This is a genomic window from Pedobacter sp. BAL39 (assembly GCF_000170795.1).
Classification (GTDB): domain Bacteria; phylum Bacteroidota; class Bacteroidia; order Sphingobacteriales; family Sphingobacteriaceae; genus Pedobacter.
This window is the reverse complement of sequence record NZ_ABCM01000011.1, coordinates 115344-207180: the sequence shown is the minus strand read 5'-3', so window position 1 is coordinate 207180 and position 91837 is coordinate 115344. Positions and strand designations below refer to the sequence as shown.

The window sequence follows — 91837 nt, the reverse complement described above, 5'->3', positions numbered from 1 at the left end:
ATTAAGTTTTAGTCGGATATAATTTTATGATAATGAGATGTTAACAGGTACTTAATATGATCAGCTTACTTTTGCGTCATAAATATTTGGTTAGTATTTATACGTTTAGGTTTAGTTGATCAGAAGGAGCTCAGATGGATGTCGGAGCTCTTTTGTATTTTGTGCAAATTCTATCTGTGACTGAGATCGTTTTTTTCAAAACAAAAATCACTGTTTAATTTGATTCATAGTATAACAGGCTATTCTAAATTATCGCCAATAGAGGTGAAACGCGTAAATGATTCTCATTTTGATCAGTTCTCGCCTGATATAATTTATTTTGTTGCCGCTTCTTAGTGTCCAAGCTAATTTGTTCTCACTCTCGTTATTCCTGTGTACTTACTAATGTAGGAAATTTTTATAGTTTTATTGTGTTGAATAATTCAATATTTGATATATTGTTAACTTTTTTTAGCAGTTATTTAGTTTGTAATGAGAGTAATTCCATTACCATATTTACAATTGTTTTGTTTTAGTAATTTAAGGAATTGTTATGTTTTGGTTAAATAAACTTAATCGTGTAATTAGATATGTATTATTAAATACTTTTATAAAAATTAATGATAATAATGTCATTTTTCAATAATTAACCTTTAGAATAAAAGTAAATGAAACAGCGTTTTCCATTTAAGACATGCCTAAAAATAGCATGTATAGTACTTTGTCTTTCCGTACTCTTTAGCTGTAAACAAGAAGTCGGTAAGCCGGAAAAGCCAACAGTATCTATCGATACGACGATTGAAACATTAAAAGTCTATTTCAGCAAGTTAGTGAGAGTGGATGTAAAGCACATCGTCTACAATGGGCAAACGAAAATGTTTTCTATAGATGGAATAGACCAACTTAGTCTGGAACAGATGCAAGCAGCTTACGAAAGTAATCCATACATTCATTATAAAGACGGGCATCCCGTTGAAGCGCCAACCTCAAGTGATATTAACAATTAAGTAACGACAAAATGAAACATATAATTATTTTTTTTGTCTTTGGAATAGTATTTGGTTTATTCCCAAGTGAAGCTAGTGCACAACTCGCATTTAAAGGCCCGGATTCCCCTGTTGCATCTGGATCGATTGTAACGTTTACTGTTACCGGAGAATATTCAAGACAGAACCCCCTGGAAAAGAAAGAAGTTGTTTCAGTGCCGTCCTCTGGTGAAATGAGTTATGCCCCGGGGCAACATCCGGGAGTTTACTGCGTGTTGTGGAATACTAACTATTTCAGTAACAATAACACGGCAGGACGGTTCCAATACAAATTGACCAATGAGTCGACTTCGCCTAAGACAGTAGAGATTACCTTTAGAGACTGTAATATTTATACATATGATGAGGCGAATAAAGGCAGAACTACCGTTCAAACTTTCAAATGCACTGTAACCGTTAACCCGGCCGCACCTGATTTGTCGAATTCTATATCTATTAACAGCGTTAATAAGGTTGAAACCATTCTATTTGGCGTTGACTGTGGTTTCGCCCATGCATATGGCACACCTTTTAATCCAACAGGACACATGGAAAGGGATGTATGGAAATTTGCATATGACATAAACTACTCAAAGCTTATTTCTTCAGTTAATGACGCCGACATTTATTGGGAATGGGTAGTTTCAGATAATTCAACAAACTTCCCAGCGCAAAAACAATTCTTGATTTATCCTTATGGCACCTCTAAAACTACACCGCAAAGTGGGACAAAAAAAGTTACTGTTGAGGCAAATGATGCTATGGATGAATATGATTCGAAAGTAACAGTTAGAGCGAAATCTAGGGCAACTGGAGCAAGATATTCGCCGGATTATACTTTCTATTTCACCGCGGTAGGCCATTAAATTTTTCCGAAACCTGGGAAGACAATTGGTAAAGTAACAACATCCGCTCTTCTTAAATGTGCTTGGCATTAATGCTTTTGTTAAAGAGAGGCTGAAAATAGCGTGTCAAATAATGGGATGGTGTGCATAATTCGGTGGACAAGAATAATATCAAAACAATAGCTTGCTAGAACTTTAACTATCGAACTGCTCAATTATGTTTCTCATTCGAGCTTTTTATGTTAAGAATAATTAATCACAACTTTCAGTTAATACCCCGTTAATATAACAGCGATATCTTCGCGTCATAAATATTTGGTTAGTATTTATACGTTTAGGTTTAGTTGATCAAAAAGAGCTCAGGTGGATGCCTGAGCTCTTTTATTATTTAGAAGTTTTTGCCAATCTTTTCCAGCATTTCGGGAGGGATATTCTGGGTGTCAACCAGTAGGAAGCCATCCAGGCAATCTGAGAATTTCGGATCTATATTGAAGCAGATGATCTTTGCATTCAGGTTCATGTACTGCCTCAAAAGCACTGGGATTTTAATGTGCGAATTTTCAATATCCGAAATCAAGCTGTCGAGGTCTTTCAAAGATTCACTGCTTTCAATCAGCAAGTTTTTATCAATAGCAGAAAGATCGGCTTTGAATTTGTTTTTAGGCTTCACAAAGGTGGCCAGGTCGTAATCAAAATGGTTCTTAGTGATATAGTCAACAATCAATGATTTGGAGAACTTGGAGAAGTTGTTGCTGATACTCACCGGACCGAACATATAGCGGTATTGCGGATTATCCAGCAGGTATTTTAGTATGCCTTTCCACAGTAGGAACAGCGGTAGTGGTTTCTGCTGATATTCCTTGCGGATCCATGACCTGCCCAGCTCAATTCCCTTTCTTAGGATGGGATAGAAAGGCTCCTTAATTTTGAAAAGTTCAGAGATGTAAAACCCGCGTCTGCCCATAGTATCCAGGATCTCGTCTCCCTTACCGATTCTGTAAGCACCAACGATATTCTGCAGATCTTTATCCCATATAAAAAGGTGGTTATAATAGATGTCGTAATTGTCGAGATCAATTTTTTTATTGGTGCCTTCGCCTACTTCACGGAAGGTGATTTCCCTGAGCCGGCCGATTTCTCTCAGGATATTGGGGATGATAGAAGTTGGCGTGATATATACCTCGTAATTTTTTTCCTGCCAAACCCTGAAGCTTTCGAGTTGTTCGACCTCCTTAACGATAAGGTTGCGTTCTGTTTCCTCGATAATTTGTTCCGGTTTTTTCTTTATTTTGAAGAGGCTGATCGGGTTGAACAGCTTTTTCTCTTCTTCTAATCCAGTGCCTAGTGCGTAAGTACGTGCACGAAGAAAATCGAGCAATTTATTGGTGTTGTTTTTATAGGAGATGTCGTCAATATGAATCGGCTTCCCAATCCTGACTTTGATCTTCAGTCCTTGTTTATTTAAAAACTCAGACGGGAGTTTTGCGGTTCGCAATGTGGGATGGATGAAACTCAGGATGTTGAAAAGTACGCCGTTGTTTCCATGGAAATAAATGGGTACTACCGGGACTTTGGCACGAGCAATGAGTTTACCTACCACAGGATGCCATAGCCGGTCCGTAATTTCCTGTTTGTCGAGGCTAAAGGTTGATACCTCTCCCGCAGGGAATATGCCGATTGGGGTGCCGCTTTGCAGGAGATCAAAGGTCGCTTTCAGTCCGCTGATGCTTGATGAATGTTGGACGTTCTCGAAGGGGTTTACCGCAACAAAGAACTCGCTGAGGTTGGGGATCTTTTTAAGGATAAAGTTGACCATTACCTTAGCTTCAGGTCTGACGGTACAAAGAAGCTTTACCAGTGCCAGGCCTTCGATGCCACCATAAGGATGGTTGGCGATAGCAATGAAACCTCCGGTTTTAGGGATGCTTTTAAGGTCGTTTTCATCGAAGTCGATGCTTACGCCAATGGTTTCTAATATTTTGTCAACGAACTCCAGTCCGTTGTAATGAACATTTTGTGAAAATACTTTATTAATGTCATTGAGCTTCATCACCTCCATCAGTAAAGCCGCTAAACCCGGGACACCTAACTTGTCGATTTTAGTAGCCTTTGCAAATTCTTTCGTGGTTATGATTTTCATGTAAAAGTGTTTGTGAATTGGAAAGCAATTTCAAAAATAACATTAATATTTCTAAATAACGGTAGTAGATTCGGCGGGCGATGAGAAAATGGTTAAATAATTACTTCGTATTTAGTCGGAATGCCTTTAATGGCGTTCTGGTTTTGATCTTCCTGATTGGGCTGATGTCGGTGGTCCCTGCTGTGTATGATAAATTTGTACCACCACCGATGATGACAGCGGAAGAACGTCGGGCAGTATTGCAATTGCTGGCCTCGGATACCATCAAGGGACCGAAGCGCATCGCGCTGATTGACATCCGGACTTTGCCGAAACCAGAGCAGTCGGTGGCTGAGCTTTTTAATTTTGACCCGAATGTAATAGATCTAGCCCAATGGGTGCGCTTAGGTCTTTCTGAGAAGCAGGCCATGGGCATTCTTAATTACCGGAACAAGGGCGGGAGGTTTTATAAACCCGAAGACCTTGGAAAGATGTACACCATAAATAAAAAATTATACCTTAGGTTGCTGCCTTATGTAAGGATCACAAAGGATTCCAGTTTTAGGGACCGGTATCCTGAACATATCAGCAAACAGCATCAGAAAGTGAAAAAGCCAGAGGTACTGAAACTGGTGGAACTTAATCTTGCCGATACCCTTGAACTGGATAGACTGCGGGGGATTGGTGCCGTGTTTGCCCGAAGAATTGCCGGATACCGTGACCGCCTTGGAGGGTTTTATGATAAAGAGCAGTTGCTGGAGGTGTTTGGAATTGATTCTGCAAAATATATACAGATCTCTGGGCAAATTACAATAGATCCCCGCCTGGTAAGGAAGATTAATGTCAATACCGCACAGTATGAAGACCTGAAGCGGCATCCCTATCTACGGTATAAGCAGATCAATGCACTGATCCAATATAGAAAACAGCATGGCAATTACCAGGATCTGAATGATCTGCGGAAGGTGCTGCTCTTGTCAGAAGAAACACTGATTAAACTTTCCCCTTATTTTTCTTTTTGATTGTATGGATTAAAATCAGTAGACAATGGCGATGTTGCCAACCAGATAAGATTGTTATTTTTGCAGCGGTTCAAACCTCATTTCCATATCATAATGATTGAAACAAAGATAAAAGCGACGGTGCGCGACGTTCAGGACTTTCCAAAACCGGGCATCACCTTTAAAGACATTACCCCCATATTGAAAGATCATGGTCTATGCACTGAGATTGCCGCAGCACTGGCGGAACAGCTTAACGGGCTGAAAATTGATGTTGTGGCGGGGATAGAAAGCAGGGGCTTCCTTTTCGGTCCTGCATTGGCGCAACTGTTAAAGGTGCCTTTCGTGCCCATCCGCAAAGCGGGTAAGCTGCCTTATAAGACCATTCAGGAGTCCTACGCTCTGGAATATGGAGAGGCTACTATAGAAGTCCATGAAGATGCATTGTTAAGTGGTCAGCGCGTATTGATCCATGATGACCTGCTGGCGACAGGGGGGACGGTGGTGGCGGCTTCAAAGCTGATCGAAAAACTCGGCGCTGAGGTGGCCGGATATTCATTTGTCATCAGCCTTGATTTTCTAAAAGGAGCTGAGCGTTTGTCGCCATATACCGATCAGGTATTTTCAATGGCTGCCTACGAGTAAAAAATAAAATGCAGTCCTAAAAAATCAGGACTGCTATTTTATAGATGTAGGGGGGGACCTTTATTCAGAACCCTGTTCTATAGGCCTGATAAAAACATAATATGAAGAGCGCAACGGCGATAATGCTCAATACAAAAATTGAATATCTCGTTGTATAAGATTTGTTTAATTTTTTAAGGTGCATCGTGGTGGTATTTAAAGAGTTGTTTGATTTGATAGCGGTATTGTGTGGTAATGAAAACTATTTTATTTAATTTGCCTCAAAATTACTGTCAATTGATGGTTGCCACAACTGTGTAAATGCGCAGTTTTGAAAATTTAATCAGAGAAATAGAAACGAAATGCAGTCGGGCGAGAAATTTGGAGAGTATTCAAAGACATTCATAACAGATATTCCTGCAGATCTGGAAAGTGAGCAGTTCATCTATTACAAGCAGACGATACCTAAGTTTCCGGAGGAAGCCATATATATCTATTCCTTTAAAGAAAATCGCATGGTTTTTGCCATGGGATGGGAAGAAGTAGTGGGTTATCAGGATGATGAAATCAACATGCTTGCCATTGTCAATATGTCTGTTCCCGAATTTGCCCCTTTCTCACACGACCTGAATGATAAAGCCTTAAGATTCATCCATCAGAAAACCGAGGATCTTGAAAAGTATAGTTTCACGATAGATCTCAAAAAGATCCATAAGGATGGGAGCCATGTTCCGATCACAGCGCGTGTAGGCGTACACAGTGCAGTTGATGGTCATGTGGAATCAATCATCGGACGCTTCCAGGTAAATCGCAGTCTGATTTTTGGAAAAGTGATGCGCTATGCTGCCTACGGTCCGGAGAAGGAAAAGTTTGAAGAAGAACTGAACAAAGCGCTTTTCAATTACCTTGCCATCTCCAGAAAAGAAAAAGAAGCACTGGAGCTTGTAGCCAAAGGCTATTCATTTAAGGAGATTGCACACGACCTGAAGGTTTCCCATTCCGCAATTGAGAAAAGGATTATCCCATTATACAAACGTTTCAATGTAAAAAGCCTGACGCACCTGGTGAGTTTTGCATACGATAACGCCATTCTGCCCTAACCGCCATCAGCCATTTCCCAGGTTGACGGCGATGATGTCGGCTGGGTGTACACCAATCAGTCCCAGGAGTGTCTGCCACTTTTGCTCTTCCTTTTTCGTAGACTCTTCATTTCCCATCACCCAGATTACATTTTTATCCCGGATTTGCTGGACGTTATAAGGACCATAATGTGTATTGTTGAGTAGTTCGTAGAAAAGAGAAGCTGTAAGGATGTCTTCCTTGATCAGTCCTCCGGGATTGATGTCGTCAATAACCAGCAATGAGGAATCATGCCAGGACCAGATGCCGCTCCCAGGACTGGACAGGTCCTTCTCCTCAAAGAACATCGCCAGCAATTTTGTAGCTGTAACATAACTACAGCAGTTTTTGTTGATGGAGGCTTCTGTTGCGATGCCTACAGACAAGGATGTTTTTCCACTTCCCTTTGACCCAAAGAGCAGGAGGTGCTGTCCTTTATTTTCTGGGGTCATGAAGTTCAGGATGGTTTGTCGGTGTTTTTCGGTAATGCCAAAATTCCATTGGCTCAGTCGAAGCTGGAAAGGATAGCTGGCCTGCTGAAGACACATCTTAGTGACATACCAGTAATAGGTAGGGTAGATGACCAGTAAGACCAGGGCGGTGAGTCCAATGGCAATGGCTGTAGACCATTGACAAAGCAGACTTGCTGCTGCTGCGCCTATGCCGAAATAACAGAGGTCTGTCAGGGTATCGAAAGTCACGTTTGCCCAGGCCGGTTTGAAGGTGTATCCTTTAGCGACGGCGGTGACCTGTTTCGATGAGGTGTTTAACAGCAGCGGGCCCAGGAAGTTGTAAAGCTCAAAAAGCAACCATCCTCCCCAGATGAATACTGCCGACCATATTTCGGGCTGTCGCATCTGCGTTTTGGAACTGAGTATGGTGTATAGGATAAATGTAGGGATAAATCCAAGGGAGAAATGTCCAAATTGATTGGCCATCCAGGCGTAGGTAAGTGTGACGCCGCGGTAGGCATCTTTGCCGATAAGGTCTCTTTTAAGTTGTGCAAGTATGTCTTTCCTGCTGATGAATGTCATGAGGGCTATTTAAAATTTAGACGAAAGTAGAAAAAATATTAAAAAACATTTTCGGAATATTTAGTTTGCTGTAAATGTTGAAGTTGTGTTAATGAACTAAATACCGTTTCGTTCTAGTATTTATGGAATTTTAGAAGGTGTTCATCTCCTTCAAAATCTTTATCATTGTCTAAATTCATATGAAAAACATGATAGAAACAATGGATAATTCTGTAGGATACAATTTCAGTATCTCAGAAAATCAGGAGATGATCCGGGGTATGGTGAGGGATTTTGCAGAAAGAAATATTCGTCCGAATGTAATGGAATGGGATGAAGCACAACACTTTCCTGTGTCGCTGTTTAAGGAACTTGGTGCGTTGGGCCTGATGGGGGTGCTGGTACCTGAAAGTTATGGCGGTTCCGGTTTTGGTTATCAGGAATATGTAGATGTGATTGTGGAGGTCGCCAAAGTATGTGGTGCCATCGGTTTGTCTGTTGCTGCGCACAATTCTCTGTGTACAGGACACATCCTTGCTTTTGCCAATGAATCGCAGAAATTGAGGTGGCTGCCTAAGCTGGCTACTGCAGAATGGATTGGTGCCTGGGGACTGACGGAGGCAAATACAGGGTCCGATTCATTGCGGATGACCACCACTGCTGTGCAGGATGGTGACGAGTATGTGATCAATGGTGCGAAGAACTGGATTACCCATGGTAAAACGGGAGATCTCGCAGTAGTAATGGTGCGTACTGGTGAGCAGGGGGATTCAAAAGGAATCTCTGCCATTGTTGTGGAGCGCGGTACGCCGGGGTTCTCTGCAGGTAAGAAGGAAAATAAATTGGGCATGCGTGCTTCAGAAACCACAGAAATGATTTTTGATAACTGCAGGGTGCCAAAAGAAAATCTTTTGGGTAATGCAGGAGAGGGCTTCAAGCAGGCAATGAAGGTACTGGACGGGGGCAGGATCTCAATTGCAGCATTGTCGCTGGGGATTGCGAAAGGAGCTTATGAGGCTGCTGTAGCTTACGCTAAGGAGCGTCATCAATTTGGGCAGCCTATTGCCAGTTTTCAGGGGATCAGTTTCAAGCTAGCCGATATGGCTACGGAGATTGAAGCTGCAGAGCTGCTGATCAGGCAGGCGGCTGATTTTAAGAACCGGGGCATTCCGGTAACGAAAGAATCTGCGATGGCAAAATATTTCGCATCAGAGGTTGCTGTGCGTTGCGCTACGGAGGCCGTGCAGATTTTCGGTGGTTATGGCTATACCAAGGACTTTCCGGTGGAGAAATACTACAGAGACAGTAAGTTATGTACCATTGGTGAGGGAACTTCGGAAATACAAAAAATTGTGATTGCGAGGGAAGTTTTAAAAAATTAGTTCTATATTACGCCCCCAGACTTTTTCTAACCAAAAAATTCGTATATTCTAACCAAATATAATGGCAATGTGCCGGCGATCTTTTAACGATCGCCGGATTTTTTTGCTTTAATTTATAAAATTGAACTTATTATTTTGATTATCAAATCAAAGCATTATCTTTGCAGTCCTAAAAACAACGAGAGGGGGTATATTACGTTATGATTATCATTAATATTAAAGACGGCGAATCACTAGATAAAGCCTTGAAACGTTTCAAAAAGAAATTTGAAAAAACTGGAGTGTTAAGAGAATTACGTAGCCGCCAAGCTTATGAGAAAAAATCTGTAGCACGCCGTACGTTAGTGAAACACGCTATTTACAAGCAGAACATGCAACTTGAAGGTACGATCTAGTACTTGAAAGTTTAAATGATATTAAACGCCATCGAATATTTCGGTGGCGTTTTTTTTATGTTAAAATAAAAACAATTTGTTTGTCTATGTTTTGTATATTCACTTCATCGTGTTATACAAAATGCTTTATGACGATAGCGGAATTCCTGACATACCTCAAGCATGAGAAGCGATATTCTCCACATACCATTCAGTCCTACGAGACTGACCTCCTGCAGTTTGAAGCCTATCTTTCAGATGTCTATGAGCTTGCGCTTCCTGATGCCGGCCGTGCCCAGGTAAGGGATTATATGGTGTGGCTGATGGAGCGCCAGATTGCCGAGCGTTCTGTAGCGCGGAAGCTCTCTGCTTTGCGTAGTTTTTATAAACACCTGGTTGCCGGGGGCGCAATTGCCTCAAGCCCGATGGCGCTTGTCAGGGCGCCAAAAGTTCCTAACCGCCTTCCTGTATTTGTAGAAGACCATAAGTTGGACCAGCTACTGGATTCAACGGAAATATTCAACGATAGCTTTTCTTCTGTAAGGGACAAGCTGGTGATTGAGATGTTGTTTGGAACCGGGATGCGGGTGTCGGAACTGGTGAATGTTAAGCTGCAGGACGTTGATTTTTACGCATCGTCGGTAAAGGTTTTGGGTAAGAGGAATAAGGAACGCATCATTCCGATCGGAAAGACCCTGACTTCTTTGCTAAAGGTTTACATCGATACAAAAACATTACAGGATTTTAATAACAAAACCGAGTATTTGTTCGTTACCAATAAAGGAGCCGCCGTAACGCGGGGCTTCATCTACAAGATTGTGACAAGTTATTTGACGTATGTGTCCACCCAGGACAAGAAGAGCCCGCATGTGCTGCGGCATTCCTACGCAACGAGCCTTTTAAACAGAGGAGCAGATTTAAATGCAATAAAAGAATTATTGGGGCACGCCAGTCTGGCGGCAACGCAGGTATATACTCATAATTCAATCGAAAGATTAAAATCAATATATAAACAAGCCCATCCAAAGGCATAAAAAAGGAGGAAACAATGAAAATTACAGTTCAATCGATCCATTTCAATGCAGACCAGAAATTGTTAGACTTTATTCAGAAGAAGACAGATAAGTTAGATTTGTTTTTTGACCATATTATTAGTGGCGAGGTTTACCTTAAATTAGAAAATGTCGATGATGAGGCAAATAAAATCAGTGAGATCAAGTTGATCGTGCCGGGGATGACATTGTTTGCAAAAGAGCAATGTAAAAGTTTCGAAGAGGCGACGGATTTGGCAATTGAGTCCTTAAGAAAACAGATTACAAAACATAAAACAAAAACAAGAGAAAAAATTAGCGAGCATAAAGTGATTTTGAATGCAGACGAAGTGTCTGATTACTAGGAGACTATTTTTGCAGTTTTTAAAATTGGAATTGACGGGCCTAAATCCCGTCAATTTTTTTTTAAAATAATTTTGCATCGTATGGAAATTCGTGTACATTTGCATTCCATTTCAGAGAGGGCGTTGCTCCGGAAAGAAACGGAAAGTTCTGTGAAAGATTAAATATTATAAAATGCATTCCCTCGAAAGAGAGGATATAAGCCTCCTTAGCTCAGCTGGTAGAGCAACTGACTTGTAATCAGTAGGTCATTGGTTCGATCCCGATAGGAGGCTCTTTTAATTTCGATGTCGAAAGGTGTTGGCAAATTAAAAGGGGGAGATACCAGAGTGGCCAAATGGGACAGACTGTAACTCTGTTGTCGCAAGACTTCGAAGGTTCGAATCCTTCTCTCCCCACAATAAAAAAGCGGAAGTAGCTCAGTTGGTAGAGCGATAGCCTTCCAAGCTATAGGTCGCGAGTTCGAACCTCGTCTTCCGCTCAAAATTGGAAAAGCTGGGCAGTCAGCAGAAAAGGCGTTTAATTGGAAGATCAATTAAACTGGTTGCAAGCTGAGATTAAAAGCCGAAGTAGCTCAGCGGTAGAGCACTTCCTTGGTAAGGAAGAGGTCGTGGGTTCAAGTCCCATCTTTGGCTCAAATAAAACAAGCTTTGTTGAATCTGTTAAGCAGCAGTTGAACAAGGTTTTTTGTGTTGAAATTGTATCAAAACAATAAATAAATAAAAAGTTAACCTACTAATAAGTATAAAAACATGGCAAAAGAAAAGTTTGACCGCAGTAAGCCGCACTTAAACATCGGCACAATCGGTCACGTTGACCACGGTAAAACAACCTTAACAGCAGCTATCACTAAAGTGTTATCTGATGCTGGTTTATCTGAGGCGCGTTCATTTGATTCAATTGACTCTGCTCCAGAGGAAAAAGAAAGAGGTATCACTATCAATACTGCACACGTTGAGTATTCAACAGCTAACCGTCACTATGCACACGTTGACTGTCCAGGTCACGCGGATTACGTGAAAAACATGGTTACTGGTGCTGCACAAATGGATGGAGCTATCATCGTTGTAGCTGCTACAGATGGTCCGATGCCACAAACTCGTGAGCACATTCTATTGGCTCGTCAGGTAGGTGTACCTTCATTGGTTGTATTCATGAATAAAGTGGATATGGTTGATGACCCTGAGTTGTTAGAATTAGTAGAGATGGAAATCCGTGAATTATTATCTTTCTACGATTTCCCTGGTGATGATATCCCAGTTATCCAAGGATCTGCTTTAGGTGGTCTGAACGGTGATGCTAAATGGGTAGAAAAAATCATGGAATTGATGGATGCTGTTGATAGCTATATTCCAATTCCTCCACGTTTAACTGATCTTCCATTCCTGATGCCTGTTGAGGACGTATTCTCGATCACTGGTCGTGGTACTGTTGCAACTGGACGTATCGAGCGTGGTGTAATCAACTCTGGTGATCCTGTTGAGATCCTCGGTATGGGTGCAGAAAATCTTAAATCAACTGTAACAGGTGTTGAGATGTTCCGTAAGATCCTTGATTATGGTGAAGCTGGTGATAACGTAGGTCTATTGTTACGTGGTATTGAGAAAACTGATATCCGTCGTGGTATGGTTATCTGCAAACCAGGTTCTGTAACACCTCACACTGATTTCAAAGCTGAGATCTATGTATTGTCAAAAGCAGAAGGTGGACGTCACACTCCATTCTTTAACAAATACCGTCCACAATTCTATTTCCGTACCACAGACGTTACTGGTGAGATCTCATTGGCTGAAGGAACTGAAATGGTAATGCCAGGTGATAACGTTACCATCAATGTAAAATTGATCAACGCAATCGCAATGGAAAAAGGTCTTCGTTTCGCTATCCGTGAAGGTGGTAGAACGGTAGGTGCTGGTCAGGTAACTGAAATCGTTAAATAGTCTTTATTTCTCAGGAAATTAAGATCAAAATAAAACAAAGTACTTGGGCTTTTACCGCCTGAGTACTTTGTTCCAAAAAGCTTCAAGTTTTGGAATAAGCATACACGGGAATAGTTCAATGGTAGAATAGAGGTCTCCAAAACCTTTGATCAGGGTTCGAATCCTTGTTCCCGTGCAAAACAATAATCATGGCTAAAGTAGTTCAATTTATTAAAGAATCGTATGAGGAAATGACCCAGAAGGTTACTTGGCCTACATGGGGAGAATTGCAAAATTCTGCAGTGCTGGTTCTTGTAGCTTCACTTATCATTGCATTGGTTGTATTTGCGATGGATAAGGGATCTACATTTGTTTTAGATACTTTTTATAAATCACTTTCTAATTAATATAGCTAAATGGACGATCAGTTAAAATGGTATGTAGTTAGGGCTGTTAGCGGTAAAGAGAAGAAGGTAAAACAGTATATCGATTCTGAAATTAGCCGTTTAGGTTTTTCTCACCTTGTACCTCAGGTATTAATCCCGATGGAGAAATACTACCAGATGAAGGAGGGGAAAAAGATAGCAAAGGAACGTAACTTCTATCCTGGATACGTTTTGATCGAGGCTAATTTAGATGGAGAACTAGAGCACATTATTAAGAACGTTAATAGTGTGATTGGCTTTTTAGGAGATAAGGGCGGAAATCCGGTTCCTATGCGCCAGGCTGAAGTTAACCGCATTTTAGGTAAAGTTGATGAGATGAGCCAGCAAGGTGAAACGATGAACATTGCTTATTACGTCGGAGAAAACATCAAAGTTATGGATGGACCATTCAATGGTTTCACAGGTGTGATTGAAGAGGTTAACGAAGAGAAAAAGAAATTGAAAGTTATGGTTAAGATCTTTGGACGTAAGACCCCACTAGAGCTTAACTATATGCAGGTTGAAAAAGAATAACAACTATTCATAAAGATCTTAAATGTTACTTGCTTCCAACATTCTAACATTGAGTATTACAAATTAACAAAACAGAAAATGGCAAAAGAAGTCAGTGCGCTTGTTAAATTACAAATCAAGGGAGGAGCTGCAAATCCATCGCCACCAGTAGGACCTGCATTAGGTGCTAAAGGGGTGAATATCATGGAATTTTGCAAACAATTCAATGCTCGTACCCAAGATAAGCCCGGTAAAGTATTACCAGTTGTAATTACTGTTTATGCTGACAAGTCTTTCGAGTTTATCATCAAAACCCCTCCGGTTGCTATCCAGTTAAAGGATGCGACTAAATTACAGAGTGGTTCTGCTGAGCCCAACCGTAAAAAAGTTGGTTCGGTGACTTGGGATCAGGTTAAGTCAATTGCTGAAGATAAGATGACTGATTTAAATGCTTTCACTATCGAGTCGGCAATGAGTATGGTTGCCGGTACAGCACGCAGTATGGGAATCACTGTTAGCGGTGATGCACCCTGGACAAATTAATTAACAAAAAACAGTTTACAACAGTGGCTAAATTAACAAAAAATCAAAAAAAGGCACATGCTAAACTAGAATCTGGTAAAACGTATTCTTTACAGGATGCGGCTGCTTTGGTAAAAGAGATCACTACAACTAAATTTGATGCATCGGTTGATATCGATGTAGCTTTAGGCGTAGATCCACGTAAAGCCAATCAAATGGTACGTGGTATTGCTACTTTACCGCACGGTACAGGTAAAACTGTTCGTGTTTTAGTTCTTTGTACTCCTGACAAGGAAGAAGAGGCTAAAGCGGCAGGTGCAGATTTCGTAGGTTTAGATGAATATGTAGCCAAGATTGAAGGTGGATGGACAGATGTTGACATTATTATCACTACTCCTGCTTGTATGGCAAAAGTAGGTAAACTGGGCCGCGTATTGGGTCCACGGAACCTTATGCCAAACCCTAAGTCAGGAACTGTAACTAACGAGGTTGGTAAAGCAGTTACTGATGTAAAAGGCGGTAAGATTGATTTTAAAGTTGACAAAACTGGTATTATACACGCTTCAGTAGGAAAAGTATCATTCCCGGCAGAAAAAATATATGAAAATGCTTTAGAAGTACTTCAGGTAATTTCTAAGCTAAAACCATCTGCTGCAAAAGGAACTTATTTTAAGAGCATTCATGTTTCTTCAACAATGAGTCCTGGAATTGCAATCGAAACTAAATCAGTAGCGGGGATCTAATTATGAACAGAGAAGAAAAACACGAAGTAGTTTCGGCTCTTCAAGAGAAGATGCAGGAATTCGGTAATTTCTATATTGCCGACACATCAAGCTTATCTGTTGAAAAAGTAAACAACATCCGTCGCAAATGTTTTGAAAGCGGGATTGAGATGCAGGTTGCTAAAAACACTTTGATCAGAAAAGCGATCGAAGGATTAGAAGGTGATGCATCGGAAATCTTTGTTGCCCTTAAAGGCCAGTCAGCATTGTTATTCTCTACAGTAGGTAACGGACCAGCTAAGCTGATCAAAGCCCTGAGAAAAGGATCTGATAAACCTGTACTTAAAGCAGCATATATCGATTCAACAGTATTCGTTGGTGATAACCAATTAGATACTTTAGTAAGCCTGAAATCAAGAGAAGAGCTTATTGGGGACATCATTGGTCTATTACAATCGCCAGCTAAAAACGTTGTTTCTGCGCTTCAGTCAGGCGGTAACAAAATTGCAGGAATTGTTAAAACTCTTCAAGAGAGAGGTTAAGGAAGAACACCTTAAAAGTTCATTATTAATAAATTATTATTTACGTAAATTTTTAAAAATCTATAAAAATGGCAGATTTAAAAGCGTTTGCTGAGCAATTGGTAAACTTAACAGTTAAAGAAGTTAACGAATTAGCTCAAATCTTAAAAGACGAGTATGGTATTGAACCAGCTGCTGCTGCAGTTGCTGTTGCAGGTCCTGCTGGTGATGCTGCTCCTGCAGCTGAAGAAAAATCAACTTTTGATGTAATCCTGAAAGAAGCTGGTGGTCAGAAATTAGCAGTTGTAAAACTTGTTAAAGACTTAACTGGTTTAGGTTTGAAAGAAGCTAAAGATCTAGTTGACGGTGCACCTAAAGAATTAAAAGCTGGTGTTGCTAAAGACGAAGCTGAAGCTTTGAAAAAACAATTAGAAGAAGCTGGAGCAGTAGTTGAAATTAAGTAATCACTTAATTTTAATATAACTCAAAACGTAGACTCCGACTGTATAGTCGGAGTCTATACCTGTTTATAAACTTTTCATCTTGTTTGGTTGATGAAATGGTTTAACGGCAAACCAAACAAATAGTTTATTCTTAAACTAAATTAACTTTAGTCCATTGGCAAATAAAGTCGACCAAAGAGTAAATTTTGCACGTAGTAAGCACATCATAGATTACCCGGATTTTCTAGATGTACAGTTGCAATCATTCAGAGAATTTTTTCAGATCGAAACTACTTCAGATAACCGTCACACAGAAGGGTTATTTAAGGTTTTTGCTGAAAACTTCCCAATCACAGATTCCAGAAATATCTTTGTACTGGAATTCCTTGATTATTTTATTGATCCACCGCGTTATGATATACCTGAGTGTATTGACCGTGGGTTAACTTATAGTGTTCCATTAAAAGCGAAGCTGAAACTTTCTTGTAATGATGCAGAACACGAGGATTTTGAAACCATCATTCAAGATGTATACCTGGGAACCATTCCTTATATGACTCCTAAAGGTACCTTCGTGATCAATGGTGCAGAACGCGTAATTGTATCGCAGTTACACAGGTCGCCAGGAGTGTTCTTCGGTCAGAGCCGTCACACAAATGGTACTAAACTTTATTCTGCCCGTGTGATTCCTTTCAAAGGTTCTTGGATCGAGTTTGCTACAGACGTGAACAACGTCATGTATGCTTACATCGACCGTAAGAAGAAATTCCCGGTAACTACCCTGTTGCGCGCCATCGGTTATGATTCTGATAAGGACATCCTTGAGCTTTTTGACTTAGCTGATGAAGTAAAAGTCAGCAAATCGGGCTTGAAGAAATACATCGGACGTAAACTTGCCGCAAGGGTATTAAGAAAATGGGTTGAAGATTTCGTGGATGAAGATACCGGTGAGGTTGTTTCCATAGATCGTAACGAAGTGATCTTAGACAGGGACACTGTTTTAGAAGATGACCATATTGATATGATCATTGACGCTGGCGTTAAAACGATTATCTTATCTAAAGATGATGGTGCCAGTCAGGCTGATTATACCATTATTTACAATACATTACAAAAAGATACTTCAAACTCTGAAAAAGAGGCTGTGGAGAACATCTATCGTGCTTTGCGTAACGCAGAACCGCCTGATGAGGAAACGGCAAGAGGTATCATTGAACGTTTATTCTTCTCGGATAAACGTTATGACTTAGGAGATGTGGGCAGGTATCGCATCAACCGTAAGTTGAAAATGGATACTCCTGATCATGTTAAAGTACTGACAAAAGCAGACATCATTGCGATTGTTAAGTATCTGATCAAGCTGATCAATTCCAAAGAAGAGGTCGATGATATTGATCACTTGTCTAACCGTCGTGTTCGTACAGTAGGTGAGCAATTGTACGCTCAGTTTGGTGTTGGTCTGGCACGTATGGCGAGAACTATCCGTGAGCGTATGAACATCCGCGACAACGAGGTCTTCACACCAACAGATCTGATCAATGCACGTACTTTATCGTCGGTGATTAACTCTTTCTTTGGTACAAACCAACTGTCGCAGTTCATGGACCAAACCAATCCTCTGGCAGAGATTACGCACAAGCGTCGTCTGTCAGCCTTAGGTCCAGGTGGTCTTTCACGTGAGCGTGCAGGTTTCGAGGTACGTGACGTTCACTATACCCACTACGGTCGTCTGTGTACGATTGAAACACCAGAGGGACCAAACATCGGTTTGATTTCTTCTCTTTGCGTTCACGCGAAGATCAATAACCTTGGTTTCATTGAAACACCATACAAAAAGGTTAAAGATGGTATCGTTCAGGTAGACGAGGAAGTGATTTATCTTTCTGCAGAGGATGAGGATGGTAAAACGATCGCACAGGCAAATGCTGCCTACGACGATCAGGGTAACTTCACTACTTCACGTGTGAAAGCGCGTTATGAAGGGGACTTCCCGGTTATTGAGCCTGAGAAATTAGACTTAATGGACGTTGCACCTAACCAGATTACATCTATTGCAGCTTCGTTGATTCCTTTCCTTGAGCATGATGATGCGAACAGGGCTTTGATGGGATCGAACATGCAACGTCAGGCCGTACCATTGTTACGTCCTGAGGCACCTATCGTTGGAACAGGTCTGGAAGGTCGCGTAGCACGTGACTCAAGAACACTGATCAATGCTGAAGGTGACGGTACTGTTGAATATGTAGATGCAAATGAGATCACCATCAAATATGTAAGAAACGACGGAGATCGTTTGGTTTCTTTCGAAGGTGATAGCAAAACTTATAAACTGATCAAGTTCAAGAAAACCAACCAAAATACCTGTATCAACCTTAAACCGATCGTTAAGAAAGGTCAGAAGGTTGTTAAAGGACAAGTACTTTGTGAAGGTTATGCTACTGAAAATGGTGAGCTGGCATTAGGAAGGAATTTAAAAGTTGCTTTCATGCCTTGGCAGGGATATAACTTTGAGGATGCGATTGTAATCAACGAGCGTATTGTCCGCGAAGATATCTTTACCTCACTCCACATCGAAGAGTTTGAATTGGAAGTGCGTGATACAAAACGCGGGGAGGAGGAATTGACACCAGATATCCCTAACGTTTCTGAAGAAGCCACTAAAGATTTAGATGAAAACGGTATCATCCGTGTTGGTGCTGAGGTTAAAGAAGGTGACATCCTGATTGGTAAGATCACTCCTAAGGGAGAATCTGATCCTTCACCAGAGGAGAAATTACTTCGTGCGATCTTTGGAGATAAAGCAGGTGATGTGAAAGATGCATCATTGAAAACTCCTCCTTCGATCAAAGGTGTGGTAATTGATACTAAATTGTTCTCAAGAGCTAAGAAAACTACTAAAGCTGAAGAAAAAGCGGCGATAGATAAGTTGGACAAGAAATATGAGATTGCTACAACGAATCTGAAAAACGAGCTTGTTGACAAACTGTTCCAGATTGTTAACGGTAAAACATCTCAGGGTATCTTCAACGTCTACAAAGAGTTGTTGTTTCCTAAAGGTGCTAAGTTTACTCAGAAAAGCCTTGCAGATCTTGAGTATGCACACATCAACCCATACAAATGGACCACTGATGATGATAAAAATGAGCAGATCAAGATGTTGCTGCACAACTATGGTATTCGTGTAAACGAAGAACTGGGTGCTTACAAACGTGATAAATTCGCCATCAGTGTTGGTGATGAATTGCCATCAGGTATTGTACAAATGGCTAAAGTATATGTAGCTAAAAAACGTAAACTAAAAGTAGGTGATAAGATGGCCGGTCGTCACGGTAATAAGGGTATCGTTGCCCGTATCGTTCGAGATGAAGATATGCCATTCCTGGAAGATGGAACACCGGTTGATATCGTGTTGAACCCACTGGGTGTACCTTCACGTATGAACCTGGGCCAGATCTATGAGACTGTATTGGCATGGGCCGGTAAAGAACTGGGTGTTAAATTTGCAACCCCGATCTTTGACGGTGCTAAACATGACGAGGTAGAGGAGTGGATTGCTAAAGCGGGTGTACCTGCTTCAGGAAGAACTTACCTGCACAATGGTTTAACGGGAGAGAAATTCGATCAACCGACTACTGTAGGTATCATTTATATGCTGAAATTAGGACACATGGTTGATGACAAGATGCACGCCCGTTCAATCGGACCATACTCATTGATTACGCAACAGCCATTGGGTGGTAAAGCCCAGTTCGGTGGTCAGCGTTTCGGTGAGATGGAGGTTTGGGCATTGGAAGCATTTGGTGCGGCCAACATCCTGCAGGAGATCCTTACCGTTAAGTCGGATGATGTGATCGGTAGGGCCAAAACTTACGAGGCAATTGTTAAAGGCGAGAACCTTCCTACGCCTGGTGTACCGGAGTCGTTCAACGTATTGGTGCATGAGCTGCGTGGATTAGGTTTAGATATTACGTTAGACTAATGTTGAAAGTTATTTTGTTGGGATGTTCATTGCATCCCAACTTTTTAAATTTTTCAACTTTCAAACAAAAGAGCTATGTCTTACAAAAAGGATAATAAATTAAAAAGCAATTTTACCTCGATCACCATTAGCTTGGCGTCGCCGGAGGCTATTTTAGAGCGTTCCAGCGGTGAGGTGTTGAAACCTGAGACCATCAATTACCGTACTTACAAACCTGAGCGTGATGGTTTGTTCTGTGAGCGTATTTTTGGTCCGGTAAAAGATTACGAATGTCATTGCGGTAAATATAAACGTATCCGTTATAAAGGTATTGTTTGTGACCGTTGTGGTGTGGAAGTAACCGAGAAAAAAGTGCGTAGAGAGCGTATGGGACACATCAACCTGGTGGTTCCCGTTGCGCACATCTGGTACTTCCGCTCGTTGCCAAACAAAATCGGATATCTTTTAGGCTTACCTACAAAAAGGTTAGACCTGATTATTTACTACGAGCGTTACGTAGTTATTCAGCCAGGATTCATGGCTGAAGAAGGTATTCAATATATGGATTTCTTAACTGAAGAGGAATATCTTGATATTCTTGATAAGTTGCCAAAAGAAAACCAATATCTTGATGATAAAGACCCTAATAAATTCATCGCCAAAATGGGTGCTGAAGCATTAGAGGATTTATTGAAACGTATTGATTTAGATACATTATCATATAACCTGCGTCACCAGGCTGCAAACGAAACTTCTCAGCAACGTAAAAACGAAGCTTTGAAACGTTTACAGGTAGTTGAGGCTTTCCGTGGTTCAAGAACGCGCATCGAGAATAACCCTGAGTGGATGATCATCAAGATCGTTCCTGTTATTCCACCTGAGCTGCGTCCTTTAGTACCATTGGAAGGTGGTCGTTTTGCGACTTCAGATCTGAACGATCTGTACCGTCGTGTGATCATCCGTAACAACCGTTTAAAACGTTTGATCGAGATCAAAGCGCCAGAGGTAATTTTACGTAATGAAAAACGTATGCTGCAGGAAGCTGTGGATTCGTTATTCGATAACTCACGTAAGGTAAATGCAGTTAAAACTGAAGGTAACCGTGCCCTTAAATCCCTTTCTGATATTCTTAAAGGTAAACAAGGTCGTTTCCGTCAGAATTTATTAGGTAAACGTGTGGATTATTCAGCACGTTCGGTAATTGTTGTAGGTCCTAACCTGAAATTACACGAGTGTGGTTTACCTAAAGATATGGCTGCAGAGCTGTTCAAACCGTTCATCATCCGTAAGATGATTGAGAGGGGAATTGTGAAAACAGTTAAATCTGCGAAGAAAATCGTCGATAGAAAAGATCCTCTGGTTTGGGACATCTTGGAAAACGTATTAAAAGGACACCCTGTATTGCTTAACCGTGCACCTACGCTGCACAGATTGGGTATCCAGTCGTTCCAGCCTAAGCTTGTTGAAGGTAAAGCGATTCAATTACACCCGTTGGTATGTACGGCATTCAACGCGGATTTTGATGGTGACCAGATGGCGGTGCATTTACCTTTGGGTCATGCTGCGATTCTGGAAGCCCAGGTATTGATGTTAGCTGCACACAACATTCTTAACCCTGCAAACGGAACGCCGATTACGGTTCCTTCGCAGGATATGGTTTTAGGTCTTTACTACATTACTAAAGGCCGCAGAACCGATGAGAGCCGTGTTGTTAAAGGGCAGGATTTCTCTTTCTATTCTCCGGAAGAAGTGATCATCGCTTACAATGAGAAACGTATTGATCTTCATGCGTTCATCAAAGTGAAAGTGAATGTGAAACTGGAGGATGGAACAATTGTTAACAAATTGTTGGATACCACTGTAGGACGTGTACTGTTTAACCAAATGGTTCCGGAAGAAGTAGGATACATAAACGAATTGCTGACTAAAAAATCCCTTCGTGATATCATTGGACATGTAGTGAAAACTACAGGTATGGCGCGTGCGTCAAGGTTCCTTGATGACATCAAAGAATTAGGATTCCAGATGGCCTTCAGAGGAGGTCTTTCGTTCAACCTTCAGGATGTGAACATCCCTGTTGAGAAACATGCGCTATTGGAGCAGGCTTCTGCAGAGGTTGATGAAGTAAGGAATAACTATAACATGGGATTCATTACCAACAACGAGCGTTACAATCAGATTATTGATATCTGGACCCGTATCAATAACCGTCTGACTTCATTCGTAATGACACAGTTATCGAGCGACAACCAAGGATTCAACTCTGTATATATGATGCTTGACTCCGGGGCACGTGGTTCTAAAGAGCAGATTCGTCAGCTTTGCGGAATGCGTGGTCTGATGGCTAAGCCTCAGAAATCAGGTTCTGGTGGTGAGATTATCGAAAACCCGATCCTCTCTAACTTTAAAGAAGGATTGTCAGTATTAGAATACTTTATCTCTACCCACGGTGCGCGTAAAGGTTTGGCGGATACAGCGTTAAAAACTGCCGATGCTGGTTACCTGACTCGTCGTCTCCATGATGTGGCGCAGGATATGATTGTAAATGCTGAAGATTGCGGTACTTTGAGAGGTATGTATACTACTGCCCTGAAAGACAATGAGGATATTGTTGAGCCGTTGTACGACAGAGTATTGGGTCGTATCTCACTGCACGATGTATTTAACCCTCTGGATGGTTCACTGCTGGTGAGTGCCGGACAGGATATTGATGAAGATATTGCAAAAGCAATTGATGAGTCTCCGTTAGAAGGTATCGAAATCCGTTCAGTATTGACATGTGAGAATAAGCGCGGTGTTTGTGCCTTATGTTACGGACGTAACCTTGCAACAGGTAAACGTGTTCAGAAAGGTGAGGCTGTCGGTGTAATTGCTGCACAGTCGATCGGTGAGCCGGGTACGCAGCTGACATTACGTACGTTCCACGTTGGGGGTACTGCGTCGAACATCGCTGCAGAATCTCAGATCACAGCTAAATTTGATGGTATCATTGAATTTGAGAATGTGCGTACAGTGGCTACAAAAACTGAAGAAGGTGATACTCAAATCGTATTGGGACGTTCGGGTGAGTTCAAAATTGTTGAGCCGGGTACCAATAAGGTGATCATGACCAATAACATTCCTTACGGTGCATTCTTGTTTGTTGAAGACGGTGCAACCATCACTAAAGGCGATAAGATTTGTTCATGGGATCCATATAATGCGGTAATTATCTCGGAATTTGCTGGTAAGATTGAGTTCGAAGCTATAGTTGAAGGTGTAACCTTCCGCGAGGAGTCGGATGAGCAGACTGGTCACCGTGAAAAAGTAATTATCGATACTCGTGATAAAACTAAAAACCCTTCTGTACGTGTTGTTGACAAGAAAGGTGAATTGATCAGGGCTTATAACATTCCTGTTGGTGCGCATATTGCCATCGACGAGGGTGATGCTGTTCAGACTGGTCAGATCCTGGTTAAGATCCCTCGCGCAACTGGTAAAACAAGAGATATCACGGGTGGTTTGCCACGCGTAACGGAGCTTTTCGAGGCACGTAATCCTTCAAACCCTGCTGTAGTAACAGAGATTGATGGTGTGGTAACTTTAGGTGGTGTGAAACGTGGTAATCGTGAGATGACTATTGAGTCCAAAGACGGTGAGGTTAAAAAATACCTGGTTCCATTGTCTAAACACATCCTGGTACAGGATAATGACTTTGTGAAGGCTGGTATGCCTCTTTCTGACGGATCAATTTCACCTGCGGATATCCTTGCCATTAAAGGGCCTGCAGCGGTTCAGGAATACCTGGTAAATGGTATTCAGGAAGTTTACCGTCTGCAAGGTGTGAAAATCAATGATAAACACTTCGAGGTGATTGTTCACCAGATGATGCAGAAGGTTCACATCGAGGATCCGGGAGATACCATTTTCTTAGAGAACAACTCTGTAGACCGTTGGGACTTCATGATTGAGAATGATGAGATCTATGACAAGAAAGTTGTGGTAGATGCTGGTGATTCAAATACGGTTAAACCTGGTCAGATTGTTTCATTACGTAAGCTAAGAGATGAAAACTCTCAATTGAAACGTAAAGATCTAAAGCAAATTGAAGTTCGCGATGCAAGACCTGCAACTGCGAGTTCAGTACTGCAAGGTATCACACGTGCATCATTGGGTACGAAATCATTCATCTCTGCAGCTTCCTTCCAGGAAACTACAAAAGTGCTTAACGAAGCCGCAATCGCTGGTAAACGTGACAGCATGCTTGGACTGAAAGAAAACGTAATCGTTGGACACTTGATCCCTTCAGGTACAGGTGTACGCGGATACGAGAGAATCATCGTAGGTTCTCAGGAAGAATATGATAAATTGCTTGCTTCGAAACAAGAGGAAATAGAAGCATAAGCGGAAGTATAACTGTTATAAAATCCCCCTTCTGATAGAGTTTGGGGGATTTTTTTGTGCCTGATCTTTTTCAGTAAATCCTTTTTTACATAACTTAATCAAAATTAAAGCGGTATTTTTGTATTATGGAAGAACAACAAAATGACAATCAAATAAATATTGAACTTTCTGAAGAAGTGGCAGAGGGTATTTTTTCAAATCTGGCAATCATCACCCATTCCAATACAGAGTTTGTACTTGACTTTATCAGGGTGATGCCTGGGGTGCCTAAAGCGAGAGTGAAATCTAGGATCATCCTGACACCTGAACACGCAAAACGGTTATTGGGCGCCATGCAGGAAAATGTTGAAAAGTTTGAAGCCGCTAACGGCCGTATAAAGACACCGGAGGAGCATCCAAGCTTTCCTTTTGGTTTTGGTGGACCGACAGCACAGGCTTAATCCAATGCCTTAATTAACAAGGTCTCGATGTGATGAATAACAGCGGCACTGTCAGTGGGTTCAAACCAGGCGGTGCTGTTGTCCCTCCTGAACCAGGTGAGCTGTCTTTTTGCAAAGCGGCGTGTGTTCTGCTTGATTTTGGCGACAGCCTCCTGCAGGCTGGAATTTCCATCCAGGTAATCGAACAGTTCGGAATAACCGACCGTATTTAGTGCATTGTATTGACGGAAGGGCTGTAGCCTTTCGACCTCCTGCATTAGCCCAGCCTCCATCATGCAGTCTACCCTATGGTTGATGCGCTCATAGAGTTTATCCCGGTCCATGTTCAGTCCGATTTTGATGGTGTTGAAAGGCCTCTCTTTCTTGGTATTGGTGAGGTAGGAGGAGAGTTTCTGTCCAATAGAGAGGAAAAATTCGAGCCCCCTGATCATCCGCTGAGGGTTGGATTGATCAACTTTGTCATAGTACTCAGGGTCTACCGTTTTAAGCTGCTCCTGAATGGCCTGAAGGCCTTCCTCAGCAAGTTTTTTATTGAGTTGTTCCCTGATCTGAAGATCAGTTTCCGGGAGATCATCAAGGCCGTTACATACCGCGTCAATGTATAGGCCTGAGCCACCAACCATAATCAGCAGCTGATGTTCTTTAAAAAGCTTGTCAATCAGGTTCAACGCCTGGATTTCAAAGTCTCCGGTACTGAAAAGCTGTGTGATGCTATTTGAGTTGATGAAGTGATGAGGTGCAGCTAGTAGTTCTCCGGCTGAAGGTTTTGCAGTTCCAATTTCCATTTCCTTAAAAAATTGCCTGGAATCTGCGGAGATGATTTCGGTGGAAAAGTGCTGCGCCAGCTCAATGGCCAGCGCAGTTTTTCCAATTCCTGTAGGACCGACAACAACGATGAGTGTTTTATCAGATGCCATCATGAGGCATTAATAGTCATCTTTGCTATCGAAATCTTCTTCATCATAACCATTGTCATCATCAGAGAAATCGTCGCTGTCATCCCCTTCATCTTCTGTGTCGTCATCTGCTTTTTCTTCCGCATTGATGCCGCGTCCGCCCATTGCTTCCAGCTCTTCCGTATCTTCAGGTACGAAGTCCATTTCATTGAGGAAGTCAAAATCGGTGGAGGCAGGTGTTGCTGCGACTGCTACCGCACCGAAATTGTCTTTTTCGATGATTTTAGGTGCTTCACCTGTACTTTTAATCAATACGGGATATTCCAGGTTTGGATCTGTTTCCAGGATAATTTTTACTAGTTCTACGTGGAAGTCGAAAGGTCTGTCGAAATTATAGATGTAATAAAACTTCTGGTGTGGATCTTCGATAAAGCTGCTGAGCTTCGCTTTTTCCATGAGCGTAACACCCCTGTCAATTTTCCGCTGATTTGGTAGGAAGGCAATTTCATCACCTTTAATCCAGTTGTCGGTGCTGACAAAGAACGATGACGATTTTTCAGCAACATATCCTGTAGAGCGATGTACCGCACGATGTAAATCTTCAAAGGTCTGGTTTGATTTTATATCTATTTCCCTTACTACTTCATCGAAATCTTCAAAACTTATTCTAAATCTATAAATTGCCATCTGTACTCTTTTTGTAGCTATAAAATTAAAAAAAATATTATCTATTTGTATTACTGCTTTACCGGAACTAGTCCAAACTGCTTAGCTTTTTCAAGCATAAACTGTAACGCTTCATCATAGGAGTTTGTTATTTCCCCTTCAAGAATTGCCTCCCGGATGGCATTTTTTATCAGGCCAACTTCTTTTCCGGCCGTCAGTCCAAAGATTTGCATGATGTCGTTTCCTGTAATCGGAGGTTGCCAGTTGCGGATTTTGTCGCGTTCTTCCACATCTTTGAGTTTTTGTTTGACCAGCTCAAAGTTGTTTCTATATTTTTTAACCTTGTATTCATTTTTGGTGGTTACATCGGCATTGCAGAGCATCATCAAGCTCTCGATATCCTCTCCGGCATCGAAGAGCAACCTGCGTACTGCAGAATCCGTGACCACTTCTTGGGCAAGCACGATCGGGCGTAGATGTAGCTGTACCAGCTTTTGTACGTACTTCATCTTTTCATTAAGTGGAAGTTTCAGTTGTCCAAAAATTTGTGGCACCATGCGCGCACCCTTATCTTCATGACCATGGAATGTCCAGCCATGTCCCTCTTCAAAACGTTTTGTAGCTGGCTTAGCAATGTCATGCAGGATGGCTGCCCACCTTAACCAGATGTCATCTGTGGCTTCACAGATATTGTCCAGTACCTGAAGGGTATGGTAGAAGTTGTCCTTGTGACCTTTTCCATTGATGATCTCCACCCCGTAGAGATTGGCCATCTGAGGGAATATCAGGTGCAGTAACCCGGTATCAAATAAATATTTAAAACCAACAGACGGCAACTTTGACAGAATGATTTTATTGAGTTCATCCGTAATACGTTCTTTTGAAACAATACCGATTCTTTCTTTTTGTTTTTTGATAGCCTCAATGGCCTGGTGATCAATAGAGAAACCCAGCTGCGCGGCAAAACGAATGGCACGCATCATTCTTAAGGGATCATCAGAAAAGGTAATTTCCGGATCCAGAGGTGTCCTGATCAGTTTATTTTTCAGATCCGTTATTCCGTCAAAGGGGTCTACCAGCGCAGCATAGTTGTCGGCGTTTAAGGAAATTGCCAGTGCGTTAATGGTAAAGTCGCGCCTCAATTGGTCATCTTGAATGGTGCCATTTTCCACAATAGGCTTGCGTGAGTCGGCACGGTAGGATTCCTTACGTGCACCAACAAACTCTATTTCCAGATCCTGCGTTTTCAACATTGCTGTGCCGAAATTTTTGAATACGGCCACTTTGGTTCTCAGTTGCCTGCCAGCAGCTTCGGCAAAATCAATACCATTGCCCAACACGACGATATCAATGTCTTTTGATGGTCTGCTGAGGAAGATGTCCCTCACATAACCGCCTATGACATAAGCTTCTGTTTGTTGTGTATGCGCAATGTTGGCAAGGACTTTAAATACAGGATGTTGTAAATGTTTTTCCATTAATGAGTTACAAAAGTAATAAAACTTACTTTCTAATAAAGGAAAATTGACCTCCCGGAGCTAATTTCATGATGGTAGAAGGTTTTTTGTTGATGCGGAGCTCCTGTTCCCAGTCCACTACATAGTCGACCGCCTGTTTAATCTCCTCACTAATCTCGTCGAAATAAGCCGGAGCGGGCAAACCCGATTTATTTGCGGATGTCGAGGTAATCGGTTTACGGAATCGTTGCAGCAATTGCTGGCAGAAGCCGTGTTTTACAATCCTGATCCCCACACTACCATCTGCATTAATGACATTTTTCGCAAGGTTCTTCGCTCCGGGAAACACCAATGTCAATGGGTTTTCCGCATATTCAATCAGGTCGTAGGCGACATCGGGTACCTCAGCGATGTAACTTTGCAGCTTGGCATCCGTATCCAGGAGGACGATAAAACTCTTGTCGCTGCTACGTGCTTTGATGTCATTGATTCTCTCTACAGCCTGTTCATTTGTGGCATCGCAGCCCAGTCCCCAAACCGTATCAGTAGGATAGAGGATGACCCCTCCATCTTTTAAAATTTGCAGTGTTTTATCAATTTCTGTCTTTAACATAGGATTTTGTTTGTCAGGTAACTCCGTAATGGCATTAGATCTTTTCTACTGTGAGAAAACGCGCTGATAAACATTCATCAGCTCCGTGCTAACAATATGGTTGTTAAACCGCTGTACATATTGAATGCCCTCGGTTATCATTTTTGTGCTCAAAACAGGGTCTTCGATGATGCTGTTGATGGCTTTTGCGAGGGCTTGGTCATCATCAGGTGGTACGTATAAGCTCGCCGGTCCCCCGGCCTCCTCCAGGCAGGAGCCTGTTGCGGCAACCACGGGAACACCTGAATACAGCGCCTCAATGATCGGAATTCCAAATCCTTCATATACCGAAGGATATGCAAAAACGGAGGACAGCTGGTAGATGACGGGTAGGTCTTGAAAAGGAATGTTGCTCAAAAAGATGACCCTTGATTGCAGTTGCTGTGCTTTCAGCTCTTCCTCCACCTGTTTCATGTATGCAGTCTGTTTGCCAATCACAACAAGCTGGTAATGCGGATTTATGTTTTTTAACGCCTTGATCAGCGTTACCAGGTTTTTCCGGGTTTCAATGGTTCCCACATTAAGTATAAACTGATCAGGAAGCTGATACTTTTCTTTAACAGCAGCTTTTACACTTGCTGTTGCCGGAGTCTTGAAGCTGTCATCGCAGCTCTGGTATACGACATCAATCTGGTCTTCAGGTGTATTGAAAAAGGTAATGATGTCCCTTTTTGTACATTCACTGATGGCTACAATTCTGTCGGCATGTTTGCATGCGTAGCGGCATTTCAGCGTATAGATCCATCGGTCTATGCGACCAAAATATTGAGGGAATTTTAGGAAGATCAGGTCGTGAACGGTTACTACTGAGGGGATTCCGGTTTGTTGTATCCCTACAGGGATTTCGTGGCTCAAGCCATGAAAGAGTGCAACCTGATCATCAATAAGTTGTCTTTTGATGCCAAATGTTCTCCAGAGGAATTTTCGGTACTTCGGAAATCTGGCTTCAATATTTTTGGTTGCCATAAAATGCCTGACCTGAGCGTGGTCTTTCATTTTTGGCGTATAAACCAAGTATTGGTTTTGAGGGAAAAACTGCGACAGTTGCGCAATGATAGAGCGGCTGTAATTTCCCAGTCCGGTTAAGTTATTTGCTGCTCTTTTTCCATCAAAACCAATTCTCATTTTCTTTATACAGCTACGTTGTTATCTCTTAAAGCATCATTAAGAGAAGTTTTCTTGTCCGTAGATTCTTTACGTTTACCGATTATCAGTGCACAAGGGACCTGAAAATCACCTGCAGGGAATTTCTTGGTATAGCTACCAGGGATCACGACGGATCTAGCAGGCACAATACCTTTATATTCGATAGGCTCATCTCCGGTAACGTCGATGATTTTAGTAGAGGCCGTCAGCACTACATTAGCACCGAGCACAGCTTCTCTTTCCACGCGTACGCCTTCAACAACGATTGCCCTTGAACCAAGGAAACAGTTGTCTTCAATGATGACAGGAGCTGCCTGAATAGGCTCCAACACTCCGCCGATCCCAACACCACCACTTAGATGAACATGTTTGCCGATCTGGGCGCATGAACCTACAGTAGCCCATGTATCTACCATTGTACCCTCGTCAACATACGCACCGATGTTCACATAAGAAGGCATCATGATTACGCCTTTGGCCAGATAAGCTCCATAACGTGCAATACCATGAGGAACAACCCTTACACCGGTTTCTTTGTAGTCAGTTTTTAATTTCATTTTGTCATGAAACACAAAAGGGCCGACTTCAATCTCTTCCATTTGTCTGATTGGGAAGTAAAGGATCACAGCTTTTTTGATCCATTCATTTACGCCCCATGAGTTCAATACCGGCTCTGCAACGCGGATTTCTCCTTTGTCCAATCGCATGATGACGGTTTCAATTGCATCGCAATACTCTGTATATTGTAATAAAGTTCTGTCCTCCCAAGCGGCCTCGATCAACTTTTTTAAATTTTCCATGTTGTTGTTTTGTTGTTTTTTTGACAAAATAAATGAATTTTATGTATTGACCGTCTGTTTTCTTAATGTATTTTTGATTTTTATGGCTGAACAGGAAAAATTAAGGATAGATAAATACCTCTGGGCAATCCGCTTGTTTAAAACAAGGACGCTCGCCACGGAAGCATGTAAGGCGGGCAGGGTTAAATATAATGGTCAGAATCTCAAGGCTTCTGCCATTGTCAAGATTGGCGATGTATATCAGGTGTCAAAGGGGATTGAAAAAAAAGTGATTGAGGTGGTGGAACTGTTGTATAACCGTGTCGAAGCAAAGATTGCCGTAACGAAATACAAGGACATCACACCGCTCGAAGAAACATATGGTTTCAAATCGGTATTTCATGCGCCTACACTGAAGCGCGATCGTGGTACGGGAAGGCCTACAAAGAAAGATCGGAGGGAGATCGACGACCTTACCGGGAATCTTTTTGAAGAGGATCTTTAAGCAGCCTCATGCGATAAGCATTCATTGCCGTATCGCCCAGTTTTTTCAATAGTTGATAATTGGCAATAGCACCTACTGCAGCACCTATAACCGGAAGAAGCTGAGCCATTTTTGCCAGATCTATGTAATCTCGGTATTCCTGCTGAAAAGTCAGCCAGTTGAAATGATCTGAATTGTCTGGCAGGATGTGTATTTTTTCATCCCAGTCTTCCATATGCATGAACACCTTTGTTCGGCCCTGCTGACTGGAAAAGGCCAGTTGAAAAATGTAAAGAATATATAGCCTTTCCTTATAATCCCTTACATCGAAACCATAGATGGTAGCAATTTCAAAAAGAAGTTTGATCTTGATGGCGATCAGTACCGGAAAGTCCGCCATACTCATTAGAAAACCTCCCGCTCCGGTGATGCCGCCTTCAGCAGCTCCTGTAGTACTGTATTTCTTGATTTTTTCTCGTACCAGCGCCTCCCTGTGTAACAGAGCTATCCCCGGGTCAGGTAGGGCGCCTGTGGTATGCTGCGAGCCGAACAGGACCGTTCTGACCATTGTTTTAATTGTTGCTGTGATGGCCGAATGTACTTTTTCAGGAATATAGCTGTTGATTTTCTTCTGAATACGGCTGGTCATCTTATTGAGAACAGATGGGTTTTCCATCATTTCTTTTTTCCAGAAATGACACTCTATGCGGATGCGTTCCTGATAATTATCCGTCATGACTGTTTGCGTTTTAATGGCGACTGATCCCAGAGTGTGAAAGCTATCTGCGCTTCCTCCCTCGACAAGGGGATGGTTAGAAGTTGTCGTTCCTGCATTGGTTTGTCAATTTCCTGGTAGATAAAATCATCATCAAAACCGGCCTGTGCGGCATCGGATCTGGTGTTTCCGTAGTAGACCACAGAGATCTTTGACCAGTATATAGCGGCAAGGCACATCGGACAGGGCTCACAGCTGGTATAGATCACACAACCCGTCAGGTCGTAAGTGTTCAGCTCCTGGCAGGCTATCCTGATTGCAGCAACTTCTGCGTGGGCGGTGGGATCATTATCTGCAGTGACCTTGTTGGCGCTTTTAGCAATCAGTTGTCCCTCTTTCACAATTGCCGCACCAAATGGTGTCCCTTTTCCACTGATGACGTTTTCTTCTGAAGCATCAATGGCGATCTTCATGAATGCGGCATGTTGTTCCTGCGTGTGGTCTTTTTCTTTTTCCATGGTCATCGGGTTTCGGATATTTTGTACGCTGAGATGAGTGCAAAAAAAATGCCCCGAAATACGGGGCATTCAAAAATCATTGGATGATGTTATTTTTTATAAGCCGCGTTCAGGCCGGTGATGACTTCGCTGGTGACATCCAGGCCTTCATCAGCAAAAAGGATCGCGCTGTTTCCTTTTGAATAAGTAAGTACCATTTTGAAACCTTTTTCCTTTGCATAAGTTTTCAGGTAGTCCGCTACTTTATCATAAAGTTTTTCGTTTTCTGAAGCCTGCTCATTCTGAAGGGCTGCACCAGCATTTTGTGTATAAGTCTGCAGCTCTTGTTGTTTACGTTGCAGACGTTCTTCGGTAGATGCCCTCTGATCAGCAGAAAGTGTTTGTTGTTGTTGTTGATATGCTGCTACCTCACGTTGGAACGCCTGTTGTTTAGAAGCAAGGTCTCTTTGTGCAGTTTGAGACTTTCCGTCCATCTTCACTTTCAGGTCTTTGTAATACTGGTATTTTGTTAACAATGAATCCGAGTTGACATACACGATTTTTTCGGCAGCGGAAACCACTGCTGTTTCTGTTTTTTTAGTTGTTGCAGCAGTGTTATTTTCTTTGTTCTGGCAAGAAGCCATTACCGAAACCAGGGCAACAGCCGTCGCAATGCCGCCCAGTTTTAATGTTGATTTTTTCATCTAAATGTTGTTATTGATCTGTTTTTATTTACGCTTCCCTGGTTCTCCCCATCTTAAATTCCGTCAGCAAGGAGGTTTATGAGTAGGAATAGTTCCGTTAAAAATGATAAATTTCAACAAATATAAAATTTCAAAATTAGTATCCTAAAGAACGGGGCTTTTTAAGCGGTTTTTAGTGCTGATTTTGGTCAAATAGTTATCCACATTTGCGGTTAATTGCCTCAAAATGGTTAAATTTGAATCTTATTGTTTTATTAAAAAATATGAGCGAAGAAAACGATCCAAAGTCAAATTATTCGGCAGATAATATACAGGTATTAGAAGGTTTAGAAGCGGTGCGTAAGCGCCCTTCTATGTATATAGGAGACACCGGAATAAAGGGATTACACCATTTAGTTTATGAGGTAGTAGATAACTCCATTGACGAGGCTTTGGCCGGTCATGCAGACACCATCTATGTCAACATCCTTGAAGACAATTCAATCAGGGTGGAAGATAACGGTCGCGGTATTCCTACCGGGATCAATAAAAAAGAAAACAAGTCAGCTTTAGAGATCGTAATGACGGTATTACATGCCGGCGGTAAGTTCGATAAAGATACCTATAAGGTTTCCGGTGGTCTGCACGGGGTGGGTGTAAGTTGTGTGAACGCATTGTCTACACATTTGAAAGCCGAAGTTCACCGTGAAGGGCAGATCTGGATGCAGGAATACAATATTGGTAAACCTCTTTATGATGTAAAGCTAGTTGGTGAGACCGACAAACGTGGTACTATCGTTACTTTCAGTCCGGATCCGACCATTTTTACCCAGACTACTGAGTATCGTTACGATACCCTGGCAGCGAGGTTGCGTGAGCTTTCCTTCCTGAATAAAGGGATAAAATTAACTCTTACTGACGAACGTGAAACAGATGCGGATGGTAATTTCATCACCGAGCTTTTTCATTCGGAAGGTGGATTGAAAGAATTCGTTCAGTTCCTGGATGGCGGACGTCCATCGCTGATTGCAGAACCTATTTATGTTGAGGGAATAAAAAACGGTATTCCTGTAGAGCTTGCGCTGCAATACAACGATAGTTATGCAGAGAACGTACACTCTTACGTGAACAACATCAACACACATGAAGGAGGTACGCACATTGCAGGTTTCAGAAGGGGGCTTACCCGTACCTTAAAGGCTTACGCCGATAAATCAGGCTTGTTAAAGAATGTGAAATTTGAAATTACCGGTGATGACTTCAGGGAGGGCCTTACAGCAGTGGTGTCTGTAAAAGTACAGGAGCCACAGTTTGAGGGACAAACCAAGACCAAACTTGGTAACTCTGAGGTGATGGGGGCGGTAGACGTTGCAGTGGGTGAGGCCCTGAACAACTATCTCGAAGAAAACCCACGTGAGGCGAAGCTGATCGTGAACAAAGTGATCCTTGCTGCTACCGCACGTGCAGCGGCCCGTAAGGCCCGTGAGATGGTACAACGGAAAAGTGTGATGGGTGGTTCCGGCCTTCCTGGTAAGCTGGCCGATTGTTCAGACAGCGATCCGGAAAAATGTGAAATCTACCTTGTCGAGGGAGATTCCGCGGGTGGAACTGCAAAGCAGGGTCGCGACCGTAACTTCCAGGCCATTTTGCCACTAAAAGGAAAGATCCTGAACGTAGAAAAGGCCATGGAACACAAGATTTATGAAAATGACGAGATCAAAAATATGTTTACCGCCCTGGGAGTCAGCATTGGTACTCCTGAGGATGATAAAGCTTTGAACTTAACCAAATTGCGTTACCATAAGGTGGTGATCATGACAGATGCGGATATTGACGGGTCACACATTACTACTCTGATCCTCACCTTCTTTTTCAGGTATATGAAGGCATTGATCGAGGCTGGATATGTATATATTGCTGCGCCGCCTTTGTATCAGGTAAAAAAAGGAAAAGAGCATGAGTATTGCTGGAATGATCAGCAGCGTGATGCGGCGGTACAACGTTTGAAAGGTGCCGGTAAAGAAGAAAGCGTACACATCCAGCGGTATAAAGGTCTTGGAGAGATGAACGCAGAGCAGCTTTGGGATACTACATTGAACCCTCAGACGCGTACTTTATTGCAGGCAACCATTGAAAATGCTGCAGAGTGCGATCATACTTTCTCTATGTTAATGGGAGATGAAGTTGGTCCACGCAGGGACTTCATTGAACGAAATGCAAAATATGCGAAGATTGATGCTTAAGCGCTGATCTAAACTTTAATATAAAGGGGTGTCTGATGTAAGGGCATCCCTTTTTTGCGTTGCCTGTATTTGAGAAGTGGATTCTTCCATGATTGTAATGTCTTAATTTGATCAATACATCTTAATCTAATCAATACGGCTGACTGTAAACAGTAAGGAGTTAGAAAAAGCTTCTTCATCTGCAGACCAATTTCCTAATCCGTATACAAATAGAGTTTCAGTTTTTTGTAGTGTATCGATGCGTGGTATTTCAGGAGAATATCACTGCCGATGATAGCCGTTACCGGAGGGTGTCCCATTTGGACGTAAGCATCATTCACACTTTCCAGATCAAGTCCAACAGCTTCATAATTTTCAATCTTTAGTCTGCCGATTTTAAACTGAGGAATGGTTGCCTGAACGGTTGCGGAGGTGGCGAAAAGTGTTGTGGCATGAGTTTCCTCAGTATGTGCCAGTTCCGTTATGTGTGTTTTAAGGAGGCTGAGGTCAAATACAGCCCTTGATGCACCGGTATCCAGCACGGCAAAAGATTTTTTTCCAAAGATGACGATTTCCACTAGGAGGTGAAAGCCGTCATCCTGTAAACTGATTAACGTAAGAGGGATGGTGCAGGTCATTATACCAGGCTCATCTCCTTCAGCACATTGTTCATTGTTCTTACCGCCTCTGCGCTTTTATCAAATACCGCCTGTTCGTCGTCGTTTAGTTTATAGTCAATAATCTTTTCCCATCCATTGCGGCCGATAACGACAGGTACGCCCAGGCAGATGTCCTGTTGACCATATTCACCTTCCAGAGACACAGAGCAAGTAAATAGTTTCTTCTCGTCCCTGACGATGCTTTCCACCAAGGCTGCACCAGCTGCTCCCGGCGCATACCAGGCGGAAGTTCCCAATAAACCCGTTAGCGTTGCACCGCCTACCATGGTATCTGCAGCAACCTTATTCAGGATGTCCGCATCCAGCAAGTCTGTTACAGGCAGGCTTTGGTAAGTCGCATATCGGGTCAGCGGGATCATAGTCGTGTCGCCATGGCCGCCAATCACAAAAGCCTGAAGGTCATTGGCATTGCAGCCCAGTGCTACGCTGAGGTAATATTTGAATCTGGCACTATCCAATGGACCACCCATTCCGATGATCCGGTTTTTAGGGAGGCCCAATGATTTCAGGGCTAGGTAGGTCATGGTATCCATTGGGTTGCTGATCACGATGATGATTGCTTCAGGAGAATATTTCAGGATGTTTTCTGCTACACCTTTCACAATGCCTGCATTAATGCCGATCAGCTCCTCACGTGTCATGCCGGGTTTCCGGGGTAGGCCTGAAGTGATCACCACCACTGACGAACCGGCAGTCCTGCTGTAGTCGCCGGTAACACCCGTAATTTTGGTGTCGAAGCCCAATAATGTGGCTGTCTGCATCATGTCGATGGATTTACCTTCAGCAAAACCTTCTTTGATGTCTAATAAAACAAGCTCTTCTGCTAATTCTTTTCTGGCGATGTTATCTGCACAAGTGGCACCAACAGCGCCGGCACCTACAACCGTTATTTTCATATGAGGTATTTTTAATCGTTACGAAGCTCGTATATCGGGGGCTAAAATACATCTTTTTTTATAGATGGGGCACCGCCGTTAGCTGGGGAGCCATCGTAAGTTGTTTAAAATTTTATCTGGTTTTCACTTCTTCCCTAAGTTAGAAAATTAGGGGAGTTTTAAAAATGCTTTTTAAAACTTTATTGTATGTTGCTGGTTTTATCATAAAGAATTTACATTTGCCTATTGTAGCTAATTAATTAACCCTGTTATGGATAATGTGCCTGTAGAAAAAGTTGATATCATGTTATTTGCAGGAAAGTGGTATTCTTTATATTCTATACCAACGTTTACAGATAAGCATTGGCGACAAACCATTGAAACCTATGTGATTCATCCTGATGGCTACTATGCTGTATTTACCAATTATAAAATTGTTGGAGAAAGCAAGCAGAAATACATCCGGTCCAAACTGTTTGTAGTCCGCGGAAGCCGCAATTCCCGTTTCAAGGCCCAGCGCATCTGGCCATTGAAAACTGACTATTGGGTCATCGAGATTGCCGAAGATTACTCCTATATGGTGGTCGGACATCCCAAATATAAACATCTTTCCATCTTATCGCGCAAGCCGGATGTTGACGCTGAGTTGCTGCGCGAAATCGTAGCGCGTTGTAAGAAAAAGGGTTATGATACCACACAGCTGGTCTCACAGGAACACAAACAATCGCTCCCTGTTTCTGCCCTGGTCGCAGTGTAAAAATATACCTTTTCCATTCCGGTCGAAGCGGAAAAATCCGTATTTTTGAGCAATCATTTTGATTTCTAAAAGACGATTTTCTAAAACCTAGCTATGTATTTAATATTTGATACCGAAACAACGGGGTTACCCCGTAATTGGAATGCGCCTATTACCGATACGGATAACTGGCCCAGATGTATACAAATTGCATGGCAGCTCCATGACGAGTTCGGTAAACTGGTAGAACATCAGGATTACCTGGTGAAACCAGAGGGCTTTAACATTCCTTATGATGCGGAGCGTATCCACGGAATCTCCACGGAACTTGCCGAGGAGCAGGGGATCAGCCTTGCTGAAGTGGTAGAGAAGTTCAATGAAGCTTTGTCAAAAGCCCGCTTTGTGGTCGGACAGAACATCGGCTTCGATGTGAACATCATGGGTTGCGAGTTCCATCGATTGGGCGTCGACAGTCCAATGAGCTCCATGCCCGTCCTCGATACCTGTACTGAGGTAACTGCTGAGTTGTTGAAGCTGCCCGGAGGGCGTGGCGGTAAGTTTAAACTGCCTAACCTGACCGAGCTGCACCAGTACCTGTTCGGAGTACCCTTTGCAGAAGCCCACAATGCGACTGCCGATGTGGAGGCTACCACACGCTGTTTCTTACAGCTGATCAAGATGGAAGTCTTCAGTGTAGAGCAACTGCAATGTGACACCAACTATTTCAGGGTTTTCAGGGAGCACAATCCTGAAGTTATCGAACGTATAGGGCTGAGCCATGTGAACCTGAAGTCTGCTTCTGATGAAATCAGGAAACGCTTGCAGAAAGCGGAAGGTCCGAAAATTTCAAAACAAACCCTTGCAGAGAACAAACAGGAACTGGAGCGTGCCGTATTTGCGCATCTCCATAACCATACCCAGTTTTCAGTCCTCCAGTCTACCATCAATATTCCCGCGCTGATCAAGGCTACAGCAGCTGCCAAGATGCCTGCAGTAGCCATGACCGATCGTGCCAATATGATGGGGGCATTCCATTTTGTGGCGCAGGTGATCAATCACAATAAAGGAGTAGATGCCAGGAACCAGGCGGCTATTGAAAAAGGAGAAGTCCCCGAGGAGGTGCCCATCAAACCAATCGTTGGCTGTGAGTTTTTCGTTTGCGAAAACCATGAAGATAAAAAGAGAAAGGACGATGGTTATCAGGTGGTCTTCCTGGCGAAGAACAAAGCAGGATACCATAACCTGGCCAAAATGTCGTCCATTGCCTACACCAAAGGTTTTTATTATGTGCCCAGGATCGACAAAGCCGTTGTTGAGCAATATAAGGATGACATCATTGTTCTGTCCGGTAACTTATACGGAGAGATTTCCAGCAAGCTGCTGAATCTCGGTGAGAAGCAGGCGGAAGAAGCCCTGTTGTGGTGGAAATCCCAGTTCGGCGAAGACTTTTACGTAGAGTTGATGCGTCACAGTCAGGAGGATGAAGACATTGTGAATGTCTCCCTGATGGCGCTCGCCAAAAAGCATGAAGTGAAACTCATTGCTACCAACAACTCTTACTATATCAATAAAAAAGATGCAAATGCCCACGATATTTTGTTGTGTGTAAAAGACGGTGAAAAGCAGGCGACTCCAATCGGGCGTGGCCGTGGCTTCCGCTATGGTCTGCCCAATCAGGAATATTATTTTAAGTCGCCGGAAGAGATGAAAAACCTCTTTGCAGATGTGCCGGAAGCGATTCTCAACATTAAAGAAGTCATCGATAAAATAGAGTCCTACAAACTTGCCCGGGAGGTGTTGTTACCCAAGTTCGATATCCCTGAGGAGTTTCTTGTGGCAGAAGATGAGGAAGATGGCGGAAAACGTGGGGAGAACAAATTCCTGCGCCACCTGACTTATGTAGGAGCAAAAAAGAGGTATGGTGAGATCACCGACGACATTGCCGAGCGTCTGGACTTTGAATTGCAAACAATTGAGAAAACAGGATATCCCGGATATTTCCTCATCGTACAGGATTTTATTGCCGAGGCAAGGAACCTTGATGTGTCCGTAGGGCCTGGAAGGGGATCTGCAGCAGGATCTGCGGTAGCCTACTGTCTGGGGATCACCAATATTGATCCGATCAAGTACGACCTACTTTTCGAGCGTTTCCTGAATCCGGACAGGGTATCCATGCCCGATATTGACATTGACTTTGATGATGAGGGTCGTGGAAGGGTCATGGACTACGTCATTAAGAAATATGGTGCCAACCAGGTAGCACAGATCATCACCTACGGTACCATGGCGGCCAAGTCTTCCGTAAAGGATACCGCACGGGTACTTGACCTGCCCCTGTTTGAGGCAGAGAAGATTGCCAAGCTGATTCCTAACATGAAGCTGGCGAAAATATTCAATCTGGATGAAAAAACGCTGAAAGGCGCCTTGCGTCCTGATGAATATGAAAAGGTTGTCGAGCTGAAAATGCTGGCCACCAACAACGACCTTGGTGCCAAGACACTTGAACAGGCACAGATTCTGGAAGGATCGCTGCGGAATACGGGAATCCATGCCTGTGGTGTCATCATCACACCGAGTGACATTACCAACTTTGTGCCCGTCTCCACAGCGAAAGATTCAGACCTCTATGTCACTCAGTTTGATAACTCTGTGGTGGAGAGTGCTGGTTTGCTGAAGATGGACTTCCTGGGGTTAAAGACCTTAACCCTGATCAAGGATACCGTGAAGCTGGTCAAATTCCGTCACAACATCGATCTGGATCCTGATAACTTTCCAATTGATGATGCGAAAACCTATGAGCTCTTCCAGCGTGGTGAAACAATAGGAATCTTTCAATACGAGTCTACCGGAATGCAGAAATACATGAAGGAGCTGAAACCTACTGTATTCGGCGATTTGATTGCGATGAATGCGCTTTATCGGCCGGGACCATTGGAGTACATCCCGAGTTTCGTACGCCGCAAAAATGGTGAGGAAGAAATCAAATACGATTTGGATGCCTGCGAGGAATACCTGAAAGAAACCTACGGGATTACCGTATACCAGGAGCAGGTAATGCTCTTGTCACAGAAGCTCGCCGGTTTCACCAAAGGTGAGGCCGACGTACTGCGTAAGGCCATGGGTAAAAAGCAAAAGGATGTACTGGATAAGATGAAGCCTAAGTTTATCGCTCAGGCGGCAGAGAAAGGACATCAGGCAAGCATCCTGGAGAAGATCTGGAAAGACTGGGAAGCATTCGCCTCTTATGCCTTCAACAAATCTCACTCCACCTGTTATGCATGGATCGCCTACCAGACTGCTTACCTCAAAGCGCATTACCCTGCGGAATATATGGCGGCGGTACTTTCCAACAACATGAGCGACATCAAGCAGGTGGCATTCTTCATGGAAGAATGTAAACAGATGGGCGTTTCCGTTCTTGGCCCTGACGTCAATGAGTCTGACATCAAGTTCTCCGTAAATATTAGTGGGCAGGTGCGTTTCGGTTTGTCCGGAATTAAAGGCGTTGGTGATAAGGCTGTTGAAAGCATCATCATCGAAAGGAACGAATCTGGCCTCTACAAAAGTGTCTACGATTTTGCCAAACGCTCCAATACACGCACGGTCAACAAGAAGGCTTATGAAAGTTTTGTATATAGTGGGGCCTTCGACTGTTTCTCTTACCACAGGGCGCAGTATTTTTTTGTGGGTATCAATGACAAAATGAATGGTATTGAGAAAATGATCAAGTTTGCCAATGATTTTCAAAATAATGAAGCTTCCTCACAATCTTCTCTATTTGGGGCGGCAGCGGCAGATATGATGATCTCTGAGCCGAGTCTGCCTGTGGCACCGGAGTGGAGCCTGATCGACCGGCTGAAATATGAGAAAGATGCCATCGGGATCTTCCTGAGCGGTCATCCTCTGGACAACTATAAACTGGAACTGAAGGAGTTCTGTCAGCATAAGGTAAAACACCTTTCGCTCGTCAATAAAATCCGCACCGGAGACTCCAACGAGGAGGTGCTCGCTGAATTTGAAACCATCAAAAATAGAGAGCTGGTTGTCGGTGGATTGGTCGTGTTGGCTACACAGCGTATTACCAAGACGGGGAAACCTTTCGGGATCATCACCTTTGAGGACTACGATGATACCTGCGAACTGGCCTTGTTTGGGGACGACTTTATTAAGTTCAAGCAGTTCATGACTGATGGATATTTCCTGCAGATCCGCGGAAGGGTGGGAGAGCGGTTCCGGAAAGAGGGCGACTGGGAGTTTAAGATTACTTCCATCAACCTGATGTCTGAGCTCCGCGACAAGCTGGCGAAGAGTGTCACGATACAGATCCCGCTGGAAAGGATCAATGATGACTTCATGATAAAAATACATGCCATTCTCGAAGAGAACAAGATCAGCACCGATAGCCAGAATTGTCAGTTGTTATTTGACGTTTTTGACAGGGAGCAAAACGTCAATGTGAAGCTGCCTTCCAAATCGATGAAAATCAATCCTAGTAACACATTTTTAGAACAATTGGCGGCACTGAACGTTAACCCTAAGTTGAACTAATGTCATATTGGCACGGATAATCGGATGGCATTACAATTGATTATATCTTTGTGTCTTTATCTGTTCACAATAAGAGATTGATCAGCAGGTAAGAATAAATTGAAAACTATTAAATAAAATAAAATTATGGCTTTGGAAATTACAGATGCAAACTTCGAGGAGCTTGTGTTAAAATCAGATAAACCCGTTTTGGTTGATTTTTGGGCAGAATGGTGCGGTCCTTGTCGCATGGTTGGACCAGTAGTGGATGAAATCTCGAAAGAGTACGACGGTAAAGCAATCGTTGGTAAAGTGAACGTGGATAACAATCCGCAGATCTCTACTCAGTTTGGTATCCGTAATATCCCGGCTTTATTGTATTTCAAAAACGGTGAAGTTGTTGACAAACAAGTAGGAGCAGTGCCTAAATCGGTATTGGCCCAAAAATTAGAGAAACAGTTGTAATTCAACTCCAGATACTCTTTGCTAAAGCGTTCATAATTCTATGAACGCTTTTTTTATATTTACACTACACGTTTCCAAATCTATATTATGCAGTCTACCATAGATGAATCGGCCTCCCATTTCAGCGGAAACCTCGAATTGCTTGCCCGGCAGGTAGTGGAAGGTTTCATTACCGGCCTGCACAAAAGCCCCTTTCACGGGTTTTCGGTGGAGTTTGCAGAGCATCGGCTCTATAATTCCGGAGATAGCGTCAAGAATATCGACTGGAAGTTGTTTGCAAAGACAGACAAGCTCTTTAGTAAACGTTATGAAGAGGAAACCAATCTGCGCTGCCAGTTTATTGTTGATGTATCCTCATCCATGTACTTTCCAAATAAAGAATACAATAAACTTCACTTTTCTGTACAGGCTGCCGCTGCGTTGATCTATCTGTTGAAAAGACAAAGAGATGCCTTCGGCTTAAGCTTGTTCACCGATCACTTATTACTCAATACCCAGGCGAAATCGACGACCACCCATCAGAAGTATCTATTTAATGAGCTGGAGCGACTGCTGCAGGTAGAGTCACTCAATGTGCAGACCAATGTGGCGCAGGCATTACACCAGATCGCGGAACTGATCCACAAGCGCTCACTGGTTGTTATCTTCAGTGATATGTTAAATACCATCCACGACGAAGGCCATGTTGAAGCTTTGTTTTCTGCTTTGCAGCACCTGAAGTTCAACAAACATGAAGTCATTGTTTTTAATGTGACCGACAAATCCAAGGAAGTCGATTTTCAATTTGAAAACAGACCTTACCAGTTTGTGGATATGGAAACCGGTGCGGTATTGAAAGCACATACCTCACAGATTAAAGACAAATACCTGTCGCGGATGGGCAGTTACCTGCAAACCATTGCGCTGAAGTGTAGTCAGTATAAAATTGATATGATCGATGCCGATATTGCCGAAGGCTTTCATCCGGTTTTACAAGCTTATCTGATCAAAAGACAAAAAATGAGCTGATCATTTGAGATGAAATGATCAGCTGGTAGCGAGTCAGTTAATTTGAAAAAGCCTGAACATGTTTCAATATGATGTTACATGCCGTTTCAATTTCATCTTTGTTGATGATGAGTGGAGGAGCAATGCGCATGGAATTGCTGCAGTGCAGGAACCAGTCGCTGATCACACCGTCAGCAATACAGGCATCAATTACCTTTTTGTTGAATTCAAAATTCTCAAATTCTACCGCAATCATCAGTCCTTTACCCCTTACCTCCAGGATGGAAGGATGAACCAGTAGTTGTTTAAACAGATCTCCTTTTTCCTGTACACCTGATACCAGATCTTCCCGGAGAATGGTCTGCAGCGTTGCTAAGCCAGCAGCACAGCTTACCGGGTGTCCGCCGAAGGTGCTGATGTGGCCGAGGATTGGATTGGTGGTCAATGAAGCCATAATTTCTGTTGAACTGATGAACGCACCAATCGGCATACCACCGCCGATACCTTTGGCTAGTAGCAGGATGTCTGGCACAATGTCAAAATGTTCAAATCCGAACATCTTTCCCGTGCGTCCAAAGCCGCATTGGATCTCATCCAACACCAGCAATGTCCCCGTGGCTGTGCAGCGTGACCGTAAGGCATTGAAATAATCTTTATCGGCCACACGGATGCCCGCTTCGCCTTGGATGGTTTCTACAAACACCGCTGCGGTGCGCTCAGTGATTCTGGAAAGATCTTCCTCAACATTGTATTGAATAAAACTGATATCGGGCAGGAGCGGTCGGTACGCCTGTTTAAAATCCTCGTTGCCCATAAGGCTCAATGCACCCTGGGTACTCCCATGGTAGGAATGGTGGCAAGAGATGATCTCTGTGCGTTGGGTATATCTCTTGGCGAGTTTCATAGCGCCCTCTGCAGCTTCGGCACCGGAGTTGACAAAATAAGTGCAATTGAGGTTTGGAGGCAGTATGTCGGCAAGTGCCTTTGCAAAGTCCACCTGTGGGCTTTGTACAAATTCACCATACACCATGATGTGCATGTATTGTTCAGCCTGGGCCTTTACCGCCCCGACTACAGCAGGATGGCAATGTCCTACATTGCTCACACCGATGCCAGCAATCAGGTCCATGTGTCTCTTGCCTGTGGTATCATAAAGATACATTCCACTGGCCTTCACAAATTCTAAAAGTAAGGGGTCTAATGTGGTTTGAGCGTTGTGTTGAAGGAATAACTGACGTTGTGTAAGCATCCCCAAAAATACAAATTAATTCCGCTCAGGTCTCGTGTTTTTGTATCTTGACAGCAGTTCTCTTTTGAAAGTTTCCTGAGCCCTATAATATTTTCCAACCACTTTTATCGGCAGACTGGATTTGAGGCGATAGTAGTATTTCTTTTCAATGGCCAGCTCTCCCTGTTTGAAGTTCAGCTCATTGACAATCAGCGATTGAATTTCCGTGTCAGACATTTCCTCGATCTCCGTCAGTTTCTTGAAGCTGATCATATTCTGCATACGCACCTTCCGCAATGCCGACTGCTCCTTCTGGAAGTCGTTGTAGATCGGCCAGAATACACGGGCTTCCTCCGGCGACAAGTCCAGTTTTTGTGTAAGGTAGCTGATGCGGTAAGCTTCTATCTCATTTGACCTCTGTCCCTGTGCTGCAGCGAAAAAAGGTAACATAAACATAAAAGCTGTAACGATGTAATATTTCATTTTAGGTATTTATAAGTCAGAAGCTATATCATTCTGGCTGTAGTTGGTAAGAATATAATTCTCCAGATCAGCGGTAGCCACCACTGGTTGTTCTTCTTCCATGCTGGCGGCTTGTATGTGCTCAATAATCACATGTTCATCAATATCATACAACATCTGCTCATTTGCCAGCTCCGCATAGTTAACTACAGGCTCAGGTTTCTGCTGATAGAAGTATAAACCAGCAGCACTCAGTAAGATAAAACAAGCAGCAGAAGCATATTTAAGAAAACTGGAATGCCACAACCTGACGATTTTGACTGCATGTTTTGAAGGCGCCTGTACTGCCATCGTAACTTCATTCAGGTCATCATTATCATCGTGTGCCTGCGCAACGATCCTGGATGATAAGCCGGAGAAATAACCTTCAGGCGTTATGAAGCCCGCAGTTTCAACGGGGCTGCTGCCTTTCAGCTGTTCCAAAAATGAATTTCCATGAATCACCTCCGGAAGGGCCTCGAAATAATTGTCGGGTGTGATGAAACCACCGTCCGCAACTTTAGCCCTCAGGTCGTCCAGAAAGACAGATTGACGGATACGTTCGGAGAGGCTGTCAAAATAACCCTCCGGAGTACCACTCATCCATTCCTCATTTTCTAACTTATTTTCCATTGCTGTTTATATTGAGTCAATCCGATACAAAAGGTTTAAAAGGTGATGTCTTCATTTAGCATAAAAACTTCAATTTTTTTTACAGCGATATGAAAGGATGCTTTCAAGGCACCTACGCTAGTTCCTGTAATCTCCGAGATCTCCTCATATTTAAGGTCGTCGAAGTATTTCATGTTGAAAATTAACCGCTGCTTTTCCGGCAGTGTGAGCAAAGCCTCCTGCAGCTTGCGCTGCACCTTGTCGCCGTTGAAATAGCTGGATGCCACCAGAGACTCCGAAAGCTCCGATGATACCTCATCCAACGGCGTATTGTTGCGCTGTTTCTTCTTATTCAGGAAGGTAATAGATTCATTGGTAGCGATCCTGTAAATCCAGGTATACAGCTGGGAGTCACTGCGGAATTTTTCCAGGTTTTTCCATACTTTGACAAAGACTTCCTGGATCAGGTCATCTGCATCATCATGGTCAATCACCAGCCGGCGGATGTGCCAGTAGATCTTTTGCTGGTATTTTTGAAGAAGCAGGTTAAAGGCTTCATTTTTTGTTTTTCCATTAGAGAACTTCTCTAATATTTCTGAATCTTCAACCTGCTTCATTTATTATTTTTTTACTCTTTTTATCACCTTTTGAACAGCTTCAACAATATTTACGGTATCAAGTCCGTATTTGGTCATCAGCTGATCAGGGGTTCCGCTTTCTCCGAAGCTATCATTTACAGCAACAAACTCCTGCGGGGCAGGGAATTCTGTAGACAATAACCGGGCTACGCTCTCACCAAGACCACCAAATTTATTGTGTTCCTCGCAAGTGACTACCGAGCCTGTTTTTTTGACAGATTTAAGAATAGCTTCTTCATCCAGAGGTTTGATGGTGTGGATGTTGATGATCTCTGCATCAATGCCGAGCTCCGCAAGCTTTTCACCCGCTTCAATGGCTTTCCACACCATGTGTCCTGTAGCAACGATCGTTACATCAGTACCTTCATTAACCATCCATGCTTTTCCGATCTCGAACTTCTGGTCAGGATCTGTAAACACAGGGATCACCGGACGTCCAAAACGCAGGTATACCGGTCCTTCATGTTCAGCGATCGCAATGGTTGCCGCTTTAGTCTGGTTGTAGTCGCAGGTGTTGATGACGGTCATGCCAGGAAGCATTTTCATCAAACCTATATCTTCAAGAATCTGGTGTGTCGCCCCATCTTCACCAAGCGTTAAGCCCGCGTGAGAAGCACAGATTTTTACATTTTTGTTAGAGTAGGCAACAGATTGTCTGATCTGGTCATAAACCCTTCCTGTAGAGAAGTTGGCGAAAGTTCCTGTAAAAGGGATTTTTCCGCCGATGGTCAATCCTGCTGCAATGCCGATCATGTTCGCCTCAGCGATACCAATCTGGAAAAAACGCTCCGGAAACTCTTTAATAAAAGCTTCCATCTTTAACGAACCTACTAAGTCAGCGCAAAGAGCTACTACCTCCGGGTTCTTTTTTCCGGCCTCAAGAAGTCCGGCGCCAAAACCGGAACGGGTGTCTTTTTTTTCAGTGTATGTATACTTTTTCATCGATTAATAGTCTTTTAGCGTGCTTGTTAATTGTCCCAGTGCAGTAGCAAGCTGCTCATCATTAGGAGCAACACCATGCCACTTGTGCGATCCCATCATGAAATCGACGCCATTGCCCATGATCGTGCTCATCAGGTTCAGGATTGGTTTGCCCTTGCCGGTTAACGATTTAGCATAATGTAATGCCTTCACAATTTCATCCATATCATTGCCATTAGAGGTGATCACATGCCATCCGAAAGCCTCAAACTTTGCCTGCAGGCTTTCCAGGGAAAGGACTTTTTCTGTAGGACCATCAATCTGCTGACCGTTATAATCGATTGTAGAAATCAGGTTGTCCACTTTGTTGAAAGGCGCATACATGATTGCTTCCCAGTTTTGTCCTTCCTGAAGCTCGCCATCTCCGTGAAGAGAAAATACTATAGATTTATCGTTGTTTAGTTTCTTTGCTTGTGCAGCCCCAATTGCAACAGACATGCCCTGACCCAGTGATCCTGAAGCAATCCTGATTCCCGGAAGATGCTCATGTGTAGTTGGGTGTCCCTGTAACCTGGAGTTGAGTTTCCTGAAAGTAGCGAGTTCGCTCACATCGAAATATCCTGAACGCGCCAGAACACTATAGAAAACTGGTGAAATATGTCCGTTAGATAAGAAAAAGATGTCTTCACCTTTTCCATCCATCTTAAAATCATTAGAGTGATTCATGACCTCAAAATACAATGCGGTCATAAAATCTGCGCATCCTAATGATCCTCCGGGGTGTCCTGACTGGCAGCCATGCACCATTCTAACGATATCTCTTCTTACTTGAAAAGCGATATCTTCTAGCTCATTTATTGTATGTTTCATTAATTGGGGTTATTGATTAATTATATCAAAGGTAACGTATTTATCATTTATCAGGTTAAAATCTCCGGGCTAAAATGCCATAAAATGTCATCTAAATGGCAAGATCATCTGAGCATAACACTTGGCCCCCGGGAAAGGTTTGATAAAATTTTTGATAATTATTGCTAAGTGATAGGTGCTTTTTAATATATTTAAAAAATAACTAAACAAATTCTGGTATAATCCTTTAAAAAAATGACCACAAAACAAACCATTAGTCCAATTTATATCATTGGGGCGCTCTTTTTTGTATTCGGATTCGTTACATGGTTGAATTCCGTGTTGATTCCCTACCTAAAAATCGCATGCGAGCTCAATAATCTGGAGTCTTACTTTGTTGCCTTCGCTTTTTATATCGCCTACCTGGTGATGGCGCTCCCTTCTGCCTGGTTGTTGAAAAAAACAGGCTTCAAAAATGGTATGGCTGTAGGTTTGGTCATTATGGCGGTGGGCGCATTGATTTTTATCCCCGCTGCTATGACACGCACATATGTGTTGTTCCTGATGGGTTTGTTCATACAGGGAACCGGCTTGGCAGTACTGCAGACCGCTTCTAATCCATACATCACCATCCTTGGTCCCCCGGAGAGTGCCGCAAAGCGCATCAGTATCATGGGCATCTTTAATAAAGTAGCAGGTTCCCTGGCGCCGATTTTATTGGGCGCAGTAACCCTGAAAAATGCAGACGGCATTACCGCGAAGGTAGCCAGCATGACCCCGGAGGAGAAAGCCGCAGAACTCGGCGCACTCGCCAGTCGCGTGATCCTGCCATACGTGGCCATCATTGTCGTGTTGCTGGTGCTCGCAGTATTGATCTATATGTCCAGTCTCCCGGAGATTGATACCGAAAAAGAAGATGAAGAAGTAGCCTTGGCCAACACCAATAAAACAAGCATTATGCAATTTCCGCATGTTTTGCTGGGCGCATTCACATTATTCCTTTACGTAGGTGTAGAGGTGATGGCCGGCGATACCGTCATTAGTTATGGTGCCGCACAACAGATCCCATTGGATCAGGCTAAGTTCTTCACTACCTATACCCTGGTAAGTATGATCCTCGGATACATTATTGGTATCTTTTGTATCCCTAAATACTTTACGCAGCAGATGGCCCTAAGGGTGTCGGCAGTTCTGGGTGTCATCCTTGTTGCCGCAGCCATCAGTACTGAAGGTTATGTGTCGGTGTTGTGCATTTCCCTGCTGGGTCTTGCCAATTCCCTGATGTGGCCTGCTATCTGGCCATTGGCAATTGCCGACTTAGGCAGGTTTACCAAGACTGGTGCTTCCCTGCTCATCATGGGTATCTCCGGTGGCGCATTGCTGCCACTGTTGTATGGTTACCTGGCTGATCAACTCAATCCCCAGCACGCCTATGTCATCATGTTTCCTTGTTACCTCTTCATCTGGTACTATGCCGTTTACGGGCATAAAATTCGCACCAAATAACAAATGAACAGGGATGAACAGCAAAAAGTTCATCCCTTTCATTTAATCGATATTTTCCGTTCAGGCCGTTTTAAGGTTGAAATACTGAACGGAATGAACAGGTCTTCGGCAAGGTCTTTATAGGCTAAAAGTTTACTTTTATCCCATTCTAACCTAAGCTTTCAAACATTAAGACCTTTTTATGCCAATTTCCTATCTACGAAAGAAGCTAAATGATATTACCATCATTCACAGATTATATCTGATTTCTGCCCTGCTGATCTTGATCATGACCACAGGGGCTGGTATCTTATATTTTTTCTTCGCCAGTCAGCTCATGCTGGCCTTATCCATTATTTTTATCAGCTCCGCCGCCCTGCTTGTCGGCCTTTTGCTTCGTGAGTTTAAACTCGCCTTCTCTGATGAGCAGCATAGGGACCGATCACTCATGGGTGAGTTTAAGCTTAAACCCGGCGCTGAAGCTTTTCAGGCAAAACAGATCCTCGGATTGGCCAGCTCATTGAACCTGACTTCTGAGCGATTGAGGGAAAGCTGCCGGAAGCTGAAGCAGGCGGAAACGCGACTGGCAAAGCAACGCAGGAAAACCGAAGCACTCAAAAAAGCAAAACAGACCTTTCTGGTTAACATCAGTCACGAGATCAGGACACCCATGAACGGGGTGCTGGGCTTCGCACGTCTGCTGGAAGGATCTATTAAAGACACTGACCATCAGGAGTCACTACGCTTGATCATCAAATCGGCAGATCAGCTCATGACCATACTAAATGATATCCTCGACTTCTCCAATCTGGAAGAGGGAAATGTAAAGTTCCACAAACAGCCATTTTACCTGAAAGATGCTGTTGATGGACATTTTAAGCTGATGGCATCGGAGTTTAAATCAAAAGGTCTCGGCTTTAAATACCACCTCAGTGAATACGTGCCCGATGTGATTAGTGGAGATGAACTGCGACTGGGCCAGATCTTGCTCAATCTGACCTCTAACGCCTTAAAATTTACCGACTCCGGCAATGTGGGCATCGACATCTCCGTGGTCGAAGAAACTGCAGAGGAGGTTACGCTCGAATTCTGTGTACGGGATACTGGCATTGGCATTGCCCTAGAGAAACAGCAGCAGATCTTCGACTTCTTCGAGCAGGCTTCCAATGATGCTTCACGTAGGTATGCAGGAACCGGACTGGGGCTGAGCATCGTTAAGAAACTGGTGAGCCTGCAGGGGGGAGAGGTGTTTTTGGAAAGCAAGCTTGGACGTGGTTCCAACTTTTACTTCCGCCTTCCTTTTGAAACGGTCAAGGACGTCCTGCCGCAAACTGCTATCCCCGCAAGTGCCACAACTAATGTCAATCTCGAAGATATTGGCCGCGATATTCATGTGCTTATTGTTGAAGACAATCCGATCAATCAGCGACTGGTGATCAAGCTGATGGAAGCCCGGGGGTATCAGACCACAGTGGCCGAGAATGGACGGATTGCGGTAGAGCAGTTGGCCGCGCGCGACTACGATATTGTGCTCATGGACCTTCAGATGCCAGAGATGGACGGTTACGAAGCAACAAAATTGATCCGTAAGATGGCTGCACCGAAAAAGAATACCCCAATTGTGGCCATGACTGCACATACCATCAAAGGAGAACTGGAGAAGTGTCTTTCCATCGGCATGAACGATTATATATCAAAACCTTTCAGTGCAGCAGAGCTTTACCAGAAAGTCGGAGCGCTCACAGTTGCCCATGTCATTTCTGAGGATGTCAGCAAATCATAAAAAAGCCTGTAACCTGATCTTGGCCAAGAAAAAGTTACAGGCGTTCAGCCAAAGTTAACCGTATTTTATTCGAGGAGTTCCAGTACCTGTGCTGTAGGGTTTTTGCTGTCTACCTTTTTGATGATGTGTGCAATATTCCCCTCTTCGTCAATCACAAAAGTAGTCCTGTTGGTCCCCATATATTTCTTGCCGTACATGTTTTTCTCTCCCCAGACACCATAGGCCTCCACAATCTTTTTGTCTGTATCTGCCAGGAGTGTAAACGGCAAACTGTGTTTGGCTGCAAACTTCTGGTGCGACTGCTCATCGTCCACGCTGACACCCAGCACAACGATGCCCTTTGCCATCAGTCCCTGGTAGTTGTCCCTGAAGTCGCAGGCTTCAGCCGTACATCCTGGGGTATTGTCTTTCGGATAAAAATAGAGGATTACTTTTTTGCCCTTAAACTGGCTTAGTGTTACCTCGTTGCCGTCCTGGTCAGCGACATTAAAATCCGGGGCCTGCTGGCCTTCTGTTAATTCAGTCATTCTTGATTATTTATAAAACGTTATGGAATAATTGCGGTTATTGTCTTTCATATCCGTAACAATCAGCTCCAATGTATGTTTGCCTGGTTTTGTTTGCTCGTCAAAGGTGTGCCACAGGCTGGATGTTTTGGTGTCAAACTCCATCAGTACCCAACGGCCGTCGATAAAGCCGTTGAAGCTTTTGATGCCGGACAGGTTATCGCGGATCTTAAACGACATCTTGCTGATGCCGGACATGTTTTTGCCGTTGCTGATGTTTACCGGACTGATGGTCGGCGGAATCGTATCTATAGAAATGAAAAAGCTGCCGAAGTTACGCGGTTTTGCTTTCACATAACCATTCTCAAAGTAACCACCCTGTGAGGATCTTCCGGTGTTCACAATCAGTGCTTTTTCCCTGTATTTCTGAGGCAATGAGCTGTCGGCCTTAATCCAGATCTCAAAGCCCGTATGCAAAGGCGTGAGGTTATTGTGGATCTGATGGATTGCCGAATACGCATTGGATTCCGGTCGTGGCAATGTTTTATACACGAAGTTAAGGTCGTTGTACAAAGTACCTTTTGGCAGGATTGCCTTCAGGTCATTGTTGTTGAACTCGTTCACCGTTGCATAAGAGAATATGGTGCCCGCTGGCGGCGGTGGGTTGGTGATGGTGGCTTGTCCATCTGCCTGTACTTTAAATGACAGGTAGCTCTTGTTTCCCTTGCCATCCGTAATGATGTATCTCATCTGGTGGAGTTTGCCATCGTTAAAGTCGATGCGGCCGCTATTCACCAGGTTGCTGTAGATGCCCAGTGGATTACCAGGATCCACGAAGCTCTTCTGGATGCTCCGTTTCGTGTTCAGGTAGGTCGGGTAATCAATATGAGAATTGATGGCCTTACTGTTTTCAAATGAAAAGCGTTCGAGGGCTGAGGTGAAAACTGTTTTCCCATCCAGCTCGAGTTCGATGGAATAGACACCGTTCAACCCGGAAGCGCCACTGTGTCTGTCGGTAGCCACGATGCCGAAGCCCACTTCTCCGCTAAGGTTGATGGTCGACACCTTGTTTAAACTGTATTTTCCTGCACCACCAGCCACCTGGAAATACTGCTTCGGTGTAAACTCATTGAAAGGCTTTTTATTGAGCCGGTATACATACATGGAGTAGATTACCGGAGGGACATCGTCGGGAATCTCAAATCCAAACAGCTGCGGATTGATGGTGGCTTCCGTCTTGGAATCCCTTAATTCGAAATGAAGGTGCGGGCCGCCGGAGCCACCAGTATTACCGGAGTAGGCAATGATGTCACCTTTATGCACCGGAATGAGCTGAGCGTTTGGAAACTCGTCAATTTCGTAAGACTTCTTATCATATTGAATGCGCTTTACCTCTCTGGCAATCGTGGGGTTGAAGCGCTGCAGGTGCCCGTATACTGAAGTATATCCATTGGGGTGATTGATGTACAAGGCAAGCCCAAACCCACTGTTCTGTACACGGAGCCTGGAGATGTACCCATCTGCAATGGCATATACCGGATAACCTTCACGCTGGTTTGTCCGGTAGTCCATTCCTGAATGGAAATGGTTGGCACGCAGTTCCCCGAAAGAGCCTGCAAGGGCGGGCGGCGTGATGTCCAGCGGAGGGCGGAAGTCCATCAAGGGATATTTATTGGCACTGAAGACCTGTTGTGCACCGGATTTTGAGGTGCAGAGGCTGAAAAAGATCGCGAAAAGGAGAACGGGGATGCTGGCTTTAATCATTCTTGCTTATTTGATGTCGAAATTAAGGAACTGCTGACCTTCCAGCCATGCCTCCAGCTTGTCGCCCTGAAACACCTGGCCCACACCTTCCGGCGTTCCGGTAAAGATCAGGTCGCCCTTTTTCAGGGTGATGTACTGGGATACAAAGGATATGATTTTCTCAAACGAGAACAATACCATTTTAGTGTTTCCATTTTGTTTCGTTTCTCCATTGATCTGGAGTTCAAACTGTAGGTTATAGACATCCTCGAACTGTGCTTTTGGCACAAAATGACTGATCGCAGCGGAGTTGTCGAAAGCCTTTGCCAGCTCCCATGGCCATCCTTTCTCCTTATGTGCCGCCTGGATGTCCCTGGCGGTAAAGTCTATACCGAGGCCAATTTCTTCATAATAGTTGGAGGCAAATTTCTCCGATAAGTGTTTCCCTTCCTTGCAAATCTTCAGCACTACTTCCAGCTCATAGTGGATCTCCGAAGAAAACTCCGGGAGGTAAAAAGGTCTGTTGTCTTTCAGCGCTGCAGTATCGGGCTTCAGGAAGATCAATGGAGATCCCGGAATGGGATTGTTCAGTTCCTGGGCATGAGCAGCGTAGTTACGTCCTATGGCAATGATTTTCATTTGAGATGATGGTTTTTGTGTTCAGCCATACAGCATTTTACTGTGGGCAGCTCAAAAATAGTAAAGAAAAAAGTGTTATTACAGAACAGAGATGCGTTTTACAATAGTTTCTGACCCGGAGACGATTTTAAGGAAGTAAATGCCACTGTTTAAGCGGTTGGGGATCGTGTAACTTTTTGTTTGCTCGCCGGATGGAACGCGCTCATTGGAGAGGGTCACCACTTCATTGCCCAGCAGGTCCATGATCTTTACAGAAAGATTGGACTCCCTGTCCATCTTGAGGATCAGGTTGATCTGGTCATTTACCGGGTTCGGGTAGATTTTCAAAACACTCAGGATCTTGTCCTGCTTAGGCGTACCATTGATCTTGTTGCTGCTCAGTACGTCTCCATACTGCACAAAACCAAAGCCTGTCTTAGGCTTATAAGTAGGTACATTCGCTTTAATCTGTGGGGTTTTATAGATTTTTTTCGCCCTGATGTTGTTTACGGCGCTATCCGGTTTCTGTGCAAAAACATTAAGACTACAGAAAACACTCATGCACAGGATGCAAAGAATGTTAAAGAGCAGTGCTGTTTGTAGTTTTATATTCATGCTTGGATGTGCCAAAAATATAAATAAATAAACGAAAAAATCAATCAATTTGTTTACAATTTTCAGATTTAACAATATTTAACAACTTATGTCGTTCTCTGCTGTTTGTAGATGCAAGAGGCTTAACGGCTGATAATGATTTTATAAGATTGTAAATTTGTTTATTTACCGTAATTTTGTCCAATAATTCAAAGCAAGTGTCAAATCATAAAAATTTAAATGCGCTCAGTGCCGGAGGGCTATTGATCAGTCTGGGTATTGTGTACGGTGACATCGGAACTTCTCCATTATACACCCTGAAAGCCATTTTTACTGCCGTTAAGAGCGGCGGACAAACCGTCACTCCGGAGCTCGTTCTTGGAGCGCTGTCCTGTATCATCTGGACGCTGACACTGCAAACCACACTTAAATATGTGGTTGTTACGCTGAAGGCCGACAACAAAGGAGAGGGTGGGATTTTCTCGTTGTATTCTTTGGTGCGTAAAAATGCGAAGTGGCTGGTCATCCCCGCGGTGATTGGCGGATGTGCCATGCTTGCCGATGGGATCATCACCCCGAGTATCACCGTCACCTCCGCCATTGAGGGACTACAGCTGAAGTTCAATGATGTACCCGTTATTCCCATTGTCATTGCCATCATCACCTTGCTGTTCATCATCCAGCAATTCGGGACCAACCTCGTTGGTAAGCTGTTTGGGCCGGTAATGTTCCTGTGGTTCAGTGCACTGGGCTTGCTGGGTTTGCTCTTTGTGATTCAGGATTTCAGCATCCTGAAAGCATTAAGCCCTTATTATGCCTTTGTCCTGCTCGCCAATAATCCTACTGCACTGCTCATCCTGGGTGGTGTTTTTCTTTGTACAACAGGGGCCGAAGCCTTGTATTCTGATATGGGACACTGCGGCCGTAAAAATATCAGGATCAGCTGGATCTTTGTAAAGCTGATGCTCATCCTCAATTACCTCGGACAAGGGGTATGGGTGCTGCATAGACCTCATTATGAAGTCACACTGAACCCTTTCTTCGAAATCGTACCTCCGCAATACCTCTTGTTTATGGTGGCCCTGGCCACACTGGCAGCAGTAATTGCCAGTCAGGCGATGATCACTGGCTCATTTACACTGATCTCTGAAGCCGTCAGGCTGAACCTCTGGCCAAAAGTGAGGATCAACTATCCAAGTAACCAGAAGGGACAAATTTATGTGCCGTCCATCAACTGGTTGTTATGGATTGGCTGTATTGCCGTTGTCCTCATCTTTAAGAAATCCGGGGCGATGGAGGGGGCTTATGGTCTGGCCATCAACCTGACTTTCCTCGCTACAACTATATTGGTTGCGGCCTATATGAAACGCAAAAAGGTGCCATATTATGTCATCGGGCTGTTCGTGCTCATCTATGGTAGCATCGAGCTCACCTTCCTCGTTGGTAATATGGCCAAGTTTTTCCACGGAGGATGGGTAACTGTCCTGATTGGTTCTGCCTTATTTACCGTGATGTGGAGCTGGTACGTAGCCCGGAAAATTAAAAACCGCTTTGTTAAATACGTCGAAATTGAAGATTACTTCAACATCATCGCAGAACTGAGTGAGGATGAATCGGTTCCTAAATATTCCTCTCAGCTGGTTTACCTGACCAGCGCCAATTTTAAAACTGAGATTGAGTCGAAAATTATCTATTCGATGATCCAAAAGGAACCTAAACGTGCCGACATTTATTGGTTGGTACACGTGGATGTCGTCGACGAGCCATTCACCAGGGAATATAAGGTGGAGTTCCTGATTCCAGGTAAGCTGATCCGTATCGACTTCAAATTGGGCTTCCGTGTAGAGCAACGTGTCAACCTGTTATATAGAAAGGTGATCGAGGAGCTGGTGAAAAATGGAGAGGTCGACATTACCAGTCAGTATACTTCCCTGAATAAACACAATATCCCTGGAGATTTCCGGTTTGTGTTATTGGAAAAGCACCTGTCTAAATTCTCCAAGCTCAGCTTTTATGAACGCAGTGTAATGGACTACTACTTCATCCTCAAGCGTTTCAGCTTATCCGAAGAACGTAGTTTCGGACTGGATTCCAGTTATGTCGATGTGGAAAAGGTACCGTTGATCTTTGTTACTCCTGATGATATTGAGCTGACCAGGCTACCTGTTTAGTCGTAAAATGAATTTCTTGCGATAGTTTTCTTATGAATCTCAGTTTTAGATCAAAACTGAGATTTTTTTATTTCCAGAGTACCTGTTCCGTTTCAATACGCGGATTTTCATCTGTGGTTTTTGTGATGACATCACTATCAGCCTGCTCAGGAAAGCCGCGAATAAGATCCGGTGATCCGGTTATGGCAATGTGCAGCTGCAAATATTTGTGCTGTAAACTGAGACAAATCGACAAAAAGATGAACAAATTTTACAATTTCCAATGGGTTACTTTGGTTACTATTAAACCAAATGTAAACCCCACTGTGAAATTTCCCTGAGCATCGCCGCCCGGCATATTTTGCAGTTTATCCATGATTATGCGAAAGATATTATTTGCCGCGTTTCTACTCCTTCCTTTTCAGGTTCTATTCGCCCAGAAAACTGCGCTGACCGACTTTCCCGAAGGATATCACCCTAAAGAAGTAGGGAAACTGATCGCCCACCGTTTTGTAAATGCGAAACATGCCCTCCACGCCGGAAAATGGATTGGGTATCCGGAAACCTTCTATTGGAATGGTGCGCTTAAATTTGCAGCATTGACAAAAGATAAAACCCTTACCGGGTTGATAAAAAATAAGTTTGATACCCTTGTTTCTAAAGAATCAGCACTGCTGCCCATCATGAACCATGTCGATCTCAACATGTTTGGCAGGTTACCATTGGAGTTCTATAAGGTCACCAAAGACAAAAAATACCTGGAACTGGGGTTGCCCTATGCCGACACACAATGGATCCTTCCGGAAAAATACAGCCCAAAACAAAAGGAATGGGCCGATAAAGGCTTTTCCTGGCAAACGCGCTTGTGGATAGATGATATGTATATGATCACCATCGTACAAACAGAAGCCTACAAGGCCACTGGAGACAGAAAATACATTGACCGTGCTGCTAAAGAAATGGTGCTTTACCTGGATGAACTCCAACGGCCAAATGGTCTTTTCTACCATGCTCCAGATGCCCCTTTCTACTGGGGGCGGGGAAACGGTTGGATGGCAGCAGGGATGGCCGATTTACTCCGCGAACTGCCAAAAGACAACAAGGACAGGCTCCGCATTATGGAGGGCTATAAAACCATGATGGAAAGCCTGAAAAAATATCAGCAACCTGGTGGGATGTGGAATCAGCTCATTGATGATCCGGAGATCTGGGCGGAAACGTCGGGATCAGCCATGTTTACCTATGCCCTGGTCACAGGGGTGAAACAAGGTTGGTTGGATACAAAAACATATGCTCCTGTTGCCCGGAAAGCATGGATGGCACTGGTGCCCTATGTAAATGAAAAAGGTGCGGTATCTGGGATCTGTGTGGGTACCAATAAGAAAAATGACAAGCAGTATTATTACGATCGCCCGCGTCAGACCGGCGACTATCATGGTCAGGCGGCCTACATGTGGGTGGTGTATGCGCTACTGGAAATTTGAGACGAATCGACAAAAAGTTGATCCAATAAATTAATCCATATTTCTTTACTTGGCAGATGGCAACCTGTTTTCTGACTAAAGGAAGCGGGTAGCCATTAAACCAAATATTAAAACTGTAATGAAGGATATCCAGGTATTTATTTTGGACGGGTGATGTCATCCCCGATCTGAAAGCGGGTGAACCAAGCCCGGGAAAATCAAGACACAACAAACGAATACAAAAACCAACTGACACAATCCCAAACCAACTAAATCAAACCCTCTTTGTATGATCAATAATTACCTCTTACTCCGATAAAAATTCTGGTGCCGGTCTTCCCAACGATTACGCACTAAAGCGCTTTTTAAACTAATCCCCTGAGATATTGAACACATTGATGCGTTAAAAAATACGTCCCTGGTTTGGTATGCCCCAAAATTAGCTGCTTTACAAGTTTATCAAATAACAATCCCGGCTATTTCGTTCACACTACCGCCTTTTCACATGCAACGGAGTGTAGCATAATTAAATGTATGTAATCCGACGCTGCTCGGATAAAATCAAGATATATATGAAACTAAAAAACAATATTAAAACCCGGTACAGGCACCTCCACTGGATGCTGTGCTGTTTGATTGCGCTTTCCCTAACCCAGTGTAAAGACGACGAGCTGAAGAAAGAAGCGGGTTACGATCCCTCCAAACCTGTAGTAGTTACAGATTTTTACCCGAAAGAGGGAGGGGCGGGAAATAACCTGGTCGTATATGGTGAGAACTTCGGAAATGATATCTCTAAAATAAAAGTCGTAATCGGCGGGAAAACGGCCAAGGTTGTCGGCGTCAAAAACAACAGCCTGTATTGTATTGTTCCCGAGGCAGCCTATGAAGGAGATATACAGGTCACCATCCTCGGCGACAACCAGCAGGAGCTCGCCCAGACTACATCCAAAGAAGCGTTTTCGTATTCCAGAAGATGGCTGGTATCTACCTTTTTAGGTAAATACTATCAGGTAGCTACAGATTTCCAGGAAAAAGAAGGTCCTTTTAACGATTGTGGTGCCTTTAAAGGCATAGAGTGGCTGTCTTTTGATCCTAAAAATCACAACCATCTCTATTTTACCGCGGGTACAAATAGTAGCCGATTAATCGACTTTGAGAGGCAGTATGTAAGCTACTTCCGAACGGCGCTTGATAACGTCGGCATCATTAACTGGAGGATTGATGGAAATCAGGATATGCTCATTACCCATAACCACTCCAGCGATACCAGGTATGGTAACTATATCGTTTCCCGCGAGTCGGGATTTCTTCAGAAACAAGCGATAGAGGTTTATTCCAGAGGAGTCAGAGGAACCATCGTTCATCCGCAGAATGGGGAATTGTATTATTCAAGATTCAGGGCCGGTGATATCCGAAGGTATGACTTCGTGACGAAAGAAGATAAACTTGTATTCGCAAATCCATTTAATGGTGTCGCTATCTACATGGTGGTACATCCCTCGGGAGACTATGCCTACTTACTTGAATATGACAGGCACTTTATCATGCGTACCGATTATGACCGTGAAAAGAAAACGTTTAAAACTCCCTACACCATCTGTGGTGCCGCAGGGACTGCGGGCTATGCAGACGGTATTGGAACAAGCGCACTCCTGAACTGGCCTGTACAGGGAGTGTTCGTGAAAAATCCGAACTATGAGGGCGAGGAAGATCCGTACGACTTTTATTTCTGCGACAAGGAAAATCACGCCATTCGTACGCTGACCCCTAAAGGAAGGGTAAGCACCTATGCCGGTCGCGGGAACAATGGTACAAGTGGATATGCCGATGGTGACCTGCGCACTGAAGCCCGGTTTAAACAACCGCAAGCGATCGTTTATGATGAGGAGCGCAAATGTTTTTATATCGGTGATACCGGAAATAACCTGATCCGTAAAATAGCTAAAGAAGAATAATCACTTATATACAAGTATACATATGAAATTTATTATACTGACATGCCTCCTGTTGCTCGGGATTTCCTGGAATGTGCTGGCACAGCAGGAAGTTACCGTAACTGGTGTGGTTACAGATGTTAAAAAATTGCCTCTTGTTGGAGTAAGCGTGTCCGTCAGCAATATGCCCGGACTGGGAACGACCACCGATGAAAATGGAAAATATACCATAAAAATGCTCCCCTTCAAGACACTTGTCTTCAGTTACATCAGCTTTGACAAACAGGAGGTCCTGGTGAAAGATCAGCGGGTGGTGAATGTTATCCTCAAAGAATCGGATGCCAGCGTGCTTGGTGAGGTCGTCGTTACGGCTACTGGTGTACAGAAAAAAATTGCCGTCACAGGTGCCATCACTACCGTAAATGTTGAACAGCTGAAGGCCAATCCTTCATCATCCATGGCAAATGCACTTGCAGGAGTAGTGCCTGGTATCCAGGCAATGCAAACATCCGGTAAGCCGGGTAGCGTATCCGAATTCTGGATCCGCAGCATCTCTACTTTTGGTGCCAATAACGCAGCACTGGTATTGATCGATGGTTTTGAACGCGATTTCAACGAAATCAATGTGGAAGACGTGGAAACCTTCTCCGTGTTAAAAGATGCCTCTGCAACCGCCATCTACGGCAGCAGGGGCGCTAATGGGGTCATCCTCATCACGACCAAACGTGGGAAAGAGGGGAAAATCAATATCAACGCCAAAGTAGAGGGTTTTTACAATACCTCTACCAAGCTACCTGACTTTGCAGATGGCTATACCTATGCATCCATGGCCAACGAAGCAAAAACCACCAGAAACCAGCAACCTCTCTTTTCTCCATCTGAATTGGAAATCCTTCGCCTAGGACTGGATCCCGACCTCTTTCCTGATGTGGATTGGATGGATGTCCTGCTGCGTAAAGGCTCCATCAGCCAGCGTAGTGTACTAAATATGAGTGGCGGTGGTAAAACTGCCCGGTATTATGTGTCCGGAGGGTATCAGAATCAACAGGGGATGTATAAGGTAGACGATGCCCTGGACGGTTACAATACCAATACCAGTTTCCGCAGGTACACCTATCGTTTAAGTGTAGATATGGACATCACTAAAACTACTTTGCTGAGGGCCGGGGTGTCCGGTTCCTTGCGGAAACAGAGTGATCCGGGTGTAGGAACAGATGCCATCTGGACTTCTTTGATGGGGTACAACTCCATCATGATGCCACTGCAATATTCAAATGGCAAGATACCCTCTTGGACAGGACAGGATGACAACCTCAATCCATGGGTACAGGGCACCATGACCGGCTACAATGAAAGCTGGTCGAACAATATCCAGACCACCTTAAACCTGGAGCAGAATCTGGATTTCCTGACCCCGGGACTGCGGTTTATCGGGCGGTTCGGTTATGATACTTACAATAACAATAACATCAGACGTTTTAAACGCCCTGAGTTGTGGAATGCCAATCGCTACCGCGATGGAAATGGTGAACTTGTGTTTACCCGTGTAGCAGAAGAGCAAAAAATGATACAGTCGTCGGGGTCTGATGGCGAAAGAAGGGATTTCTTTGAATGGGACCTTTATTATGACAAAAAAATAAAGGAGCATAATTTCGCTGCTGTAGCGAAATACACGCAGGCCTCAAAGGTATTTACCCAGAATCTTGGTGTCGACCTAAAAAATGGAATTGCCCGCCGCAACCAGGGCGTTGCCGGACGCGTTGGCTACAACTGGAATTACCGGTATTTTGTTGACTTCAACTTCGGATATACCGGCTCGGAAAATTTTCATAAAGACTATCGGTTTGGATTCTTTCCTGCTGTATCGGCTGCATGGAACATCGGGGAAGAACCGATGCTGAAAGATCTGGAATGGATCAATATGTTTAAAATCCGTTATTCCTACGGTAAAACCGGAAACGATAATCTGGGCAATAACATCCGCTTTCCTTACCTGTATACGATTGATCAGATGGCCGACGGCGGATATAATTTTGGAGATTTTAATTCTCCAAATTCAACATGGAACGGCATTCGCTATTCTACCATTTCCTCTCCAGATGTTACCTGGGAAATTGCGACGAAACAAGATCTGGGGCTTGATTATTCCTTATTCAAAGACCAGTTCAGCGGTGCAATCGACTACTTCCGCGAACGTCGTGACGGGATTTACATGGTGCGCGATTTCCTTCCTGGATTTCTCGGCGTAGAGAGCAAACCATCAGCGAATGTAGGCGAAGTAAAGGTTCAGGGAATAGACGGAAATTTTACTTTTAAACACAAATTGCGTGAAGTAGACCTGACCCTTCGCGGAAATATTACCTACAGTAAAAATGAGATCGTCGAAAGGGACGAAGAAAATACCATTTACGACTATAGGCTGCAGAAAGGCCACCGTGTAAATCAGGCCAGAGGCCTTGTCGCTTTAGGTCTGTTCAAAGATTATGATGACATCAGAAACAGCCCTGAGCAGACATTTGGTGCGGTAATGCCTGGCGATATCAAGTACAAGGATGTGAACGGAGATGGTAGGATTGACGACACGGATATTGTTCCGATTGGGGCCACCACCAGACCAAACCTAACTTATGGTTTTGGTATCTCTGCCCGCTGGAAAGGCCTGGACGTTAATGTGCACTTTCAGGGCGTTGGGAAATCCAGTTACTTTATCGATGGTACTTCTGTGTACATGTTCCAGGGGGGCGACGGATGGGGAAATGTATTAAACGAACTGGCAAACAGCAACCGCTGGAAACTGGGGGAAAATGAAGATCCGAACGCCGAATATCCAAGGTTAACCTATGGAGCGAACTCCAATAACTACCGTAGATCGTCATTCTGGCTCAAGGATGGTAGCTATATGCGTCTGAAAACACTCGACATCGGTTTTGCCTTTCCCAAATCGTGGATCAATAGGATGCAGGTAAGCACCGCCCGCCTGTTTTTTATTGGCACCAATCTGCTCACCTTCTCGAAATTCAAACTTTGGGACCCTGAACTGGGAAACCCGAACGGAAAAGTTTATCCACTCAGCAAAACGTTGTCAGTAGGCCTCTCCGTTGGTCTGTAATCCATAGGTCTATAAGAAAAAGAATATGAAAAGAATAGCTATAATCTTATCCGCTATAGGTTTAATACTCACTATAGGGGCATGTAAAAAATATCTCGACTCAGACTACCTGTTTGATGAGCGGATGACTACAGAGGATGTTTTTACAAACTCCGACTATGCAAACCGATGGCTGGCACGTACTTACTACTACCTCGGAACGAACGAACTGCAGGACGTGGCCAGCAAAAAAACGGTGCCCTTTAATTTTGCAGACGACATGTTTTATGGGGATGAAAATGATGAGTACAGGCGATGGAAAAACGGACAATACACAGAAAATGGTATTGATGGCGAAAGCAAACGCATTTGGGAGCTTGCCTATCAGGGCATCCGGCAGGCTTCGATCTTCCTGAAAAATATCGATATCAATAAAACGTTTACGCGCACCGAAATTGCATCAATGAAGGGGGAAGCACGGTTTTTAAGAGCTTACTACTATTGGATCCTGCTGCGTACCTACGGGCCGGTACCTCTTGTGGCCGATGATGGTATTGACTACACAAAAGAATATGATGAAATTGCACAGGCACGTAACAGCTATGAGGAATGCGCCGATTTTATTTCAGCGGAGCTCGCAGAAGCGGCTAAAGTGCTTCCAATGCAGCAAGGCATCCAAACTGTTGCCCGTCCGAGCCGCGGTGCAGCACTTGCTCTGCGCGCCAGAGTATTGTTGCATGCCGCAAGTCCGCTGGCCAATGGAAAAGCACCTGCTGACGTTGCAGCTGCAATGGTGACCAAAGATGGGAAACACCTACTCTCCGCAGTATACGATGAAGTAAAATGGGCCAAAGCCGCTGCCGCTGCAAAGGATGTCATAGATCTTGGCCAATACAAATTGTATGTCGCTTATAAAAAGGCAACAGGAGATGCGGCTTATCCTGCCACTGTCACGCCTCCATCCGACAACAATTTCTCTAATGCCAACTGGCCCGCCGGATGGCAGGATATAGATCCTTTTGAATCTTACCGCGCTTTGTTTAACGGTACAGTTCCGGCTTATCAAAACCCCGAGCTCATCTTTACCCGGGGTCAGAACCAGGGAGGAGAAGGCATCAACGTCATGGTCGTACACCAGCTGCCCCGTCTGGAAGGTAAAGGTTACAACTCTCATGGCATGACGCAAAAGCAGATCGATGCCTATTACATGAACGATGGCAGCGATATACCGGGCATGAACAGCATGTATGCAGGACGGTCTGGTTATGAGGATCGCTACAACACAAACCCGCGCAGCACTGGGTTTGTAACACAGGCAGAGTTAGCCACTTATCCTGAATTGGGCCCGCTGGGCGTTGGTGTCAATAAACAGTATGCAAAACGTGAACCCCGTTTTTATGCTTCGGTGTCTTATAACGGATCCACCTGGAACTTCCTGAATGGAGAGAGCACAAAAGATGAGAAAAACAATGTGCAGATATTTTATTATCGTGGGGATCCCAACGGTTATAAAAATACTACCTACTGGACACGTACTGGGATTGGCATCAAGAAATACATACATCCTGACGACATTAGTAATGTGGCAGTTACTGGATACGATCAAAGCAGGATGACAAAAAAAGTAGATCCTGCCATCCGCTATGCCGATGTGCTGCTCATGTACGCCGAGGCACTTAACGAATTGAATGGCGCTCATAACATTCCTTCCTGGGATGGGACTAAAACACATGTCATCGCCCGCAGCATTGGGGAAATGAAAGCCGGCATTCAGCCAGTCCGAATCCGTGCGGGATTAGCCGATTACCCTAATGAGGTATATGCTGATCAGCGTCTGTTCCGAATCAAACTAAAAAGAGAACGCCAGATTGAGCTGTTTGCTGAAGGACTGCGCTATTTCGACCTCCGCCGATGGGCGGATGCACCTTCAGAAGAGTCTGCCCCGATCTACGGAAATAATGCCTATGCGACGAAAGCGCAGGCCGACCTCTTCCATACCATCGTAGAGACACCCTCGCTGCCTTCCATTTTTACGCTTAAAATGTGGTTCTGGCCCATTCATTTTGATGAGCTGAGACGCAACAAATACCTTACGCAAAATCCCGGCTGGACGAACCCTGAATAATTTACCATAATCTGAGAAAATGAAAAAGAATATATACAGGCTATTAGTTACATTGATCACAACAGTAATCTGCTTTGTGTCATGTAAGAATGAATGGGAAGAAGAACAGTTCAGTCAGATGGCTTCCTTTAAGGCCAACCCAACAACACAGGGTGTCACATGGGCTTACATCCGTTATAACGCCCAGGGAAAAATGAAGTTTAACCTCCCGGTGGTCATCAGTGGCTCAACACCGAATGAGAAAAATCGTACCATACACATCGGCCTGGATCCTGATACGCTAGCAAGACTGAACCAGGAACAATATGGCCATCGCCAGGAGCTCTATTTCCGGCAACTGGGCAGCAACTATTACAGTATGCCACCCACTGTTGAAGTCCCTGCAGGACAAAGCGTAGTAAACTTCCCTATTGAATTTACACTCGGGGATCTCGACCAATCTGATAAATGGGTACTGCCACTCCAGATTCTAGATGATGCCTCCTACGATTATAAAGCAAACCCACACAAATATTATCGCCGGGCGATGATGCGCATCACCCCCTTTAATGATTATTCCGGTGTGTACGGCGGTACACTGTACAGAATCTTCCTTGACGGGGAAACGGAACCGCTGACCCTAAACACCCATCGGACTTTTGTCGTGGATGACAAAACCATCTTTCTCTATGCCGGAACGAGGGATATCGACTATCCCGACCGTAAAAATTACAAGGTGCTGATGAGATTCACAGATGATCGGATTGATGTTCAAAAGAGAAAATTGGAAGTCTGGAGTGATAATGCCGTAAACAACAAGTTTAAGCTGGGGGCTACGCAGTCCTATTACACCATGGACGAGGAAATGGATGCCAAGCTTCCCTATATGAAACACATCTACATCACCCTTTATCTCTCCTACGAGTTCGAGGACTATACCACTGTCCCGGGACAACGGCTGAAGTATAAGGTCGAAGGGACGCTTTCTATGCAGCGGGATATGAACACGCTGATCCCTGATGAGGACCAGCAAATTCAATGGTAACAACAGTATGCTCAATTTCTAATGTCTGGGGTTGTCAGTAATTTACTGACAACCCTTTTTTGTCACATCAGCTTTTATATCTTCAATCAGCTTTTACATCTTTAGGTAATGAATTGATGTATGCCACCGGCGTCAGGTTAAAATACCGCTGGAAGTTTTTGTTGAAAATGCTTTGCGTACTATATCCCACCATCTTCGAAATCTCAAATAAGGTGAATTCATTTTGTGCCATCAGCTGGGTTGCCTTTTTTAGGCGGGTAATGTCAATCAGTTCCTTTGGCGACAATGAAGACAGCGACTTGATCTTCCGGTAAAATGTTGGGCGGCTCATATGCATGTGCTCCGCCAGCTGCTCAATGTCGAGACCCGCGTTTTTGATGTTTTTGCGGATGTATTCGTCCAGCTTTTTAAGAAAAGCCTCATCAGTTTTAGAGTGTGCCATGACACGAACATCCTCGAATGGTGAACTTGCAAAATGAGCCTTGATCTTCAGTCTGTTTTTCAGCAGGTTGGCGACCTGCAGCTGCAGCAACTCCGGGGAGAACGGCTTTTTGATGTACAGGTCCGCACCAACTTCCAGGCCTTCAATATGCGCCTGATACGTGTTTTTTGAGGTCAACAAGACCACCGGGATATGGCAGTAACCGACATTTGATTTCACCAGCCTGCAAAACTCGAAACCATCAATCCCTGGCATCATGATGTCCGAAATGATGAGGTCTACCATCTCGTTGTCCAGAATGTCTTTTGCAATTTCTCCATTAACAGCAACGTGTGTTTTATAGGTGTCGCCTAAAACTTCTGATAAGAATTCCAATATCCCTTCATTGTCGTCTATAATTAAAATACGCTCCATCATACTATATTATCTTTTTCCAACTACCCAGTTCAAATTCAAATTTTTGGCGTACGGGTAAGGTCAGTTCAAAAATGATCTTATCCGAATGACCGGAGACTAAGGTCAGCGCACCATGATGCATTTCAGCAAGCGACTTCGCCAAGGAAAGCCCGATTCCCGTGCCCGGTGCATGTTCGTTGTCCAGCCTGAAGAAAGGCTCGAATACCTTCGCACTGAATTCATCGGGGATCCCTTTGCCGTCATTGCTAAATTTAACCACAAACTGCTGGTCTGTGATATCGACCTCATGCAAGCTTATCGAGGCCGTTTTGTTCCCGTACTTGATGGCGTTGGAGATGAGGTTGCTGCAAATTTTTACCAGTGCCTCCTTATCGGCAAAGGCGGCGAGCGGAGTTTGGGGAAGCAGCAGGTTTAAACTGATGTTCCTTTCTTCAGCCTCCTGTTTAAAAGCCGCAACCTGGTCTGTTAATAATCTGCTGATGTCGGTGCTGACAAAGTTTAATCCAAACTCATGCATCTCGGTCTTCCGGAAATCAAGCAGCTGGGTGGTCAGATCCGCTAAGCGCCTAGCATTTGTTTCTACCATCAATAAGCTTTTCCTGATGACCTCCTGTTCTCCTGTATTTTTGACCATCCTTTCCACAGGCCCCAAAATCAATGTTAACGGCGTCTGTATCTCATGTGCGATGTGGGTGAAAAACTCAATCTTCGCGTGGTAAATCTCCTTTTCTTTTTCATGTTCAAAAAGCCTGGACCTGGTGCGGTTTTTACCTTCCAGGTAACGGTCATAATAACGTGCCGTGCAAAATACAAAAGCGATGAACAGGAAAAGATAGATGAAAAATCCGGTATAGCTTAGCCAGAAAGGCGGGCGGATTTTAATAAACAGATGGCGTTCTTTTCCAGTCCAGCTGCCGATATTACTTTTCGCACGTACCGTAAAATTATAGTCGCCCGGCGACAAGCCCGTGAAGTAGGCTTTTCTGTTACTGTTCAGAAAGGTGACATTGCTATTCAATCCATCCATTACATATTCATACCGTATGACTTCAGGAGCAGCGTAGTTGAGCGCTGCAAATTCAATGCTGAAATTGTTCTGATCGTAGTCGAGCACAACCGTATCCGTATATAAAATGGATTTACGCAGCGTGCTGTCATTACCAGGGCTGATTTCTTTATTGTTGATCTGAAAGCCAGTAATGTATGTCGGCGGCTGCGGCTCCTGGTCGTCAAATTCCTCGGGATGAAAAGCAATCATTCCTTTAACCGATCCAAAATACATCTTTCCATTATTGTCTTTATAGGCAGAGTTGAAGTTGAACTGATCCGTGATCAGCCCGTTGAACTGCGTATACACCCTGAACTTTTCCGTCTCCATATCAAAACGAACGAGGCCCTTAAGCGAGCTGATCCACAAGTGCCTGGAATCGTCTTCAAGCATCATAAACAGTACATTGCTTGGCAGCCCATCCTGGACGCTGAACTTTTTCACCACCTTTCTGTCTGGGCTTACTCTGATCAGCCCTCCGCCTTCCGTTGTAAACCACATCGCATGGTTACTGTCTTCCGTAATCCCATGGATTGGAAATTCATTTACAAGCTGGTCCCCGACGCGGTCGCCGAAGCGGATGTTGCCCTGCCTGCCGGTTTTCGGGTGATAATAGAATGCTCCCCGGCCAACGCTGCCCGTCCAGATGTACCCCTGACTGTCCTCAAAAATCTGGTAGACATAGGAATGAGGAGGGATCTGTTTGATGCGGTTGAAAACCTTTCTCTTTTTGTCAAATTCAAACAATCCTGACCCTTTGTTATAGGCCGTACCGATCAGAATACTACTGTCCCTGGTGAGGTAGATGCTAATGACGAAATCGCTGGACATCTCGTTGTTTTCGCCAATGCGTTTAAAGCGGTCGGTGATCCTGCCCGTAGGAATGTCCATGACTTCCATGCCATGCAAAAAAGGGCCCGTGTACAGTTGATTTCCCAAAGCCAGCAGACCATGGATATTGGGATAGGATAAGTCACTTTTTGCTCCCGTAGCCGTGTAGTTGGTAAATGTTTTAGTCTTTAGGTCAAACTTATTCACCCCGGCATCTTCCGTTCCGATCCAGAGGTTCCCTTTATGGTCCGGGCAAATCTCCCGTACTGCATTTCCGGAGATGGATTTGCTGCCTGCCTGCGGGTAATATTTTTCAAATCTTGCATTCTTTTCAGAATAATAACTCAGACCGCCAAAGAATGTACCTGCCCACATACCTCCCTGATTGTCCCTGCATACGGTATACACCGCATTGTCTGCGATAGAGTAGGGGTCGCCTGGTCCCTTGCGTAAATTACTACAGGTGTGGCTGCTGAGATTATAGATGTAGATCCCGGATTCGGTGGCGATCCAATAGTCCTGGTTGCTGCCGGCAGTGATGTCGCGTACATAGGTGTCCGTAATGTAACTGTCGTTTAGCGGCAGTGACCGGATCAGTCCGGTTTTGGTATGGTAACTTTTCAGTCCCTGTTTAAAACAGCCAATCAGCAGCTCATGATTCTTTGCCGGGCATATTTTGCTGATGGACCGCATGTTTGCGGGTACGGAGGGGGCCATTACGCTGATGCTTCTGATTAACTTGTTCTGAGGGTTATAATACTGGATCTGGCCCTGATCATTGCCGATCCAGAGATCGATACCATCAATTGCCATGCAGGATGCCTGAATGTTTAAATTCAGTACCTTGTTGTCCTTCCGGTTAAATTTGTACAGCATCCTGTTGGCCAAAAAGAGAACATTGTTCTCCTGATCTATTAAAATATGGCTAATGTAGTTTTGCGGGGCAATTTCAAGCAGCGTGAATATCTCTGTTAAAGGATCGTATTTGAAAATCCCCTTACCTGTGCCAATCCACAGCATCCCTTGCTGGTCTTCAGCAATGGCCACGACCACATTGTTGCCGATGTTGCCAAGTTTGTCCTTTTTGTTTTTATAGGTTTTAAAGGTATAACCGTCAAAGCGGTTCAGACCCGCCCGGGTACCGATCCACATCAGACCCTTCCTATCCTGTATGATGGTGCTTACAGAATTGTGCGCTAAGCCCTTATCTGCCTGGTAATGTTTAAAATAATAAGGTTGGGCGCCGCAGGAAAAGAAAACGCAAAAGAATATCAGCTGAGATAAGATGATTGATGATCCAGAAGGCATATTTGGTTAGTGCTTGATTAAAGATAGCCTTATTTAAGAATATTTTAAAAGGAGATTGTTGTTAACCCTTCCGCATTTCCCTTTACTTCAGCCTATATCTTAGGCAAATGTCCCCCTCATTGAGCTCAAAAGTGTACTACAACGATTGCGAAAATAATAGGATAATACAGTTGATTAAATAGCGCTAAAGTGAATTCAACACGAAAATAAAATGTATATTTATTTATAAGGAACAGAATAGCACTCTTACTTATTAACAACCCGATAACGCGATACCCTGAATACAACTAACCAAATTATAAATCTATTGCAGAGGCTTTCTTCTGGAAGGAGTGCTTTGCATGAACACAAATCATTATGAGATTTTCATTTTTTACATTTGCAGCAGCAGCGCTTACGCTGAATGCGGCCTGCCAAAAGCAGCCTTCCGGGATGCCCCATGAGGCGGACGTTATTAAGCTGGACCACCTGACCACCAGTGAGGCACCGCCTTACGGTACATTGCTCGACAGTGCTGTTTACCGGATCAGGGGGATGGCTTCTTTCCCCGGAGGACCGGTAGTTGAAGTTACCGGCAATTCTACCGCTGAGAATGCCAAGATCCAGCAATGGGGCTGGTTTCCAAACAACGGGCAAAAATGGAGACTGATCAAAGCCGGTACTTATTACAAACTCCTGAACGTCACGAGTAACAAATGCCTGGAGTCACCTTCAGCGGTGTCAGGAGAGATTTTACAGCAGGCTACTGATGATGGAACCGATGCACAACTCTGGACAATAAATTATTCCGGGAGTAACTTTGTCTTTTCGCTTACCAATAAAGCTACGGGCATGAAGATGGTGCTGGATCCGGATAGCAATACGCCAGGCGCCAAGATCAGGCAGAAAACAACTGTTACCGGCACACAGGACTTATTTGATTTTCATAACGTAAATTTTCAGAACCCCCTGATCAATGCAAGCAGGGCAGATCCTTTTGTGGCACAAAAGGACGGTTATTATTACTTCCTGTATACTAGGGGCAGTAGCCTCGCCATCAGAAAAACTACCTCGATGTCCCTGCTGGCAAGAGCTGCAGATGTGGTGGTCTTTACGCCACCCGCTGGGACGGCCTATTCCAGCAATTTATGGGCTCCTGAACTGTTTTATCTTTCCGGTAAATGGTACCTGTACTTTGCTGCCAACGATGGTGGCGGAGACAGCCACCGGATGTTTGTATTGGAAAACTCAAATACAGATCCTACTACCGGGACCTGGACTTTCAAGGGCAAAATAGCAGATGCCACAGACCAATGGGCAATTGATGGTACAGTGCTTACTGTTGGGACAACAAACTATTTTGTATGGTCCGGATGGGAAAACGTAGCCAGCAGGTACAAACAATACCTTTACCTGGCACCAATGTCCAATCCATGGACGCTGACGGGCTCCAGGGTAAAGATCTCCTCACCAACAAATGAATGGGAAAAACACGAACCCAGCTCTATCGGAGCAGGTGTGAACGAAGGACCTATTGCCCTGCAGAAAGACAGCAGCAGTCCGGTGTTTATGATATTCTCTGCCAGCCGCTATACCAGTGACAACTACTGCCTTGCCCAAATACAATTAAGAAGCGGGGGTGATCCTACTGTTCCGGCCGACTGGATCAATAAAAAGCAGGTATTTGTTAAAAATCCGGCGAACTCAGTTTATGGGCCAGGTCATAATGGATTTTTTACCAGTAGCTATACCGATCCTAACGGGGTAACAAAATCGGAAAACTGGTTCATTTATCATGCACGCAGTGCGCCTAATAACGTTGGATCCAGAACGCCAAGAATGCAAAAGCTCAGCTGGAACAGTGATGGTTCTCCGAACTTTGGTGTTGCTGTAGCAAATGGGGTCGACATACCCATTCCTATAGGAGAATAATAAGGTCGCAGATACTAATCCTTATGAAGCAGATACTTTTCTTTCCATCGCCAATACTAATCCTGCCGTGTATACAGCTTAAAGAATAGTAAGTTTAGGTTATGAAACTTTTGAACAAATGGACCGGTCTCGGATTGCTGATTTTAGGCATGGTACTGACAGGGATTTTTTACAGCTACTCAGAACAATCTGTGCCCGCCGGGGAAGCGGGCACAGAAGAGGAGCAAACTCCTGCTGAGGAAGACGAAAGGCAGGTCAGTATGTTTATCGGCGACTTTGCTTACCTGATCAAGGGGAAGCTGCTCGATCCCAAATCCAAGGCCGAATATGACCGGCTGCCCGATACACTGGTGATCCTCGGATATGGTGATCAGCTGTACCATTTGCCGGATAGCGCCACATTAAAAGCAGCAACCGGCGGCGATGGAACCGTGACTGGTTTTGGCGCACCGGGCTTCCGGTACAGCTTGTTTGATGAGCCGAAAAGCAGTGCTTACATCCACAGTGTAGAACCAAACTTTGAAACGAAGTGGGATGCTTGTTTAACTTACCTGCAGCTCGCAGAGGCTGGCAAAGCGGAATTTCCTGTTTACGCTATTGGTAAACAGCCCTCAATTCAGCTGATGATAGATGTCGATTCTTACTCGGATCGTTATGCACCCTATTTTGACACCTTCTATACTAAAGAGATTCCATTACAGATCAAAGAACATCTTGTTACCTTTTTTAAAAGCGAAAAGGGAGAGGGGTATCATTTCATCACCAAGGATCAGCGGAAACACAGCAGTCTGGTCAGGATGGGCAGTTTCACAGGATTGAATAAACAAGAACTGGCCTGTGTCGTGCAGAAGGAAGGTGAATCGGGTGGCGGGTATACGGAAACACTGCTGGTATTTGCTTATAACCATTCAGGGGAGGTTTATCTTTTATACTCAGAAGATTTCTATCAGAAGGTGCTGCTGGAAACGGTATACGAAGATCCTGAAGAACGCTGGGACGACCGTGTTTATATGGACAGCAATGAGAAGATCAAGCCTGATTTTGAGGCCATCAGGATAAAAATCGCCGATCAACCCGACTTGGTGTATGTATATAAAACTGGCTTTGATGAAATGAAAAAGTATGTTCAACTCCCACTGGCAGACCTGCAGGATAGTGAATAAACGGGCGCAAATGCTGGAAAGACAATAGTTAGCATGGATCTCTGGCTACTAATGATCCAGATTGAGGACATTGGCACCAAGCGGCTGTTCCATTACACGCTCCAGTTTCTTATCATGCAGCGTAACCAGGATTTCTACGGAGCCAGTGCTGACCGTTGCCGCCAGCATATGTCCTCCATAAGCCTGGAAGTCCTTTCCGGTAACCAGACCATGGGTATGTAGTGATACTTTGTTCTTCTGCCAGGCAATGGTACCTGTCATGCTGGCCAGCTCCACCTTTTCAAATTCCCGCGGATCGTATTCCTTGGTTTCAAAGTTGAAGAAGCCGAATTTTACATTCACGAAGCCCATCCCCGTATAACTTGCGGAAGGGATCTTCTCTTTTATAGCAAGGTTTTCAATTTCAGCAAGCACATCATCACCTTCCCGCAATACCATCAGGTATCCCACAGGGACTTTTTTGTAGCGTGAATGTTGATCGTTTTTTTGTTGTGCAAAGGCAGATGAGTTCATCATATACACACAACAAAGTAGGATAATTGAAAGGTATTTCATAACATTTTGATCTTAATGATTCCGTAGTTAAGATAACCTACCCAATCCGTACAAAGTTTGATTTATTTCAGATAAGCATCTGTAACTTTTTTACGGTGCTGAACACCCCATTTGTGCATGGTGTTGATGACCTCAAAAAGAGTCTCACTGTAAGGCGTAAGTGAATATTCAACTGTCACCGGTCGAGTGTCACAGACTTTCCTGTTTACGAGGTCATTCATTTCCAGTTCCTGCAGTTCTTTGGATAGAATGCGCGGGGAAATGCCCGCTTCCCTGGACAGTTCGCGGAACCTTCGTGTGCCATCTCTCAATATAGAAATGATAACCAGCTTCCATTTGCCCCCCACCACGTCCAGTGTATCCTGTATGGCCAATCGCGCTCTTGAACAAGATTCCGCGGAATGAGCCCTCTCAGCCTGTATTTCTTCCATAGTATTCTTTTTGTAACCGGTTACATTAAGGTAACAGATAACAAAGGTATAGCATAAACTAAATACATTTGTCATCAAATTAAAATACTATGACTGATAAAACGAAAAAAATTCTAGGTTGGGTACTCGCAGGATTGGTAGCATTTGTCTTTATTGGCAGCGGCGGATTTAAGATCAGCGGCGGAAATGCGGAGATGGTAAAAGGCTTGGGTGGAGCAACAAATCTACTCATCTTAGGAAGTCTTGAAGTGATCATCGCGATACTGTTTCTCTATCCCCGGACGGGGGTGATTGGTGCTTTACTGGGAATTGCTTACATGGGCGGGGCCATGGCAGTCCATTTGGTAAGTGGACAGTCCATCATGCTGTTGGTTGTTATTGAAGTGCTGATCTGGATCACGAGTGCAGTACGGTTCCCTGAACTGGTAGAGCGCCTGCGGGGAGCAAAATAAATTTATACCGATTCCCATTTATACTACCTTTACGTGAGTTTTTAACTCCGGTTTTTTATTTAAGGATTATAAAATGGTATCAGAAGATTTATTGAAACAGGTTGCTTTCATCAAAGAGATCGACAAGCTGAAATATATTCAGCGCAGAACTAAATTAATGCACAGCAACAGGCACGAAAATGATGCTGAGCACAGCTGGCATCTGGCAGTCATGACACTTGTTCTTGCTGCCCATGCAGATCGGCCAATTGATGTGCTTAAAGTGTTAAAAATGGTCTTGATCCATGATCTGGTTGAGATAGATGCAGGTGATACTTTTATCTACGACAATTTAAAAAACCATACCAACACAGAGGAGGAACGTTTAGCCGCGGAGCGGATATTTGGCCTGCTGCCAAAAGAGCAAGCTGAAGATTTTATAGCAGTATGGGAAGAGTTTGAAGCAGGGATCACCGACGATGCTAAGTTTGCAAAGACCATGGACAGGTTTGAACCACTGCTGCAAAATGCTTCAAATGAGGGAGGAACCTGGGCTGAGTTTAATGTAGACTACCAAAGGGTGTATGACAAAAAGAAGGCCATCAAAGAGGGCTCCACTTCAATCTGGGAATATGCGGAGGGTTTATTGAACGATAGTGTGGAGAAAGGAATCCTCAAAAAAGCAGATCCAGCTAATGAAACATCATAAATGAGCCGGACGAGGTACTTAAACGTAACAAATCCGTTCTCCGCAAATAAACGTCAGGATATTCTCATTCCTTTTAATTACTATTGTGTACACACACAAATAGGAATATTATGAAAAGTTTTTTATCAAAACAGCGTCATCCGATGATGCTGTGCCTGGCCTTCGTCGCCGGTATTACGCTCTTTATCTCAAGCTGCAAAAAAAGTACATCTATTGATGTTCCGGAAACAGTTGAACCGGAACCAAAAGCAAAGTTCGACAGTGTCTATTTTGAGATCGAAGGAAAGTCTTATGCTGGCAAACCCGATATAGGTGGCATCAACAGCGTCGGCAATATGGGGTATCGAATGAGGTATCTTGAAGCGCCTGAAGAAGGTATGAAAATTTACCAAGGGTACGGGGATTCTAAAAACGGTTGGTACGCATCTACAGATTCTATTTATTTTACGGCTGGAAATTCTTATGAAACCAGTCGTTATGAATCTCTTCATATTGACTTCTGTCAGGGTATGCCTAAAAGTAATATGACTGAATATGGTTCCTTTTATTTTCCAACGGATACCAGGAAGATGTTTAAGAAAGGCAAGCTGGGTTTTGCCACTGATTTTCAAAATGAAAACTTCAAAAATGGTGTATCCATTTCATTTGAAAACTTCGGTAGAACCGGTAAACCCGAATGGTCTCATGGAGAGTCACCGGAAGGTTATACTCAGGATGATTCTACGTTTGAGATCATAAATACCGAGCAAATCGATGAGAACTCTTATTTCGTGGAAGCAAAATTTGAACTGAACTTGTACGACAAGGAGCGGGTTAAACATCGGGTTACCAATGGCTATCTTAGGTTTACGCTGCAAAGCCGCGGTGTCTTCGGATACTTTTTTCATTAAGCAGGGGTATTCCTGAATCACGTCCATAAGATCGAAGGATGTATTTAGCGCCCGTTAAGAAAAATGTGTTGGCATCGATTTCCATGACTACTTCTTCCCAGGATAGTTCTGCATTTGAAGGACCAATTACCTGTGCATTGGTAACTGCAACTGGTGATCCTGAATTCAGGCGCATTTGCATCCGTCATTTTATGATCACCCAATCCCAATAAAAGTCATTAACTTCATCAGGGTCAGTTCCGTATTTCATGAGAATGAAACTTAAACCTGGAAGCAGATAAGCTGGTAAGAATAGTCAGGATCAGTCTCCTGACCACAGACTGGGATCCGGTGAACTGCATTTTTGAAATCATCAATTGGGAATTAAAGTCGGGTTCAGAAAATACGCTGAAATCAACAGGCGATAAGCCCGCCAAATAATATTGTAAACCTATTCCAGGAGTTCCTGTGAGCCCTATACACCGGCTATATGCCGGCTAGGTGTGAAGGCGTCTTGTAGAGGTGTTGACCAGGGGTTGTTGAGGTAAAAAGGCCTTTTAGCCTTGCTAACCCGTCTTCAACCCCTCGTTAACCCCTTGTTAACCTTAGCCGTCGTATAGACGTCATATAGCCTTGATTTTTCTGAACTCTTGTTTACACGTTCTCTTAATAGGGTATATATGGAGGGATTGCGAAACGCCGTTGTTGTTAGCAGGCGCGCAGGGATTTTATTTTATCATGGAGTAATGATGGTGAAGGAACAATGGGTCTGGAAGAAGCTAAAGATCCACCAATAGTGTTTTAATTGTTGTTAATTTTTAATCAATTATTTAAATAATTAATTTCTAAGAATGATATCGCTTTTTGAAGGTCGTTTTGTCGGCGAATTATTGGTGAAAAGCCCGGTTTCTGACCTTCGTAAACAACAAACCATCATCATAACCTATAAATGCCTATCTTAAGTCATGAATAGTTTGGAAACCGGCCAGTTTTTTGGTGTTACGAATGCCAAAATCCAACTTGGTGGATTAACCTTAACGGACACGGAATATACCCACGACTATGTGAACTGGCATTATCATGAGAACGCCTACTTCACATTTATTCTTGAAGGTAAGGTCCTTGAGGGAAATAAGAAAGAGTTATACCATTGCGAAGCCGGGAGTCTACTTTTTCATCATTGGCAGGAAGCACATTACAATATCAAACCGCCGGGCTTCACACGGGGTTTTCATCTGGAGCTCAATCCTGAATGGTTTAAGCAGGTTGGGCTCTCTACAAATGATCTTCAGGGGAGTATTAACTTTCGGAATCCCTATTTAACAACCATCATGTACAATATTGTTAAAGAAGTTAAAATGGATGCACATTCGGCAGATCTGGCCATAGATTCATCGCTCATCCGCCTCTTTGATTTGGCAACTGGAAATGCAACATCATCGTCCATGTCAAAACCTCTTTGGGTCAACAGGCTTCGGGATTTACTTCATGACGATCCGGCAAGGCATTGGTCGCTGGAAGCTTTAGCTGCTGAGTTGTCCATTCATCCGGTGCACTTATCCAGAGATTTCTCCAAGTATTTTAACTGTAACTTAGGGGAATATCAACGTATGCTGAAAGTGCAAAAGGCGGTGAGCATGCTGCCCGACAAACAGAGGTCGCTTACTGATATTGCTGTAACCTGTGGTTTTGCGGACCAGAGCCATTTTATTCGTTCGTTTAAAGCGCTGTATCATGTTACTCCCCTGACTTTCAAGAAGCTTTTAAGCTGAATCTATTTTGGGAGATGTTAATTCTGTTCTATTTTCAATGGTATAATTTTTAGAGGTTTGTAAAAAAAGGTCATCAATGAAACGCCGACATATCATCTCCATTTTCTTAACATTTTATATATTCCTTAGTTGTACTTTGTTTGCCCAAAGTCCAGTGCCTACAAAGGGAAAATTTTCGGTTACCTCAGCATCAGGTAAGCATAACATTGGTAAAATTTCATTCAGCAGCAATGCTGATGCAAACAATGCGGAAACAAGCAATGAAGCTTCATCCGCATATGAGTTGACAAACAAAAGCAATCTTTTTATCACGGTTTCATTAAAACGTACGCTTACCAGCTATCTGCAGCAACTGGCCCCGGCGTTAAGTATCGATTCATTATCAAAAGTTGGCAATTACCAATTTTCATTTTATGTGGATGGTAAACTCATCTATCAAAGCAACCTGCTTCCCGGTGCACCTATTGCAAGGCAACAACAAACCTTGCTGAGCTGGAACAAACCGCTCATCGATAATGAACACGAGGGTGCATGGTGGAGCCAGTCCGCCTGGAACCGCTTTATGGTAAATGGCGGAAACAATGCATTAACTGAAGGTCGTCATTTGTTTAAGCTGGAGCTCAGGTCGTATGTGAAAACACCAAAAATAAAAGTTGGTGAAGTCATCGCTACGGGCGAACTTTCCATGCTCGTGAAGCGAAAACCATTCGTAGATCTTACATCTGTAACCCTGTCCGAGGTGAAGCCCTATGATGGATTTGAAGTGTCAGCAGATACATTTGATCAAGATAAAATTAAAGAACTTAAAGCAAATGTTGAGGCGTCAGTGTTTAAACACATCACAAGTATCATCGTGATTAAAAATGGAGAACTGCTGATTGAGGAATACTTCAATGGTGCGAACCGGGACAGCCTGCATGATGTGCGGTCAGTAGGTAAATCTTTTGCTTCAACACTTACGGGCATCGCAATTCACGATGGTCATCTAAAATCTGTGCAACAGCAATTGGATGAGTTTTATAAACTGAAACCTTTTGAACATTATACCTCTGGAAAAGATAGCGTGACGCTGAAATCGTTGCTCACGATGAGCTCAGCCTTTGATGGTGATGATGACGACCCGAATTCTTCGGGAAATGAAGAACTGATGTATCCTACAAATAACTGGCTGAAGTTCGCACTTGATCTTCCCCTCAACAGCAATAAATACAATGGACAATGGCATTATTTTACCGTTGGAGTGATGTTGTTGGGAAATGTGCTGAACGCTGCGGTTCCTGGCGGACTGGACAACTACGCGGAGCAAAAGCTATTCAGACCTTTGGGTATTGCTAACTACAGGTGGCAATATACCCCCGAACATGTAGTCAGCACGGCTGGCGGAATCCGGATGAACAGCCTGGATTTTGCGAAGTATGGCCAGTTGTATCAGAACAAAGGAAGATGGGGCAATCAGCAGCTGATAACGCAGGATTGGGCGGATCAGTCATTCACAAAACATAAGGAGATTCCTGGCAGAAAAAATGAATATTACGGTTATCTATTCTGGAATAAAACATACCATAGTGAAGGCAAATCCTATGAAACCTATTATTGTTCAGGAAATGGGGGCAACAAGATATTTATGTTTAAAGATCAGCCTTTAGTGATTGTCATTACGGCAACTGCCTACGGTAATGGATATGCACATTCGCAGGCAGATCAGATTGTTGAACAGTACCTGTTGCCAGCGATATTTTGAATATAATTAACCTTAACTTTAGACTCCATCTGGTGCTGCGAGATGGACCTGCTTCATCCTTAGAAATAATTACTGTATGTTAGAAATACTGAAACATCACTGGCCCTGGTATACCTCCGGAATCGTCATCGCCTTCATCATGATGTTATTGCTGTATTTCGGTAAATCCTTTGGCTTTTCCGCCAACCTGCGCAGCATCTGCAGCATGGCCGGTGCAGGCAGAAAAGTGAAGTTGTTTGACTTTGACTGGAAAGCACAAATCTGGAACCTCGTTTTTCTTGTTGGTGCAGTGATCGGCGGGTATCTGTCGTCTACTGTTTTAAAAAGTGACGAGCCGATGCAGCTTTCTTCAGCAACGGTAAGTGATCTCGCCAAACTGGGGATTAACTTTGATGGTAGTCTGAATCCCGCGGGCCTGTTTGGACTGCAATCTTTCTCCGATCCTAAGGTCATCCTTCTTCTTTTATGTGGCGGACTGATGGTCGGCTTTGGCAGCAGATATGCAGGAGGCTGCACTTCCGGACATGCCATCAGTGGATTGTCGAACCTGCAACTCCCATCACTGATTGCCGTGATTGGATTTTTTATCGGCGGACTGATCATGACGCATCTTTTATTCCCATTAATCTTCTGATGATGAAATTCCTGAAATATATATTAACCGGTATTTTGTTTGGTATCGTGATGACCAAATCGGAAGCCGTTTCATGGTTCCGGATTCAGGAAATGTTCCGTTTCCAGTCTTTTCACATGTATGGCATCATCGGCACTGCTGTCACCCTAGGGATCATTATCGTTTATGTGATGAAGAAGGTTCGCCTGAATGACCTGAGCGGCCAGCCCATCAAATTTCAGGATAAAGACAAACGTTGGCCGAAGTACCTGATCGGAGGAACAATCTTTGGTTTGGGCTGGGCATTAACGGGCGCCTGCCCAGGTCCGATATTCGTCAATATAGGATATGGGTATCTGGGAATGTTGATTGTTGCCTTGGGCGCAGTAATTGGTACCTATTTATATGGTGTATTTAAGGATAAGTTGCCACATTGAAGCCGCCCAACTATGTTACGTTACGGCTGGTCGGGATAGGGCGCCTTCTTCTTGAGTTGAATAGGTGGTTAGTAGGTAATCTACTACAGACTAATCAGTTACGTGTTGCATAGTAAACAGAAGGCCGTTGAGGTGTATAGGGAAGCAGGAGCATAACATTTACAGTTTTGATGTCTCGTAAATATGATAAGCTTTAAACCTGATCCACTTTTCCGCATCCTGATCTTTCATATTGATAGCATTGAACTCTGCATACCGAAGTTGGCCTGAAATGCTATGCTGAACCAGATAGTAGGAGATGCCAGTGTCTTTGTTTTTCCACAATTGAAATCTGATTTCCCGGCGGGGGCCGTCCATCATATTGCCGTCCATATCTATCGCAACGCCAGGATGCTTAGCAGAGTCATGTGTAAAAGTTGCTTTACCAAATTTCTTTTCCAGGCTAGTACTGATCTTTTTTACCGCCTCAGTTGTGTAAAGCTGGACTTCAAATGCAGAGATGATTTTTCCATCTGACGTATAATGTAACACAGCCTGATTTTCGGAGGAATCGGCTTTACCTGCCAACGACTGGCCGTCAAAATGCAATAGCTGAGATGAGGAGGAGACAAATACATCGTATCCCATTAATGTTGAAACTGTTGGTTTACCATCGGAAAGCCCTAAGCCAGCATTTCTCAATGTCTCTTCCAGTGGTTCGTTAAATTTAATTTTTAGGAGGTCAAATTTGCCTTCGGCAGTCGTGACCTTAGCAGCGGATTTTGTCCCTTCTGAGGCGTCATTGTGTGTGTTGGGATTGCAGGCGGACAAGCAAAAAAGGAGCAGGCAATTTAGGAGTGTTATTTTCATATCATGTATAAGCAGATTTCATCGCCAATTGTTTGGTTCCATTGGCTGTTGACTTGATGCAACGTTTAAAGAAAATAAACACCGCTTCAGGCCATCTGTACTGATGCTAATATAGAAATAATCAACGTACTAAAGCTTAAAATGGCCCCCACCTAAAACCCTGTATTTTGAAGAAGCAGCAGCAATTCTAGGATTGCTGCTGTTAAATTTCTAGTTGTATCCCGGATTTTGTTTCAGGTTTCCGTTGGTGCTGGTTGCCTGAAGCGGAATCGGATACAGCACATCTGTCGGTTGCCATGAAGCCTGTTTCAGCGGCTTCAGTACCGCATCTGCACGAGCAGTCCTTTTCAGGTTCAGCCAACGGTCTCCCCATTCCAGAAAAAGCTCTGTCTGACGTTCATGTTCCAGTGCGGTTTTAAATGAAGCCAGGTCATTTGCGGTTGTGGCGCCAAGTCCGGATTTCCCACGAATCACATCCAGGTCCAGCTTCGCCCCGCTGAAATTGCTTTGGTAGGCCCTGGCTTCGGCACGGATCAGCATCAGCTCCGACAAACGCATGAAGATCTGGTACTCCTCACTATTGCCGGAACTTTTATATTTCGAAGGGTAACTGTAGCTCAGTCCGTTGTGGCTGATGCTGCTGATCCATTTCGATGGCCTGATGTCCCCAGGCTCAAATGCATCGAGCAATGTCTTGCGCAGGGCAAAGTTGGGCAGTATGTTTTCCGTCAGTTGCGTATGAACGGTCTGATAAGGGTATCCATTGAAATTCGTATAAAAAGCAAGTACCGTTTCCCTGCTGTCTTTCAGGAATACCTGTTGGAGGTCCTCAGTAATTACACCATACATTCCGTCCTGAGTGATGACCTTGGTTGCTGCGGCTTCTGCTTCCAGCCATTTGCCCATATATAAGTATACCCTGGCCAGCATTGCTTCTGCGGCCCATTTGTTTGCCCGGGTGCGACTGCCCTGTGACCAGGAATAGTCTGTCGCAAGCGTGCTGCTGCCTTCCGAAAGGTCTGCCACGATCTGACTGTAGACCTCAGCGGCAGGTGTTCGTGGCATCGTACTGCTCACCGACACATCGGTCGTGGTGACGAGTGGTACATCGCCGAAATAATTGACGAGGTAAAAATAACAGGCTGCACGGATGAACTTCGCTTCGCTGCTGAGCTGTTGTTTTAATCGCGAAGAGATTGCCGTTGAATTTTGTGCGCCCTTCATGATGCTGTTCGCTGCATAGATGACCGAATAAGAGTCGTTCCAAAGGGCTTCAACATCCGTATTGGTCGACAGCAAACTGTTGTTGTTGAATGCATCAGCAGTGCTTGCCACGGCATAAAGTTCATCTGCCAGCCTTGCGGGATGCAGCGTAATGTTGTAACTGTAATAACCGCTACCGCCCATAAATCCATTGTAAAACTTGCTATACAAACCGTTGATGGTGGATTGTGCCGTGGCAGAGTCGAGGAATACCGTAGACGAAACCAGGAGGTTGTTGGGCAGAGGCGCCGTGATCAGCTTTTTGCAGGAACTGCTGCAGATGGCAATGAGAAGAATGGTGCTGAGTAGGTATATGCTTTTTTTCATGATGTTTGCGGTTAGAGTGAAAACTGGATACCTCCGGTAATGGCCAGCAATGGAGGAAATACGGGCGCCGGCAGCGGCATAGGGAAGCCTACAGGATTGTACTGCAGCGTTTCCGGGTCAAAACCTTTGTAGCTGGTGATGGTCAGCAGGTTCTGGCCGGTAGCAAATATCCTGCAATTCCTGATGTTGGCTTTTGAAATCCATTTCTCCGGTAAATTGTAGGAAAGGGTTACGTTCCTGAGCCTGATGAATGAAGCGTCTACCACCTTTGCGCTGGAGTTTACATAATAGTTTTCATAAGAAGCATACGATGCAGAACCTGTGCTGGTGCTCGGTGTAAAACGGCGGTCCATGACCCCTTCAATCTGGTTAGCTATCAGACCGGGGAAGCTCGTTGGCGACAGTCCGTCTTTCTTTACAAAGTTCATAAATACATCCAGCTGAAAATTCCCAACCTTAAAGTTATTGCTAAAACCTCCGTAGAATTTGGGGTCCGTGCTGCCGGCAATAATGTAGTCGCCCATACCATTTACTTTTAACCCCGGACTGATCTGACCATCGCCATCAAGGTCAGCCACCTGAGCGATGCCATTCTCAAAACCGGCAAACTGGTATAAGGTCATACTATTCAGCGAGTACCCGATGGCGTAACGACTGGCGTAGGAAGAGCCGGAGAGGCCGGGGTAGGCGAGAAGTTTGTTTACAGAAGTGCTGATGTTGAATGCGGCATTCCAACTGAAGGAGTTCTTGTTTATTGGGGTAGCCCGGAGTTCAAATTCCCACCCCTCATTTTGCACCAGTGCATCCAGGTTGGCTGTATAACCTGTAAAACCCGTTTGTCCACTTAATGGATAGTACGACAACAGGTTGCCGGAACGATTCCTGAACCATGCGGTATTGAGCATAAGCTTATCGTTGAAGAAACCGAGCTCTAATGCCAGCTCCATCTTTCTGGTGGTCTCCCAACTGTAATCGTCATTTGCGATGCCACTCGGCAAGATGCCTGGGTTATTGCCGTAAGGTGTACCGGTGGATCCATAGGTTTCCAGGTATCCGTAGTTCCTGATCTGGTCATTGCCAACAGTACCATAACTCGCCCTCAGCTTTCCGAAACTCAGCCATTCCGTATTTTTCAGGAAGGGCTCTTCGGTAAACAGCCAGGCTGCGCCCAGAGAGCCGAAAGTTCCGAATTGTTTCCCCGGACCGAACCTGGACGATCCATCTCTGCGGAAGGTTCCGCTAAGGATATACTTGCTGTCCCAATTGTAAACGGCTCTCCCGAAAACAGAAGCAAACCGGTACTGCGAGCTGGAGCTGGTCTGATAGTAGATCATTCCTGCAGAGCTATAGTTTTCCAGCAGGGCATCAGAAGAAAACATCCCTGCCGATACGTAATAAGGTTGTTTATTTTCCCTGAACTGGTAGGTGCCCCCTAGGGTCGCATTGAGCTTACCCTTGCCCAGGACAGTATTGTAGTCGAGCTGGGGTTCTGCGAGATAAGTGTTATTGGTGTTGTTGGTATAACTTCCACCACCACCTGAGATGCTGCCCAGGCTTGGGTTTCTGGCCGATCCGGGGTAGATGGCAATGGCATCCTGTGATACTGAATTCTGTCCAACATTGACCTTCAACCTAAGATTGGAAAGGATGTTGTACTGTAATGCCGCATTGATGACGAAAGTTTTAGAAGTGTTCTTTCCATAATTTCTCAACAATGCAATTGGGTTAGTACTGAAAGCAGGATGGAAGTACAGGGTGCCGTCAGGATTGTACAAGGGATAGTTGTTGGGATAAGTAGTTGTGGTATTGGTCAGGTCAGTTGCAGGCATCCTGTTGAGGTCGCTGGAGTAGATGGTGGAAATTTCGGCCCTCAGCTTGCCATTGTCAGAAGTATGGAATGCCTTTCCGTGGAGGGAACCACGGCGGTAGCCAAAGTCGGCAGGGTACACTGTGCCTTCATTGCGATACGAGCCACTGAGGTACAGTCCGTTGTTGCTGTTCCCGCCGGATAATGCAATGTTTGCTTCCGTCTGTGGCGCAGTATTGCCGAGCAGGTATTTCTGGTAATCAGTGTCCCCATTCTGGTCCCACAGCACCAGGTCTGGCGCATTGATGGCTGTAGGGGTGATGTTGTCGTTGGCAAAAGCGGCCTTGCGCAACGCAAGGTAATCTGCTGTGCCCAATGATGAAGGGTACTTGCGTATTTTTGACATCCCTGTAAATACGGTTCCGCTCAGGGTCGTGGCTCCGGATTTCGCATATTTGGTGGTGATGATGATGACGCCATTCGCTCCCCGGGCACCATAGATGGAGGTTGCATCTGCATCTTTGAGCACTTCAATGCTCTCAATGTCTTTGGGGTTGATGGCATTGAGTGGGTCGGAACTGCCATTGCCCTGTTCGGAAGTGTAAATGTCACCCGACTGCTCTACAGGATTTCCGTCAAACGGCACGCCATCAATAATGTATAAAGGTACCGTGCCGGATGTAATGGAATTTTTTCCACGGAGTGCGACCTGCGACGACGCACCCGGCATCCCGCTACCCTGCTGGATGAAGAGGCCGGGGACCATACCCTGAAGTGCCTGCAGCGGACTGCTGACGGACTGGTTTTGAATGTCTCCACCTTTTACTGTTGCCACTGAGCCGGTGTTGAACCTTTTTGTAGTGGTGCCATAACCGATCACCTGTACCTGGTCCAGTTCGGAGTTAGTGGTCTTCATTACGATGTCACGGATGTGATCCGATGCCTTTACATAAATGGTTTCATAGCCCGTATAGCTGACAACAAGGATCGCAGCTTTGTCTACGCCCAGCATCCTGAATGTACCATTCTGCTGGGAGATAACCGACTGTTTTGTGCCTTTGATGGTGATGGTGGCGCCTGGCAAAGGTTTGCCTTGTTCATCTAAAATGCGCCCCTGTATGTCATCAAATGCTGTTGATATTGTCGTTTTGAAAATGTCAAAGATCCCAGGTTCCTTTTCTTTGATGATGATCGTTTTTTCATTGATGAGGTATTCCAGATTTTTGTCGTTGATACATGTTCTCAATACCTCAGCCAGGCTGGCATTTACAAAAGCAACAGACAGCCTTTTGCTGGCATTCAGCTCTTTGGATTTCCAGATCACGCTATATCCGGTTTGTCGACGGACCTCCTTGAAGATCGAAGCAATGTTAATGCTGCTGCGCTTCAGGTTGATCTTTTGTGCCTTAGTGCCGGCGCTAACCTGAAGCATCGTCACGATAAGGAGAAAAGTGGTTAGTTTCATAATCCTCAAGGATTTATCGGCGTAGGCGACAAGCGTGCACCTAAAATTTGTTTGAATTTTGTACATTTGATGGTTTAGGTCTGGTTAAAATTGTTTCTTTTTTTACCACGTAAAAAGGGCCTGAATAATTGCCGGGGATGTTCACAGCATTCCCGGTTTATATTCTTTTGCAGGATGTTACGGGCCGGATCTGTGTTGTTTTTTCATGTGTTGGTTTTCGTCGGTTTAGTTGATCAATTGAATGGGTGGCAAATTATTGGTAAACAGTGGTTTATTCCTCTGATACGGTAATCTTGTCGGCAGAAATCCGGAACTTTACGGCGCCCATCTGCTCAATCTTGCTAAGAATCTGAGAGACATTTGAATACCTGGAGATCGTCCCGCTGTACAATATCGATTTTACAGATTCATCGCTGAATACTACCGGTACGTTATACCACCTGGAAATGTCCTGCATGATGACATCCAGGCGTTGGTCATTGAAATAGAAAAGTCCCTCTTTCCAGGCGATGGCGTCGTCTGCGTCTACCTCTGTGACGACCGACAGGTTGTTGTCGCTAGACAACTGCTGACCGGGTTTTAAAGTTTTTTTGAGGCCCGGGCGACCTAAGTTGCTTACTTCAATGCTGCCTTCCAGTAAGGTGGTCTGCCTGACTGCTTGTCCGGGGTAGGCTTTCAGGTTAAAGTGAGTACCGAGTACCCTGACCTCTTCTGTCTCAGTAATCACCTTAAAAGGTGATCTTGCATTTTTATGTACTTCAAAATAAGCTTCTCCCGATAGTTTCACTATCCGCTCGCCCGCAGCGTTAAAGGAAACGGGGTAGCTTAGTGATGATCTGGCATTGAGCCATACGGTCGTTCCATCCTGGAGTATGATTTTATAGTTCTGCCCATTTCCGGTATGGAGGGTGTTTTGCTGATTGTCCCGACTGTCTGCATTTTCTGTGATGCGGTAAATCAGGTGGCCATCTTTTCCCCCTGAGATGTTTACACCAGATTCTTTGGCGATTTCCGGATTAGCGGAATCATTAAGGACAATCTTGCGACCATCAGATAAAGTCAGGATGTTTTCACCGGTAGCTGGTGCAAAATCATGGCTGTATACGGGATGATCATCTTTGCGCTGTGGGTTCCTGATGAAAAATACCATCATCCCGAGGATCAGCATGGCAGCTGCAGTGCTTGCGATTCTAATCCAGACCGGTCGCTTGAGTACAGGTTGCTGGTTCTGGCGCAGCCGCCCAAGGATCTCCTTTTCTATCTGGTCATAATCAAGGACTGCGAGTGGTGCCTCAGCATTTTCTGTAGCTTGGATGTACCAGGATTCCAATACTGCATCTTCTTGTTCGGAACTTTTTCCGGAAAGGTGCTTTTTGATCAGATCTCTTGCTTTTGAGTAATCCATGTTCCCGCTTTTTATAGTATAGTAGGTTAATGGAAGCTTTTGTGTAAGATCGTTTTGAAAAAAAAGATGGAAAGATGGAAAATGTTAGAAATAAATGGTGAAAATGGGTGTTCCAAGTTTATTTCTTAAAATTTTTAAGGCGTTGTTGATTTGTTTTTTTACCGTGTTGTCGGAAATGTTTAGTTTTTGTGCGATCTCCAGATAACTGAGGTTTGCTTTTCTGCTCAGCTCAAAAATTTCTCTCATCTTAGCTGGTAATGCGGCGATTTCTTTTTCAATGATGACTTCCAGCTGTTTCTCTCTCACCAGGTGATCTGAACTGTAATTGTTCTCTGCAATGAAATGCTCCAGAGATTCGAGATAGCCGTTTTTTACCTTCTGTCGGTCTATGAGGTCAAAGACTTTATACCGGATCACTGCATACAGATATGCGGATAGGGAGGTCTTCAGTACCAGTGTTTTGCCGTCTTTCCAAAGAACAGCAAATGCATCCTGTACCAGGTCCTTTGCCTCCTCGTCATCCTGTAAAATCCTTCTTCCATGATTAAAGAGCAATGCCCAGTAACGGTGGTAGATTTCCTCATAAGCCAACCTATCTCCTTGCTGGAAGTGGTCGAGTAATGCAAAGTCAGATAGCTGTCGGTAATCGGTCATAAGATATGGCTACCGAATCTACATAAATATTTATAGAAGCGAAAAGAATAAACGGATTGCGTCCGCTATTCTGATTTGATCAATCATTTCTGCTAGAACGGATGTTCCTGTGCATTTCTTAACCGTATTGCTTCTTCTGTTCTTGGAATGAAATTGTCTTTCACATTTATTTCGGCAGTGGCCTGAACTACTTCAATAAAGGGACGTAACTTTTTGTTATAGTCCAGAAATGCCAATTCAAAATTTCCGTTGTGCTGTTGTAACGAATCAGCCAGAGCAGCCGCTCCTTTCACCGAGAGGGAGGCTCCCATACCCGCTGCAGGTGAGGCACAGTACGCGGCATCACCCACTAAGGCTACCCTGCCTTTTGTCCAGCAAGGCATTTTAATCTGGCAGAATTTATCAAAATAGAAATTGTCTGAATTTAATGTTTCTTCCAATAGTGCTGCCGTTCTCCAGTTTTGTCCGGAAAACTGCTCTTGAATGATCTTCTTCTGCTGATCGATATCCCGATAATCATGAAAGATCTCATCTTCTGATACGAAGCCAAAGATGATATCCGTTTTGCCGTGGTACGCATTCAGTGTTATGGCTTTATCGGGCACATTGTACATCTGCATGGTCTTTTCAGGGATCAGCAATTTGTTCACGGTGGTAATGGAAAAATAGGCCTGGAGAAAATGTGCGTAGGCCGTTTCAGGGCCGAATGCTATTTTTCTGATGCCGGAATGTGTACCGTCACAGCCAATTACAAGGTCGAAATGACGTGGTGCCCCCTCCTTGAAGGAAACTTTGAGGTACGCTGTTGTTTCTTCTAAGCCGGTAACACTGTTCCCAAAGAGGAATTCCACCTCGTCTTTTATGCGCCCCAACAGAATGTTGATGAACTGATCTCTTTCTATTTCAATTTCATCGTCCGGGAGTGCTGAGCTTTCATTTTCCAGTATGATGGATCCTGCGGTGGTATCATCTGCATTTTTAAAGGAAATCTTCTCTACATTTAACCGGTTGGCCTTTAACTGGTCAAAGATCTCCATACGCTTCGCGACGTCAACGGTGTCTCCACGCAGATCTACAGCTGCACCGGCCGTACGTGGTGCTTTTGCAAGCTCGATGACGGTAACTTGATAACCTAATCTGTTCATCCAATAGGCGGTTGAAAGCCCTGCTATACTTGCGCCGGATATGAGGATGGTATTTTCTTTTGAGATTTTCATTTTCGGATTGATTTGATCCTGCAAATCAACGACCGATCCTTGGCTTATAAAATGTTGAAACGGGGTGGGTATTGGACTATTCGGAGTTTTTGTTCCTAAAGGCCAGCGCAGTCATCCCCGTAATCTTGCTGAACAGACGTGAGAAGTAAGGGTAGTCGTCGTAACCCAAGGTCACGGCAATCTCTTTCACAGATTTATCAGAATGATAAAGCAGTCGTTTGGCTTCCAGGATGACGCGATGTTGTATGTGGTGCGAAACGGAATGACCTGTGGCACTCCTGACGCATTCGTTCAGGTAGGAAGGCGTCAGGTTAAGTTCCCTTGCATAGGCAGCCGGGCTTCTTTCTACGTTGTAATTCCGTTCGAGATTTTCTCGAAAGGCTTTGGTGACGGTATCAAATCTCGAAATTTTATCTTTTGATCGTTTAGAATCCAGATACGGTGAAATCATCAGCGCGATCAATGCATTGCAGCTGTCTTTTAAAAAAGAATGATATAACCGGTCTTTTTTCAACTTAGAAACTTTGATACATAAGGACATGGTTTCCTGAATCATCGAAAATGTCTCTTCTTCGAGTAGCCATGGTTTCGCAGGCGTCATTTCCAGTAGTAATTTCAAGTAATCAGGATTCAGTTTTTCTTCTGTGACCGACAAGCTACCGACAGTGACATCTTCGGCCGCACGGGCATAGTGTACCTGATCAGGATGAACGTAGGTGACCGAGGGTGCTTCCACCAGATATTGTTGAAAATCGATTTCCAGGGTAATGCGGCCTTTTTCAAGCAAGAAGAAAGAGTGCCCATCGTGACGGTGTGAATGCCTGCCGTCCTCAGGTAAATCTGCCGTTGCTTTAGGTGCCTCACGGAGATCTTTAAACGACATTCTTTCAATAGAAATGCCGGTTCCGAAATCATCGGACATTGTGTATACGGGAATGGATTTTGACTTTTTACGCATAGCTACCGGATTCAAAGGTATTGATTATTAGCGATTCTGAATCAACTGGTATTCCTCATCACCATAAATTGCACTCAACCTATGAACCGGCTGCAGAGATTGACCCTCCGGTTCAATAATCTTTAACCACGAAAATTTTAGTACCGCAATCACTCCCACAATTCTTGCCGCCAAGCGGCGTGCTTTCCTTGGCTTACAGGTCTAATAATCTTCTGTGATAATTGATCTGCCCAAGGTGATATCCCAGATGAGCTGCAAGATGAATGAGCATAAAGCCAGTGGAACTGCCTCCTTCCACGACTTTAACGGCAGGGTAGTCCCGGTTTAGGTCATCTTCTGTTAGATCGTTGAGGGTGTCATTAACCATTTGTATCGTCGCCTCAATCTTATGTACTAGTTCGGCCCTTGGGACATCCTTTAGTGAGAACTCTAACGGCCTATCTCTAATGTATTCCGTTTTGCCCAGCTCCTTGCCAATATAGGTATTCAGATTCCCAACAAGGTGTAAACATAGGTTTCCCGCCGAATTGGATATATTATGGTCTGTCAGCCAGATGTTACGTTCATTCTGGTATTGTTCGATTTCTGTCTGTAACTTTTTCAGGTCTCTGCTGAAGATGGTCTTCAGTGATTCTTTTAACATGTCTATTATTTAGGAGTTTAAGGTCGGTAGAAATGTTTAATTATTTTTTAACGAGTTCTACAACGGCAATTTCACCCATGGCAGAATTGGAAGAGATCTGGAACATGATTTTTCCCTTTTC

80 protein-coding genes and 5 tRNA genes (1 of these 85 running past the window's edge) are annotated in these 91837 nt (G+C 44.1%); 47 read left to right on the top strand and 38 right to left on the bottom strand.

What is annotated here, in order from left to right; all coding sequences use genetic code 11:
• Window positions 1-647: 647 nt before the first annotated feature.
• Both PBAL39_RS15455 and PBAL39_RS15450 read left to right on the top strand, forming a co-directional pair.
• Window positions 648-986, top strand: a complete 339-nt coding sequence (locus tag PBAL39_RS15455) for a hypothetical protein (protein WP_008243158.1) — start codon at window positions 648-650, stop codon at window positions 984-986.
• A gap of 11 nt (window positions 987-997) precedes the next feature.
• Window positions 998-1870: a hypothetical protein gene (locus PBAL39_RS15450; protein WP_008243157.1), complete on the top strand. Its 873-nt coding sequence runs from the start codon at window positions 998-1000 to the stop codon at window positions 1868-1870.
• Window positions 1871-2237: 367 nt separating this feature from the next.
• Here the strand turns inward: PBAL39_RS15450 and PBAL39_RS15445 are convergent, their stop codons facing one another.
• Window positions 2238-3989 carry a lysophospholipid acyltransferase family protein gene (locus tag PBAL39_RS15445; RefSeq protein ID WP_008243156.1) on the bottom strand — a complete coding sequence of 584 codons (1752 nt, stop codon included), beginning with the start codon at window positions 3987-3989 and terminating at the stop codon, window positions 2238-2240.
• Window positions 3990-4069: 80 nt separating this feature from the next.
• Here PBAL39_RS15445 and PBAL39_RS15440 point away from each other — a divergent pair, with 80 nt between their 5' ends.
• The 3 genes from PBAL39_RS15440 (at window position 4070) to PBAL39_RS15430 (ending at window position 6693) form a co-directional block, all read left to right on the top strand.
• Window positions 4070-4990, top strand: coding sequence for a ComEA family DNA-binding protein (locus PBAL39_RS15440; RefSeq protein WP_008243155.1), 921 nt, complete (start codon window positions 4070-4072; stop codon window positions 4988-4990).
• A 93-nt stretch (window positions 4991-5083) separates the two neighbouring features.
• On the top strand, window positions 5084-5614 hold the full coding sequence (locus PBAL39_RS15435) for an adenine phosphoribosyltransferase (RefSeq protein ID WP_039866777.1): 531 nt from the start codon (window positions 5084-5086) through the stop codon (window positions 5612-5614).
• A 341-nt stretch (window positions 5615-5955) separates the two neighbouring features.
• Window positions 5956-6693, top strand: a complete 738-nt coding sequence (locus tag PBAL39_RS15430; RefSeq protein ID WP_008243153.1) for a response regulator transcription factor — start codon at window positions 5956-5958, stop codon at window positions 6691-6693.
• Between the two features lie 6 nt (window positions 6694-6699).
• Here PBAL39_RS15430 and PBAL39_RS15425 read toward each other — a convergent pair whose 3' ends face one another.
• On the bottom strand, window positions 6700-7746 hold the full coding sequence (locus PBAL39_RS15425) for an ATP-binding protein (protein WP_008243152.1): 1047 nt from the start codon (window positions 7744-7746) through the stop codon (window positions 6700-6702).
• A gap of 179 nt (window positions 7747-7925) precedes the next feature.
• Here PBAL39_RS15425 and PBAL39_RS15420 point away from each other — a divergent pair, with 179 nt between their 5' ends.
• From PBAL39_RS15420 to PBAL39_RS15330, 19 genes are all read left to right on the top strand, one after another.
• On the top strand, window positions 7926-9107 hold the full coding sequence (locus PBAL39_RS15420) for an acyl-CoA dehydrogenase family protein (RefSeq protein WP_008243150.1): 1182 nt from the start codon (window positions 7926-7928) through the stop codon (window positions 9105-9107).
• A gap of 200 nt (window positions 9108-9307) precedes the next feature.
• Window positions 9308-9502 carry a 30S ribosomal protein S21 gene (gene rpsU, locus PBAL39_RS15415; RefSeq protein ID WP_008243148.1) on the top strand — a complete coding sequence of 65 codons (195 nt, stop codon included), beginning with the start codon at window positions 9308-9310 and terminating at the stop codon, window positions 9500-9502.
• A gap of 128 nt (window positions 9503-9630) precedes the next feature.
• Entirely contained in the window at window positions 9631-10515 is an 885-nt protein-coding gene (locus PBAL39_RS15410) for a tyrosine-type recombinase/integrase (protein ID WP_008243146.1), read from the top strand.
• 14 nt (window positions 10516-10529) lie between these two features.
• Window positions 10530-10877, top strand: coding sequence for a ribosome hibernation-promoting factor, HPF/YfiA family (hpf, locus tag PBAL39_RS15405; RefSeq protein ID WP_008243144.1), 348 nt, complete (start codon window positions 10530-10532; stop codon window positions 10875-10877).
• Window positions 10878-11077: 200 nt separating this feature from the next.
• Window positions 11078-11150: transfer RNA gene (locus tag PBAL39_RS15400), tRNA-Thr, on the top strand.
• Between the two features lie 40 nt (window positions 11151-11190).
• Window positions 11191-11273: transfer RNA gene (locus PBAL39_RS15395), tRNA-Tyr, on the top strand.
• Between the two features lie 10 nt (window positions 11274-11283).
• Window positions 11284-11356: transfer RNA gene (locus PBAL39_RS15390), tRNA-Gly, on the top strand.
• A gap of 82 nt (window positions 11357-11438) precedes the next feature.
• Window positions 11439-11510, top strand: a tRNA-Thr gene (locus PBAL39_RS15385).
• A 117-nt stretch (window positions 11511-11627) separates the two neighbouring features.
• Window positions 11628-12815, top strand: a complete 1188-nt coding sequence (gene tuf / locus PBAL39_RS15380) for an elongation factor Tu (protein ID WP_008243142.1) — start codon at window positions 11628-11630, stop codon at window positions 12813-12815.
• Window positions 12816-12919: 104 nt separating this feature from the next.
• Window positions 12920-12990, top strand: a tRNA-Trp gene (locus tag PBAL39_RS15375).
• Window positions 12991-13003: 13 nt separating this feature from the next.
• Window positions 13004-13201 carry a preprotein translocase subunit SecE gene (gene secE / locus PBAL39_RS15370; RefSeq protein WP_008243140.1) on the top strand — a complete coding sequence of 66 codons (198 nt, stop codon included), beginning with the start codon at window positions 13004-13006 and terminating at the stop codon, window positions 13199-13201.
• A 9-nt stretch (window positions 13202-13210) separates the two neighbouring features.
• Window positions 13211-13753: a transcription termination/antitermination protein NusG gene (gene nusG, locus PBAL39_RS15365; RefSeq protein ID WP_008243139.1), complete on the top strand. Its 543-nt coding sequence runs from the start codon at window positions 13211-13213 to the stop codon at window positions 13751-13753.
• 78 nt (window positions 13754-13831) lie between these two features.
• The gene (gene rplK / locus PBAL39_RS15360; RefSeq protein ID WP_008243137.1) at window positions 13832-14275 is read left to right on the top strand and encodes a 50S ribosomal protein L11; all 444 of its coding nucleotides are present in this window, start codon (window positions 13832-13834) and stop codon (window positions 14273-14275) included.
• A gap of 23 nt (window positions 14276-14298) precedes the next feature.
• Complete coding sequence (gene rplA / locus PBAL39_RS15355; protein WP_008243134.1) at window positions 14299-14997, top strand: 50S ribosomal protein L1; 699 nt, start codon at window positions 14299-14301, stop codon at window positions 14995-14997.
• A 2-nt stretch (window positions 14998-14999) separates the two neighbouring features.
• Window positions 15000-15518, top strand: a complete 519-nt coding sequence (gene rplJ, locus PBAL39_RS15350; protein WP_008243132.1) for a 50S ribosomal protein L10 — start codon at window positions 15000-15002, stop codon at window positions 15516-15518.
• Between the two features lie 68 nt (window positions 15519-15586).
• A complete protein-coding gene (gene rplL / locus PBAL39_RS15345) occupies window positions 15587-15961 on the top strand; it encodes a 50S ribosomal protein L7/L12 (protein ID WP_008243131.1) in 375 nt (124 codons plus the stop codon).
• A 154-nt stretch (window positions 15962-16115) separates the two neighbouring features.
• Entirely contained in the window at window positions 16116-19919 is a 3804-nt protein-coding gene (gene rpoB / locus PBAL39_RS15340; RefSeq protein ID WP_008243126.1) for a DNA-directed RNA polymerase subunit beta, read from the top strand.
• Window positions 19920-19994: 75 nt separating this feature from the next.
• On the top strand, window positions 19995-24281 hold the full coding sequence (gene rpoC, locus PBAL39_RS15335; protein WP_008243123.1) for a DNA-directed RNA polymerase subunit beta': 4287 nt from the start codon (window positions 19995-19997) through the stop codon (window positions 24279-24281).
• A gap of 125 nt (window positions 24282-24406) precedes the next feature.
• Window positions 24407-24721 carry a DUF3467 domain-containing protein gene (locus PBAL39_RS15330; RefSeq protein WP_008243122.1) on the top strand — a complete coding sequence of 105 codons (315 nt, stop codon included), beginning with the start codon at window positions 24407-24409 and terminating at the stop codon, window positions 24719-24721.
• On the opposite strand, the gene miaA is transcribed toward PBAL39_RS15330, so the two are convergent.
• From miaA to PBAL39_RS15300, 6 genes are read right to left on the bottom strand one after another with little or no spacing between them, the layout of a single operon-like run.
• Window positions 24718-25641 carry a tRNA (adenosine(37)-N6)-dimethylallyltransferase MiaA gene (miaA, locus tag PBAL39_RS15325; protein ID WP_008243120.1) on the bottom strand — a complete coding sequence of 308 codons (924 nt, stop codon included), beginning with the start codon at window positions 25639-25641 and terminating at the stop codon, window positions 24718-24720. The two genes, PBAL39_RS15330 and miaA, sit on opposite strands and share 4 nt — an antisense overlap.
• A gap of 6 nt (window positions 25642-25647) precedes the next feature.
• Complete coding sequence (locus tag PBAL39_RS15320; RefSeq protein WP_008243119.1) at window positions 25648-26304, bottom strand: hypothetical protein; 657 nt, start codon at window positions 26302-26304, stop codon at window positions 25648-25650.
• A 50-nt stretch (window positions 26305-26354) separates the two neighbouring features.
• Window positions 26355-27761 (bottom strand): CCA tRNA nucleotidyltransferase, encoded by a 1407-nt coding sequence (locus PBAL39_RS15315; protein ID WP_008243118.1) that lies wholly within the window; start codon window positions 27759-27761, stop codon window positions 26355-26357.
• A gap of 25 nt (window positions 27762-27786) precedes the next feature.
• The gene (locus tag PBAL39_RS15310) at window positions 27787-28353 is read right to left on the bottom strand and encodes an L-threonylcarbamoyladenylate synthase (RefSeq protein WP_008243117.1); all 567 of its coding nucleotides are present in this window, start codon (window positions 28351-28353) and stop codon (window positions 27787-27789) included.
• A 45-nt stretch (window positions 28354-28398) separates the two neighbouring features.
• Window positions 28399-29517 (bottom strand): glycosyltransferase family 1 protein, encoded by a 1119-nt coding sequence (locus tag PBAL39_RS15305; RefSeq protein WP_008243116.1) that lies wholly within the window; start codon window positions 29515-29517, stop codon window positions 28399-28401.
• A gap of 5 nt (window positions 29518-29522) precedes the next feature.
• Complete coding sequence (locus PBAL39_RS15300) at window positions 29523-30338, bottom strand: 2,3,4,5-tetrahydropyridine-2,6-dicarboxylate N-succinyltransferase (RefSeq protein WP_008243114.1); 816 nt, start codon at window positions 30336-30338, stop codon at window positions 29523-29525.
• A gap of 82 nt (window positions 30339-30420) precedes the next feature.
• Between PBAL39_RS15300 and PBAL39_RS15295 the strand changes: the two genes are divergently transcribed.
• Window positions 30421-30822 carry an RNA-binding S4 domain-containing protein gene (locus PBAL39_RS15295; RefSeq protein ID WP_039866774.1) on the top strand — a complete coding sequence of 134 codons (402 nt, stop codon included), beginning with the start codon at window positions 30421-30423 and terminating at the stop codon, window positions 30820-30822.
• Here PBAL39_RS15295 and PBAL39_RS15290 read toward each other — a convergent pair.
• The 3 genes from PBAL39_RS15290 to PBAL39_RS15280 all read right to left on the bottom strand — a co-directional run bounded on the left by PBAL39_RS15290 (window position 30791) and on the right by PBAL39_RS15280 (window position 32717).
• A complete protein-coding gene (locus tag PBAL39_RS15290) occupies window positions 30791-31537 on the bottom strand; it encodes an EcsC family protein (RefSeq protein ID WP_008243111.1) in 747 nt (248 codons plus the stop codon). The two genes, PBAL39_RS15295 and PBAL39_RS15290, sit on opposite strands and share 32 nt — an antisense overlap.
• Window positions 31534-32040, bottom strand: a complete 507-nt coding sequence (locus tag PBAL39_RS15285; RefSeq protein WP_008243109.1) for a nucleoside deaminase — start codon at window positions 32038-32040, stop codon at window positions 31534-31536. Before PBAL39_RS15285 ends, PBAL39_RS15290 begins: the two co-directional genes overlap by 4 nt.
• A gap of 83 nt (window positions 32041-32123) precedes the next feature.
• On the bottom strand, window positions 32124-32717 hold the full coding sequence (locus PBAL39_RS15280) for an OmpH family outer membrane protein (protein ID WP_008243108.1): 594 nt from the start codon (window positions 32715-32717) through the stop codon (window positions 32124-32126).
• A gap of 263 nt (window positions 32718-32980) precedes the next feature.
• Here PBAL39_RS15280 and gyrB point away from each other — a divergent pair, with 263 nt between their 5' ends.
• Window positions 32981-34939, top strand: coding sequence for a DNA topoisomerase (ATP-hydrolyzing) subunit B (gene gyrB, locus PBAL39_RS15275; protein ID WP_008243106.1), 1959 nt, complete (start codon window positions 32981-32983; stop codon window positions 34937-34939).
• A gap of 194 nt (window positions 34940-35133) precedes the next feature.
• Here the strand turns inward: gyrB and PBAL39_RS15270 are convergent, their stop codons facing one another.
• Together PBAL39_RS15270 and mdh are read right to left on the bottom strand one after the other, a co-directional pair.
• Window positions 35134-35556: an aspartyl protease family protein gene (locus PBAL39_RS15270; protein ID WP_008243104.1), complete on the bottom strand. Its 423-nt coding sequence runs from the start codon at window positions 35554-35556 to the stop codon at window positions 35134-35136.
• A complete protein-coding gene (gene mdh, locus PBAL39_RS15265) occupies window positions 35556-36494 on the bottom strand; it encodes a malate dehydrogenase (protein WP_008243103.1) in 939 nt (312 codons plus the stop codon). Before mdh ends, PBAL39_RS15270 begins: the two co-directional genes overlap by 1 nt.
• A gap of 250 nt (window positions 36495-36744) precedes the next feature.
• Here mdh and PBAL39_RS15260 point away from each other — a divergent pair, with 250 nt between their 5' ends.
• The 4 genes from PBAL39_RS15260 (at window position 36745) to PBAL39_RS15245 (ending at window position 43209) form a co-directional block, all read left to right on the top strand.
• Entirely contained in the window at window positions 36745-37230 is a 486-nt protein-coding gene (locus tag PBAL39_RS15260; RefSeq protein WP_008243101.1) for a lipocalin family protein, read from the top strand.
• A gap of 93 nt (window positions 37231-37323) precedes the next feature.
• On the top strand, window positions 37324-41757 hold the full coding sequence (dnaE, locus tag PBAL39_RS15255; RefSeq protein ID WP_008243098.1) for a DNA polymerase III subunit alpha: 4434 nt from the start codon (window positions 37324-37326) through the stop codon (window positions 41755-41757).
• Window positions 41758-41883: 126 nt separating this feature from the next.
• Window positions 41884-42201, top strand: a complete 318-nt coding sequence (gene trxA, locus PBAL39_RS15250) for a thioredoxin (protein ID WP_008243096.1) — start codon at window positions 41884-41886, stop codon at window positions 42199-42201.
• A gap of 87 nt (window positions 42202-42288) precedes the next feature.
• On the top strand, window positions 42289-43209 hold the full coding sequence (locus tag PBAL39_RS15245; protein WP_008243094.1) for a DUF58 domain-containing protein: 921 nt from the start codon (window positions 42289-42291) through the stop codon (window positions 43207-43209).
• A 37-nt stretch (window positions 43210-43246) separates the two neighbouring features.
• Here the strand turns inward: PBAL39_RS15245 and PBAL39_RS15240 are convergent, their stop codons facing one another.
• The 6 genes from PBAL39_RS15240 to PBAL39_RS15215 are packed head-to-tail and all read right to left on the bottom strand — an operon-like array spanning window position 43247 to window position 47958.
• Entirely contained in the window at window positions 43247-44437 is a 1191-nt protein-coding gene (locus tag PBAL39_RS15240; RefSeq protein ID WP_039866738.1) for an aspartate aminotransferase family protein, read from the bottom strand.
• Between the two features lie 15 nt (window positions 44438-44452).
• Window positions 44453-44899, bottom strand: coding sequence for a hypothetical protein (locus PBAL39_RS15235; RefSeq protein WP_008243089.1), 447 nt, complete (start codon window positions 44897-44899; stop codon window positions 44453-44455).
• Window positions 44900-44908: 9 nt separating this feature from the next.
• Entirely contained in the window at window positions 44909-45550 is a 642-nt protein-coding gene (locus PBAL39_RS15230; protein ID WP_008243087.1) for a hypothetical protein, read from the bottom strand.
• 35 nt (window positions 45551-45585) lie between these two features.
• Entirely contained in the window at window positions 45586-46146 is a 561-nt protein-coding gene (locus PBAL39_RS15225; protein ID WP_008243086.1) for an RNA polymerase sigma factor, read from the bottom strand.
• A 3-nt stretch (window positions 46147-46149) separates the two neighbouring features.
• A complete protein-coding gene (locus PBAL39_RS15220; protein WP_008243085.1) occupies window positions 46150-47109 on the bottom strand; it encodes a transketolase family protein in 960 nt (319 codons plus the stop codon).
• A gap of 3 nt (window positions 47110-47112) precedes the next feature.
• On the bottom strand, window positions 47113-47958 hold the full coding sequence (locus tag PBAL39_RS15215) for a transketolase (RefSeq protein WP_039866735.1): 846 nt from the start codon (window positions 47956-47958) through the stop codon (window positions 47113-47115).
• Between the two features lie 234 nt (window positions 47959-48192).
• Here PBAL39_RS15215 and PBAL39_RS15210 point away from each other — a divergent pair, with 234 nt between their 5' ends.
• Entirely contained in the window at window positions 48193-49443 is a 1251-nt protein-coding gene (locus tag PBAL39_RS15210) for a sugar MFS transporter (protein WP_008243081.1), read from the top strand.
• A 181-nt stretch (window positions 49444-49624) separates the two neighbouring features.
• On the top strand, window positions 49625-51205 hold the full coding sequence (locus tag PBAL39_RS15205) for a response regulator (RefSeq protein WP_008243080.1): 1581 nt from the start codon (window positions 49625-49627) through the stop codon (window positions 51203-51205).
• Between the two features lie 65 nt (window positions 51206-51270).
• On the opposite strand, the gene bcp is transcribed toward PBAL39_RS15205, so the two are convergent.
• The 4 genes from bcp to PBAL39_RS15185 form a co-directional block, all read right to left on the bottom strand.
• Complete coding sequence (gene bcp, locus PBAL39_RS15200) at window positions 51271-51732, bottom strand: thioredoxin-dependent thiol peroxidase (protein WP_008243078.1); 462 nt, start codon at window positions 51730-51732, stop codon at window positions 51271-51273.
• A gap of 6 nt (window positions 51733-51738) precedes the next feature.
• A complete protein-coding gene (locus tag PBAL39_RS15195; protein WP_008243076.1) occupies window positions 51739-53475 on the bottom strand; it encodes a M23 family metallopeptidase in 1737 nt (578 codons plus the stop codon).
• A gap of 6 nt (window positions 53476-53481) precedes the next feature.
• The gene (locus PBAL39_RS15190) at window positions 53482-54093 is read right to left on the bottom strand and encodes a fumarylacetoacetate hydrolase family protein (protein WP_008243074.1); all 612 of its coding nucleotides are present in this window, start codon (window positions 54091-54093) and stop codon (window positions 53482-53484) included.
• A 78-nt stretch (window positions 54094-54171) separates the two neighbouring features.
• Window positions 54172-54687, bottom strand: a complete 516-nt coding sequence (locus PBAL39_RS15185; RefSeq protein WP_232282963.1) for a T9SS type A sorting domain-containing protein — start codon at window positions 54685-54687, stop codon at window positions 54172-54174.
• A gap of 197 nt (window positions 54688-54884) precedes the next feature.
• On the opposite strand from PBAL39_RS15185, the gene PBAL39_RS15180 reads away from it, so the two are divergent.
• A complete protein-coding gene (locus PBAL39_RS15180) occupies window positions 54885-56837 on the top strand; it encodes a KUP/HAK/KT family potassium transporter (protein WP_039866768.1) in 1953 nt (650 codons plus the stop codon).
• Window positions 56838-56904: 67 nt separating this feature from the next.
• Here the strand turns inward: PBAL39_RS15180 and PBAL39_RS25840 are convergent, their stop codons facing one another.
• Entirely contained in the window at window positions 56905-57039 is a 135-nt protein-coding gene (locus tag PBAL39_RS25840; protein WP_008243068.1) for a hypothetical protein, read from the bottom strand.
• Window positions 57040-57196: 157 nt separating this feature from the next.
• On the opposite strand from PBAL39_RS25840, the gene PBAL39_RS15175 reads away from it, so the two are divergent.
• The 5 genes from PBAL39_RS15175 to PBAL39_RS15155 all read left to right on the top strand — a co-directional run bounded on the left by PBAL39_RS15175 (window position 57197) and on the right by PBAL39_RS15155 (window position 66450).
• Complete coding sequence (locus PBAL39_RS15175) at window positions 57197-58300, top strand: glycoside hydrolase family 105 protein (RefSeq protein ID WP_039866732.1); 1104 nt, start codon at window positions 57197-57199, stop codon at window positions 58298-58300.
• 551 nt (window positions 58301-58851) lie between these two features.
• Window positions 58852-60234 carry an IPT/TIG domain-containing protein gene (locus PBAL39_RS15170; RefSeq protein WP_008243054.1) on the top strand — a complete coding sequence of 461 codons (1383 nt, stop codon included), beginning with the start codon at window positions 58852-58854 and terminating at the stop codon, window positions 60232-60234.
• 22 nt (window positions 60235-60256) lie between these two features.
• On the top strand, window positions 60257-63322 hold the full coding sequence (locus tag PBAL39_RS15165; protein ID WP_008243052.1) for a TonB-dependent receptor: 3066 nt from the start codon (window positions 60257-60259) through the stop codon (window positions 63320-63322).
• A gap of 25 nt (window positions 63323-63347) precedes the next feature.
• Window positions 63348-65426, top strand: a complete 2079-nt coding sequence (locus tag PBAL39_RS15160; protein ID WP_039866730.1) for a RagB/SusD family nutrient uptake outer membrane protein — start codon at window positions 63348-63350, stop codon at window positions 65424-65426.
• Window positions 65427-65445: 19 nt separating this feature from the next.
• Window positions 65446-66450 carry a DUF4973 domain-containing protein gene (locus PBAL39_RS15155; protein ID WP_008243048.1) on the top strand — a complete coding sequence of 335 codons (1005 nt, stop codon included), beginning with the start codon at window positions 65446-65448 and terminating at the stop codon, window positions 66448-66450.
• 82 nt (window positions 66451-66532) lie between these two features.
• Here PBAL39_RS15155 and PBAL39_RS15150 read toward each other — a convergent pair whose 3' ends face one another.
• Window positions 66533-67309, bottom strand: a complete 777-nt coding sequence (locus PBAL39_RS15150) for a response regulator (RefSeq protein WP_008243046.1) — start codon at window positions 67307-67309, stop codon at window positions 66533-66535.
• 1 nt (window position 67310) lies between these two features.
• Complete coding sequence (locus PBAL39_RS15145; protein WP_008243044.1) at window positions 67311-70496, bottom strand: two-component regulator propeller domain-containing protein; 3186 nt, start codon at window positions 70494-70496, stop codon at window positions 67311-67313.
• 357 nt (window positions 70497-70853) lie between these two features.
• On the opposite strand from PBAL39_RS15145, the gene PBAL39_RS24740 reads away from it, so the two are divergent.
• Together PBAL39_RS24740 and PBAL39_RS15135 are read left to right on the top strand one after the other, a co-directional pair.
• The gene (locus PBAL39_RS24740) at window positions 70854-72407 is read left to right on the top strand and encodes a family 43 glycosylhydrolase (RefSeq protein WP_008243042.1); all 1554 of its coding nucleotides are present in this window, start codon (window positions 70854-70856) and stop codon (window positions 72405-72407) included.
• A 101-nt stretch (window positions 72408-72508) separates the two neighbouring features.
• The gene (locus PBAL39_RS15135) at window positions 72509-73570 is read left to right on the top strand and encodes a hypothetical protein (RefSeq protein ID WP_008243040.1); all 1062 of its coding nucleotides are present in this window, start codon (window positions 72509-72511) and stop codon (window positions 73568-73570) included.
• Window positions 73571-73618: 48 nt separating this feature from the next.
• On the opposite strand, the gene PBAL39_RS15130 is transcribed toward PBAL39_RS15135, so the two are convergent.
• Both PBAL39_RS15130 and PBAL39_RS15125 read right to left on the bottom strand, forming a co-directional pair.
• Window positions 73619-74086 carry a PPC domain-containing DNA-binding protein gene (locus PBAL39_RS15130; protein WP_008243037.1) on the bottom strand — a complete coding sequence of 156 codons (468 nt, stop codon included), beginning with the start codon at window positions 74084-74086 and terminating at the stop codon, window positions 73619-73621.
• A gap of 101 nt (window positions 74087-74187) precedes the next feature.
• A complete protein-coding gene (locus tag PBAL39_RS15125; protein ID WP_039866764.1) occupies window positions 74188-74556 on the bottom strand; it encodes a helix-turn-helix domain-containing protein in 369 nt (122 codons plus the stop codon).
• Between the two features lie 89 nt (window positions 74557-74645).
• On the opposite strand from PBAL39_RS15125, the gene PBAL39_RS15120 reads away from it, so the two are divergent.
• The 3 genes from PBAL39_RS15120 (at window position 74646) to PBAL39_RS15110 (ending at window position 76586) form a co-directional block, all read left to right on the top strand.
• Entirely contained in the window at window positions 74646-75008 is a 363-nt protein-coding gene (locus PBAL39_RS15120; RefSeq protein ID WP_008243033.1) for a DoxX family protein, read from the top strand.
• 73 nt (window positions 75009-75081) lie between these two features.
• A complete protein-coding gene (locus PBAL39_RS15115; protein WP_008243030.1) occupies window positions 75082-75696 on the top strand; it encodes an HD domain-containing protein in 615 nt (204 codons plus the stop codon).
• 110 nt (window positions 75697-75806) lie between these two features.
• Window positions 75807-76586, top strand: a complete 780-nt coding sequence (locus PBAL39_RS15110) for a hypothetical protein (protein WP_008243028.1) — start codon at window positions 75807-75809, stop codon at window positions 76584-76586.
• Here the strand turns inward: PBAL39_RS15110 and PBAL39_RS25400 are convergent.
• Window positions 76543-76761 carry a hypothetical protein gene (locus PBAL39_RS25400; RefSeq protein WP_157274045.1) on the bottom strand — a complete coding sequence of 73 codons (219 nt, stop codon included), beginning with the start codon at window positions 76759-76761 and terminating at the stop codon, window positions 76543-76545. The two genes, PBAL39_RS15110 and PBAL39_RS25400, sit on opposite strands and share 44 nt — an antisense overlap.
• Before the next feature lie 769 nt (window positions 76762-77530).
• Here PBAL39_RS25400 and PBAL39_RS15105 point away from each other — a divergent pair.
• The 4 genes from PBAL39_RS15105 to PBAL39_RS15090 all read left to right on the top strand — a co-directional run bounded on the left by PBAL39_RS15105 (window position 77531) and on the right by PBAL39_RS15090 (window position 81128).
• Window positions 77531-78337 (top strand): helix-turn-helix transcriptional regulator, encoded by an 807-nt coding sequence (locus PBAL39_RS15105; RefSeq protein ID WP_008243022.1) that lies wholly within the window; start codon window positions 77531-77533, stop codon window positions 78335-78337.
• A 76-nt stretch (window positions 78338-78413) separates the two neighbouring features.
• On the top strand, window positions 78414-80078 hold the full coding sequence (locus PBAL39_RS15100; RefSeq protein WP_083801759.1) for a serine hydrolase: 1665 nt from the start codon (window positions 78414-78416) through the stop codon (window positions 80076-80078).
• A 76-nt stretch (window positions 80079-80154) separates the two neighbouring features.
• Window positions 80155-80712, top strand: coding sequence for a YeeE/YedE family protein (locus tag PBAL39_RS15095; protein ID WP_008243020.1), 558 nt, complete (start codon window positions 80155-80157; stop codon window positions 80710-80712).
• The gene (locus PBAL39_RS15090) at window positions 80712-81128 is read left to right on the top strand and encodes a DUF6691 family protein (RefSeq protein ID WP_008243018.1); all 417 of its coding nucleotides are present in this window, start codon (window positions 80712-80714) and stop codon (window positions 81126-81128) included. The genes PBAL39_RS15095 and PBAL39_RS15090 overlap by 1 nt, the downstream gene beginning before the upstream one ends.
• 159 nt (window positions 81129-81287) lie before the next feature.
• Here PBAL39_RS15090 and PBAL39_RS15085 read toward each other — a convergent pair whose 3' ends face one another.
• From PBAL39_RS15085 to PBAL39_RS15045, 9 genes are all read right to left on the bottom strand, one after another.
• Window positions 81288-81977 carry a hypothetical protein gene (locus PBAL39_RS15085; protein ID WP_157274044.1) on the bottom strand — a complete coding sequence of 230 codons (690 nt, stop codon included), beginning with the start codon at window positions 81975-81977 and terminating at the stop codon, window positions 81288-81290.
• 210 nt (window positions 81978-82187) lie between these two features.
• Window positions 82188-83567 (bottom strand): RagB/SusD family nutrient uptake outer membrane protein, encoded by a 1380-nt coding sequence (locus tag PBAL39_RS15080; protein WP_008243015.1) that lies wholly within the window; start codon window positions 83565-83567, stop codon window positions 82188-82190.
• 11 nt (window positions 83568-83578) lie between these two features.
• Window positions 83579-86839 (bottom strand): SusC/RagA family TonB-linked outer membrane protein, encoded by a 3261-nt coding sequence (locus tag PBAL39_RS15075; RefSeq protein ID WP_157274043.1) that lies wholly within the window; start codon window positions 86837-86839, stop codon window positions 83579-83581.
• Window positions 86840-87110: 271 nt separating this feature from the next.
• The gene (locus PBAL39_RS15070; protein ID WP_008243011.1) at window positions 87111-88244 is read right to left on the bottom strand and encodes a FecR family protein; all 1134 of its coding nucleotides are present in this window, start codon (window positions 88242-88244) and stop codon (window positions 87111-87113) included.
• Between the two features lie 84 nt (window positions 88245-88328).
• Window positions 88329-88898, bottom strand: coding sequence for an RNA polymerase sigma factor (locus PBAL39_RS15065; RefSeq protein ID WP_008243009.1), 570 nt, complete (start codon window positions 88896-88898; stop codon window positions 88329-88331).
• Between the two features lie 92 nt (window positions 88899-88990).
• A complete protein-coding gene (locus PBAL39_RS15060) occupies window positions 88991-90115 on the bottom strand; it encodes an FAD-dependent monooxygenase (protein WP_039866727.1) in 1125 nt (374 codons plus the stop codon).
• Window positions 90116-90191: 76 nt separating this feature from the next.
• Window positions 90192-91073, bottom strand: a complete 882-nt coding sequence (locus tag PBAL39_RS15055) for a helix-turn-helix transcriptional regulator (RefSeq protein WP_039866725.1) — start codon at window positions 91071-91073, stop codon at window positions 90192-90194.
• 193 nt (window positions 91074-91266) lie between these two features.
• Window positions 91267-91716 carry a DinB family protein gene (locus tag PBAL39_RS15050; protein ID WP_008243004.1) on the bottom strand — a complete coding sequence of 150 codons (450 nt, stop codon included), beginning with the start codon at window positions 91714-91716 and terminating at the stop codon, window positions 91267-91269.
• Between the two features lie 40 nt (window positions 91717-91756).
• Window positions 91757-91837, bottom strand: partial view of a hypothetical protein gene (locus tag PBAL39_RS15045; protein ID WP_008243002.1) — the end only. It continues 606 nt past the right edge of the window; the window shows 81 of its 687 coding nt (coding positions 607-687); the start codon falls outside the window, past its right edge — the gene reads right to left on this strand; its stop codon occupies window positions 91757-91759.

What these genes read in the sequence shown, in the direction of transcription:
- PBAL39_RS15270 (WP_008243104.1), bottom strand. Translation starts at nt 35,556, where the DNA reads ATGACCTGCACCATCCCTCTTACGTTAATCAGTTTACAGGATGACGGC.
- PBAL39_RS15100 (WP_083801759.1), top strand. Translation starts at nt 78,414, where the DNA reads ATGAAACGCCGACATATCATCTCCATTTTCTTAACATTTTATATATTC.
- PBAL39_RS15165 (WP_008243052.1), top strand. Translation starts at nt 60,257, where the DNA reads ATGAAATTTATTATACTGACATGCCTCCTGTTGCTCGGGATTTCCTGG.
- mdh (WP_008243103.1), bottom strand. Translation starts at nt 36,494, where the DNA reads ATGAAAATAACGGTTGTAGGTGCCGGCGCTGTTGGTGCCACTTGTGCA.
- PBAL39_RS15050 (WP_008243004.1), bottom strand. Translation starts at nt 91,716, where the DNA reads ATGTTAAAAGAATCACTGAAGACCATCTTCAGCAGAGACCTGAAAAAG.
- miaA (WP_008243120.1), bottom strand. Translation starts at nt 25,641, where the DNA reads ATGATGGCATCTGATAAAACACTCATCGTTGTTGTCGGTCCTACAGGA.
- gyrB (WP_008243106.1), top strand. Translation starts at nt 32,981, where the DNA reads ATGAGCGAAGAAAACGATCCAAAGTCAAATTATTCGGCAGATAATATA.
- PBAL39_RS15320 (WP_008243119.1), bottom strand. Translation starts at nt 26,304, where the DNA reads ATGGCAATTTATAGATTTAGAATAAGTTTTGAAGATTTCGATGAAGTA.
- PBAL39_RS15185 (WP_232282963.1), bottom strand. Translation starts at nt 54,687, where the DNA reads ATGAATATAAAACTACAAACAGCACTGCTCTTTAACATTCTTTGCATC.
- rplK (WP_008243137.1), top strand. Translation starts at nt 13,832, where the DNA reads ATGGCAAAAGAAGTCAGTGCGCTTGTTAAATTACAAATCAAGGGAGGA.
- PBAL39_RS15295 (WP_039866774.1), top strand. Translation starts at nt 30,421, where the DNA reads ATGGCTGAACAGGAAAAATTAAGGATAGATAAATACCTCTGGGCAATC.
- dnaE (WP_008243098.1), top strand. Translation starts at nt 37,324, where the DNA reads ATGTATTTAATATTTGATACCGAAACAACGGGGTTACCCCGTAATTGG.
- PBAL39_RS15260 (WP_008243101.1), top strand. Translation starts at nt 36,745, where the DNA reads ATGGATAATGTGCCTGTAGAAAAAGTTGATATCATGTTATTTGCAGGA.
- PBAL39_RS15290 (WP_008243111.1), bottom strand. Translation starts at nt 31,537, where the DNA reads ATGACGGATAATTATCAGGAACGCATCCGCATAGAGTGTCATTTCTGG.
- PBAL39_RS15170 (WP_008243054.1), top strand. Translation starts at nt 58,852, where the DNA reads ATGAAACTAAAAAACAATATTAAAACCCGGTACAGGCACCTCCACTGG.
- PBAL39_RS15135 (WP_008243040.1), top strand. Translation starts at nt 72,509, where the DNA reads ATGAAACTTTTGAACAAATGGACCGGTCTCGGATTGCTGATTTTAGGC.
- PBAL39_RS15125 (WP_039866764.1), bottom strand. Translation starts at nt 74,556, where the DNA reads ATGGAAGAAATACAGGCTGAGAGGGCTCATTCCGCGGAATCTTGTTCA.
- nusG (WP_008243139.1), top strand. Translation starts at nt 13,211, where the DNA reads ATGGACGATCAGTTAAAATGGTATGTAGTTAGGGCTGTTAGCGGTAAA.
- PBAL39_RS15310 (WP_008243117.1), bottom strand. Translation starts at nt 28,353, where the DNA reads ATGTTAAAGACAGAAATTGATAAAACACTGCAAATTTTAAAAGATGGA.
- PBAL39_RS15070 (WP_008243011.1), bottom strand. Translation starts at nt 88,244, where the DNA reads ATGGATTACTCAAAAGCAAGAGATCTGATCAAAAAGCACCTTTCCGGA.
- PBAL39_RS15205 (WP_008243080.1), top strand. Translation starts at nt 49,625, where the DNA reads ATGCCAATTTCCTATCTACGAAAGAAGCTAAATGATATTACCATCATT.
- PBAL39_RS15245 (WP_008243094.1), top strand. Translation starts at nt 42,289, where the DNA reads ATGCAGTCTACCATAGATGAATCGGCCTCCCATTTCAGCGGAAACCTC.
- PBAL39_RS15195 (WP_008243076.1), bottom strand. Translation starts at nt 53,475, where the DNA reads ATGATTAAAGCCAGCATCCCCGTTCTCCTTTTCGCGATCTTTTTCAGC.
- PBAL39_RS15080 (WP_008243015.1), bottom strand. Translation starts at nt 83,567, where the DNA reads ATGAAAAAAAGCATATACCTACTCAGCACCATTCTTCTCATTGCCATC.
- PBAL39_RS15420 (WP_008243150.1), top strand. Translation starts at nt 7,926, where the DNA reads ATGAAAAACATGATAGAAACAATGGATAATTCTGTAGGATACAATTTC.
- PBAL39_RS15175 (WP_039866732.1), top strand. Translation starts at nt 57,197, where the DNA reads ATGCGAAAGATATTATTTGCCGCGTTTCTACTCCTTCCTTTTCAGGTT.
- PBAL39_RS15330 (WP_008243122.1), top strand. Translation starts at nt 24,407, where the DNA reads ATGGAAGAACAACAAAATGACAATCAAATAAATATTGAACTTTCTGAA.
- PBAL39_RS15115 (WP_008243030.1), top strand. Translation starts at nt 75,082, where the DNA reads ATGGTATCAGAAGATTTATTGAAACAGGTTGCTTTCATCAAAGAGATC.
- PBAL39_RS15280 (WP_008243108.1), bottom strand. Translation starts at nt 32,717, where the DNA reads ATGAAAAAATCAACATTAAAACTGGGCGGCATTGCGACGGCTGTTGCC.
- PBAL39_RS15220 (WP_008243085.1), bottom strand. Translation starts at nt 47,109, where the DNA reads ATGAAAAAGTATACATACACTGAAAAAAAAGACACCCGTTCCGGTTTT.
- PBAL39_RS15055 (WP_039866725.1), bottom strand. Translation starts at nt 91,073, where the DNA reads ATGCGTAAAAAGTCAAAATCCATTCCCGTATACACAATGTCCGATGAT.
- PBAL39_RS15065 (WP_008243009.1), bottom strand. Translation starts at nt 88,898, where the DNA reads ATGACCGATTACCGACAGCTATCTGACTTTGCATTACTCGACCACTTC.
- PBAL39_RS15445 (WP_008243156.1), bottom strand. Translation starts at nt 3,989, where the DNA reads ATGAAAATCATAACCACGAAAGAATTTGCAAAGGCTACTAAAATCGAC.
- PBAL39_RS15440 (WP_008243155.1), top strand. Translation starts at nt 4,070, where the DNA reads ATGAGAAAATGGTTAAATAATTACTTCGTATTTAGTCGGAATGCCTTT.
- PBAL39_RS15110 (WP_008243028.1), top strand. Translation starts at nt 75,807, where the DNA reads ATGAAAAGTTTTTTATCAAAACAGCGTCATCCGATGATGCTGTGCCTG.
- PBAL39_RS15090 (WP_008243018.1), top strand. Translation starts at nt 80,712, where the DNA reads ATGATGAAATTCCTGAAATATATATTAACCGGTATTTTGTTTGGTATC.
- PBAL39_RS15085 (WP_157274044.1), bottom strand. Translation starts at nt 81,977, where the DNA reads ATGAAAATAACACTCCTAAATTGCCTGCTCCTTTTTTGCTTGTCCGCC.
- PBAL39_RS15160 (WP_039866730.1), top strand. Translation starts at nt 63,348, where the DNA reads ATGAAAAGAATAGCTATAATCTTATCCGCTATAGGTTTAATACTCACT.
- PBAL39_RS15130 (WP_008243037.1), bottom strand. Translation starts at nt 74,086, where the DNA reads ATGATGAACTCATCTGCCTTTGCACAACAAAAAAACGATCAACATTCA.
- PBAL39_RS15215 (WP_039866735.1), bottom strand. Translation starts at nt 47,958, where the DNA reads ATGAAACATACAATAAATGAGCTAGAAGATATCGCTTTTCAAGTAAGA.
- PBAL39_RS24740 (WP_008243042.1), top strand. Translation starts at nt 70,854, where the DNA reads ATGAGATTTTCATTTTTTACATTTGCAGCAGCAGCGCTTACGCTGAAT.
- PBAL39_RS15075 (WP_157274043.1), bottom strand. Translation starts at nt 86,839, where the DNA reads ATGAAACTAACCACTTTTCTCCTTATCGTGACGATGCTTCAGGTTAGC.
- PBAL39_RS15300 (WP_008243114.1), bottom strand. Translation starts at nt 30,338, where the DNA reads ATGGAAAATTTAAAAAAGTTGATCGAGGCCGCTTGGGAGGACAGAACT.
- PBAL39_RS15455 (WP_008243158.1), top strand. Translation starts at nt 648, where the DNA reads ATGAAACAGCGTTTTCCATTTAAGACATGCCTAAAAATAGCATGTATA.
- secE (WP_008243140.1), top strand. Translation starts at nt 13,004, where the DNA reads ATGGCTAAAGTAGTTCAATTTATTAAAGAATCGTATGAGGAAATGACC.
- rpoC (WP_008243123.1), top strand. Translation starts at nt 19,995, where the DNA reads ATGTCTTACAAAAAGGATAATAAATTAAAAAGCAATTTTACCTCGATC.
- PBAL39_RS15235 (WP_008243089.1), bottom strand. Translation starts at nt 44,899, where the DNA reads ATGAAATATTACATCGTTACAGCTTTTATGTTTATGTTACCTTTTTTC.
- PBAL39_RS15225 (WP_008243086.1), bottom strand. Translation starts at nt 46,146, where the DNA reads ATGAAGCAGGTTGAAGATTCAGAAATATTAGAGAAGTTCTCTAATGGA.
- PBAL39_RS15145 (WP_008243044.1), bottom strand. Translation starts at nt 70,496, where the DNA reads ATGCCTTCTGGATCATCAATCATCTTATCTCAGCTGATATTCTTTTGC.
- PBAL39_RS15230 (WP_008243087.1), bottom strand. Translation starts at nt 45,550, where the DNA reads ATGGAAAATAAGTTAGAAAATGAGGAATGGATGAGTGGTACTCCGGAG.
- rpsU (WP_008243148.1), top strand. Translation starts at nt 9,308, where the DNA reads ATGATTATCATTAATATTAAAGACGGCGAATCACTAGATAAAGCCTTG.
- PBAL39_RS15305 (WP_008243116.1), bottom strand. Translation starts at nt 29,517, where the DNA reads ATGAGAATTGGTTTTGATGGAAAAAGAGCAGCAAATAACTTAACCGGA.
- PBAL39_RS15210 (WP_008243081.1), top strand. Translation starts at nt 48,193, where the DNA reads ATGACCACAAAACAAACCATTAGTCCAATTTATATCATTGGGGCGCTC.
- PBAL39_RS15105 (WP_008243022.1), top strand. Translation starts at nt 77,531, where the DNA reads ATGAATAGTTTGGAAACCGGCCAGTTTTTTGGTGTTACGAATGCCAAA.
- PBAL39_RS15425 (WP_008243152.1), bottom strand. Translation starts at nt 7,746, where the DNA reads ATGACATTCATCAGCAGGAAAGACATACTTGCACAACTTAAAAGAGAC.
- hpf (WP_008243144.1), top strand. Translation starts at nt 10,530, where the DNA reads ATGAAAATTACAGTTCAATCGATCCATTTCAATGCAGACCAGAAATTG.
- PBAL39_RS15410 (WP_008243146.1), top strand. Translation starts at nt 9,631, where the DNA reads ATGACGATAGCGGAATTCCTGACATACCTCAAGCATGAGAAGCGATAT.
- PBAL39_RS15155 (WP_008243048.1), top strand. Translation starts at nt 65,446, where the DNA reads ATGAAAAAGAATATATACAGGCTATTAGTTACATTGATCACAACAGTA.
- PBAL39_RS15315 (WP_008243118.1), bottom strand. Translation starts at nt 27,761, where the DNA reads ATGGAAAAACATTTACAACATCCTGTATTTAAAGTCCTTGCCAACATT.
- PBAL39_RS25400 (WP_157274045.1), bottom strand. Translation starts at nt 76,761, where the DNA reads ATGCGCCTGAATTCAGGATCACCAGTTGCAGTTACCAATGCACAGGTA.
- PBAL39_RS15285 (WP_008243109.1), bottom strand. Translation starts at nt 32,040, where the DNA reads ATGACCATGGAAAAAGAAAAAGACCACACGCAGGAACAACATGCCGCA.
- PBAL39_RS15150 (WP_008243046.1), bottom strand. Translation starts at nt 67,309, where the DNA reads ATGATGGAGCGTATTTTAATTATAGACGACAATGAAGGGATATTGGAA.
- rplL (WP_008243131.1), top strand. Translation starts at nt 15,587, where the DNA reads ATGGCAGATTTAAAAGCGTTTGCTGAGCAATTGGTAAACTTAACAGTT.
- tuf (WP_008243142.1), top strand. Translation starts at nt 11,628, where the DNA reads ATGGCAAAAGAAAAGTTTGACCGCAGTAAGCCGCACTTAAACATCGGC.
- PBAL39_RS15060 (WP_039866727.1), bottom strand. Translation starts at nt 90,115, where the DNA reads ATGAAAATCTCAAAAGAAAATACCATCCTCATATCCGGCGCAAGTATA.
- PBAL39_RS15240 (WP_039866738.1), bottom strand. Translation starts at nt 44,437, where the DNA reads ATGCTTACACAACGTCAGTTATTCCTTCAACACAACGCTCAAACCACA.
- PBAL39_RS15120 (WP_008243033.1), top strand. Translation starts at nt 74,646, where the DNA reads ATGACTGATAAAACGAAAAAAATTCTAGGTTGGGTACTCGCAGGATTG.
- PBAL39_RS15190 (WP_008243074.1), bottom strand. Translation starts at nt 54,093, where the DNA reads ATGAAAATCATTGCCATAGGACGTAACTACGCTGCTCATGCCCAGGAA.
- bcp (WP_008243078.1), bottom strand. Translation starts at nt 51,732, where the DNA reads ATGACTGAATTAACAGAAGGCCAGCAGGCCCCGGATTTTAATGTCGCT.
- rplJ (WP_008243132.1), top strand. Translation starts at nt 15,000, where the DNA reads ATGAACAGAGAAGAAAAACACGAAGTAGTTTCGGCTCTTCAAGAGAAG.
- PBAL39_RS15450 (WP_008243157.1), top strand. Translation starts at nt 998, where the DNA reads ATGAAACATATAATTATTTTTTTTGTCTTTGGAATAGTATTTGGTTTA.
- PBAL39_RS15095 (WP_008243020.1), top strand. Translation starts at nt 80,155, where the DNA reads ATGTTAGAAATACTGAAACATCACTGGCCCTGGTATACCTCCGGAATC.
- PBAL39_RS15430 (WP_008243153.1), top strand. Translation starts at nt 5,956, where the DNA reads ATGCAGTCGGGCGAGAAATTTGGAGAGTATTCAAAGACATTCATAACA.
- trxA (WP_008243096.1), top strand. Translation starts at nt 41,884, where the DNA reads ATGGCTTTGGAAATTACAGATGCAAACTTCGAGGAGCTTGTGTTAAAA.
- PBAL39_RS15435 (WP_039866777.1), top strand. Translation starts at nt 5,084, where the DNA reads ATGATTGAAACAAAGATAAAAGCGACGGTGCGCGACGTTCAGGACTTT.